At 67.5% G+C, this 110,772-nt stretch carries 101 protein-coding genes, 3 tRNA genes and 17 pseudogenes (2 of these 121 cut by a window edge); 69 read left to right on the top strand and 52 right to left on the bottom strand.

Annotation, left to right across the window (positions count from 1 at the left end; genetic code table 11):
- From ACODNG_RS03740 to proS, 3 genes are all read right to left on the bottom strand, one after another.
- A protein-coding gene (locus ACODNG_RS03740) for a helix-turn-helix transcriptional regulator (protein WP_434522481.1) crosses the window boundary here: on the bottom strand, window positions 1–389 show its start. It extends 931 nt beyond the left edge of the window; 389 of the gene's 1,320 nt are visible here — the first part of the coding sequence; the start codon lies at window positions 387–389; the stop codon falls past the left edge of the window.
- A gap of 108 nt (window positions 390–497) precedes the next feature.
- Window positions 498–1,631 (bottom strand): hypothetical protein, encoded by a 1,134-nt coding sequence (locus tag ACODNG_RS03735; protein WP_434522480.1) that lies wholly within the window; start codon window positions 1,629–1,631, stop codon window positions 498–500.
- Window positions 1,632–1,785: 154 nt separating this feature from the next.
- Entirely contained in the window at window positions 1,786–3,261 is a 1,476-nt protein-coding gene (gene proS, locus ACODNG_RS03730) for a proline--tRNA ligase (protein ID WP_434522479.1), read from the bottom strand.
- Between the two features lie 156 nt (window positions 3,262–3,417).
- Between proS and ACODNG_RS03725 the strand changes: the two genes are divergently transcribed.
- Complete coding sequence (locus ACODNG_RS03725; protein WP_434522478.1) at window positions 3,418–4,017, top strand: NUDIX hydrolase; 600 nt, start codon at window positions 3,418–3,420, stop codon at window positions 4,015–4,017.
- A 402-nt stretch (window positions 4,018–4,419) separates the two neighbouring features.
- Here the strand turns inward: ACODNG_RS03725 and ACODNG_RS03720 are convergent, their stop codons facing one another.
- The 6 genes from ACODNG_RS03720 to ACODNG_RS03695 all read right to left on the bottom strand — a co-directional run bounded on the left by ACODNG_RS03720 (window position 4,420) and on the right by ACODNG_RS03695 (window position 8,746).
- Window positions 4,420–4,881, bottom strand: a complete 462-nt coding sequence (locus tag ACODNG_RS03720; RefSeq protein ID WP_434522477.1) for a DUF371 domain-containing protein — start codon at window positions 4,879–4,881, stop codon at window positions 4,420–4,422.
- A gap of 74 nt (window positions 4,882–4,955) precedes the next feature.
- On the bottom strand, window positions 4,956–5,786 hold the full coding sequence (locus ACODNG_RS03715; protein ID WP_434522476.1) for an amidohydrolase family protein: 831 nt from the start codon (window positions 5,784–5,786) through the stop codon (window positions 4,956–4,958).
- Between the two features lie 110 nt (window positions 5,787–5,896).
- On the bottom strand, window positions 5,897–7,084 hold the full coding sequence (locus ACODNG_RS03710; protein WP_434522475.1) for a redox-regulated ATPase YchF: 1,188 nt from the start codon (window positions 7,082–7,084) through the stop codon (window positions 5,897–5,899).
- A 702-nt stretch (window positions 7,085–7,786) separates the two neighbouring features.
- On the bottom strand, window positions 7,787–8,083 hold the full coding sequence (locus tag ACODNG_RS03705) for a DUF7521 family protein (protein WP_434522474.1): 297 nt from the start codon (window positions 8,081–8,083) through the stop codon (window positions 7,787–7,789).
- Window positions 8,080–8,403, bottom strand: coding sequence for a hypothetical protein (locus tag ACODNG_RS03700; RefSeq protein WP_434522473.1), 324 nt, complete (start codon window positions 8,401–8,403; stop codon window positions 8,080–8,082). Before ACODNG_RS03700 ends, ACODNG_RS03705 begins: the two co-directional genes overlap by 4 nt.
- 1 nt (window position 8,404) lies before the next feature.
- Entirely contained in the window at window positions 8,405–8,746 is a 342-nt protein-coding gene (locus ACODNG_RS03695; RefSeq protein ID WP_434522472.1) for a helix-turn-helix domain-containing protein, read from the bottom strand.
- Window positions 8,747–9,128: 382 nt separating this feature from the next.
- Here ACODNG_RS03695 and ACODNG_RS03690 point away from each other — a divergent pair, with 382 nt between their 5' ends.
- Together ACODNG_RS03690 and ACODNG_RS03685 are read left to right on the top strand one after the other, a co-directional pair.
- A complete protein-coding gene (locus tag ACODNG_RS03690) occupies window positions 9,129–9,806 on the top strand; it encodes a lysostaphin resistance A-like protein (RefSeq protein ID WP_434522471.1) in 678 nt (225 codons plus the stop codon).
- Between the two features lie 19 nt (window positions 9,807–9,825).
- On the top strand, window positions 9,826–10,182 hold the full coding sequence (locus ACODNG_RS03685) for an ArsR/SmtB family transcription factor (RefSeq protein ID WP_434522470.1): 357 nt from the start codon (window positions 9,826–9,828) through the stop codon (window positions 10,180–10,182).
- Between the two features lie 186 nt (window positions 10,183–10,368).
- Here ACODNG_RS03685 and ACODNG_RS03680 read toward each other — a convergent pair whose 3' ends face one another.
- Entirely contained in the window at window positions 10,369–11,214 is an 846-nt protein-coding gene (locus ACODNG_RS03680) for a halocyanin domain-containing protein (protein ID WP_434522469.1), read from the bottom strand.
- 110 nt (window positions 11,215–11,324) lie between these two features.
- Between ACODNG_RS03680 and ACODNG_RS03675 the strand changes: the two are divergent.
- Window positions 11,325–11,555, top strand: a pseudogene (locus ACODNG_RS03675) (zinc ribbon domain-containing protein); the annotation flags it as partial.
- A gap of 82 nt (window positions 11,556–11,637) precedes the next feature.
- A complete protein-coding gene (locus tag ACODNG_RS03670) occupies window positions 11,638–12,102 on the top strand; it encodes a hypothetical protein (RefSeq protein ID WP_434522468.1) in 465 nt (154 codons plus the stop codon).
- A 284-nt stretch (window positions 12,103–12,386) separates the two neighbouring features.
- Here the strand turns inward: ACODNG_RS03670 and ACODNG_RS03665 are convergent.
- Window positions 12,387–13,495: pseudogene (locus ACODNG_RS03665) on the bottom strand (OBG GTPase family GTP-binding protein).
- 179 nt (window positions 13,496–13,674) lie between these two features.
- Here ACODNG_RS03665 and ACODNG_RS03660 point away from each other — a divergent pair.
- From ACODNG_RS03660 to ACODNG_RS03650, 3 genes and pseudogenes are all read left to right on the top strand, one after another.
- Window positions 13,675–13,875 carry a VNG_1110C family protein gene (locus tag ACODNG_RS03660; protein ID WP_434522467.1) on the top strand — a complete coding sequence of 67 codons (201 nt, stop codon included), beginning with the start codon at window positions 13,675–13,677 and terminating at the stop codon, window positions 13,873–13,875.
- Window positions 13,876–13,948: 73 nt separating this feature from the next.
- A pseudogene (locus ACODNG_RS03655) lies at window positions 13,949–15,126 on the top strand (CapA family protein).
- A gap of 126 nt (window positions 15,127–15,252) precedes the next feature.
- Window positions 15,253–16,275 carry an NADP-dependent oxidoreductase gene (locus ACODNG_RS03650; RefSeq protein ID WP_434522466.1) on the top strand — a complete coding sequence of 341 codons (1,023 nt, stop codon included), beginning with the start codon at window positions 15,253–15,255 and terminating at the stop codon, window positions 16,273–16,275.
- Window positions 16,276–16,291: 16 nt separating this feature from the next.
- Here the strand turns inward: ACODNG_RS03650 and ACODNG_RS03645 are convergent.
- The 7 genes and pseudogenes from ACODNG_RS03645 to ACODNG_RS03615 all read right to left on the bottom strand — a co-directional run bounded on the left by ACODNG_RS03645 (window position 16,292) and on the right by ACODNG_RS03615 (window position 23,176).
- A pseudogene (locus ACODNG_RS03645) lies at window positions 16,292–17,466 on the bottom strand (ABC transporter ATP-binding protein).
- A gap of 2 nt (window positions 17,467–17,468) precedes the next feature.
- The gene (locus ACODNG_RS03640) at window positions 17,469–18,353 is read right to left on the bottom strand and encodes a carbohydrate ABC transporter permease (protein WP_434523051.1); all 885 of its coding nucleotides are present in this window, start codon (window positions 18,351–18,353) and stop codon (window positions 17,469–17,471) included.
- Window position 18,354: 1 nt separating this feature from the next.
- Window positions 18,355–19,239, bottom strand: a complete 885-nt coding sequence (locus ACODNG_RS03635) for a carbohydrate ABC transporter permease (protein ID WP_434522465.1) — start codon at window positions 19,237–19,239, stop codon at window positions 18,355–18,357.
- A 16-nt stretch (window positions 19,240–19,255) separates the two neighbouring features.
- A complete protein-coding gene (locus ACODNG_RS03630) occupies window positions 19,256–20,443 on the bottom strand; it encodes an ABC transporter substrate-binding protein (protein ID WP_434523050.1) in 1,188 nt (395 codons plus the stop codon).
- Between the two features lie 309 nt (window positions 20,444–20,752).
- On the bottom strand, window positions 20,753–21,817 hold the full coding sequence (locus ACODNG_RS03625) for a glycerophosphodiester phosphodiesterase (RefSeq protein ID WP_434522464.1): 1,065 nt from the start codon (window positions 21,815–21,817) through the stop codon (window positions 20,753–20,755).
- 139 nt (window positions 21,818–21,956) lie between these two features.
- Window positions 21,957–22,041, bottom strand: a tRNA-Leu gene (locus ACODNG_RS03620).
- Between the two features lie 436 nt (window positions 22,042–22,477).
- The gene (locus tag ACODNG_RS03615) at window positions 22,478–23,176 is read right to left on the bottom strand and encodes an endonuclease III domain-containing protein (protein WP_434522463.1); all 699 of its coding nucleotides are present in this window, start codon (window positions 23,174–23,176) and stop codon (window positions 22,478–22,480) included.
- 134 nt (window positions 23,177–23,310) lie between these two features.
- Here ACODNG_RS03615 and ACODNG_RS03610 point away from each other — a divergent pair.
- The 4 genes and pseudogenes from ACODNG_RS03610 (at window position 23,311) to ACODNG_RS03595 (ending at window position 25,840) form a co-directional block, all read left to right on the top strand.
- Window positions 23,311–23,620, top strand: a pseudogene (locus ACODNG_RS03610) (transcription initiation factor IIB family protein).
- A gap of 182 nt (window positions 23,621–23,802) precedes the next feature.
- Window positions 23,803–24,219 carry a DUF2178 domain-containing protein gene (locus ACODNG_RS03605; protein ID WP_434522462.1) on the top strand — a complete coding sequence of 139 codons (417 nt, stop codon included), beginning with the start codon at window positions 23,803–23,805 and terminating at the stop codon, window positions 24,217–24,219.
- Window positions 24,216–24,419: a helix-turn-helix transcriptional regulator gene (locus ACODNG_RS03600; RefSeq protein ID WP_434522461.1), complete on the top strand. Its 204-nt coding sequence runs from the start codon at window positions 24,216–24,218 to the stop codon at window positions 24,417–24,419. Before ACODNG_RS03605 ends, ACODNG_RS03600 begins: the two co-directional genes overlap by 4 nt.
- Window positions 24,420–24,475: 56 nt before the next feature.
- Complete coding sequence (locus tag ACODNG_RS03595; protein WP_434522460.1) at window positions 24,476–25,840, top strand: ABC transporter substrate-binding protein; 1,365 nt, start codon at window positions 24,476–24,478, stop codon at window positions 25,838–25,840.
- Between the two features lie 39 nt (window positions 25,841–25,879).
- On the opposite strand, the gene ACODNG_RS03590 is transcribed toward ACODNG_RS03595, so the two are convergent.
- The 5 genes and pseudogenes from ACODNG_RS03590 to lonB form a co-directional block, all read right to left on the bottom strand.
- Window positions 25,880–26,518: a fibrillarin-like rRNA/tRNA 2'-O-methyltransferase gene (locus tag ACODNG_RS03590; protein ID WP_434522459.1), complete on the bottom strand. Its 639-nt coding sequence runs from the start codon at window positions 26,516–26,518 to the stop codon at window positions 25,880–25,882.
- Entirely contained in the window at window positions 26,511–27,479 is a 969-nt protein-coding gene (locus tag ACODNG_RS03585) for an NOP5/NOP56 family protein (protein ID WP_434522458.1), read from the bottom strand. Before ACODNG_RS03585 ends, ACODNG_RS03590 begins: the two co-directional genes overlap by 8 nt.
- A gap of 140 nt (window positions 27,480–27,619) precedes the next feature.
- Window positions 27,620–27,865: a hypothetical protein gene (locus ACODNG_RS03580; RefSeq protein ID WP_434522457.1), complete on the bottom strand. Its 246-nt coding sequence runs from the start codon at window positions 27,863–27,865 to the stop codon at window positions 27,620–27,622.
- A 102-nt stretch (window positions 27,866–27,967) separates the two neighbouring features.
- A complete protein-coding gene (locus tag ACODNG_RS03575) occupies window positions 27,968–28,750 on the bottom strand; it encodes a CBS domain-containing protein (protein WP_209546309.1) in 783 nt (260 codons plus the stop codon).
- A 198-nt stretch (window positions 28,751–28,948) separates the two neighbouring features.
- Window positions 28,949–31,266, bottom strand: a pseudogene (gene lonB / locus ACODNG_RS03570) (ATP-dependent protease LonB).
- A 169-nt stretch (window positions 31,267–31,435) separates the two neighbouring features.
- On the opposite strand from lonB, the gene ACODNG_RS03565 reads away from it, so the two are divergent.
- Both ACODNG_RS03565 and ACODNG_RS03560 read left to right on the top strand, forming a co-directional pair.
- A complete protein-coding gene (locus tag ACODNG_RS03565; protein ID WP_209546300.1) occupies window positions 31,436–31,966 on the top strand; it encodes a nicotinamide-nucleotide adenylyltransferase in 531 nt (176 codons plus the stop codon).
- Between the two features lie 49 nt (window positions 31,967–32,015).
- Window positions 32,016–32,855 (top strand): SAM hydrolase/SAM-dependent halogenase family protein, encoded by an 840-nt coding sequence (locus ACODNG_RS03560; RefSeq protein WP_434522456.1) that lies wholly within the window; start codon window positions 32,016–32,018, stop codon window positions 32,853–32,855.
- A gap of 18 nt (window positions 32,856–32,873) precedes the next feature.
- Here ACODNG_RS03560 and ACODNG_RS03555 read toward each other — a convergent pair whose 3' ends face one another.
- A complete protein-coding gene (locus ACODNG_RS03555; protein WP_209546296.1) occupies window positions 32,874–33,356 on the bottom strand; it encodes a DUF5793 family protein in 483 nt (160 codons plus the stop codon).
- Window positions 33,357–33,532: 176 nt separating this feature from the next.
- Here ACODNG_RS03555 and ACODNG_RS03550 point away from each other — a divergent pair.
- The 4 genes and pseudogenes from ACODNG_RS03550 (at window position 33,533) to ACODNG_RS03535 (ending at window position 40,745) form a co-directional block, all read left to right on the top strand.
- Window positions 33,533–35,282, top strand: a pseudogene (locus ACODNG_RS03550) (type II/IV secretion system ATPase subunit).
- Window positions 35,279–37,515 (top strand): annotated as a pseudogene (locus ACODNG_RS03545) (type II secretion system F family protein). Before ACODNG_RS03550 ends, ACODNG_RS03545 begins: the two co-directional pseudogenes overlap by 4 nt.
- Before the next feature lie 43 nt (window positions 37,516–37,558).
- Window positions 37,559–38,209, top strand: coding sequence for a class I SAM-dependent methyltransferase (locus ACODNG_RS03540; RefSeq protein ID WP_434522455.1), 651 nt, complete (start codon window positions 37,559–37,561; stop codon window positions 38,207–38,209).
- A 60-nt stretch (window positions 38,210–38,269) separates the two neighbouring features.
- Window positions 38,270–40,745 (top strand): annotated as a pseudogene (locus tag ACODNG_RS03535) (methyl-accepting chemotaxis protein).
- 102 nt (window positions 40,746–40,847) lie between these two features.
- On the opposite strand, the gene ACODNG_RS03530 reads toward ACODNG_RS03535, so the two are convergent.
- Together ACODNG_RS03530 and ACODNG_RS03525 are read right to left on the bottom strand one after the other, a co-directional pair.
- Window positions 40,848–41,132 (bottom strand): hypothetical protein, encoded by a 285-nt coding sequence (locus ACODNG_RS03530; protein ID WP_434522454.1) that lies wholly within the window; start codon window positions 41,130–41,132, stop codon window positions 40,848–40,850.
- 13 nt (window positions 41,133–41,145) lie between these two features.
- The gene (locus ACODNG_RS03525; RefSeq protein WP_434522453.1) at window positions 41,146–41,670 is read right to left on the bottom strand and encodes a DoxX family protein; all 525 of its coding nucleotides are present in this window, start codon (window positions 41,668–41,670) and stop codon (window positions 41,146–41,148) included.
- 237 nt (window positions 41,671–41,907) lie between these two features.
- On the opposite strand from ACODNG_RS03525, the gene ACODNG_RS03520 reads away from it, so the two are divergent.
- Together ACODNG_RS03520 and ACODNG_RS03515 are read left to right on the top strand one after the other, a co-directional pair.
- Window positions 41,908–41,978 (top strand) — tRNA-Gly (locus ACODNG_RS03520).
- A gap of 2,002 nt (window positions 41,979–43,980) precedes the next feature.
- A complete protein-coding gene (locus ACODNG_RS03515) occupies window positions 43,981–44,799 on the top strand; it encodes a hypothetical protein (protein ID WP_434522452.1) in 819 nt (272 codons plus the stop codon).
- A gap of 376 nt (window positions 44,800–45,175) precedes the next feature.
- Here the strand turns inward: ACODNG_RS03515 and ACODNG_RS03510 are convergent, their stop codons facing one another.
- The 4 genes from ACODNG_RS03510 to ACODNG_RS03495 all read right to left on the bottom strand — a co-directional run bounded on the left by ACODNG_RS03510 (window position 45,176) and on the right by ACODNG_RS03495 (window position 49,066).
- Window positions 45,176–46,090, bottom strand: a complete 915-nt coding sequence (locus tag ACODNG_RS03510; protein WP_434522451.1) for an ABC transporter permease — start codon at window positions 46,088–46,090, stop codon at window positions 45,176–45,178.
- Entirely contained in the window at window positions 46,087–47,127 is a 1,041-nt protein-coding gene (locus ACODNG_RS03505) for an ATP-binding cassette domain-containing protein (protein ID WP_434522450.1), read from the bottom strand. The genes ACODNG_RS03510 and ACODNG_RS03505 overlap by 4 nt, the downstream gene beginning before the upstream one ends.
- Window positions 47,128–47,163: 36 nt before the next feature.
- Entirely contained in the window at window positions 47,164–47,868 is a 705-nt protein-coding gene (locus ACODNG_RS03500) for a helix-turn-helix domain-containing protein (RefSeq protein WP_434522449.1), read from the bottom strand.
- Window positions 47,869–47,986: 118 nt separating this feature from the next.
- Window positions 47,987–49,066 (bottom strand): NAD(P)/FAD-dependent oxidoreductase, encoded by a 1,080-nt coding sequence (locus ACODNG_RS03495; RefSeq protein WP_434522448.1) that lies wholly within the window; start codon window positions 49,064–49,066, stop codon window positions 47,987–47,989.
- A 197-nt stretch (window positions 49,067–49,263) separates the two neighbouring features.
- Between ACODNG_RS03495 and ACODNG_RS03490 the strand changes: the two genes are divergently transcribed.
- The 3 genes and pseudogenes from ACODNG_RS03490 to ACODNG_RS03480 all read left to right on the top strand — a co-directional run bounded on the left by ACODNG_RS03490 (window position 49,264) and on the right by ACODNG_RS03480 (window position 52,020).
- Window positions 49,264–49,581: a hypothetical protein gene (locus ACODNG_RS03490; RefSeq protein WP_434522447.1), complete on the top strand. Its 318-nt coding sequence runs from the start codon at window positions 49,264–49,266 to the stop codon at window positions 49,579–49,581.
- A complete protein-coding gene (locus ACODNG_RS03485; protein ID WP_434522446.1) occupies window positions 49,572–49,805 on the top strand; it encodes a hypothetical protein in 234 nt (77 codons plus the stop codon). Before ACODNG_RS03490 ends, ACODNG_RS03485 begins: the two co-directional genes overlap by 10 nt.
- An 11-nt stretch (window positions 49,806–49,816) precedes the next feature.
- Window positions 49,817–52,020, top strand: a pseudogene (locus ACODNG_RS03480) (prolyl oligopeptidase family serine peptidase).
- 1 nt (window position 52,021) lies between these two features.
- Here ACODNG_RS03480 and ACODNG_RS03475 read toward each other — a convergent pair.
- From ACODNG_RS03475 to ACODNG_RS03460, 4 genes and pseudogenes are all read right to left on the bottom strand, one after another.
- A complete protein-coding gene (locus ACODNG_RS03475; protein ID WP_434522445.1) occupies window positions 52,022–52,702 on the bottom strand; it encodes a metallophosphoesterase family protein in 681 nt (226 codons plus the stop codon).
- A gap of 420 nt (window positions 52,703–53,122) precedes the next feature.
- Window positions 53,123–53,664, bottom strand: a pseudogene (gene msrA / locus ACODNG_RS03470) (peptide-methionine (S)-S-oxide reductase MsrA).
- 142 nt (window positions 53,665–53,806) lie between these two features.
- Window positions 53,807–54,559: a lysostaphin resistance A-like protein gene (locus ACODNG_RS03465; RefSeq protein ID WP_434522444.1), complete on the bottom strand. Its 753-nt coding sequence runs from the start codon at window positions 54,557–54,559 to the stop codon at window positions 53,807–53,809.
- A 200-nt stretch (window positions 54,560–54,759) separates the two neighbouring features.
- Entirely contained in the window at window positions 54,760–55,074 is a 315-nt protein-coding gene (locus ACODNG_RS03460) for an ArsR/SmtB family transcription factor (RefSeq protein ID WP_434523049.1), read from the bottom strand.
- A 249-nt stretch (window positions 55,075–55,323) separates the two neighbouring features.
- Here ACODNG_RS03460 and ACODNG_RS03455 point away from each other — a divergent pair, with 249 nt between their 5' ends.
- The 17 genes and pseudogenes from ACODNG_RS03455 (at window position 55,324) to ACODNG_RS03375 (ending at window position 71,266) form a co-directional block, all read left to right on the top strand.
- Complete coding sequence (locus ACODNG_RS03455; RefSeq protein ID WP_434523118.1) at window positions 55,324–56,172, top strand: hypothetical protein; 849 nt, start codon at window positions 55,324–55,326, stop codon at window positions 56,170–56,172.
- A gap of 530 nt (window positions 56,173–56,702) precedes the next feature.
- On the top strand, window positions 56,703–57,020 hold the full coding sequence (locus tag ACODNG_RS03450) for a lysostaphin resistance A-like protein (RefSeq protein ID WP_434523048.1): 318 nt from the start codon (window positions 56,703–56,705) through the stop codon (window positions 57,018–57,020).
- Complete coding sequence (locus ACODNG_RS03445) at window positions 56,974–57,687, top strand: CPBP family glutamic-type intramembrane protease (RefSeq protein WP_434522443.1); 714 nt, start codon at window positions 56,974–56,976, stop codon at window positions 57,685–57,687. Before ACODNG_RS03450 ends, ACODNG_RS03445 begins: the two co-directional genes overlap by 47 nt.
- 412 nt (window positions 57,688–58,099) lie before the next feature.
- Complete coding sequence (gene ribH, locus ACODNG_RS03440) at window positions 58,100–58,504, top strand: 6,7-dimethyl-8-ribityllumazine synthase (protein WP_434522442.1); 405 nt, start codon at window positions 58,100–58,102, stop codon at window positions 58,502–58,504.
- A 27-nt stretch (window positions 58,505–58,531) separates the two neighbouring features.
- The gene (locus ACODNG_RS03435; RefSeq protein WP_434522441.1) at window positions 58,532–59,686 is read left to right on the top strand and encodes a pyridoxal phosphate-dependent aminotransferase; all 1,155 of its coding nucleotides are present in this window, start codon (window positions 58,532–58,534) and stop codon (window positions 59,684–59,686) included.
- 65 nt (window positions 59,687–59,751) lie between these two features.
- The gene (locus tag ACODNG_RS03430) at window positions 59,752–60,189 is read left to right on the top strand and encodes a DUF5788 family protein (RefSeq protein ID WP_434522440.1); all 438 of its coding nucleotides are present in this window, start codon (window positions 59,752–59,754) and stop codon (window positions 60,187–60,189) included.
- Window positions 60,190–60,310: 121 nt separating this feature from the next.
- Window positions 60,311–60,616 carry an Asp-tRNA(Asn)/Glu-tRNA(Gln) amidotransferase subunit GatC gene (gene gatC / locus ACODNG_RS03425; RefSeq protein ID WP_434522439.1) on the top strand — a complete coding sequence of 102 codons (306 nt, stop codon included), beginning with the start codon at window positions 60,311–60,313 and terminating at the stop codon, window positions 60,614–60,616.
- Window positions 60,617–61,921 (top strand): Asp-tRNA(Asn)/Glu-tRNA(Gln) amidotransferase subunit GatA, encoded by a 1,305-nt coding sequence (gene gatA / locus ACODNG_RS03420; RefSeq protein ID WP_434522438.1) that lies wholly within the window; start codon window positions 60,617–60,619, stop codon window positions 61,919–61,921.
- Window positions 61,918–62,424, top strand: coding sequence for a DUF5797 family protein (locus tag ACODNG_RS03415; RefSeq protein ID WP_434522437.1), 507 nt, complete (start codon window positions 61,918–61,920; stop codon window positions 62,422–62,424). Before gatA ends, ACODNG_RS03415 begins: the two co-directional genes overlap by 4 nt.
- 85 nt (window positions 62,425–62,509) lie before the next feature.
- Window positions 62,510–62,980 carry an SHOCT domain-containing protein gene (locus ACODNG_RS03410; RefSeq protein WP_434522436.1) on the top strand — a complete coding sequence of 157 codons (471 nt, stop codon included), beginning with the start codon at window positions 62,510–62,512 and terminating at the stop codon, window positions 62,978–62,980.
- 102 nt (window positions 62,981–63,082) lie between these two features.
- A complete protein-coding gene (locus tag ACODNG_RS03405; RefSeq protein ID WP_434522435.1) occupies window positions 63,083–63,328 on the top strand; it encodes a YhbY family RNA-binding protein in 246 nt (81 codons plus the stop codon).
- Window positions 63,328–64,221: a mechanosensitive ion channel family protein gene (locus tag ACODNG_RS03400; protein ID WP_434522434.1), complete on the top strand. Its 894-nt coding sequence runs from the start codon at window positions 63,328–63,330 to the stop codon at window positions 64,219–64,221. The genes ACODNG_RS03405 and ACODNG_RS03400 overlap by 1 nt, the downstream gene beginning before the upstream one ends.
- A 172-nt stretch (window positions 64,222–64,393) precedes the next feature.
- A pseudogene (gene trkA / locus ACODNG_RS03395) lies at window positions 64,394–65,737 on the top strand (Trk system potassium transporter TrkA); the annotation flags it as partial.
- Between the two features lie 7 nt (window positions 65,738–65,744).
- A complete protein-coding gene (locus tag ACODNG_RS03390) occupies window positions 65,745–67,247 on the top strand; it encodes a TrkH family potassium uptake protein (RefSeq protein WP_434522433.1) in 1,503 nt (500 codons plus the stop codon).
- A gap of 106 nt (window positions 67,248–67,353) precedes the next feature.
- Entirely contained in the window at window positions 67,354–68,922 is a 1,569-nt protein-coding gene (locus tag ACODNG_RS03385; protein ID WP_434522432.1) for a TrkH family potassium uptake protein, read from the top strand.
- Between the two features lie 75 nt (window positions 68,923–68,997).
- Window positions 68,998–69,438: a universal stress protein gene (locus ACODNG_RS03380; protein WP_434522431.1), complete on the top strand. Its 441-nt coding sequence runs from the start codon at window positions 68,998–69,000 to the stop codon at window positions 69,436–69,438.
- Window positions 69,439–69,565: 127 nt separating this feature from the next.
- Window positions 69,566–71,266, top strand: coding sequence for an acyl-CoA mutase large subunit family protein (locus ACODNG_RS03375; protein WP_434522430.1), 1,701 nt, complete (start codon window positions 69,566–69,568; stop codon window positions 71,264–71,266).
- Between the two features lie 62 nt (window positions 71,267–71,328).
- Here the strand turns inward: ACODNG_RS03375 and ACODNG_RS03370 are convergent.
- Window positions 71,329–71,566: pseudogene (locus tag ACODNG_RS03370) on the bottom strand (hypothetical protein).
- Window positions 71,567–71,678: 112 nt separating this feature from the next.
- Here ACODNG_RS03370 and ACODNG_RS03365 point away from each other — a divergent pair.
- The 14 genes and pseudogenes from ACODNG_RS03365 (at window position 71,679) to ACODNG_RS03300 (ending at window position 85,727) form a co-directional block, all read left to right on the top strand.
- Window positions 71,679–72,444 (top strand): annotated as a pseudogene (locus tag ACODNG_RS03365) (4-phosphopantoate--beta-alanine ligase).
- A gap of 52 nt (window positions 72,445–72,496) precedes the next feature.
- Window positions 72,497–72,946 (top strand): Lrp/AsnC family transcriptional regulator, encoded by a 450-nt coding sequence (locus ACODNG_RS03360; RefSeq protein WP_004598227.1) that lies wholly within the window; start codon window positions 72,497–72,499, stop codon window positions 72,944–72,946.
- An 80-nt stretch (window positions 72,947–73,026) separates the two neighbouring features.
- Complete coding sequence (locus tag ACODNG_RS03355; protein WP_434522429.1) at window positions 73,027–74,184, top strand: DUF63 family protein; 1,158 nt, start codon at window positions 73,027–73,029, stop codon at window positions 74,182–74,184.
- A gap of 236 nt (window positions 74,185–74,420) precedes the next feature.
- The gene (locus ACODNG_RS03350; RefSeq protein ID WP_434522428.1) at window positions 74,421–74,942 is read left to right on the top strand and encodes a hypothetical protein; all 522 of its coding nucleotides are present in this window, start codon (window positions 74,421–74,423) and stop codon (window positions 74,940–74,942) included.
- A gap of 52 nt (window positions 74,943–74,994) precedes the next feature.
- Window positions 74,995–76,165, top strand: a pseudogene (gene coaBC / locus ACODNG_RS03345) (bifunctional phosphopantothenoylcysteine decarboxylase/phosphopantothenate--cysteine ligase CoaBC).
- A gap of 148 nt (window positions 76,166–76,313) precedes the next feature.
- The gene (locus tag ACODNG_RS03340; protein ID WP_434522427.1) at window positions 76,314–77,597 is read left to right on the top strand and encodes a monovalent cation/H+ antiporter subunit E; all 1,284 of its coding nucleotides are present in this window, start codon (window positions 76,314–76,316) and stop codon (window positions 77,595–77,597) included.
- Entirely contained in the window at window positions 77,594–77,899 is a 306-nt protein-coding gene (locus ACODNG_RS03335) for a cation:proton antiporter (protein ID WP_434522426.1), read from the top strand. The genes ACODNG_RS03340 and ACODNG_RS03335 overlap by 4 nt, the downstream gene beginning before the upstream one ends.
- Complete coding sequence (mnhG, locus tag ACODNG_RS03330) at window positions 77,896–78,228, top strand: monovalent cation/H(+) antiporter subunit G (RefSeq protein ID WP_434522425.1); 333 nt, start codon at window positions 77,896–77,898, stop codon at window positions 78,226–78,228. The genes ACODNG_RS03335 and mnhG overlap by 4 nt, the downstream gene beginning before the upstream one ends.
- A complete protein-coding gene (locus tag ACODNG_RS03325; RefSeq protein WP_434522424.1) occupies window positions 78,225–78,815 on the top strand; it encodes a DUF4040 domain-containing protein in 591 nt (196 codons plus the stop codon). Before mnhG ends, ACODNG_RS03325 begins: the two co-directional genes overlap by 4 nt.
- Complete coding sequence (locus tag ACODNG_RS03320; protein ID WP_434522423.1) at window positions 78,812–79,579, top strand: MnhB domain-containing protein; 768 nt, start codon at window positions 78,812–78,814, stop codon at window positions 79,577–79,579. Before ACODNG_RS03325 ends, ACODNG_RS03320 begins: the two co-directional genes overlap by 4 nt.
- Window positions 79,576–80,133 (top strand): cation:proton antiporter subunit C, encoded by a 558-nt coding sequence (locus ACODNG_RS03315; protein ID WP_434522422.1) that lies wholly within the window; start codon window positions 79,576–79,578, stop codon window positions 80,131–80,133. Before ACODNG_RS03320 ends, ACODNG_RS03315 begins: the two co-directional genes overlap by 4 nt.
- The gene (locus ACODNG_RS03310) at window positions 80,126–81,766 is read left to right on the top strand and encodes a proton-conducting transporter transmembrane domain-containing protein (protein ID WP_434522421.1); all 1,641 of its coding nucleotides are present in this window, start codon (window positions 80,126–80,128) and stop codon (window positions 81,764–81,766) included. The genes ACODNG_RS03315 and ACODNG_RS03310 overlap by 8 nt, the downstream gene beginning before the upstream one ends.
- The gene (locus ACODNG_RS03305; protein WP_434522420.1) at window positions 81,763–83,922 is read left to right on the top strand and encodes a cation:proton antiporter; all 2,160 of its coding nucleotides are present in this window, start codon (window positions 81,763–81,765) and stop codon (window positions 83,920–83,922) included. Before ACODNG_RS03310 ends, ACODNG_RS03305 begins: the two co-directional genes overlap by 4 nt.
- A complete protein-coding gene (locus ACODNG_RS03300) occupies window positions 83,919–85,727 on the top strand; it encodes a Na(+)/H(+) antiporter subunit D (RefSeq protein ID WP_434522419.1) in 1,809 nt (602 codons plus the stop codon). Before ACODNG_RS03305 ends, ACODNG_RS03300 begins: the two co-directional genes overlap by 4 nt.
- Window positions 85,728–85,764: 37 nt before the next feature.
- Here the strand turns inward: ACODNG_RS03300 and ACODNG_RS03295 are convergent, their stop codons facing one another.
- The 3 genes from ACODNG_RS03295 to ACODNG_RS03285 form a co-directional block, all read right to left on the bottom strand.
- Window positions 85,765–86,118 (bottom strand): hypothetical protein, encoded by a 354-nt coding sequence (locus ACODNG_RS03295; RefSeq protein ID WP_434522418.1) that lies wholly within the window; start codon window positions 86,116–86,118, stop codon window positions 85,765–85,767.
- Between the two features lie 97 nt (window positions 86,119–86,215).
- The gene (locus ACODNG_RS03290) at window positions 86,216–86,569 is read right to left on the bottom strand and encodes a helix-turn-helix transcriptional regulator (protein ID WP_209546202.1); all 354 of its coding nucleotides are present in this window, start codon (window positions 86,567–86,569) and stop codon (window positions 86,216–86,218) included.
- Between the two features lie 72 nt (window positions 86,570–86,641).
- A complete protein-coding gene (locus ACODNG_RS03285) occupies window positions 86,642–87,451 on the bottom strand; it encodes an NRDE family protein (protein ID WP_434522417.1) in 810 nt (269 codons plus the stop codon).
- 105 nt (window positions 87,452–87,556) lie between these two features.
- Between ACODNG_RS03285 and ACODNG_RS03280 the strand changes: the two genes are divergently transcribed.
- From ACODNG_RS03280 to ACODNG_RS03260, 5 genes are all read left to right on the top strand, one after another.
- Window positions 87,557–88,627, top strand: a complete 1,071-nt coding sequence (locus ACODNG_RS03280; protein ID WP_434522416.1) for a glucose 1-dehydrogenase — start codon at window positions 87,557–87,559, stop codon at window positions 88,625–88,627.
- Window positions 88,614–89,249: a transcriptional regulator GfcR gene (gfcR, locus tag ACODNG_RS03275; RefSeq protein WP_209546198.1), complete on the top strand. Its 636-nt coding sequence runs from the start codon at window positions 88,614–88,616 to the stop codon at window positions 89,247–89,249. Before ACODNG_RS03280 ends, gfcR begins: the two co-directional genes overlap by 14 nt.
- 86 nt (window positions 89,250–89,335) lie before the next feature.
- Window positions 89,336–89,680 (top strand): glutaredoxin family protein, encoded by a 345-nt coding sequence (locus tag ACODNG_RS03270; protein WP_434522415.1) that lies wholly within the window; start codon window positions 89,336–89,338, stop codon window positions 89,678–89,680.
- Between the two features lie 167 nt (window positions 89,681–89,847).
- Window positions 89,848–90,417 carry a DUF7110 family protein gene (locus ACODNG_RS03265; RefSeq protein ID WP_209546195.1) on the top strand — a complete coding sequence of 190 codons (570 nt, stop codon included), beginning with the start codon at window positions 89,848–89,850 and terminating at the stop codon, window positions 90,415–90,417.
- A 115-nt stretch (window positions 90,418–90,532) separates the two neighbouring features.
- Window positions 90,533–91,246 (top strand): diphthine--ammonia ligase, encoded by a 714-nt coding sequence (locus ACODNG_RS03260; RefSeq protein WP_434522414.1) that lies wholly within the window; start codon window positions 90,533–90,535, stop codon window positions 91,244–91,246.
- Window positions 91,247–91,285: 39 nt separating this feature from the next.
- Here ACODNG_RS03260 and ACODNG_RS03255 read toward each other — a convergent pair whose 3' ends face one another.
- Both ACODNG_RS03255 and ACODNG_RS03250 read right to left on the bottom strand, forming a co-directional pair.
- Window positions 91,286–92,539, bottom strand: a complete 1,254-nt coding sequence (locus tag ACODNG_RS03255) for a Glu/Leu/Phe/Val family dehydrogenase (RefSeq protein WP_434522413.1) — start codon at window positions 92,537–92,539, stop codon at window positions 91,286–91,288.
- A 72-nt stretch (window positions 92,540–92,611) separates the two neighbouring features.
- Window positions 92,612–93,547 carry an HpcH/HpaI aldolase/citrate lyase family protein gene (locus ACODNG_RS03250; protein WP_434522412.1) on the bottom strand — a complete coding sequence of 312 codons (936 nt, stop codon included), beginning with the start codon at window positions 93,545–93,547 and terminating at the stop codon, window positions 92,612–92,614.
- Window positions 93,548–93,954: 407 nt separating this feature from the next.
- Here ACODNG_RS03250 and ACODNG_RS03245 point away from each other — a divergent pair, with 407 nt between their 5' ends.
- Window positions 93,955–94,440, top strand: coding sequence for a MaoC family dehydratase (locus ACODNG_RS03245; protein WP_434522411.1), 486 nt, complete (start codon window positions 93,955–93,957; stop codon window positions 94,438–94,440).
- 5 nt (window positions 94,441–94,445) lie between these two features.
- On the opposite strand, the gene cyaB is transcribed toward ACODNG_RS03245, so the two are convergent.
- A complete protein-coding gene (gene cyaB / locus ACODNG_RS03240; protein WP_434522410.1) occupies window positions 94,446–95,027 on the bottom strand; it encodes a class IV adenylate cyclase in 582 nt (193 codons plus the stop codon).
- A 204-nt stretch (window positions 95,028–95,231) separates the two neighbouring features.
- Between cyaB and ACODNG_RS03235 the strand changes: the two are divergent.
- Window positions 95,232–96,165: pseudogene (locus ACODNG_RS03235) on the top strand (FKBP-type peptidyl-prolyl cis-trans isomerase).
- Window positions 96,166–96,317: 152 nt separating this feature from the next.
- Entirely contained in the window at window positions 96,318–96,578 is a 261-nt protein-coding gene (locus ACODNG_RS03230) for a hypothetical protein (RefSeq protein ID WP_434522409.1), read from the top strand.
- Window positions 96,579–96,616: 38 nt separating this feature from the next.
- Here ACODNG_RS03230 and ACODNG_RS03225 read toward each other — a convergent pair whose 3' ends face one another.
- The 4 genes from ACODNG_RS03225 to ACODNG_RS03210 form a co-directional block, all read right to left on the bottom strand.
- Window positions 96,617–97,237 carry an RAD55 family ATPase gene (locus ACODNG_RS03225; RefSeq protein WP_434522408.1) on the bottom strand — a complete coding sequence of 207 codons (621 nt, stop codon included), beginning with the start codon at window positions 97,235–97,237 and terminating at the stop codon, window positions 96,617–96,619.
- 104 nt (window positions 97,238–97,341) lie between these two features.
- Entirely contained in the window at window positions 97,342–98,040 is a 699-nt protein-coding gene (locus ACODNG_RS03220) for a P-loop NTPase (protein WP_434522407.1), read from the bottom strand.
- A gap of 100 nt (window positions 98,041–98,140) precedes the next feature.
- Complete coding sequence (locus ACODNG_RS03215; RefSeq protein WP_209546182.1) at window positions 98,141–98,515, bottom strand: YlbF family regulator; 375 nt, start codon at window positions 98,513–98,515, stop codon at window positions 98,141–98,143.
- 69 nt (window positions 98,516–98,584) lie between these two features.
- On the bottom strand, window positions 98,585–99,244 hold the full coding sequence (locus ACODNG_RS03210) for an alpha/beta hydrolase (RefSeq protein ID WP_434522406.1): 660 nt from the start codon (window positions 99,242–99,244) through the stop codon (window positions 98,585–98,587).
- 131 nt (window positions 99,245–99,375) lie between these two features.
- On the opposite strand from ACODNG_RS03210, the gene ACODNG_RS03205 reads away from it, so the two are divergent.
- The 3 genes from ACODNG_RS03205 to ACODNG_RS03195 all read left to right on the top strand — a co-directional run bounded on the left by ACODNG_RS03205 (window position 99,376) and on the right by ACODNG_RS03195 (window position 102,161).
- The gene (locus ACODNG_RS03205; protein ID WP_434522405.1) at window positions 99,376–100,077 is read left to right on the top strand and encodes a hypothetical protein; all 702 of its coding nucleotides are present in this window, start codon (window positions 99,376–99,378) and stop codon (window positions 100,075–100,077) included.
- 136 nt (window positions 100,078–100,213) lie between these two features.
- On the top strand, window positions 100,214–101,257 hold the full coding sequence (dph2, locus tag ACODNG_RS03200) for a diphthamide biosynthesis enzyme Dph2 (RefSeq protein ID WP_434522404.1): 1,044 nt from the start codon (window positions 100,214–100,216) through the stop codon (window positions 101,255–101,257).
- A gap of 490 nt (window positions 101,258–101,747) precedes the next feature.
- Window positions 101,748–102,161, top strand: coding sequence for a hypothetical protein (locus ACODNG_RS03195; protein ID WP_434522403.1), 414 nt, complete (start codon window positions 101,748–101,750; stop codon window positions 102,159–102,161).
- A 97-nt stretch (window positions 102,162–102,258) separates the two neighbouring features.
- Here the strand turns inward: ACODNG_RS03195 and ACODNG_RS03190 are convergent, their stop codons facing one another.
- Window positions 102,259–102,474, bottom strand: coding sequence for a hypothetical protein (locus tag ACODNG_RS03190; RefSeq protein WP_434522402.1), 216 nt, complete (start codon window positions 102,472–102,474; stop codon window positions 102,259–102,261).
- Complete coding sequence (locus ACODNG_RS03185) at window positions 102,471–102,671, bottom strand: hypothetical protein (RefSeq protein WP_434522401.1); 201 nt, start codon at window positions 102,669–102,671, stop codon at window positions 102,471–102,473. The genes ACODNG_RS03190 and ACODNG_RS03185 overlap by 4 nt, the downstream gene beginning before the upstream one ends.
- 175 nt (window positions 102,672–102,846) lie before the next feature.
- Here ACODNG_RS03185 and ACODNG_RS03180 point away from each other — a divergent pair, with 175 nt between their 5' ends.
- A complete protein-coding gene (locus tag ACODNG_RS03180) occupies window positions 102,847–104,001 on the top strand; it encodes a methionine synthase (RefSeq protein ID WP_434522400.1) in 1,155 nt (384 codons plus the stop codon).
- A gap of 39 nt (window positions 104,002–104,040) precedes the next feature.
- Here the strand turns inward: ACODNG_RS03180 and ACODNG_RS03175 are convergent, their stop codons facing one another.
- A complete protein-coding gene (locus ACODNG_RS03175; protein WP_434522399.1) occupies window positions 104,041–104,505 on the bottom strand; it encodes a TIGR00725 family protein in 465 nt (154 codons plus the stop codon).
- Between the two features lie 139 nt (window positions 104,506–104,644).
- On the opposite strand from ACODNG_RS03175, the gene ACODNG_RS03170 reads away from it, so the two are divergent.
- Together ACODNG_RS03170 and ACODNG_RS03165 are read left to right on the top strand one after the other, a co-directional pair.
- The gene (locus ACODNG_RS03170) at window positions 104,645–105,301 is read left to right on the top strand and encodes an HAD family hydrolase (RefSeq protein ID WP_434522398.1); all 657 of its coding nucleotides are present in this window, start codon (window positions 104,645–104,647) and stop codon (window positions 105,299–105,301) included.
- A gap of 114 nt (window positions 105,302–105,415) precedes the next feature.
- A complete protein-coding gene (locus tag ACODNG_RS03165) occupies window positions 105,416–107,821 on the top strand; it encodes an ATP-dependent DNA helicase (RefSeq protein ID WP_434522397.1) in 2,406 nt (801 codons plus the stop codon).
- A 30-nt stretch (window positions 107,822–107,851) separates the two neighbouring features.
- On the opposite strand, the pseudogene ACODNG_RS03160 reads toward ACODNG_RS03165, so the two are convergent.
- The 4 genes and pseudogenes from ACODNG_RS03160 to ACODNG_RS03145 all read right to left on the bottom strand — a co-directional run bounded on the left by ACODNG_RS03160 (window position 107,852) and on the right by ACODNG_RS03145 (window position 110,410).
- A pseudogene (locus ACODNG_RS03160) lies at window positions 107,852–109,026 on the bottom strand (M24 family metallopeptidase).
- A gap of 84 nt (window positions 109,027–109,110) precedes the next feature.
- A complete protein-coding gene (locus ACODNG_RS03155) occupies window positions 109,111–109,722 on the bottom strand; it encodes a translation initiation factor IF-2 subunit beta (protein WP_209546156.1) in 612 nt (203 codons plus the stop codon).
- Window positions 109,723–109,954: 232 nt separating this feature from the next.
- A tRNA-Met gene (locus ACODNG_RS03150) sits at window positions 109,955–110,029 on the bottom strand.
- A gap of 141 nt (window positions 110,030–110,170) precedes the next feature.
- Complete coding sequence (locus tag ACODNG_RS03145) at window positions 110,171–110,410, bottom strand: hypothetical protein (RefSeq protein ID WP_434522396.1); 240 nt, start codon at window positions 110,408–110,410, stop codon at window positions 110,171–110,173.
- 99 nt (window positions 110,411–110,509) lie between these two features.
- Here ACODNG_RS03145 and ACODNG_RS03140 point away from each other — a divergent pair, with 99 nt between their 5' ends.
- Window positions 110,510–110,772, top strand: the beginning of a protein-coding gene (locus ACODNG_RS03140; protein ID WP_434523047.1) for a long-chain-fatty-acid--CoA ligase. It continues 1,354 nt past the right edge of the window; the window shows 263 of its 1,617 coding nt (coding positions 1–263); the start codon lies at window positions 110,510–110,512; its stop codon lies off the right edge, out of view.

Genomic DNA, 110,772 nt, shown 5'->3' with positions numbered 1-110,772 from the left:
TACGACTGCGGGAGCTCGCGGCGCTCGGCGGTCACGGTCGCGTTCGACACGGTCATGTTGCGGCCGGTCGTCTCCTCGGCGGTCCTCGCGGTCGAGACCATCCGCTCGCGAAAGCGGCTCGTGTACGCCTCGGTGTCGTTCTCGACGTCTGCGCGGAGCTGTTCGAACGCCTGCTCCTCCTCGTCGGTGCCGAGCCGGATCCGGTACTCGACGGTCCACCGCGCGTCGCCGTCCGGCTGGACGGCGACCTCCATCGACACGTCGTCCGGTTCGACGTCCATCTGCGCGAACCCGCCCTCGAACGGGACGGCGCCCGCGCCGCCGGCGCCGAGCGCGAGACCGGCGGCTCCGAGCAGGGCGACGACGAGGAGGACCGACGCTCGCTGCACGGACAAATTCACAAGAGGTGCCGTGAAATTCCTTCCCATCCGCGGCGGCCCCGACCGCCCGCCGGGAATCGGTTTACGCAGGGACCCGCGTTCACCGTTCGACGCCGCTCACGCGGAGCGGACCCACGGATCGTCGACTATCGAAGCCAAGACGCCCGCCGTCCGTTCGAGCGAGGGAGGGCCGCTGCCGCCACCCAATCCGTCGGAGCCGTCACCGCTCGAACCGCCTCCCCCGGACCCGCGTCCGGAGCCGGCGGGCGGGCCGTTCGACGCGTCGCCGTCTCCGTCGTCGGTCGCGTTACCCTCTCCCGGCGGTCCGCCAGAGCCGTTCCCCGGTCCCGCTCCTGACGCTCCCGCAGAGTCGTTCCCCGGTCCCGCCTCAGGCGGTCCGCCAGAGTCGTTCCCCGGTCCCGCTCCTGACGCTCCCGCAGAGTCGTTCCCCGGTCCCGCCTCAGGCGGTCCGCCAGAGCCGTTCCCCGGTCCCGCTCCCGGCGCTCCCGCAGATCCGTTTCCGGGACCGCCGACGCCCGGGCCGTTCCCGGGCGGACCGGCGTCGCCCGGCGGGCCGCGGTCGGTCGCGTTGCCCGGCGGACCGCGTCGGTTCGCTCCGACCGGCCCGCCGACGCCCTTGCCGGCTACGCCGCGGGCGATGGCGGCGACCTCGGGCCCGCTAAGCTCGTTCGCGCGCTCTCGAAGGGTCGACAGCCGCTCGTCGTCGACGCCCGTCTCGTTGCGGACGACAGCCGGGAGTTCCCCGGCTGCGCTTGCGCTCCGGTTCAGCCCCCGGGAGAGCGTCTCGATCCGCGCGGTCGTCGTCGCCATCCGCGCGGCGTACGCGCCCTGACTCAACTCGCCGGCCGCGCGTCGCTCGCGGAGCTCCCGCTGTTGCTGTTCCAGTTCCGCGAGCCGCTCTTCGGTCCGGTTCAGGCGCTCCGCGACGACGCCGGCACGGCTCTCGTTGGTCTCGGCCTCCCGGAGTCCGACCTCGAAGGCGCGCGACTCCACCTCGCCCTCGATCTCGGCGCCCTGAACGCCGACGACGCCGGATAGACGCTCTCCGGGACTGAGGTCGGGCGTCGCGTTCGCGCCGCTCGCGTTCTCGCCGCCGGAGTCCGCGCCGCTCCCGTTCGTCGTCGGATCGGTCTGTGCGGTCGCTACTCCCGCCGGCGCGGCGGCGGCGGCCCCGACGATCACCGCCGCGGCGACGGCCGCGACGACGAGGCTCGCGATCCATCGGTTCATTACCGGACCGTACGCGCTCCGCACCTATATATCCGGAACTCCGTTAAGCCGGATCAACGCGGATTAATCGCAGGACGCGGCGGGGACGGACGACGCCTCGAAAATCCCCGTCGTCGCGGAGCTGCCGTCCTCTCGAGTCCTCCAGCGTCGCGACTCAGTACGTCTTCGCGAAGTAGGCGGTCCGCTCGGCGGTCTCGTCGCACATCGCACACGTCTCGTCGGCGTCGCCGTCGGCGAGGGGGTCCTCGTCCTCGAACGGGACCATCACGATCTCGGCGGCCAGCGGCTCCTTGATCGGCTCCTCGCAGGCCTCGTCGCCGCACCACGGCGCCTTCACGTAGCCGCCGTGCTGTCCGAGGGTCCCCAAGATGTCGGCGCGGTCGTCGGCCTCGCGCACGCCGTCGTCGAGGGTCTTCTCGGCGGTCGCGTACAGCTTGGCGTAGATCTCGTCGAACTCCTCGCGGACGGTCTCCGCGACGCCCTCGCGGTCGACCTCGATGCTCTCACCGTCGGGGCGGTGGACGAGCGTCAGCTCCTCGTCGTCGACCTCGTGGGGACCGATCTCGATCCGGAGCGGGACGCCGTTCAGCTCGTGTTCGTTGAACTTGAACCCGGGGTTGCGCTCGTCGCGGTCGTCGAGCTCGACGCGGACGCCGGCCTCGTCGAGTTCGTCGACCACGCCCTCGGCGTACTCCAGCACGTCGTCTTTCGTGTCCTCTTGCCAGATGGGGACGACGACGACCTGCGTGGGTGCGACCGTGTGCGGGAGGACCAGCCCCTGCTCGTCGGAGTGGGTCATGATCAGCGCGCCCAGCGCGCGCCACGAGAGCCCCCACGAGGTGGTGTGGGCGACGCGCTCCTCCTCGTCCTCGTCGGAGTAGGTGATGTCGAACGCCTCCGCGAACGACTGGCCGAGGTGGTGGGAGGTGCCCGCCTGGACCGACTTCCCGTCGGGCATCAGCGCCTCGACGGTCGTCGTCGTGTCCGCGCCGGGGAACTTGTCGTGGTCGGGCTTTTGGCCCTTCAGGACGGGCAGCGCGAGCAGATCCTCGTAGACGGACTCGTACTGGTCGAGTCGGGTCATCGTCTCCTCCCAGGCGTCCTCGCTCGTGGCGTGGGCGGTGTGGCCCTCCTGCCAGAGGAACTCCTTCGTGCGGAAGAACGGCTTCGTCTCGGTCGCCTCCCACCGGACGACCGAACACCACTGGTTCACGCGCAGCGGGAGGTCGCGGTGGCTCCGCACCCACTGCGAGATGTACGGCGTGATGATCGACTCGGAGGTCGGGCGGACGGCGAGCCGCTCCTCCAGCTCCTTGTTGCCCGCCTCTTCGACCCACGCCACCTCGGGGTCGAACCCCTCGACGATGTCCTTCTCCCGTTCGAGGTACGACTCGGGGATGAACAGCGGGAAGTAGGCGTTCTGGACGCCCGTCTCCTTGAACTTCGCGTCGAGGAACCCCTGGAGCCGCTCCCAGACCGCGTACGCCCGCGGGCGGGTGACGATGAAGCCGCTCATCCCCTCCGGCCCGTAGTCGGCCAGCCCCGCCTTCTGTACGACCTCGGCGTACCACTCGCCGGTGTTGTGCGTCTTGGACTCGGTGATCCCGAGCTCCTGGTCGTCGTCGCTCATTACTCTCGAAAGCGGGTGTCGCGGGCTTAAAAGGTCCGAACCCGACCGCCGCGCCTCGGTGCCGGGTCCACCCGCCGGCGTCGTTGGGGGCTGTTTACGTCCCACGCGGACGGAATCCACGGAAACGTTAACCGCCTCGCGTCGCCTATCTCGCGCATGGACCTGTCGGGGTTGCGTCGACACGCGCCGCAGTCGCTCGCCGGGCGGCGGGAGGCGGCGGTGCTGGCGCCGGTGATCGAGCGCGGCGGCGACGCCCACCTCCTCTTCACCAAGCGCGCCGCGCACCTCGGCGAGCACCCCGGACAGATGAGCTTCCCCGGCGGTGGCCGCGAGCCGATCGACCGGACGCTGACGGACACCGCGCTGCGCGAGGCCGACGAGGAGGTCGGGATGCGGCCGGACGAGGTCGACGTGGTCGGCCGTCTCGACGACACGCGCACGTCGAGCAAGTACGCGGTCCGCCCGTTCGTCGGCGTCGCGCCCGACCGCGAGTACATTCCCGACGAGTCGGAGGTCGCGGAGGTGGCGGTCCTCTCGGTCGCCGCGCTCACCGACCCCGCGAACTACGAGTCGGAGCGCCGCGTCGGCCACCCGGAGTACGGCGACCACCGCGTCCACTACTTCCACGTCGACGGCTACACCGTCTGGGGCGTGACGGGCCGGATGGTCGTCCAACTGCTGGAGCGAACGACCGACTGGCGCGCGCCCGCGGAACCGGACCGGGTCGTCGGGGCGGACGCCGAACTCCCTATTTAGGTTGTTGTCGGCGGGAAAATTGCTGTTGAGGAGTCAGTCGTCTGTTTAAAAATAATCGACAGCGGATCGACGGCGAACACTTCCAAAGCCCCAGTCGCGAGGCGGACGCACGCTCGTTGCGCGCTTCAGTCGCTCGCTCCGCTCGCTCCTTCCAGTGCTTACATCGCCTGCGCCCGCCTCGCGACTGCCCCTTTGAGTCCCGCCCGACCGCGACCGCACGGCACCTCACACCTCCCCAGCCTCGTCGCGGCCGCTTAAAAGCGGCCGCGACTCCCTCGCGCGTGCGATTCGCGCCGCAACGCGGCGCTCATCGGCACGCGCCGACCGCGGGTGTGTCTCCAATCGGTCGTCGTTTCCGCGGTCGCCGCACTCTCCCGTTTATAAATAGCTGAACTCTCCGCCTCACTCGGCCGGGTCGACTTCGAGCCGCAGCGCGAGGTCGGCCCCGTCGGCCAGCGCGTCGACGAGGTCGCGGTCGAGGTCGGCCGCGGCGCCGTCGCCGTCGACGAACATCGTGCGCTCGTCGTCGGTGTAGTCGCTGGTGCGCCCGACCATCGAGCGGTCGTCGAGCAGGGTGAGTTCGGGGTCGCCGCGGCCCGTAATGGTCTCTCGGTACTCATCGTCGCCCGCGTCGACGACGAACGTCGCCTCGATCGTCGCGTCCGCGTCTTGGCACGCCTCACGGAACTCGGCCGAGAAGTCCCGGGGGGTCCGGTCCGCATCGATCCCGACGATACAGTCGCCGGCGGGGGTGAGCCAGTCGTCGGTCGTGAGTTCGACGGTGCTCGCATGCTCGGCGGTGACGTTCTCGTGGCCGACCGCGCGGACCACCTCGACGTGGGGGTCGTCGGCGTCGTCGCTCATTGTCGCCGGTCGGCCGCGACGCGACAAGTGGCCGTCGCTTCGGGGGCGGGAATCGGCTCGGAGGAGTGGGTCGGTCAGACGTCGGCGCCCTCGGCGAGCGCGGGGACGAGTCGGGCGGGGTTCTTCGCCAGCACGCGGGCCATCAGGTCCTCGGAGACGTCGAGGGTGAGCACCTCCATCACGCCGACGTTCGGGTGGACGTCGGGCGCGCCGGAGCCGAAGAGGACGCGGTCGGGGTGTTCCAGCACGCCGCGTTCGAGCACCTCGCGGTACCGCACCGCGCTCGTGTCGACGTACACGCGGTCGTGGTCGTCCAGCAGGTCCAGCGTCTGATTCATCAGTTCCGCGTCCAGCGGATACCCGCCGAAGCTCCCGAGGACGAGCGGGAGGTCGTAGCCGAGCAGCTCCGTCTCGACCGCCTCCGGCGGGAACTCCCGGCCCGCGTGGACGAAGAGGGGGAGGTCGGCGTCCTCCAGTCGGCGGAGCACGTCCTCGTTCGGGAGGCCGTCGACGTGGGGCGCCAGCGTGAAGCCGTGGAAGCGGTCGTCGTAGGAGTACTGCTCGACGTCGTCCGGCCGGGTGTGGTGGTCGTCGCGCTCGGCGCGGAGGTTCCGAACGACCGACACCGGTCCGGTCCCCGGGTCGCGAGGGCCGTTGAGGCGGGCGAACGCGACGAACGGGCGGTCGATAGACAGCCGGGCGACCGCGTTGTTCGCGCGGAGGTAGCTCCGCCCGGTGGCGCGCTGCCCCGGACTGGCGACCGCGCGGACAATCCCCGCCTGGAGCATCTCGCGTTCCAGTCGCTCCGGCGAGATGTCTCGCCCGTGGGTGGCGACCGACGACTCGTCGGGGTCGAGGGTCGCGCGGGTGTCGACGATCCGGAAGTCGTGTTCGAGCCCGAGCATGGCCGCTCTCTACCGGCCTGTCTCGGGCGACCCGCATGTGCCTGTCGGTCGCACGGCGAGTCCTCGGCGGCGTGGGCGACGACGACCCTCTCCCCCGCCTCGGTGCCCAGTCACGGGCCCGCGGTCGAGACGATCTTGATCACGTCGCCCTCGGTCAGCTCCCGGTCTTCGCCGATCCGGCGCGAGGCGCGCGCGTCGACGGCGTGGAGGTACCCCTCGCCGATGTCGGAGTGGACCGCGTAGGCGAGGTCGAGCGGCGTCGCCCCCGATCGCAGCAGGAAGGCGTCCGGGAGGACGTTCCCTGTCCCGTCAGTCCACTTGCCGGCGTCCTGGACCGGGTAGGCGGTGATGCGATCGAGCAGGTCGTAGACGGCCGCGTTCAGCGCCGCCTGAACGCCCGTCCCGTCGTGTTCCGCCATCGACCCGCGGAGCGCGTCGAGACCGGCGCGCTGGTCGTCGGAGATGTCGCCGACGATTTCGAACGACTCGTCGCCCGGATCGTAGTCGACGACGCCCGCCTCCGCGGCCCGCCGGAGGGCGAGTTCGCCGTCGGCGGTCGCGGGGATCACGGGCTTGTCGGTCCCCTCACGGATGCGGTCGACCGCGCCCTCGGGCGCCGCGTCGACCTTGTTCGCGACGACGACGATGGGCTTGGTGCGGCGGCGGACCGCCCGCGCGAGCGCCTCGCGGTCGTCGTCGGTCCACGCCTTCGGGTCGTCGGGGTACTCCAGCCCGCGGAGGACCGCGGTCACGTCGTGCTCGGTCGCGCCGAACCCGGTGAGCAGCTCCGAGAGCGCGGCTTCGAGGTCGAAGTCGGGCGCGCGCGACTTGCGCTCGACGCTCTCCCAGTTACCGTCGACGATGCCCGCAAGCCACAGGTCCATCTCTGCTTCGATGAAGTCCACGTCGTCGAGGGGGTCGTGGCTCCCGACCTCGACGGGTTCGCCCTCGGCGTTCGTCGCCCCGGAGGCGTCGACGACGTTCAACACGACGTCCGCGTTCGTCAGCTCGTCGAGGAACTGGTTGCCGAGTCCCTTTCCCTCGTGCGCCCCCGGCACCAGCCCCGCCACGTCGAGCAGTTCGACCGGGACGTAGCGCTTCCCGTCGTGGCAGTTCTCGTTGTCGCAGCGCTCCTTGCGGTCGAGACACGGACAGCGCGTCCGGACGTGGGTCACCCCGCGGTTGGCGTCGATGGTCGTGAACGGGTAGTTCGCGACGTCGACGTCGGCCATCGTGCCGGCGGTATAAAAGGTGGACTTGCCGGCGTTCGGCTTGCCCGCGAGCGCGACCGTGAGCATACCCGAGGGTCGCGGCCCCGCGAAAAGCGCCTTTCGGTCGGCCGCGGGGACATGAGGGATTCGAGACACGGAACGATAACCAGTCGTCTAGCTGTTGGTGTTCTCGAAGGTGTCAAAAATAATATATTAGGTCCCATGGCGTCAGTACACGGAACCCATGAACCGCTCAGTACAGAGAACTCACAGACTAGAGTCGGCCTACACCTCTCTCACTTCTGTTAGGAACGGCTTGCGTGATACAATGGCTAAGTCTGACAGTTCTCGTGAGTGGTTTATTCGGCCTGATTTAGCTTAGAATCTATTCTTCTCTCGTGGTATGTCTTAAATAAATACAGTAGAATCCCGATAACGGATATAAACAGTCCAATCGGAATAATCCAAATACTAGTTAATAGAGTCAAAAGAAGGGAGATGAATATAAGCAAGATGCCGACCGCAACAATATCTTTCGGCTCCATATTTTATGTTAGATATCTATATTTATAAATTGTAGCTTCGCTATTCCGCGCTGTATCTCGCACGACGATCTGAACACCTCTCTAAGCTAGTAGAATCCTCGGCGGCCAACACGCACTCTTCAAGGACCGGACGTTTCAGTCGATAATCTATCTGAAGAAGAGAATTCCAGCAGAGCTAGATCTTACCAAAGTCTGAAGTTCACGTTGTCGGTGAATGATTATACCATCTTCTCAACAGAAGCGGCTATGCCACGGTAATCGCGTACAGGACGACACAGAGGCTGATAACTGTCACGAGACCCCGTACGAGTAAGACGACGCCGTTCCCTGCTCCAACCATATCGGCGAGCATGACGGCCACGTATACCCCTACCGTCAGCAGACCGATACCGACTGCAAGCACCCGCATCTTCGCAGAGCCATTTCGTCGGTACCCTCGGTAAGCTAGCGTAGCGACAAACAGTCCCACGACGGCAGTGACGCCGCGAGCTACCGACACCACACTGAGCAGTTCTATCACCAGCAAACTCTCTGCTATCACCGTATCCCACCTCCGTACACGATCCACAGGATCGTCCCCAACCCGAATAGCTCACAGCCACTGACGAGTATCGACCGGCCGACAGTCCCGATGTCGGTCGCCGTCGGTAACCCGACGCGAAGCAACTCAGGAACCGTAATCAGGAAGATGAGACCGACTGCGAGCCAAAGCATCCCGCGATGAGATGGTCCTCGACGGTAACCACGAACCAGAACTACGGCGATCGTCAGCGACAACGCTACTGAGAGCACGGAAAGGACGAGCACCCCGAGTGCGATGAGGGGGTCAGTCCCAGTCGCATCCAACTGTAAGAGGAGCATTTCAGGACAACCCCTCGAACAGATCTGTGAACCGGTCGGCAGGATCGGTTGGCGAGCGCGTCACTGCTACTTCGTAGCCCCCATCGGCGAACGTGACGGTGACAGTCTCGACTGTAGCTACATACCGCTTGTAGTGATGGCCGTCGGGGTCCAGCTCCTGTTGTTCGGCCACGAGGTCTGCGTCCTGTAACCGGTTGAGACGCCGGTACGCCGTCGCGTCGGACATCTCACAGGCCGTACAGAGTTCATCGACTGACATCGGTTCAATTGTGAGGTGAGCGAGGATCGCCCGGGCGTACTCGTCGTCGAGTACCGCCAAGACAGCATCCTCGTCCTCGTCCATATACGTGCCAGACACGGGTACAAGTAAAAAACCCGTCACAGCTTCTGGGTCGGAAGCCGTGCCTACGATGCTACTTGTACCCGTCCTCTTGCGTCGTGTATGTCGTTACGATCGACGATTGACCGCGTCATACCGACCGCCCTGAGTCAGTGGGCTCTCCGACTCCTCTGGCCGGTCTGGAATAATGAGCAACGTCGACTGCGTGCGCCACTTCGTGCGCTACTACCGACGGTGCTGACCTTCATTCTCCTTGCTGTCCTCCAGACTACGATCCGAGCCAGGTTCGAGCACCCCGTCCGAGAACTCCTTGAACTGACTGGCATTGGCATCATTCTCATCGGTGCAATTCTCTTCGGTCGCACGAGTTATTGATCGACGCCCAGTGAGTGGATTCGGGCTTTCGTTCGACCGAGAGTGGTGGCGCTCATTCGCTGTTGGTGGACTCGTCGCCACCGCGATCAACGGCGGGGCACTCGTAATGTCCCTCGGTGCTGGTTGGGCTACATTTGTTGGCGTGATGCGCGGATCCGGCGATCTACCGTTCATACCTGCGATGGGGATCGTGTTCGCGTATATCGCGCTCGCAGCCGCGTGGGAAGAGTTCATTCTGCGCGGTGCGATGTTACAGAACCTTGCCGAGGGATCGAATGGATTCGTTCCCCAGTGGATGGCCGTCGGTCTCGCAGTGACTCTCAGCACGCTCGTGTTTGCGTTTCTACACGGCGGAAAAATAACGCATCCCAGCCACTATGGGTACTACCTGATCGCTGGACTAGTACTGAGTGGCGTATACGTGCTAACCGGTGAACTCGCACTCAGCATCGGCTTTCACGTGTTCTATAATTTCACACAAAGCGCGATATTCGGACTGGGACATTCACAGCAGACGCCGGAACTCCTCGCCGTTGACATTGTCGGCCCTCCGCGCTGGATTGGAGAAGAGGGGCTCGTCTTTGTCGGCTTCGCCATCCTCGGTGGCCTGGTACTGATCGCGTATATTCACTGGCGTGATGGATCACTCGAACTGGACGATCGCGTAACCAGCTACGCCGGACGGTAACTTACTCGATTCAATACCAATGCCAACCGCATTCCCTTACCGCACTCCTGTCGATCACGCGCCGCATGAACGGACGAACATCATTGTTGACGACGAGCAACCAAGTGACGTACTCCAGACGGTCTCCTCAGATACCGCACAGCAGATACTGGCGAGGCTTGACGGCGAACCAGCAACAACTTCAGACATCGCTGAGGCTATCGACACATCCATCCAGAACGCCAAGTATCACTTAGATCGCCTCTGCGAAGCTAACATCGTCGAAGCCGTCGATACGTGGTACTCTAGAAAAGGAACCGAGATGACGGTCTACGCACTCTCTGTGGAACAACTAGTTGTTCAGTTTGGAGACTCCATCCCGGAAACACAGCGGTGAGTCACACTGCTTCCGAGGGCAGAAGCCTACGACTTCAGTCATGGGGAACTGGGTGAGAAATCCACTTCAGCAACGCCGAACGGAAGCCGCTACTGAGTAGCCGAGATGGTTCGCTTTCGTAGGGAGTCAGTTTATTCACGACTGAAGTTGGGAGGCTCTGCCCTCGGAATCAATGTGAACTATACATCATTCGACAATGATGGCACCACGGTGTCCGAGAGCATGGTGGGGTTTACAGCCGTATCTGAAGACGCCAGCTTCAGAGAACGTTTCTTCGAAGTGGACGCCAGACTCGACGTGAAGCGACTCGCTACCGAAGTCACCGTCTTTGAATTCGATATTATGTGCGCCCCCGTTCCCGGTCCACGACCACCGAACTGTCGTACCGGTTGAGACTTTCACTGCGTGGGGGTCGAACGCCAAGTGACCACCATTACCTTTCGCTCCGGTGGTGATCTCGACAAGGTCAGTGTCTGTTTGATCCGTAATGGTCCCGTCGTATTCGTTTGTTCCAGCGAGCCATTCATCAACAGCCGGATACTCGCTCGACGGCGCAGTGTCGACCACGACGACACCTCGCATCCCCGCATCGGCATACGGTTCGCTGACGTATTTGTACGCCCCTTCCGCGTCGAAGGTGTGCTCAAATATTTCCCCAGCCTCCGAAAGCGGCTCCCCACTGTCGAAGGTCCCATCGGTAGCTACAACATTGTACTCAGCGTCATTCGCGACCCACTCCCACGTTACCGTGGTCTCTGGTGTCACCTTGATCGCGGGCGGGGAGAACGAGTTTGTATTTGACATGCCGAGGTACACCGTCGGCGGGTCGTCATACCGGAGATCGCGGATCTGGTGCGTCTGTGGATCATTCGCGGTTGCGAGCCAAGTGTCAAGAGAGTCCTCTCCATCGCTATCGTCTACTGTGGCGGTTGTACTAGTCCCGTGCGTTTGAAGTGCGCTAAACCCTGTTAGCGAACCGATTCCAACAGCTGTACTTGCGGCAAGGAACGTGCGGCGATTGTTGGAGGGCATTGTGTATGGTCATCAGAGTGAGAATATATACAAACTTGTGGGTAGTTTAAGTCTGTTAGAATTAGGCCGTTTAGATTCTGTTACGGGGAGATTGACATCCTCCTCCGCCTGAAACGGTCGGTGTCGCAGTGAAGTAGGTGGAGTCGTCGTACACATCTCGACGGTGCGCCGAGTGTGGGTTCACGGCAGATCAGAATTACACGAGTCGAAACGACTTCCAGTGTCTGAAATGCGAGTCGGAAGCGAACGCGGACTACAACGCGTCGAGGAACATGGGTATGCGGTATGTCCGTCGAGACCAACAGTCGTCTCGGCGGACGGGCGACAGTCACCTCGCTCTGAATCCTGATATTGAGCTCAACATACCTCGTCATTCTCTCGCGAACGTTTGCTCAACCGCAGAGCGAGATGCCTCAGTTCCCTATGGCGTCAACACGACGGCTTGGCCGGACCACGGTCTTCGCGCTTATTGGCGGACTGATCGTCACTGTCTCGGTCATGCTTGGTACAGTTCTCTTGGTTCTCCCCGGGCTGTTTCTGGCAGCCTCGTTCCTCTTTTTCATCTTTGCTGTCTCTGTCGAAGATCGCGGGATCATCAGTAGTCTCAGGCGGAGCTGGGTTTTGGCTCGTGGATCTCGGCTCAAGCTCGGAGTCCTCATTATTGTGAGTGCGCTCTTCAGCGGTGTCATCGGTGCGATCTCGCCGTTGTTAACTCTCGCTGACCTATCGGTCGCTGCCGATATTGTAACGGTCGTTCTCACAACGGTGTTCTTCGTGCCATATTACGCCATCATCGCGCCGGCGTACCTCCAGTTGCGAGATGGAGAGGACGCTTCGAACCGAACGACGCAGAACCCGGTTGACGCGTCAAAAATCCCTGAACACTAATCGACCCCAAGCGCGGAATCATTTTCTCGGAACCGATTCCTCCTTATCCCTCTGTGAATTGCCCGAGAATCGATCTTGAGAGACCCTTTTGAAATATTTTTTTGCTCTGTTGAAATCCTCAGCAGGTGATACATCTTGGCCAGTTATCGTCAATACAGGCACTACAGGTTTCGACGATGACGTGTCCGAAAATGGGGTTTCAACAGAGTCAGCTTGTGATATACGAGAGATAAACGCATTGGAGGCGGTCACAACCGCTCTCTCGTCTCGACCAGCTCACAGATTCATTTCCGAGCGACGATCCGCAACACGTCCTCGTCGGCCAGCTCGTGGCTCTTCCCGACCTGCTGGTCGTCGTGTTTCGCGCTCTCACCGGAGACCCGCGCAAATTTGAATCGCTCGTCGAACTCGCCGCCGATCTTCGAACAGGCGTCGCCGACGGTGTCACCCTCGAATAAGATCAGGGGCTCCTCGTAGTCGACGCCGCGGCCCGGCTTGTCCATATAAATGCGAATAACCCCCAGCTCCTCCCAGAGCCGCTCCTTGAGTCCGTCGAGACCGAGCTCCTTCTCGGCCGAGATGAAGAGCACGTCGTCGGGATCCAGGTCGCGCTCGCGCAGTTGCTCTTTCACGGTCGGGAGGTAGCTCTTGTCGATGAGGTCCGCCTTGTTGACAGTGACCATCGAGGGGAGGTACTCGCGGTTGTCCATCACGGCGTCGACCAGCTCGTCGATGGTGAGGTCGTGGGGGATGGTCACCTTCGCGTTGACGTAGCCGTACTCGCGGAGGACCTGCTTGACCGTCTCCTCGTCGAGGCTCACCTCGTCGCTCATCGTCACGCCGAGGCCGTCCTTGTGCGTCTTGCGGATGTTGATGTTCGGCGGCTCGGTGTCGAGGCGGATGTTGGTCGCGTACAGCTCCTCGCGCAGGCGGTCGTACTGCTCGATCTCGAAGACCGAGAGCATGAACACGACGAGATCCGCCGTCCGGACGACCGAGAGAACCTCCTTCCCGCCTCCGCGGCCGCCCGCGGCGCCCTCGATCAGCCCGGGAACGTCGAGGATCTGGATGTTCGCGCCGCGGTACTGCAGCATGCCCGGGTTGACATCGAGGGTGGTGAACTCGTAGGATCCGACCTCGCTGTCGGCGTTGGTGAGGGCGTTGATGAGGGTGGACTTGCCGACGCTCGGGAACCCGACCAAGGCGACCGTGGCGTCGCCGTGCTTCTCGACCGCGTAGCCGTGGCCGCCGCCGGCGGAGGACTGGTTCTCCAGCTTCTCTTTTTCTCCGCGAGCTTCGCCTTCAGGCGCCCGATGTGAGCCTCCGTGGACTTGTTGTAGGGCGTCTCGGCGATCTCCTCGCGGAGGTCTTCGATCTCCTCCTCCAGTCCCATTACCCGTTTCTCGGCCGGTCGGCTCGTTAAAGGTGTTCCTTCGGATCGCCGGCCGGGAAGTGGGATTCAGCTCCGCCAACGCCCGGCCGCGAACCGTCGGATCCCCGCCGGGAGAGTGGTTGGCACGCCGATACTTCGACACGGTTATATCGCCGACGCGTAACTCTCGGACACGTCGAATGCCAGATCCGTCGAGCCTTCGAGACAGCACACAGATCGTCCTCCCGCGCCACGCGCTCGACGGTCACCGGGAGTGTCTCGAAAACCGGTTCACCGTCACCGTCGTCGAGCTGCCGGAGCGGTACCGGATCATCGGCAGCCCGGTCGAGATCAAAGCCGTGAGCGACTATCTCACGCGTAACGGCGTCGCCGTCGCGTAACGGAACCGCCGATGCGGACTCCTTCCGCCCTGTTCGGAGGCTTGAAGTCATCGCTCGTTGAGACCACGTGACGATGCTCTCCCGTCGGGCGCTGCTCGGCTCGGGCGTCGCCGGTTTCGGCGGTATCGCCGGCTGTGTCGGCGACGCACCGAGTACCGATTCCGACGCAGACGACACCGACGGCGACACCGACGCTGGCGCCGACGGAGACGCGGCCGGGAACGGGAGAGACGCCGACCCCACGCGGATCGGGTTCGTCGGCGACATGATGCTCGGGCGCAGCGTCGCCGACCGCTGGGCCGAAGGCGACGATCCCGGTGCCGTCTGGGGACGACGCTCCCGCGGCTCCGCGAACTCGACGCGCTCGTCGGGAACCTGGAGTGTTGCGTCTCCGACCGCGGCGAGCGCTGGCCGGACAAGACCTACTACTTCCGAGCGCCGCCGTCGTTCGCGGCCCCCGCGCTGAAGGCGGCGGGGGCGTCGTTCGTCTCGCTCGCCAACAACCACGTCCTCGACTATCGCGAGCCGGCGCTCCGCGACACGCGTCGACACCTCGCGGACGCGGGTATCTCCCGCGCGGGCGCTGGAACGAACGCCGACGAGGCGCTCGAACCCGCGACGTTCGAGGCGGGCGACCTCACCGTGGCCGCGTTCGGTCTCACCGATCAGTCGACCGCGTTCGCGGCGACCGACGACGGCCCGGGCACCGCGCTGGCGCGGCTCGACCCCGCCGTGCGCGAGACCCGCGCCCTCGTCGGCGACGCCCTCGACCGGGTCGCCGACCGCGATCCGGACCTGGTCGTCGCCTCGCTCCACTGGGGATCGAACTGGGAGACCGAACCCCGCCGGGTCCACGAGCGGTTCGGCCGGTGGCTCGTCGATCAGGGGGTCGACGTGGTCCACGGCCACAGCGCGCACGTCCTCCAGGGCGTCGAGGTGTACGAGGGCCGACCGATCGTCTACGACGCGGGCGACTTCGTCGACGACTACGTCAGCTACCGCGACCGCGAGGGCGTCCGCAACAAGCGGAGCGCACTGTTCGAGCTGGTCGTTCGCGACGGCGACCTCACCGCGCTCGACGTCACGCCGACCGAGATCGTCGACGAGACCGCGACCCTCGCAGACGGAGAAGTCGCCGAGTGGGTGCGGGAGACGGTCGCCGAGCGCTCCGCGCCGTACGACACGGCGGTCGAGGGGATCGACGGCGAGCGCGACGACGGCCGACTCCGGATCCCGCTGGGCGGGGAGTAACCCGCAGCGCCGTCCAACGTCTCGGCGGCGTCGATCCCCTCAATCCCCAGACGGCTCGGGCTTCCGGATCCCCACGGCGGCTGCTGGGGTCCAAACCCTATTTGGTCCGATGCTCCAAGTGTGCCCGTGACGAACACCAACCGCGAGTGGATCTTCGCCGAGCGACCCGAAGGCGAACCGGACATGGACAGCTTCGAACTGCGCGAGACCGACGTACCCTCTCCCGACCCCGGCGAGCTCCTCGTTCGAATCCGGTACCTCTCGGTCGACCCGTACATGCGCGGCCGGATGCGCGACGCCGAGTCGTACGCCGAGCCGTGGGACGTGGGCGATACGCTCAAGGGCGGCGTCGTCGGCGAAGTGGTCGAGAGCGCGAGCGACGCGTACGACGCGGGCGACCTCGTGACCGGCGAGGGGCGCTGGGCCGACTACGCGACCGTCGACGCCGACGACGTCGCGCCCGTCGATCCGACGGTCGCTGACCCCGAGGCGTACCTCGGCGTCCTCGGGATGCCCGGCCGGACCGCCTACTTCGGTCTCCTCGAAGTGGGCGAACCCAAGCCCGGCGACACGGTCGTCGTCTCCGGCGCGGCGGGCGCTGTCGGCTCCGTCGTCGGCCAGATCGCGAAGCGCAACGGCTGCCGCGTGGTCGGCTTCGCCGGCAGCGACGAGAAGACCGACTGGCTCACCGACGACCTCGGCTTCGACGCCGCGATCAACTACAAGGAGACCGACGACTACCGCGCCGCGCTCGACGAGGCGGCGCCCGACGGCGTCGACGTGTACTTCGACAACGTCGGCGGCCCGATCACGGACGCCGTGTTCACGAAGCTCAACCTCGACGCGCGCGTCGCGGTCTGCGGCCAGATCGCCCACTACAACGACGAGGGTGTCCCGACCGGGCCGCGGAAGCTCCCGCAGCTGATCTCCGTGCGAGCGAAGGTCGAAGGACTGCTCGTCGGCGACTTCGCCACCCGGTTCGGCGAGGCGAGCGAGCGCCTCGCCCGCTGGGTCGCGAGCGGCGACCTCGAACACCGCGAGACGGTCGTGGAGGGGCTGGAGAACGCGCCCGACGCCTTCCTCGGGCTGTTCTCCGGCGACAACATCGGTAAGCAGGTGGTGCGGGTGTCGGCCGCGGACGGGGAGTGAGACAGCTCCGCCGCCGTCACTCGACGGAGGCGGGCACGGGCCGCTCCTCTCCCGAGACGTGCGCCTCGGAGTGGTAGAACGCCTCTCCGGTCTCGGCGTCGAACAGGTGGAGCCGGGCGGGGTCGTACGTGACCGACACCGTCTCGCCGGCGCCGACGTCCGTCCGCGGCGCCGCCTGGACGTTACACGACGCGTCCCCGATCGAGCAGTGTAAGAGCAGGCTGTCTCCGAGTGGCTCCCGCACGTTCACCGTCGCGTCGATCCGCGGCAGCCCGTCGTCCGTCCGCGGGTCCGGGAGGCGGAAGTCCTCCGGGCGAACGCCGAGGACGGCGCGCCGACCGTCGTCGAGCGACGCCTCGCCGACGCCGTTTCGGTCGGTCACAACCGGATCGTCCGCGTCCGCGAGCGGGAGCGGGATATCGAACGCGTCGTGAACGGCGCGGCCGTCCTCGACGTCGACGGGGATCATGTTCATCGCGGGGTCGCCGATGAACTCGGCGACGAACCGGTTCGCCGGGAAGTCGTACAGCCGCTGCGGCTCGTCGACCTGCATGATTCCCCCTCGTTCATGACGACGACCCGCTCGCCGAGCGTCATCGCCTCCGTCTGGTCGTGGGTGACGTAGACGGTCGTCGTTCCGAGCGTCGAGTGGAGCCGGGCCAGCTCGGCGCGCATCTCGATCCGGAGCTTCGCGTCGAGGTTGCTCAGCGGCTCGTCCATCAGGAAGGCGTCCGGATCGCGGACGATGGCGCGGCCGAGCGCCACGCGCTGTCGCTCGCCGCCCGACAGCGCCTCGGGCTTGCGGTCGAGGAGGTCGGCGATGTCGAGGGTGTCGGCCGCCTCCGCGACGCGGCGCTCGATCTCCTCGTCGCCGAAGTCGCCGCTGGACTTCATCCCGAAGGTAATGTTGCGCCGCCCGGTCATGTGCGGGTACAGCGCGTAGTTCTGGAACACCATTGCGACGTTCCGGTCCTTCGGTTCGACGGCGGTGACGTCCCGGCCGTCCATCTCGATCCGGCCGTCGGTCGCCGATTCGAGACCGGCGAGCAGGCGCAGCGTCGTGCTCTTGCCGCAGCCGCTCGGGCCGACGATGACGAGGAACTCCCCGTCCTTGACGTCGAGGTCGATACCGTCGACGGCGACCACGTCGTCGAACTTCTTTCGCAGGTTCCGTAGTGTTACTGTCGTCATTGTTACTTTTGTTGGATGTTGAACGTCTTCAGGAGCGGTTTGCGGAACACGATCATCAACAGTAGCGGCGGCAAAAGCGTCAGCGTCGAGCCAGCCATCACGAGCGACCACGAGAGCTGGCCGCCCTGAACGTCGCCCTGGAGCAGCTGGAGTCCGACCTGCGCGACCTGATTGGCCTCGGAGTCGATGATGATCAGCGGCCAGAGGTACTGGTTCCACGCGTAGACGAACATGATGATCGAGACGCCGACGAGGACCCCCTTCGACATCGGCAGCAGCACGAACAGCATGAACCGGAGCGGGCCGACGCCGTCGAGCTTCGCCGTCTCGACGATCGAGGCCGGGATCGACAGGAAGTGCTGGCGCAGGATGAACACGGTCGTGGCGCTCGCGACGTACGGGACGGTGATCGCGAGGATCGTGTTGCTCCACCCGAGGTCGTTCATCAGCTGAAACAGCGGAACGAACCGCACGGGGACGGGCAGGAGAAGCGTGAACAGGATGAACAGGAACACGAGGTCCTTGTACGGAATTCGGTAGTAGACGACCGCCATCGCCGCGAACACGGAGATGACGAGCTTGCCGACGACGATCACGAGCGACATCGCCAGCGAGTTCCACATGAACCGGCCGAACCGGTAGTCGACCAGCGCCTCGCGGTAGTTCTCGACGGCGTAGCTTCCGGGCAGCAGGTCGCCGAGGCTTGTCACGACGCCCGTCTCTTTGGTGCTGACGATCACCGCGACGGCGACGGGGAACACGACCGCGAGGGCGAGCACCCACAGCTGGAGGTGCGTCCCCGGACTCGCGCCGCGGACGGTCTCGGTCGACCGGTCGCGCCGGAGCGCGTCGGCCCCTCGTTTCGCGTACTGGAGTAGCGCCGGCATCTCAGGCACCGTAGTAGGAGTACTCGTCGGTCACTCGGAACTGTACGAGCATCAGCGCGCCCACGACGAGGAACAGCACGACCGACTTCGCCGAGGCGACGCCGAAGTTGAAAAAGGAGAACCCCTCCTGGTACAGATCGAAGATCAGGATGTTCGTCGCGTTCGACGGGCCGCCGCTCGTGAGGAGGTCGACGAACGCGAACGTGCTGAAGAACGCGTAGATGGTGTTGATGACGACGAGGAAGAACAGCGTCGGCGTCATGATCGGCACGTACACCGAGACGAGCCGCCGGAGGCCGCTCACGCCGTCGAGTTCGGCGGTCTCCGTGAGGGTGTCGGGGACGTTGTTCATCGCCGCGATCATGAAGATAACGTTGTAGCCGATCTGCTTCCAGATTGCCGCGAGCGCGACGACGACGAACGCCTGCGGGCCGTCGTTGAACCAGTCGACGTCGACGCCGAGCGCCTCTATCGGCCCGGTCAACACGCCGAGAGTCGGGTGCGCGATGAACAGGAACACCAGCGCCCCGACCGCGGGTGGGAGCGCGTACGGCCAGATCACGCTGATCAGGTACACCCCCTGTCCGGTGTCCACCTCGTGGATGAGGAAGGTGAGGTACAGGGAGACGGCTATGACGCCGATCACGACGACGGCGGCGAACAGCACAGAGAGCAGCACGCTCGAATGGTACCCCGAATCGGTCACCAGCGCGGCGTAGTTCTCCAGCCCGACGAACTCGTCGCCTCCCCCGAACCCGGAGTCGAAGAAGCTGGTCCGCACGGCCATCGCCGTCGGGTAGTACAGGAAGACGACCGAGACGAGCAGCGTCGGCAACAGCAGCAGCCCGGACTCGATCCGGCTGTCGAAAATCTCGCGCGTTGACATGCGTGTACCCTCGTGGTCAGTCGTAGTACTCGGCCAGCACGTCGTCGACCTCCGCTTTGAGCGACTCGATCTCGCCGCCGATATCGTCCGCGTTCAGGATGTCCACCGACTTGTCCTGAATCACCGTCTGGACGTTCCGCGCCGGACCGAGGAGCGCCCGCTTGGTCGCCGGGTCGCTCGCGTCGCCGTTCTGGAGCTGATCGAGCGCGACCCCGTACATCGGGTTCTCCTCGAACCACCCCTCCTCGCGGAGCGCGTCGACCGACGGCTGCGTGATCGGGTAGTAGCCCGACCCCTTGTGCCACTCCGTCTGGACTTCCGGCTGGGACATGTACTCGAGCAGTCGACCGATGTCCTCGTACCGTTCCTCGGGCAGCCCGTCGGGGACGTAGAAGGACGCGCCGCCGATCACCGGTCCCACGCGGGTCTCGCTGATGCTCGGGTACGGGGCCGCGTCGACCGTGAAGTCCTCGGAGTCGGCTATCAGGCCGGCGACCGACGCGGTGCTGGTGAGCACCATCGCGGCCTCCTGCTCGACGAACAGCGAGGTCGCCTCGCCCCACGCCTCGATCCCTGGGTTCGTGTAGAGACCGTCGTCGGCCATCCCCTTCCACCACTCGTAGAGGTCGTACGCCGCGTCGGGGGTCCGGAACTCGGTCGGGGTCCCAGCGTGGCCGTTCTCCGCGTCCGTCAGCAGCTCGCCCTCGAACCCGTACCACGTCTCGACGAACCACACGTGGTTCGGCCAGGTGATCCCGTACTGCGTCACGTCCTGGTCGACGAGCTGCTCCGACGCGCTGCGCACCTCGGCCAGCGTCCGCGGCGGATCATCGGGGTCCAGCCCGGCCGCCTCGAAAGCGTCCCGGTTGATGTACATGATCGCGTTCGAGTTGTTGAACGGGAGCGAGGCGAGCTCGCCGTCGACGGTGAAGAACTCCGCGACGTTGTCGAGGAAGACGTCGGCGTCGAACTCGTCGGGGAGGATCTCCTCGACCGGCCGCACCTGATCCGTGTCGAGCACCTGCTGGGCGAACAGCGAGTCCACCTGGAGCATGTCCGAGACGTTCCCTGAGTCGAACGCCGAGAGGGTGTTCGTCAGGACGTTCTCGTAGGAGTCCTGGAACTCCATGTTCACGCCCGTCCCGGACTGCTCTTCGAAGTCCGCGGCGATCCCGTCGAGGGTCTCGCCGTTCGTCCCGCCCATCGCGTGCCAGACGGTGAGCTCCTCGTTGATCGGCGAGAACTGCGCGCCGCCGCTACTCCCGCCGCCCAGACAGCCCGCCAGTCCGGTGGCTGCCGCGAGCGCGGCCCCTGTCGTCGCAAGCGTGTTTCGACGTGAGACTCCGGTCGGCTCCTCGGTGTGTTGCGCCATACACGTCCGGGTTCCCGAACATCCGGTATAACCGCTGCTAATAGGGGTACGTGGCGCTACGAGCCGGTTCGTGGAACTATATACCGATACGTGCGGCCCGGTAGCAGTTACGAGGCGTTCGAAGCCGCGGACGCCGACCGCTCACTCGCGGACGAGCGTCGAGTAGTCGGCGATGAGTCCGTCGACGCCGGCGTCGAGCAGCCGGTCCGCCCGGTACCACGAGTCGACCGTCCAGGCGTTGACCGCCCAGCCGCGGTCCCGCGCCGTCCGCACCAGGTCTGTCCCGCCGAAGCGCGCGTCGTCGAAGAACGGCGTGCCGGGGACCATCGCCGCGGGCGGGTGGACCGCGTCGGCGTCGTACGCCTCGGCGATCGCGACCCCGTCCGCGACCGACTCCCACAGGATCGGCGCGAGCGACGCGGTCGACCGCTCGGAGGCGACGGCGAGCGCCGCCTCGTAGAACGACGAGAAGAGGACTTCGTGGTCGTGTCCGTCGAGGATTTCGACCACTCGCTCGACGAACGGTCGCCAGACGGACCGCTGCGCTTCGAGGGCGTCCTCGTCGAGTTTCTCGGCGAACCGGAGGGAGGTACTTCCCGGGTTCTTCAGTTCGACGTTGACGCCGACGTCCGCCGGGATCGATTCGAGCAGCTCCCCGAGCCGCGGCACCGTCTCCCCGCTCCGGAGCACTTCCGCGCTCGTGACGGTCTCCGTGTCAGTCTCCCAGACCACGCCCGTCTCGTCGGTGAGTCCCAGCCCGTCGTCGCGGCCCGAGAGCTCGTCGTCGTGGAACGCCACCACGTCGCCGTCGGCGGTCGGCACGACGTCGACCTCGACGAGGTCGGCGCGGCGTCCGGGTCCCTCCTCGCGGGTCGCCGCCCGCGCCGCCGCGCGCGTGTTCTCCGGGTTCTCCCCCGCGAATCCCCGATGGGCGATCAGCGTCGGGTCGGTCGTCCGTTCGGGGGACTCGCCGGCGGACGCCGAGTCCGTCCCGCCGTCGGTCCGGGGGCGCGAGACGGACGCGACCCCGACGGCCCCCGCCGCCGCGGTCGCGGTCCCCAGCAGCAGGGCGCGCCGTCGCCGGGAGCCGAGGGCAGCCCCGAACCCGCCGGTCGCGTCTCGCTCCCTGCCAGAGGCCGCGTCGACCGCATGGGACGAACTCGACGAACCACACACCGGACACCCGAGACGAGGGACCTCCGTCATGGTTCGGTCACCGTGCGCCGCGCTGATAGCTACTGGTATGTGCGCTATTGAGCGATACGTATCTGTGGCTGTCCTCGCGACTGCCGCGGTTCAAATCCGCTCCTGCTCTCTCGCTCAGTCGCTACGCTCCTTCGCTCAGTGCGCGGGACCGGATTCGAACCGGCGGACCCCTACGGGATAGCGTCCTAAGCGCTACGCCTTTGGCCTGGCTCGGCAACCCGCGCGCAGACTGAGGTAAGCGAAACCGACTCAAGAACCTGACGAACCGCCAGGAGCGACGCGATTTATAAACAACTGCGGTGGCGCGTGCCGACGAGCGCCCGTAGGGCGCGAGTCGCACGCGCGAGGGACGCCGCGAGCGACCGGAGGGAGCGAGCGGCAGCGAGGCGCGACGCGCCTCTGGAAGCCGGCGGCTCCGCCGCCGGCGACGAGGCTGGGGAGGTGTGAGGCTGTTGTGCGGGGCGGGACTCAAAGGGGCGGCCGCGAGGGCGAAGACGCGCGACGCAAGGACCACAGGAGCGAACGGAGTGAGCGACGAGGACCGCAGCGAGCGCATCGAGCCCTCGCGGCCGGGGCTTTGGAGGTGGTCACCGCGCGAGTATCCTCTTATAAATGACCGGCTGAGTCTGCGAAGGGAGTCACCGCACCGTGAACGACTTATCAGCAGTACTCACAGCCGCAGTACGCGTCACAGACCGGGTTGTCGCAGTCGGCGCCGCGGGCCGAGCAGTGTTCCCGACCGTGTCGGATCAGGAGGACGTGAAGCGGGTAGATCAGCTCGTCGGGGACCTGCTCGTCTAACACCTCGTGTGCGCGCTCGTTCGAGGCCGACTCCGGCACCAGCCCGAACCGCTTCGAGACGCGCTCGACGTGGGTGTCGACCGCCATCGTCGGCTTCCCGAAGTGGAAGTTCAACACGACGCTGGCGGTCTTCGGGCCGACGCCCTTGATCTCCGTCAACCAGTCTTTCGCGTCGTCGGTCGCCATCGCGTCGAGGAACGCCAGCGAGTACGCGCCGCCCGTCTGCTCGCGGATCGCGGTCAGCGCGCGCTGGATCCGTGCGGCCTTCTGGTCCGGCAGCCCGGCCACCCGGATCGTCTCCTTCAGTTCCTCGTGATCGGCCGCCTCGATGGCCGCGAAGTCGTCGTAGCGGTCGAACAGCGCCTCCGAGGCCCGCCGGGTGTTCTCGTCGGCGACGTTCTGCGAGAGGATCGTCGTCACCAGCTGGCGGACGCCCTCGCCCGGTTCGGCGGTCGGGTCCGCCCCGTGTTCGGCGGTCCGGTCGACCGGGTCGTACAGCGACACGAGGTCGTCGTGAAGCGCCCGAACCCGCGTCTCGTCCCACGTCTGCGTCGACATACGCGCGCTACGTGCGCGGTCGACTTCAGGGCGGCGGACGCGGTCGGAACCGCGCCGGAGCGGCGGACGCAGTTGGAACCGCGCCGGAGCGGCGGACGCGGTCGTTTATATACCTCCCTCGACTACCCCGGCGCGTGTACCGCGCGAGCGACCGAGTCGACAACGAGGCGTGGATCGAACTCCTCGAAGAGGCGTGCGTCTCGCTCGAATCTGGACGAGGAGACGCGCTCGACCGCGGTCGATCTCTTCCTCTCGCGCGCCCCCGACGACGACCGCGGGAAGCGCGTCGCCGCCGCCGCCAGCCTCTACGCCGCCGGCCTGATCCGCGGCGAGGAGCGCTCGCAGTCCGCCGTCGCCGACGCGATGGACGTCTCGCGGCTCTCGGTCCAGAAGCGCTGGAAGCCCATTCTCGAAGACGCCGGCTTCTCGCCCCCATCGTGGTGAGTCCTGGCTATGTCGGGTGACTGCCCTCCTTCCGCGGTGAGTCCCGGATACGCCGGATAACGACCCTCTCCAGCGGTGTTCCCTTGGATCTCTCGACAGCGACAGATTTATTATCCAACGTAAAGTGTCCTTTACTGTAAAGCGAGCTTTACACAGGTTTCGCGCTCGCTTTACCCTCCACCATGAGCGAACACACGACCTCCGCAACGACTCGGCCCTCCACCCGAAAACGGTACAAACGCGTCGCGTACGCCTTACTCGGCGCCGGCATCCTCGCGCTGTGGATCGGTATCGCCCTCGACCGGTTCGTCCTCGGCGTCGCCTGCTACTGGGCCGGCGGCATCGGCATGGGACTCGTCCAGCGATTCAGCCCGGTCGAGCTGTACGACGAGCGAGACATCACCATCGAGCGCAAGGCCAGCCAGAACACGATGAACGTCTTCGCGTACGTGTTCATCCTCGGGACGCCCGGCGGACTCGCGTTAGAGGAGAGCGGCGTCGTCACGCTCCCCGGAGAGTTCTACGGCGCGACGTGGACTCTCTTCGCGGTCTTCGTCGTTTTCGGCGCGTCCGTCCTCTACCACAAGTACCGGTCATGAGAAACGACATCAGCGACCGGCGCGCGGAGACCGGCGAGAGTCAGGCCGACCTCGCCGCCGCCATCGGGGTCACGCGCCAGACGATCAACGCGATCGAACGCGAGCGCTACGACCCCTCGCTGGAGCTGGCCTTCAAGTTGGCCGACCACTTCGACTGCCGGATCGAGGACCTGTTCGAGCCGACAGACGAAGACGGTTAACAACTCTCACAGCCGACGGAAAACACTTGTAACCGGCCGGCGAACCGTAGAGACCGATGACCGGTCCCCCGACGCCGCGGCGGACTCCCCGCCGCCGACCGTTCTTAGCGGCGCTCGCGACGAGTGGTCTCGCGGCCCTCACCGGTTGTGCCTCCGAGTCGGGGCCGACGCCCGAGACCGATCCCTCCTCCGGCTCGCCGGTCGAAGTGCTCCACAACTGGACGTCCGGTCCCAACATGCTCGCGAGCGAGTCGTTCGCCGCGGCGTTCCGCGAGGCCCACCCGTCGGTTCCGACGGACGTGCGACCCGTCGCGGACGCCGACGTCGACGACCTCCTCGTGCGGCGCGTCGAGGGGGGCGACCCGCCCGGGACCGTCGGAACTGTTCCGGGGGAGAATCTGGCTCCCTTCGACGACTCGCTGGCGACGGTCGACGACGTGTGGACCGGAGAACTGACCGACGCTCATCCCCCGCTCGCTCGCGAGGTGTGCCGTCGGGACGGCGCCTATCGAGCCGTTCCGGTCGCTGCCTTCCGGGTCGACACCGTCTACTACAACGTCGATATCCTCGACGACGTCGGCGTCGCTCCCGCCTCGCTCTCGTCCGTCGACGGGCTCCTCGCGGCCGCCGAGGCCGTCGCGGCGTCGTCGTCGACTGACGCGCGACCGCTCGGCCACGCGCTCGGCCGGCCGCGGCCCACGCTCCAGCTGTTCGCCGCTCTGCTCGCCACCGTCGACCCCGAGGCCTACCGCGGGTTCATCTCGGGCGGCGAGCCTCGATCCGCCGTCCGCGAGGCGGTGGCGGCGACGTCGCGGCTCCTCTCCGCCGTCGGAGACGACGCGGCCGACGTCCAGATCGAAGCGGGCCGTCGGGTCGGAAGCGGTGCGGCGGCCGTCGTCCAATCCGGCTCGTGGCTGTCGGCGTCCCTCCGGCGCGCCGGGTTCGGACACCGGAGCGAAGCGGGGACGGGGAGTTGGGGAGTCGTCGGTCTCGGCGACGCTCCGGTCGTCTTGTACGACGCGTTCGTCCCGCCGGCGGGATCCCCCTCGCCCGAGGGAGCCGCCGCGTGGCTCGCGTTCGCGGGGTCCGAGACCGGTCAGGTCGCGTTCAACAGCCTGCCGTCGGCGGCGGCCCGTCCGGACCCCTCCCCCGAAGAGCGGGAGACCCCGCCCGTACCGCGGGGGTCTATCCCACCGCGGACCGACGTCTCGCCCGACCGGTTCGAGCCGCCGCTGACGACCGTCACACGATCATACCGCGACGCGGACGAGCGCCTACCGTCGATGGCCCACGGGCTGGCGTTCCCGCCCGCGACGCTCGGCGCGCTGCTCGAAACGGTCGACGAACGGCTGGTGAGCGCCGAGACCGTCGACGTCGGCGCGGCGACCGACGCGCTCGTCGCGGCTGTCACCGACGCGTGACCCTACACACTCCGGACTTTCCGCCGCACTCTTCCGCTCCTACCGTGGCGTCGCCACGACGCCGAGGTGATCCTCGTGATATCGGTCGAGCCGCCGCGTCTCCAGAATCTCGTAGGTCTCCCGGAGCCGGTCGAGCGCCCCTTCGAACACCGTCTCCGGGGCGGCCGTCACGTCCTCGCTGCGCGCTTTGACCGCCAACAGGAGCCGGCCGTCGTCGGCCAGGAACTCCGCGTTGCGGACGGCCACGTCTGCCTGCCCGCGTGTGGCAACGTCCTGAACGATCGCGTCGACGTCGGTCTCGACGACGTGCGCGTACGTCTCCGGCTTCCGCGCGTCCTTGAGCAGCGGGAACAGTCGGTTGCGGGACGCGGCGGCGTCGAGCAGGTCACGCGCTGGCCGCGGCGCGAACTCGACCGCGTAGGTGGGACCGGCGAAGTCGGCGACGTGGCTGACCGTCGTGCCGCTCGCGGCGCCGAGGTAGAGGACCGTCTCGCCGCCAGCCAGCCCCGTCTCCAACCCCAGTTCGAGCATCCCGCCGAGCTTCGAGCGCTCGGGGTCCCACGCGCGCCAGCCGTCGGCGGTCGGCTCGCCGTACACCGGCTCGCCCCGGGTCGCCAGCCGCCGCGTTCCGTCTATCTCGCGGCGTTCGACGCCGTCGGGGAGGTCGGCGTCACTCATCGTCGGACCCTCCGTCGGTCGTCGCTTCGTCGTCCTCACTGTCGCTATCCCTTTCGTCGTCCGCCCGCGCCCGGATCGTCGCCATTCGCTCGCGGAGGTCGTCGTGGAGGCGCTCGCGTCGCTCGCCGGCGTAGTGGTCCGCGCGGGCCGCGAGCGTCAGCTTCCCGGCGAGCGCACGCGCGGCAGACCCTCGATCCTCGGGCCGCGTCCCCCGAACGAACTCGTGGGTGTAGATGATCCCGTGTTTCGGCGAGGGGGCCCGCCCCGAGAGGTGTGCGAACAGCGCGTCCTCGGCGCCGAGCACCTGAACCGTCCCGGACGGCTTCTTCGCGAGGGGTTCCAGTCCGCCCGCGAGCGCGATCAGCCGCGCGGCGAGTTCCGGCTCGGCCATCTCGGTGAGGTTCGGCGCGACCGCGGGCGCGATCCGCCCGATGGTCTCGGCGAGCGTCGCCCGCTCGTCGTCGAGTTCGACGGCGCGCTCGGCGAGGGAGACCGCCCGCCGCTCGACCTCGCTTTCCGGCTCTCGCGCCGCAATCGCCCGGGCGCCTTCGATTCCCGGGTCGACCTCGTCGAAGAGGCTCCCGCCCCACTCGACGGCGCGCTCGGCGAGTTCGTTGGCGACGCGCTCGCAGTCGTCCATGGCCCGCACCGCGTGGATCAGCTGCGCGTCGTCGGCGCGCTCGCGCTCGCGGACCGCCTCTCGGGTCGCGCGCGTCGTCGCGGCCTTGAGCCGGTCGTAGTACTCGTCCGTGTCGTCCGCGAACCCGGTCTCGACGGCGCGTGCCGGCCAGTCGGCGGGCGACGCGGCGGTCCCGTCGCGAACCCGCGCCGCGGTCGCGTCGTCGTCACTCTCCGTCTCGATGTCGTTCCCGTCGGCCGCCTCCGACGGAAGTGTCTCGAACCAGCCGCCCCCGCCGTCGGACGCCGCGTTCGCGTCCGGTCCGGCGTCGGTGTCGCTCATTGCCGGCGGCTACTCGCCCCGCCGGTATAGACGTTCCCGATGCGACTGGCGGTCACTCGCCCCGCGTCCCGCTCGCGCGGGTCCGGAGTTCATGCGGGTCCGGAGTTCATGCGGGTCCGGCGGTCATGCGGGTCCGGCGGTCACGCCGCCGCGTCGGCTTCGACGGTTTCGTCGGTCTCGTCGCCGTCTGCCTCGTCCTCGTTACCGTCCGCGAACACGCCGCCGGCGCCGGACTTCAGTTCGGAGAGCGTCGCGCCCGCCAGTCCGCCCAGCGCGCCGCCGGTACTGGCCGCGTTCCGGCTCCACAGTCCGCCGACCGCGGCGCCCACAGCGGCGCCCACGGCCGCGTACTTCGCCCTGTCGACCGCGTTTCGGATTCGTCCCATACCTCCTATATCTTGTCGATTCATAAAAATGTGTCTGCGAAAACCACGGATTAGGGTGGTCGACGCGGGTGGACCGATCGATGCGGTTGCCGTCGCTCCGCCTTACTGGAGCCGCTTCGTCGTCTCCACGAGGGGGTGTCGCGCGTAGTCGACGATCTCGATGTCGTCGACGGCGCGAAGCCCCTCCTTCTCGGCGGTCTTCGCCATTCCCAGGTCGACCGGCGTCTGCGGGACGATCACGTACGCGTCCATCGTCTCGATGCCGGCCTCGCGGGCGGCCATGGCCCGGTGGTGGCCGTCGGCGAGGTAGAGCGTGCCGTCGTTGTCGATGACGACGAGCGGCTCCGCCAGCCCGTGTTCCAGCTCGTACTGTCGCCCCTCCAGTTCGTCGGCGTACACCCGCGCCTGCGTCGGGGTCAGGGCCGCGATCTCCACCTCGCGGCGCTCCTCGTCGAGTTCGACGCCGTGGATCTGCGAGAGGGTTCGCATCAGCTTCCCGACCTTGCCGGGTGTCGCCCGTTCGATCTGCGAGCGGACCACGTCGGTGTTCGAGATGATCCCGACGAGGTTGTCGGCGTCGTCGACGACCGGGAGCCGCTGGATGCCGGAGCGTAGGATCACCCGCGCGGCGTCGGTCACTTTCATGTCCGGGTGCGCGACGATCAGGTCCTCCGTCATCACCGTGAACACGGGGGCGTCGTCGTCCGCGAGCAGCAGGTCCCCGGCCGAGACGAACCCCTCGACGGTGCGGCCCTGCGTCACCGGGAACCCGTTGTGTCCGTCGCTGTCGGCCATGCGGCGCGCGACGGTCGTCACCGTCTCGTCCGGGCTGACCGTCTCCACCTCGCGGGTCATGTACTCCCCGACGGTCGGTTTCCCGCTCATCGTCTAGCGTAGACGCTCCCGGAATAAAAAGAAGGTGGCGCCCCCGGAGAGAAGGGCGGGACGGCGGGCCGCCGGAAGACGGGCGGGGCGGCGGCCCGCCGGAAGACGGGCGGGGCGGCAGCCCCGGGAGAGGGGGCGGGACGGCCGCTCAGCGGTGGGATGCGAGAACAGAGAAACCGCGAAGAGAAGCGGTACCGCTTACTGCGGACTCGGGCTGGACGGGCTGGAGACGTTGCTGTCCTTCAGCGTCGACCCCGTGATCGATTTCAGCCGGGAGACGAGCGAGTCCTTCTCGGTCTCGCCTTCGAGGGCGATGTCGAGGACCTCGCTGATGTGCGAGACGGGGATGATCTCGATCATCTCCTCGTACTCGTCTTCGATCATCACGTCCTGCTCGTTGGCCGCGGGACGATCACTCGGTCGCAACCGGCCTTCGCGGCCGCCTCGATCTTGTGGGTGACCCCGCCGACGGGGAGCACGTCGCCGCGGACCGAAAGCGAGCCGGTCATCGCGAGGCTCTGGTCGACGCCGACGTTCTCCAGCGCGGAGATGACGGCGGTCGCGACCGTGATCGAGGCGGAGTCGCCGTCGACGCCCTGCTGGCCCGTCTGGATGAACTGGATGTGGATGTCCTTCTCGGAGATGTTCTCGTCGGAGAACTTCTTGATGATCGCCGAGACGTTCTGGACCGACTCCTCGGCCATCTCCTTGAGCTGGCCGGTGGCGATCACCTGCCCGCCGCTCTGGGTCGGCGTCACCTCGGCCATCACCGGGAGCATGATCCCCGAGTCCTCGCCCATCACGGCGAGACCGTTGACGCGCCCGACGACGTAGCCGTCGGAGACCTGTAGCTCGTAGTCCTTCCGGCGCTCGATGTAGTCGTCGGCGAGCTGCTGTTCGATCGACCGCGAGCGGCCCTTCGCCTGAAGCACGTGGTCGCGGGTGGTGTAGTCGGCGTCCTCGCCGCGGGCGATGTCGCCCGCGACACGGACAAGTCCGCCGAGGTTCCGGAACAGCAGGGTGAGGTGGCCCTTCCGGCCGGAGCGGCGCTTGGCCTCGAGGATGACCTCCTCGACGGCCTCGGCCGTGAACTCCGGCAGGCGACCGTCCTTCGCGACCTCCTGGGCGATGAACCGGACGTACTTCCGGCGCATCTCCGGGGTGTCCTCGATGGTGTCCTCCATGTACACCTCGTAGCCGTACCCCTTGATACGGCTGCGGAGCGCCGGGTGCATGTTCTCCATCGCGTCGAGGTTCCCGGCCGCGATCATGACGAAGTCCGTCGGGACCGGCTCGGTCTGGACCATCGCGCCCGAGGAGCGCTCGGACTGACCCGTGATCGAGAACTCGCCCTCCTGGATCGCCGTCATGAGGTGCTGCTGGCTGCGGATGTCGAGCGTGTTGATCTCGTCGATGAACAGCACGCCCTTGTTCGCCTTGTGGATGGCGCCCGCCTCGACGCGGTCGTGGCTGGGCGTCTCCATCCCGCCGGACTGGAACGGGTCGTGCCGGACGTCGCCGAGCAGCGCGCCGGCGTGCGCGCCGGTGGCGTCGCGGAACGGCGCCGTCTTCGTGTCGCCGTTGTTCACCAGCAGGTTCGGGATCATCGCGTCCGACCCGCGGTTGAGGTACCGGAAGACGAGGTACACCACGCCGGCCGCGATGATGCCGACGAGGATCTGGCCGACGATGATGAGCGCGTAACCCAGCACGACGGCGATGATGATCCACATGAGGAGCGACCGCATCTGGTTGCGCTTGCGCGCCTCCTCGCGGTGCGCCTCGACGATCTGGTCGCCCTTACCGGCCGGCACCGTCCGCACCTTCGGCTTATTGCCGTCGTCGGGGTTGTGATACACTAAGACGTCCTGAAGCTCCTCTTTGGGGAGGAGTTCGGACATCGCCTTCGCCAGCATCGACTTCCCCGTCCCGGGCGAGCCGATCATCATCACGTGGCGGCGCTGTTTCGCCGCCTTGATGATCACGTCGCGGGCGTGTTCCTGCCCGATGACCTGGTCGACGAGCCGGTCGGGAATTTCGAGTTCGGCGGTCGTGTCGATCTTGAGTCCGCCGAGGAGGTCGTCCTCGTCGGGGTCCTCGTCGATATCGGCGCCCTCGACCTCGACGGTGCTGCCGAGCTCGTCGATCCCGCCGTCGTCGGCCGGATCGGCTGTCTCGCCGTTCCGGCTCCCGTCGGGACCCTCTCCGACGACTTCGCCGTCGTCGAACCCGTCCCCCTCGTCGACGACGACGCCGTCGTCCCAGGGTTCGTCCGCGCCGTCGGGGTCCGCTTCGTCGGGGTTCTCGTCGTCGGGGTCCGCGGCCGACTCCCCGCCGGAGTCCGCGACCGGGTCCTCGTCGACGCCGGGTTCGCTCGCCGGACCGTCGTCGGGCTCGGAGTCGCCGCTCGGGGCGTCCTCGCCGTCTCCCGCCGGATTCGAGTCGTCGACGCCGCCGTGGGGCGGTTCGTCGGGGTCGTCGGCCGTCGGGTCGTTCGTGTCCTTCTCGTTGCTCATAGAATCGAGTGTCGCTATCGAAAAGGACGGGTCGGCTACTGATATACTTTCTCCCCCGGAGGCACCACCCCGGTGGCATCAAACGCCGTTCTGAAGCCGTGTATCCGACGATCTCTCCCTGCGAGCGTTCCCACGGGGTTTATAAATGACGCCGACGGTACGTAGATTCATGCGGGGGTTTTACATCGGCCGGTATCAGCCGTTCCACGACGGTCACCAGCACATGGTGGAAGAGATCGCGGCGGAGGTCGACGAGCTCGTCCTGGGAATCGGCTCCGCCGGCGACTCCCACACCACGCGGAACCCCTTCACTGCCGGCGAGCGCGTGATGATGGTGACGAAGGCCGTCGAGGAGCTGGAGGCCACCACCTACGTGGTCCCCATCGAGGATCTCGACCGCAACTCCGTCTGGGTGAGCCACGTCCAGAGCATGACCCCGCGGTTCGACGTCGCGTACTCGAACAACCCGCTCGTGGTCCGACTGTTCGAGGAGGCCGGCGTCGAGGTGCGCCAGTCGCCGATGTTCCGCCGCGACGTGCTCGAGGGGACCGAACTCCGCGAGCGGATGATCCGCGGCCGCGACTGGGAGGGCCTCGTCCCCGACGCCGTCGTCGACGTGATCCGCGAGGTCGACGGCGTCGAGCGCATCCGCCGGATCGCCGAGACCGACGCGAACGGCGACGAACCCTCCGACGAATAGCCCGCCGCCGCCCGTTCCTTTTAAACCCACGCCGGACGCGGGTTCTGACATGATCACGCTCACCTCGGACTTCGGGTCGCCGTACCCCGCCGCGATGAAGGGAGTGATTCGCCGGCACACGAACGCCGAGATGATCGACGTCGCGCACGACCTGCCGCGCGGTGATCCCCGCGCGGCGGCCTTCTGGCTCCGGTTCGTCCTCCCGGAGTTCCCGCCGGCGGTCCACTGCGCCGTCGTCGACCCCGGCGTCGGCACCGACCGCGACGCCCTGGTCGTCCGCGCCGGCGCACACGTCCTCGTCGCGCCCGACAACGGACTCGCGATGCCGCCGGCCAGGGCGCTGGCGCCCGACGAGTCGGACGTCGAGGTTTGGACCATCGCGGTCGACGAGCCGGCGAGCGAGACGTTCCACGGCCGGGACGTGTTCGCCCCGACCGCGGCCCGCGTCCGGACCGCGCTCGACGACGACCTGGCGGCGCCGAACGGCGCTCCCGACGCCGACGCGGTCGCCGAGACGCTCGCGGCGATGGACGACCTGACGCCCGCGAGCGACCCGGTCGACATCCGGTTCCCGGAACCGACGGTCGAGCGCGACGGGGCGGGCGACGTGGTCGCCGTCGACGGCGAGGTGCTCGCGATCGACCGGTTCGGGAACGTGATCACCAACGTCCCGGGCGAACTGGTCCGCGGGCGCGACTGGATCCGCGTCGACGGCGACCTCACGCCGGTCGCGGAGACGTTCGGCGCCGTCGACCCCGGCGAGCGCCTCGTCACCGTCGGGAGCCACGGCTACGTCGAGTGCGACGTGAACGACGGGCGGGGCGACGGCGCGTTCGACCTCCGGCCGGGCGACTCGGTGAGGTTCGTCCCCGACAGCGTCAGCGTGTGAGTTTCGGGAAAATCGCCGCTACAGTTCGACTCCCGAGGGGATCAGGCTCTCGCCGCGGAGGAGGTTCCCCTCGTGGTCGTACACGAGGAAGGTGTCCTTGTCGTAGGCGACGAGCCGATCGCCGTCGACGTCGATCTCGACGCGATACCGGGCGTCGCCGTCGTCGGTGGCGTCGCGCGCGGCGTGGATGAAGGGGAGGACGTCGGTCGCCGTCTCGTTGAGTTCGAGGACGAAGTCGCCGGTGTACCGGTTGGTGACGCCGACGACGCCCTCCGGGTCGTCCGCCTCGCCCAGCGGCTCGCGGAGCCGGAAGGCGACGTCTATCTCGTCGGCCGTGAGCAGGTCGTCGCCGCCGTCGGCGTCGTCGCTCCCGCCCCCGGAGAGCCGCTCCCGGAGCAGCTCCTCCGGCCCGTGGAAGTCGATCCGCACCAGCGGGGGCGACCGGGAGTCGGCGTCGCTTCCGACGCCGTCGACGGTCAGATCGAAGTAGTCACGCCGCATTTCCTATCGAACGCTTTGCGGTCCGGCCGTATCAACGTAACGGGCGGATCGGCGGCGCGAGGTCGCCGCGACCCGGCTTCCGCGGCCGGCCGGCACCGAGGGGGACCGGATACGATGTCGCCGCTGATAATCGCCGGGGGTAGTTTAACTTCCCCCGCCACTACGTCCCCGTATCCATGGCGAGTGACGCCGGCGGGGCCGACCTCGGCGACCGGATCGAGGCCCTCCAGCGGCGCCTCTCCCGGACGTGGGAGCTGCTCCAGGGGTCCACGCTCGACGTCCGCCCCTTCCGCCCGGGCGAGGACGGACCCCTCGCCTCGTTCGCCGTTCCCGAGGACGAACGCGAGATCGACCGCTACTGGGTGAACGCCCCGTACGCGTACGTCGTGATCACCTACGACGACGTCGAGAGCGAACACCGCTACTACGCGGTCGAGCCGGAGCTGGACGGGTTCGAGCGCGACCTCCTCGACCGCGTCGTCGACGACATCCGCGACCCGCTCCTCTACCGCGAGGGGACCGGGAAGACCGACGAGGAGACGCTCAAGTCGGAGCTGGAGTCGCTGCTGGAGGGGTACGGCGTCGAGGCCGGGATGGACACGTTCCACGCGCTCGCGTACTACCTCTACCGCGACTTCCGCGGCTACGGGAAGGTCGACCCCCTGCTGAACGACCGCCACATCGAGGACGTCTCCTGTGACGGCTACGACCTGCCGATCTTCGTCTACCACGACGAGTACACCGACGTCGAGACGAACGTCTCGTTCGCGCAGGAGGCGCTCGACAGCTACGTGATCCGCCTCGCCCAGCAGTCCGGGCGCCACGTCTCCGTCGGCGACCCCATCGTCGAGACGACGCTCCCCGACGGGTCGCGCGCGGAGCTGGCGCTCGGCGAGGAGGTGACCCCCCGCGGCTCGGCGTTCACCATCCGCCAGTACGCGGAGGACCCGTTCACGCCCGTCGACCTTGTGGAGTACGGCACCTTCTCCGTCGAGCAGATGGCGTACTTCTGGCTCTGTATCGAGCACAACAAGAGCCTCATCTTCGCTGGCGGCACCGCCTCGGGGAAGACCACCTCGATGAACGCGGTGTCGATGTTCGTCCCGCCGCGCGCGAAGGTGCTCACCATCGAGGACACCCGCGAGCTCTCCTTATACCACGACAACTGGCTCTCGGCAGTCACCCGCGAGCGCCGGTACGAGGGCACCGACATCGACATGTACGACCTGCTGCGCTCGGCGCTGCGCCACCGCCCCGAGTACATCATCGTCGGGGAGGTGCGCGGCGAGGAGGCGATCACCCTGTTCCAGGCGATGAACACGGGCCACACCACGTTCTCGACGATCGCACGCCGACTCGATCGAGACGGTGATCAACCGGCTGGAGAACGAGCCGATCAACGTCCCCCGCGCGATGGTCCAGTCGCTCGACATGCTCTCGGTCCAGACGCTCACGCGCGCCGACGACGAGCGGGTGCGCCGCGCGAAGACGATCGGCGAGATCGGCGGCATCGACCAGCGGACCGGCGAGCTGGACTACTCCTCGGCGTTCGAGTGGGTTCCCGACGACGACACGTTCCGGCGGAACGACTCGTCGCTGCTGGAGGAGATCGCCGACGACCGCGGCTGGTCCCGCTCGGAGCTGCTCCGTGAGGTCCGGCGCCGCGAGCGCTTCCTCGAACTGCTCTCCGCGCTCGGCATCGGCGACTATCGTACCTTTACCGCACTCGTCAACGAGTACTACGCCGACCCTGACCGCGTGATGGACAAACTCGACGAGCGCGCGACCGCGGCCGACGAGGTCGACCCCGACGATCTCGCCGACGAGGTCGACACCGAGGACGACGGAACCGACCGCGGTCCCGGACCGAGCGACGGCAACGGCGCGAGCGCTGAGGGAGGGGGATCCGACGCCGCGGGCCGATGATCGAGTTCCTTCCGCTCGCCCTCGCGGTCGGGGTCTGTCTCGCGCTCGCGCTCCCGCTCGTCGACGACCGGGCCGACCTGTTCGTCACCCGCGTCGCGCTGTCGGCGTTCGGCGACTACGTCGGCGAGGACGAGGCGCGGCGGCGGGCCCAGCGCGACCGGATGCGCGCGGCCCACGTCGCCGGGACGACCCACCGGGTGTACGCCTCGCGGACCCTGCTGTACGCCGCCGTCCTCGGGGTCGCCGGCAGCGTGATCGGCGTGTACGCGGCCGGGGGCCTGCTCGCGGCCCTCGACGTCGGCGAGGCGGCGATCCGCGAGGCGCTGCCGGCCGCCGTCGAGTTCGTCGCTGTCGTCGCGCGGCTCGCCGACCTCGGACTCGGCAGGCTGTTCGTCCTGCTCGCGGTCGTCTCCGCGACCGTCGGCGCGGGGCTGGCGCTCGGTGCGTACGTCGCCCGGTGGCAGCTGCTCGACCAGCGGGCCGCCGCGCGCGCGGCCGAGATAGACGCCACCCTGCCGCGAACGGTCGCGTTCATGTACGCGCTCTCGCGCTCCGGGATGGCGTTCCCGCGGGTGATGGACACGCTCGCGGAGAACGAGGCGGTGTACGGCGAGGCCGCCGCAGAGCTGTCGGTCGCGGTCCGCGACATGAACGCGTTCGGGACCGACGCGCTCACCGCGCTCCAGCGGATCTCCCGGCGGACGCCGAGCGACGACCTGGCGGACTTCGCGGAGAACCTCGCCTCCGTCCTCGGCACCGGACAGTCGGTGTCGGCGTTCCTCAACGACCAGTACGAGCGCTATCAGGCGGAGGCGGAGGCGAAACAGGAGCAGTACCTCGAACTGCTCTCGACGTTCGCCGAGGCGTACGTCACGGCGCTGGTCGCCGGGCCGCTCTTTTTCATCACGATCCTCGTCGTCATCGGACTCGTCTTACAGGACACGCTCCCGCTCCTCCGCGTCGTCGTCTACCTCGGTGTCCCGCTCGCCACCTTCGGGTTCGTCGTCTACGTCGACAGCGTGACGCAGGGCGTCGGCGGCACCGAGAGGGTCACGGAGTCGTCGCTCTCGGATCCGAACACCCCCTCGGTCACCGGCGTGCGCCACGCGACGGACGAGTCCGGAGATCGGGGCGGATCCCCGCGGTTCGACGGGGGAGCGGCAACCGGACGCGGCGCGGACGGGGTCGGTTCGGACGGGGGCGATTCCGTCGGAGTCGGCGCGGACGGGGTCGGTTCGGCCGCCCCCGGCGCGGACCGCTGGGCGGAGAGCCGCGAACGGCTCCGGATCTTCGACCGCCTCCGCCGGGTGCGCCGCCTGATCGAGTCCCCGGCCGAGACGGTACTCGCCTCGCCGCGGACGGTGTTCCTCGCCGTGGTCCCGGTCGCGATAGTCGGACTCCTCGCCTTCGCGTTCCCGATCACGCTCGGGACGCCGGTGGAGATGGTCGGACAGATCGACGGGCCGATCGTCGTCGCCACCGCCTTCGTCCTCGCGGCGTACGCGGTCGCCTACGAGTTCGGCAAACGTCGAGTTCGGCGCATCGAGTCCGCGGTGCCCGACTTCCTCGACCGCCTCGCCAGCGTCAACGAGGCGGGGACCGCCGTGGTCGGCAGCGTCCGCCGCGTCGCCGACTCGAACCTGGAGGCGCTGACGGCGGACCTCCGCCGGACCCGCCGCGACATCGACTGGGGGGCGGACGTCTCGACCGCGCTGCGTCGACTCGAACGGCGGGTCCGATCGCCGATGATGTCCCGGGCGGTCGCGCTCGTCACCAACGCGATCCGGGCGAGCGGCGACGTCGGGCCGGTCCTCCGGATCGCGGCCGACGAGTCGCGCGCGACCTGGTCGCTCCGGCGCGAGCGCCGGCAGGTGATGTTAACGTATCTCATCGTTATCTACATCTCCTTTTTCGTCTTCCTCGGGATCATCGCGGCGCTTTCGGTGTCGTTCATCCCCGCCATCGAGTCGGCGGGCGTGCCGGGGACGGGCGGGAGCCTCCCGGACGCCGGGACCGGCGCTTCCGGTGGTCCGGGGGGATCACGGACGGGATCGGCGACATCGACGTCGCCGCCTACGAGCAGCTGTTCTTCCACGCCGCGGCGATTCAGGCGGTCTGCTCCGGGCTGGTCGCCGGACAGCTCGGGGAGGGGTCGGTGCGCGACGGCGTGAAACACGTCGTGGTGTTGCTCGCGCTCACGCTCGTCGCGTTCGCGGCGATAGGCGTGGCGTGAGGCGGTCCGGTCGACATTTACCCGTCGCGACCGAGACTCGGGTATGGATCCGCAGTCGACCGGCGATCCGCAGTCGACCTACGACCGCATCGCGAGCCACTTCTCGAAGACGCGGGAGTACGCGTGGCCGGAGGTCGAGTCGTTCCTGGAGGGCCGGTCGGCGACCCGTGCGCTCGACGTCGGCTGCGGGAACGGTCGGCACACGGAGGCGCTCGCGGCGCGCGCCGAGACCGCGATCGGCGTCGACCTCAGCCGCGGGCTGCTCGACGAGGCGATCGCCCGCGCCCGCGACCGAGGGTTCGGGGACGCGACCGCGTTCGTCCACGGCGACGCGGCCGCGCTGCCGGTCAGCGACGACGCGGTCGACCTCGCGGTGTACGTCGCCACGCTCCACCACCTCTCGCCGCGGGCCGCCCGGGTCGAGAGCCTGAACGAACTGGCGCGCGCCCTCGCGCCGGGCGGGGTCGCGCTCGTCAGCGCGTGGAGCACGGCCCACGACCGGTTCGACCGCGACGAGGGGTTCGACACGACCGTCGACTGGACGCTGCCGGGGGGCGAGACCGTCCCCAGGTACTATCACATCTACTCGCCTTCGGAGTTCGAGGCGGATATCGCGGAAAGCGCCCTCGAAACCCGTCACACGCGGGTTTCGAGCGGGAACTGTTACGCGGAACTCTCGGCACCGCCCGGCTGATTATCACGAAAGATATCGACGGGGGTGGATTAAAGAGACCTTGTCGACGGTCTGATTGTAATGGCCGACACCTTCCTCGAACGGGTCCTGCGTCGGGTCGCGCCCGACGCGGTGGCTCGGAGTTACCTCGCGAAGTTCCTCGTCGCCTTGGTCGTCGTCGTGCTCGCTATCGGCGCCGTCGGCGCCGTCACGTACGCGGAGACGACCGACCAGCTCGAATCGAGCGCGCAGGGCGATTACACGGCCGTCGCGGAGCTGAGCGCCACCGAGATCGACGGCTGGTCGAGCGACCGCCGCACGACGGTCAGGGACATCGCTGACAACGACGCGTTCTCGCAGGACCCCAACAGCGTCGACGGGTTCCTCTCCTCGCACCTCTCGCGGACCGACGAGTCGGTCGTCGCCCTCCACTTCGTCGACCGGACGGAGGGCTCCGTCCTCGCCACCACCGACGGGGAGGACGGCGGCGAGACGGTGACCTCGCAGGCGTGGTTCAGCGACGACCTCCTGTTCGCGGACGACGTGTTCACGAGTCAGATCTACCAGGTCGACGGCGAGCGCCGTATCGCGTACGTCGCGTCGACCCCGATGCGCAACTACCTCGTGATGGAGGTGTCGCTCGCTCCCGTCACCGCCGACTTCCGACAGCCGACCGAGAGCGCGTTCACCACTATCGTCGAACCCGGCGGCGAGATCATGGCGAGCAACAACGACTACGCCGCCGGCTTCCGCTACAACAGCGACATCCGGTCGACGCTGTTCGGCGAGGACCGGACCATGGGCTTCCTCCCGTCCGCGACGTTCGGCTTCGCCGACGGCGGCGAGTACCTCGTCGCGTACGCGCCGCTGGAGACCGAAGACTGGTACGTCGCGGTTCACGTTCCGCTCTCGGAAGCGTACGCGCTCTCCGGAATGATCGGGCAGAGCCTGCTCCTCATCGTCGGCGTGGCGATCGTCGGACTCGGGCTGCTCGGGGCGACGCTCGGCCGCGGCACCGTCGTCGAACTGAACCGGCTCCGGTCGCGGGCGTCGGCGCTGGCGGACGGCGACCTCGACGTCGACTTCGACACGGGGCGACGCGACGAGTTCGGTGACCTCTCCGGCGCGTTCGCGACGATGCGCGACTCGCTGCGCGAGCAGATCGAGTCGGCCGAGACGCAGCGGGAGCGCGCCGAGGCGGCGCAGGCGGAGAGCGAGGCGTTCGCCGAGCGCCTGGAGTCGCGCGCGAGCGACTTCGGCGAGACGATGGCGGCCTGCGCCGACGGCGACCTCACCGCCCGGCTCCGCGCCGACCCCGACGACCCGGAGGCGCTCCGCTCCATCGCGGAGGAGTTCAACGACGCGATGGACGAGCTGGAGACCGCGATCGCAGAGGTCGACGCGTTCGCGGTCGAGGTCGCCGACCGGAGCGACGCGGTCACGAGCGGCACCGACGAGGCCGCGGCCGCCGGCCGTGAGACGAGCGAGTCGGTCGACGAGATATCCGACGGCGCCGAGCGGCAGAGCCGTCAGCTGTCCGAGGTGGCCGGCGAGATGGAGGACATGTCGGCGACCGTCGAGGAGGTCGCCGCCTCCGCGGACCAGGTCGCGACCACTTCCCGGCAGGCCGACGCGCTCACCGAGGAGGGCCGCGAGGCGGCCGCCGACGCGGTCGCGGAACTCCACGGGATCGAGGCGCGCTCCGAGTCCGCCGCCGAGACGATAGAGCGGCTCGAAGCCGAGATGGCGGAGGTCGACGAGATCGTCGAGACGATTCCTGGAGATCGCCGACCAGACGAACCTGCTCGCGCTCAACGCCTCGATCGAGGCCGCCCGCGCGGGCGAGGCCGGCTCCGGCTTCGCGGTCGTCGCGGAGGAGGTCAAATCCCTCGCGGAGGAGACCCAGGAGTCCGCCGCCGAGGTGGAGACGCTAATCGACGGCCTCCGCGAGCGCACCGACGAGAGCGTCGACGAGATGGCCGCGATCCGCGAGGGCGTCGACGACGGCGTCGACGTCGTCGAGGACGCCGAGGACGCGCTCGACGAGGTCGCCGACCGGGTGAGCGAGGCCGACGACGGCGTTCAGGAGATCTCCGGGGCGATGGACGCGCAGGCCCAATCGGTCAACGAGGTGACCGGCGCGGTCGACGACCTCGCGGGCGTGAGCCAGCAGACCACCGCCGAGGCGACCACCGTCGCCGCCGCCGCCGAGGAGCAGGCCGCCACGCTCGGCGAGGTCTCCGCGCAGGCGCACGACCTCCACGAGCGCGCCCGCGACCTGCGAGAGATGACGGAGGACTTCGAGGTCGACGAGGCCGCGGTCGGTGACGGCGATCTGTCGGCCGACGATGCCGAGGTCGCGGTCGATGACGGCAATCCGTCGGGCGGCGACACGGAGGACGCGCCGACCGGGGAGTCGCCCGAAGACGCCGAGTCCGCGTTCACCTTCGGCGCCGACGAGGAGCCGACGGACGCTGCCCCCGCCAGCACGGACGGCGGCACCGCCGACGGAGCGATCGAGCCGAGCGACTCGACCGGCGACGGCTCGGTGACGTAGTAGGCGTCGCTCGACGAGCAGGCGTCGAACAGAAGAGTGGCCGTCGTCGTCCGCGACGACGCTTCCCGCCGATCACGTCACGGTCGGTGATTCCGTCTCGGTTCAGTCGGCTATCGTCTCGTGGCCGACGTCGCGGTCGTCCGGCAGCGGCGTCACGAACCGGTAGGCCGCGTACAGCCCGAGCACCGCGATGCCCGCCAGCACGAACGCCGTGCGGACCTCCGGCGAGATCAGCGGCTGTGCGATCACGTCGCCGGCCTCGTTCGTCATCGGGACCGGGCTGTAGGGCTGGCCGGCCAGGATCTCGACGATCCCGAGGACGACGATCCCGAACAGCATCAGTCCCGCGCTCAGCGCCCGCGCCGCCGTGTCGATGATGTCAGTCATTGGTAGTCACCTCTCAGCCGAGCAGGTACCGCAGCTTGGGGTGTTGCTTGACGAACTCCGTCTCCTCGATGAGCGCGTCGAGACCGTAGTACCGACCGGCCGCGAGCACGATCACCGTCATGAACAGGAGCAGTCCCATCAGGTCGCTGTTGACGACGCCGTTGCCGAACCCGGCGTTGCCGATCCAGAACAGGACCATGAAGATGACCCCGCCGAACGCGGCGAGCCGGGTCACGGCCCCGGCCATCAGCGCGAGGCCGATGAGCGTCTCGAAGAGGGGGACCCCCGGCTCGATGAGCCATGCGAGGTTGTTCCCCATCCAGACCGGGATCCCGCCGAGGGCGGTCCCGCTCATCTCCGACATGTACGCCGACCCGTAGGTGTACGAGAGCCCGTCCTCGATGATCTTCGTGATCCCGGCGTGGAAGAACCACCAGCCGGTGACGACACGTAGGAACGCGATCCAGTACGTCGCCCAGGGTCCCTCCAGTGCGAACTCGACCTCGCCGACCAGTGGATTGCTCGATTGGTATGACATCGGTGTCACCTCACGGGTGTACGTTGGGTGGGGATACACATATGTCCCGAACAGCTTTCTAAGCGGTTGAAAAGCGTTCTAACGCGCTGGGAGGGGTCCGCAGTATCGTGGGTCTTTAAGTGAGAACTCTCCGAGTCGGCCGCTCAGCGTCGGGTTTCCCGGCGGCGTCCGACCCGAACACGGAACGCTTATGAAAGTCGTTGTGCCTACGTGTAGGTGCGTCATCGACCGACGCGAGCGCCGGTGGTCTAGTGGTAGGACCTGAGCCTTCCAAGCTCATGGCCCGGGTTCAAATCCCGGCCGGCGCATACGGCGCTCTACCGAGTGCCTGCGCCACTTTCCGACTTGAACATCTAAGAAATATGAGGAGAAAAATCAGTCCTAACTACAAAATTTAACGTAGTTTACGCGAAGAGGACTGCTTGACACATTATGCCGGCTCAAAGAATTTGTATTGAAAACTGATAGATTCGGATTGTTTTTGAAGATTGGTACTGTTGAAATCACCAGTAGTTGATTGCTTCAATACTCCTGTCGCTTCGTGTAAGCGGAGATCAGATCGTTCAGTATAGGGGACTCAAAGAGCGCTTAGACCATTCCAGTTTGACCCACAAGGCATACGTAATGTAAGACAAGCCAAATGTATATGCTCTTGAACAAGCGAACAAGTGAGATTTTAGTGGCCACGGCCGCATTTCTCTTTGTTCTTGGGACGTTGACTGGGTTGCGAGTCTGGGACTTGGAACCCTCGACTTCAGTACAATCGGCAATTGTCTACGGTGGTGCGCTCTTTATTACTGTTATCGTTGTCTTGCGAGCGTTTCAGGGCGCAGATCTCGTTGGGAATTGGATACTCACATTCGGCCCATGTTTTGGTTTCACACTCAATCTGTTCATCCCGATCATGACGGGGCCGGCCGCTTTCATATTTCCACTTGTCACCGGAGCAATCGTATCTGGCGTGATTACACTAGTTGGGTACTTGATCGGACGAGGTTTCAGCGAGGTTTGAGATGAACAGGACGCGTAGCCGGATTCAATAAGCAAGCACGATCTTACGGTTGATTCACCCGCACAATCCCCCATAGATCGGTCAGTACAGTCCAAGCGTTTAAAATCTGGTCTGCCACATCTCTCTGTATGGAATTAGTTTCTAAGTCTGGAATCCGCCGGGGCATTATTATGGTGGCAATTTCTGTAGTAATCTCGCTCCTGCTTCACTTGATACTCTCAACGACCGGAATCCTCCAAGAAAATGTGTTATTTTTTGTTAGTTTAGCTATCGGAGTGACCGTGGCTCAAATAATAGATTGGCGACTACTGCGCTGATAAGTTCAGACGTAGTGGAAATCACCCGTATCTGACGGTTTTAATACTGTTGTTGAAAATGAAGCAACATGACCCCGAAGAAGGCTATTACAGTATACATTACGCTCCCTTGTCTCCTATATGGCGTATTCTTTGTCTTAGCAGTCACACGGTATTCCGGCATGATTGAGAGAAATACGCTGTATGCCGCACACACAGTATTTGGTGGTTACATCGCCTTCATTGTCTACACAAAACGAGACCAACTGACCGCGGTGTAAGCAGCTTTCATCGGCCGGCTGTTTCAGTCGGTAATGTGTCTGAAGAAGAGGATTTCAACAGAGCCAGTCGAGTCTATCGTTCGCTCATCCTGATCCGCCGAAGTATGTGAGCCGGGTGTGTTCCAGATTGGCTCGGCATAGTTCTATTATGGTGACAGGATAAATAAAACTGCCCGCAAATATCTCTTCAGAGCAATTCAATACGTAGCAGATTTTGAGGGTGGAATCGTGTTTACGACTGGATTCCCTACAAATCCTCTCGTGGGTTACATCGGTACTTTATTACAGTCGGATGACGTAGATGTAGGTACAAGATTTGTGGTGGAAGAATCCGGGAACTGTCCCCGGTAATGTGCCGATTTCGGGCGTTTCACCGGGTCGAGCCTTCCAAGCTCATGGCCCGGGTTCAAATCCCGGCCGGCGAATTCTCCTACCTAATCCTCGACAGACATAGCAAACCGCATACGTGGATAAGGGCCTCCGTTCGTATCCGTGGTTTCACGACTAAGCAAACACGGATCGACCCTGTTCAATTGTAACTATCCATCCCTTTTTGAATGCGATTCGTTCGTAGTCCTCTTCCTCACAATTTTTGAGATAGATTTTCTCATATTACGTCCTCTTAATGAAATTCAATAAATGATTATTATGGAAGTGAATATTTCTACTGAATCAATAACCCCGTATGATATTACTTTGGACGACAACACCCATTCAATCGATGGTACTGGGCCAGACGTGGGAATGGTGGCTGACTGAAGCTGGACCCGGACTGGGAGCGTTTGCTTCGCTGATTCTGGTTATCTACTACGCTCGGTTGTACAGGGAAACGCGAGAGCAGACCAAAGCAACACAGGCTAGTTACGCTCCTAGTTTGGATACAAAGGTAGAGATTGAAGACGACGAACTGTTATTGACGATTGCGAACCGGGGAGAAGGGAGTGCTAAGAACATTGAAGCCGAAATGGAAGTCACTATAGACAACGAGACAACAGGTTATCTTGCGGATTTTCAAACTACATTACAACCGGGGAAGGCTCTTACAACTGAAGAAGAAACTCTCGTGCGTCTTAAACCAATTATCTATGAAATAAATGAAGGCGAATTGATATCACGGTACTTGGTTGATTATCTCTCAGATTTTCAATCAGCGTATGTCACTCTAAAAGTTCATTACACGGATGTCATGGAGCAGCAGGAATTTGAAGAAGATATTGGACATTCTAGTTTCACAATTGAGGGGGAATCACTTGAGGATATTCTTCCTTTCCCTAGAGCTTCGTATTTTTGGGCGACGATGCCTGAAGTCGGACTTCTTGGCCCGACACATATTGATCTCCGTGAGCGTGTGGGAATGATTTGGGATGAGTGGAAGCGTGGGCTTCGGAAACGTAGGAAAGACCTTCGAAACGAACAGTCCTTTAGAGAGACGTATCCGGGACCCGTCTTTCGAGAGCAGATCTATGCTCGATCAATTGACGTTAGTGATATTGACCTTTCTAGGGAGTTCCCCGAGCCAGACTCTGAAGAAGAGGAGTAATCGAAATATAGTATAGATTAGATGTTGTCGAAGGACCTCCGCCTCTGTTCCATTTCCTGACTGCCGTCATTTGATCATAGTATTTATCGAGAGCTTCTCCAGACACGTCAGATCTACCTGAGACGTGCTCTTTGGAAGCGCCTTCTCGATGAAAGTAAGTGATGGAAGATCATCGGATGTCATGTAGGGGTGAGACGACAGACACTTGTGAGCCGCATCGAACTTACTCGTCGCCTCACAACCGTCTGGGGAACGTTCGTGGGGACAGTCAGCACAGTAGCACGGGCGTGTAACCATGTACACGTACTTTTCTGGACAGTCTGTCCGGTATCCTCTCGTACTGAGAGGCTATGAAGGGATTTCGACGGCGCGAATCTCACTGGACGGCGGAACTCGACGCGCGGTTGAGCAGGTAGACCATGGCGCCGCCGAGCACGAGGTCGAGCGCGAGAAGCACGGCGATCGCCGGGACGAGCGTGTCCCAGATGCCGCCGAAGCGGGTGACCTCGACGACGGTCATGACGTCTTGATCGAGCATGAGCGCGCGTGCGGCGTCGACGCCGTAGGTAATCGGGTTGTACGTCGCGACGACCTGGATCCAGTCGGGCATCGCGTTCAGCGGGAGGAAGGCGGTCGAGACGAACAGCAGGGGGAACTGAAGGAGGTTCGCGCCGATGATCGTCGACTCCTGATCCCGGGTCACGATGGCCATGATGTTCGAGAGCGCGACGAACCACAGCGAGAAGAGGATCCCGACGCCGAGGATGCCGAGGGCACCGAGGAACCCGGTGGCGACGTTGGCGCCGAGCACCGCGCCCAGCGCGAGGATGATGGCGATCTGGACGACGATCCGGAGGATCTCGGCGGCGGTCTTGCCGAGGAACATCGCCGAGCGGCTCATCGGCATCACGAGCGTCTTCTCGAACATCCCCTCCTCCATGTCGTTGACGAGCCCGATCCCCGACCCCGCGGCGGCCGCCAGCGACACCTGCATCGCGATAGCGGGCAACAGGAACGTCTCGTAGGTGATGTCGCCCGCGCCGCCGCCGAGCGCGCTCGTCGCGATCTGGCCGAACACCTGCGTGAATAAGACGAGGAAGATGATCGGCTGGACGAGCGACCCGACGACGACGAACGGGTTCCGGACCGCCTTCAGGTTCCAGCGGACGAAGTTCACCCAGAAGTCGCTGAGAAAGGAGTTGCTCGACGGCGTCGCACGAGCGTGCCCGCCGTCGGCGCGGGCCTCCTTTGCGGTCTCGTTTACCGTCTCATCTTCCGAGATCTCGCTCATTCGGCGGTCACCTCCGGTCCCGTCACGTCGTCGGGGTCGGCCGACCGCTCCTCGGAGTCGAGCTCCTCCCCGGTAATCGCGAGGAAGACATCGTCGAGCGTCGGCGCGCGGATGTTGAACCCGGTGACGGTGATCCCGGCGTCGCGCAGGGCGACGAGCAGGTCCGTCCCGTGCTCGCGCGCCCGCTCGGCGGTGACGCTGATCCCGTCGTCGGTGACGGCCACGTCCGCGTCGGCGTCGAACACGTCGCCCCCGCGGGCGATCTCGGCGGCGCGTTCGCGGGCGTCCTCCCCGGCGGGGACGTCCACGTCGAGGATCTCCCCGCCGACCCGCCGTTTCAGCTCCGCGGGCGAGCCGGTGGCGACGATCTCGCCGCCCATGATGACCGAGATGCGGTCGCAGAGCTGGTCGGCCTCTTCGAGGTACTGCGTGGTGAGGAACAGCGTCGTCCCGCGCTCGTTGATGCGCTCGAAGTACTCCCAGAGGCGGTTGCGCGCCTTCGGGTCCAACCCGGTCGTCGGCTCGTCGAGGAAGACGAGCGGCGGGTCGTGAACGAGCGCCGTCGCGGCGTCCAGTCGCTTTTTCATCCCGCCGGAGAACTCGCCGGCCTGCTTGTCGCCCACGTCCGCCAGGTCCACAAGGTCGAGCAGTTCGTCGATGCGCTCGGCGCGCTCGCCCTTCGGGACGCCGTATGCCCGCGCGGCGAAGCGGATGTTCTCGCGGGCGGTGAGCTCCTCGTCGACGCTGGTCTCCTGGGCCATGTAGCCAATCGTCTCGCGGACCCTGCGGGGCTCGTCCCGCACGTCGAAGCCGTTGACGGTGATCGACCCCGCGGTCGGCGATAGCAGCGTCGAGAACGTCTTGATCGTCGTCGTCTTCCCCGCGCCGTTCGCGCCGAGGAAGCCGAAGAACTCGCCTTCGGGGACCGTCAGGTCGATCCCCTTCACCGCCTCCGTCCCGTCGGCGTAGGTGAGTTCCACGCCCTCGGCGTCGATGGCGGCGCCGCGCCCGTCTGTTCGTCGCGTGTCGTCGGTCACGGGGGTCTTTGTGACCGCGGACCCGTAGTCTGTGCCCTAATTTGTTCGGGGTTTTATGTCCGTGGTGCGTCGGAACTCCGCGACGAGGTGGTTCTGCGCGCGGCGCAGTCGCTCGGAGAGCGACGCGGACGAGACGCCCAGCTCGTCGGCGACGTCGGCCAGCGTGGCGGTCCGCGGCGTGTCGAAGTAGCCCATCTCGTGGGCGGTGACGAGCACCTCCCGCTGGGCGTCCGTCATCTCGCGCGGCCGGGAGCGGTCGTCGGTTCCGAACGGACCTGTCTCCCTTCCCTCGGACCCCTCGTCGGTCTCCACGAGGCGGTCCAGCCGGAGGTCGTAGTCGTTGGCGCGGCAGAACGTCCGGAACTGGTCGAACTCCTCGCGGTCGGCGAACCAGCGCCGCTCCTCCCAGCCGCTCGGCGTGGCGAGCACCCGGTCGGGGATCGACCCGTTGTCCGCGAGCAGTTCCAAGTCCGTCGGCGGACCGCCGGTCGGGCGACACCGGTAGCGCCGCGTCGCCCCGTCGGCGACGACCAGCGAGTGGTCGGTCACCGAGTCGGCGTCGGCGAACGCAGCCTCGATCGCGTCGGGGTCGGCCCCCGCGACCCGCACGATGAACGTCGGCGCTCCCGACGGACGTGCCTGAACCGACTCGAACTCGACGGTCGCGTCGGGGACGGCCGCCGCCACGTCGACCAGCGGCAGCCGGTCGGAGGTCATCCGGAACTCCGCGATCAGTCCCATGGCGGTCGAAGGACGGACGGACGGTTATCGCTGGCGGGCGAGGTGAGATTTCCCAAACCGGTCGGCGGGGACCATCTCGTTCCCCGACCGCGTTCCGACCGGTCGGCGGAGGGTTCGGTCAGTCGTCGTCCGCGGCCGGAACCTCGCCGTCTTCGGTCTCGACGCCCTCCGTCCGCGGCCCGCCAGCGTGCCCCTCGTGGGCGACTGCGGTCGCCATGAGGTGCGGCGGGATCGCGGGCACCTCGTCGTCGCCGACGGGACCGTCGCGGGCGATCTCCTCGGCCGAGCGCGGGAACTCGCGGATCTCCTTGTGGATCGCGAGACCGGCCTTCGCGCCCTGCCCCATCGCGACCGGGACCTGGTTGTGGCCGGGCGTGATGTCGCCGACCGCGAACACGCCGTCCTCGCTGGTGCGGCCGTGGTCGTCGACGTCGATCTCGCCGCCTTCGGTCAACTCGCAGCCGAGCCCCTCCGCGAGCGCGGTGTTGTAGTCGGAGCCGTACATCGCGAAGCCGCCGCGGTACTCCCGTCGGGTCCCGTCCGCGAACTCGATCGCCTCCAGCCAGCCGGAGTCGGGGTCGTTCTCGACGCCGGTCACCTCCTCGTCGACGATGTCGACCGGGTGTGCCTCCAGCTGGGCGGCGGTCTCGTCGCTCCACGTCGGTTCCGCGCCGCGGGTCAGGACGGCCACGTCGTCGGTGACGTTGAGCATGATCATCGCGACGTGGGCGGCGGCCTCGCCGTGGCCCATCACGTACACCGGCTCGTCGACGAACATGTAGGCGTCGCAGTGGAGGCAGTAGTGAAGCCCCTTGCCGGTCCGCGGGAGCGGCGGGTCCGGTCGCTCGTCGGAGAAGCCGGTCGCGAGGACGACGCGGTCGGCGACCAGTTCGGCGTCGTTCGTCGTCAGCCGGAACCGGTCGTCGTCGGTGCGCTCCACGTCGGTGACGAAGCCGCGCTCGAACGTGCCGCCGTACGACTCCACCTGCTCGCGGCCGGTCGCGAGGAACTCGTTGCCGGAGGTGTCCTCGGTGACGCCGATCACGTTGTGCGTGTCGGCCATCATCGCCGCGCGCCCGCCGCCGCGGTCGATAAGCACGGTCTCGTGGCCCAGTCGGGCGCCGTACAGCGCGGTCGTCAGCCCGGCCGGCCCGCCGCCGACCACCGCGATCTCGTACTCGTCGTCTGCCGAACTCATTACCGATCGTACGCGTCGCGGCGGTTTAAATGACGCCGTGCTGTGCGCGGGTAGCGACCAGCCACCCGCTGTCGAGAGGCGACGTGTCGAGACGCGTCGCGATCGGAACGCGACGCGGTCGAGAAGCGACGGCGACCCCGGTGCGGCCCGACCGCGTGCCCGGAAGTTTATGCCTGCGTATCGCGTTCGCCCGGTCAGTGGTCTCTCGTCTCGCTCTCGCCGTCGGCCTCCTCCTCGTCGGCGCCGCGGCCGACGTTGGGACGACGTACGTTGCCCTCGCCGGCAGCGAGTACGTCGAGGGGTCGCCCGTCGGTCGCCTCTTCATCTCTCGCTTCGGTCTTCTTCGTGGGATGCTCCTCACGAAGGTCGTCGGGATGGCCGTTATCGGGATTCCGGTCGCGGTCGCGGGCGGCACGCGCCGGTTCGTCGCGACGCTGATGTGCGCGGGCGTCGGCGTCCTCTCGCTCGCGGTCGCCGCGCGGAACCTCCTGTTCGTCGCCGGAGTGTGGCCGTGACGGCCGTGTCGTCGGTCCCCGTCGTTCGGGAATCGGTCGGGCCCGCGACCCCGGCCGCCGTGACCCCGACCGCCGTGACCCCGACCGCCGTGACCCCGATCGCCGCGACCCCGACCGCCGCGACCCCGACCGCCGCGACCCCGACCGCCGCGACCCCGACCGCCGCGACCCCGACCGCCGCGACCCCGACCACCGCGACCCCAGCCGTTTTGCGTTATCGGTGACACGCGTTCGTATGTCACGCCGATCCGACCCGGCACCGTCCCCGCCGGAGACCAGACGCGAGGTCGTCACGGAGACGCTCCACGGGGTCGACGTCGAGGACCCGTACCGGTGGCTCGAAGGCGACGACGAGGACGTCCGCGAGTGGACCGACGCCCAGAACGCCCACGTCGACGACGCGCTCGACGACCCGCTCCGGGACCGACTTCGCCCGCGGTTCGAGGACCTCGTCGAGGTGGCCGACTACGGCCCGATCGCAGTCCGCGAGGGGCGGTACTTCGCGACGGTCCGCGAACCCGGCGCGGACCACGCGAGACTCGTCGTGCGCGACGCGCCCGACAGCGCGGACCGCGTCCTCGTCGACCCGAACGCGTGGGCGGCGAACCGCAAGGAGGACGGTCCGCCCCGGTCGATGGCGTGGTACGTCCCCTCGCACGACGGCGAGCGCGTCGCGATCGGGGTCACGGAGGGCGGCGACGAGAACTACGACGTGCGGGTGCTCTCGGTGCCGGCTCCGGGTGCGAGCGAGTCGCGGGGGATCCCGACCCGGCGGAGACCGACGGCTACGGCGCGGGCGTCGAGGCGGTCGCCGTCCTCCCCGAGCGCGGCCGGGTCAACGCGGGGAGCCTCGCGTGGGCGGCCGACGACGAGGGGTTCGTCTACGTCGCCACCGGCGGCGCGGCCGACGGCGCCCAGATGGACAAGGAGATCCGCCGGTTCCGGCTCGCGGACGGCCCGGACGAGGAGACGGTCCTGCTCGAACACGACGACCAGCACGTCTGGCCGCGGGTCACGGTCGACCCCGATTCGGGGCTGCTCGCGGTCGCCTTCTCCGAGATGGTCGGGGGAACCGAGTGGTACGTTCACGTCGACGGCGACCTCAGGCCCGTCTTGACAGGCACCGACGCCGAGATCTCGGTCCGGTTCCACGACGGGACGGCGTTCGTCACGACCGACCACGACGCGCCCCGGCGGCGACTGCTTGCCTGCTCCGTCGACCGCTTCCGCGAGGGGGACCTCTCGTTCGAGGAGTGCCGGGAGGTGCTCCCCGAGGGCGAGGGGATCCTCCGGTCGGCCGTGCCGACCCCGGATCGCCTCCTCGTCCACCGCCAGCGCGACGCCCACTCCCGGCTCTCGGTCCACGACCGAGACGGGACGCACCTGCGCGACGTGTCGCTGCCGGCGTACTGCTCTGTAACGTGGGTCTCCGGGTCTCGGGACGCACCGGAGGCGTTCTTCGGGCTCACCGGGTTCGACCGGCCGCCGGAAGTTCGCGGACTCGACCTCGACGACGCGGCCGGCGCTGCCGCGACCAGCGACGACGCGGCGTCCACCGAGATCGACTCGGTCGACCTCTCCGTCCCCGACGACCTCGTCGTCGAGCAGCGGTTCGTCGACTCGACGGACGGCGCCGAGGTACCCGTGTTCGTCTGCTACCGCGAGGACGTCGCCGTCGACGGGTCGCGCCCGACGCTTTTGTACGGCTACGGCGGGTTCCGGAACAGTATCACGCCCTCGTTCGGTCGGTTCCGCCTGCCCTTCCTCGCTGACGGCGGCGCGTTCGCGGCAGTGTGCGCCCGCGGCGGCTACGAGTACGGCGAGCCGTGGCACGAGGCCGGCATGCTGGCCGACAAGCAGCACACCTTCGACGACTTCGTCGCGGCCGGCGAGTCGCTCTGCGAGTCGGGACTCACCGACACCGACCACCTGGCGGTCGCCGGCGGGTCGAACGGCGGCCTGTCGGTCGGTGCGGTCGTCACCCAGCGCCCGGACCTGTGGGCGGCCGCGCAGTGCGCGGTCCCCCTGCTCGACATGCTGCGGTTCCACCGCTTCCTGCTCGGCGAGTCGTGGACGACGGAGTACGGCCACCCGGAGGACCCGGAGGCGTTCGAGTACCTCCGCGCATACTCGCCGTACCACAACGTCGAGTCCGGGGAGACCTACCCGCCCGTCTACTTCACCACGGCCGCGAGCGACACGCGCGTCCATCCCTCGCACGCCCGGAAGATGACCGCGCGGCTCCAGAACGAGGCCGACGGTGGCCCGTTCCTGTTGCGGACCAAGGCCGAGACCGGTCACGGGGTCGGCAAGCCCGCGTCGATGATCGTCGACGAGCAGACGGACTCGTGGGCGTTCCTGTACGAGCGGTTGGGGATCGAGGTCGGGGACGGCACGGGAGGGGACGACGCCGGCGACCGCGTCGCCGACGACGCCTGATCTACTTGCCCTCGTAGAGTCTCTCCACGGTCGTCTCGGGCAGGTCGGCGTCGCGGACCGCGTCCGCGACGCGGTCGACGTCGTACTCCACGCGGCGGGTCTCGACCGCGTCGGTCCCGTCGGCCGTCGTGTCGAGGATCGCGTAGCCGGCCCGCGGGTCGCCGTCGCGCGGCTGGCCGACGCTGCCCGGGTTGGAGACGAACCCGCCGGCCACCGCGCGGCACCCCTGAACGTGGGTGTGACCGAGGACGACGCCGTCGTACTCGCCCATGTGGCGGTCGAGGTTCGGGAACTCCTCCGGGTAGACGTAGGCGTCCTCGCGCTCGGCCGCGGGATGCGAGTGGACGAGCAGGTACCGGTCGCCCGCGAACGTCTCGGTCCGCGGGAGGTCGCCGATCCAGTCGCGCTGCTCGTCAGAGAGGGATGCCTTCGCGTGTTCCAGCCCCGCCTCGGCCATCCGGTTGGCGGCGTAGCGCTCCGGCGTCTCCACGGTGCGGTCGTGGTTCCCCCGGACCGTCGCGGCCGCGACCTCGCGCACGCGTTCGACGCACTCGGCCGGCCACGGGTTGTAGCCCACTACGTCGCCCGCGCAGTAGATCCGGTCGACGGCGGGCATGTCGTCGAGTACGGTCTCCAGCGCGGGGAGGTTCGCGTGGACGTCCGAGATGAGGCCGATCTTCATCGAGACGTGATTCGATCGGCGGGAGGGAATAGGTTGCGGCGGAAGGGTTCGTAGGACGACGGGGTCGTGGTGTTTCGAGAGTGGGTTTAAATATGGGTCTGCGGTGGCGCGTGCCTCCGAGTGGCCGCCGAAGGCGGCCGCGAGGAGCACGCGCGAGGGAGTCGCGAACGAAGTGAGCGACGAGGCTGGGGAGGCGTGAGGCGCGGTTGCGGTGCCGTGCGGGGCGGGACTCGAAGGGGCAGTCGGGAGGCGGGCGCAGGCGACGTAAGCACTGGAGGGAGTGAGCGAAGCGAACGACCGAAGCGCGCAGCGAGCGTGCGCCCGCCTCCCGACTGGGGCTTCGGCGGTGTTCCCTGCCAATCCGCGAACGATGGTTTATAAGAGAGCGACTGGAACCTCGTCGAGATTCCGTCCCGCTCCTTACGCCTTCGCCTTCTCGTTGAATCGCTCGCGGACCTTCTCCACCTTCGGCTGCGCGTGCGATCGTGCGAGTAGGCGTCGGCCGGGTTCTTCTCGAAGTAGTCCTGGTGTTTCTCCTCGGCGCGGTGGAACGTCTCCAGCGGCTCGATCTCGGTGACGACCTCGTCGTCGTAGCCGCCCTCCTCGTCGAGCGCCTCGACGTACCGCTCGACCACGTCGCGCTGCTCGTCGTCGTGGTAGAGCACGATCGACCGGTACTGGCTGCCCACGTCCGGTCCCTGCCGATTCAGCTGGGTCGGGTCGTGAACGGTGAAGAACACTTCGAGGATGTCCTCGTAGGAGAGCGCGTCGGTGTCGTACTCGACCTGTACGACCTCGGCGTGGCCGGTGTTGCCGGAACACACCTTGCGGTAGGTGGGGTCCTCGTCGTGGCCGCCGGCGTAGCCGGAGGTGACGCTCTCAACGCCGTCGAGTTCCTTGAACGCCGCCTCGACGCACCAGAAGCAGCCGCCGCCGACCGTCGCGGTCTCGGTGTCCGTCATGGAAGGACGTTGGCGTCGCAGACGTATTAATGACGCGTGGCCGGAAACACGAATGTAGACGTCGTCGGTTACTCACACTGATTCCGAGGGCGGAAGCCCACGACTTTACTCGTGGGTAACTAACACACGTGTGTGTGTAGTGTCATGAGAATGGGAGTACCGTCGAGAACGAAATCGTCCATCCCATCGCGTGGTTGATCGCGGTTACAGCGAGGTTCTCCGTTCGCTCGTAGACGAACGCCCAAATGGTTCCGCCGATGACGGTTGACGCGATCCAGTGGATGAAGTAGTCTGACGGGGAGACAAGACCCATCACAGCGTGTACCAACCCGAAGGCGGCACCGCTGGCGATCACTACGCCTGTCGTCCCAAAGTGTGGCCGGAGACGTCCCTGTACGATACCCCGATACAGCAGTTCTTCGGCCGGTGCCGCGAACAGATACAACACTGGTATCGCCACCGCCCAGAGAACTGGTCGCGTTGCGAGTACCGCTGCCGTTCCCTGGGCACCGTGTGATGTCGAGGGAGTGGCAACCCCGACTACCGACAGGACGACGTTCAGACCGCGCCCTACAACGACGAACAACACCGGAAGGACCGCGATCCAGCCGACGTCTTCGAGCGTTGGCCACCGGACTTTCAGGTACCGTGGCCACTCATCAACGATGCTCAAGTAGCAAACGGCGACAGCGGCGAACCCGATCTGGGTACCGACGCCGGCGACGGTGAACGCGTCCGAGTCGACGACGTTCATGACACCCCCGACCGCTTGGAGTCCGATGGCGCCGAAGATTGCTGCGATCCCACCTCCGAGCGCCAATCCCAACGTCGACATCACGGTCATCACCGCCGGCCTACTCGGGATCACAGACAGTCGGTTCGAGGGGTCGCTCACGTCTGGACACTCCCGTTCCTGAAGACAGTCGATCTGATCCAGTGTTGGTCAGTTCTCCCCGATGCGAACTGTGTACTCGAGAACGCGGCGGGGGTACCCACGGGTACGAGGACACGGAACCCTACGCACCTCCCTCGTCTTTCAGAGGCGTTCACCGTCGTCATCCGTCCTCACCACCGAATAATTTGGAAACCGCACCGCTAATTGCAAAGAATATCCCGACAGGACCGATGGAGTGTGCGAAACGCTTGAATCGCAGCCTGTAGTCCCGGCTCATCGGACGACATTCCTAAAAAGACAAGATACGGCTGCTCTGCTGGACCGTACACGTCCATTTCTCTGCCCTTTTCGGAGTAACACGTATCCAATACGTCAATCAGACCAGCATCGCAGAGATTGTCGAGATGGTATGTGACTCCCTGAACAGAGGTGTCGAGTTTCTGAGCGAGATCCGTCGCCGTCTGCGGCTCTTCGGTAACGTGGCGGAAAACCGCTCGACTCGTGTCCGAAGACAGGCTGTCTAGGATCTCAGTCGTTCGGTCGTCATCGATGCGATAATAACTCGGCCTCGTCAGAGCGATCGGCCGATATCTCCGCTTCTGTGGGGAAGAAACTCGACATCGCTTCGATACAGATGCCGTTTGTAAGTGAAAGTAGATATTAATTCGGGTAAGTGAAAACCAGTTTTGAACAGTCCCGATTGCTCTCCGTTGACGTGGTGTTTCAATAGAATAAATACTTAGTCTGTTCTTTACGTTCTCACGATGGGCGTGGCGATCAAGAGGAGAGACGCAGTTGACGGCTGTGGGTGTATTCGATGCCGGGATATCGATCCCACGCTCGCCCGGCGGTCGACTGCCGGCGATGTCCGGTGGAGCCTCAGATTGTTTCGCCGGTGTCCGTGGCTCCTCGCTCTGATTTCGGGACTGGCATTTGTATATACGGGATCCCAATCGATTATCACGCTGGTAACGCCGCTGACGCAGCTAGGTGCTCAGATCACCACGATCATTCACTACACTGTCTCAGTGCTTCTCCTCGTCATCTTACTCCGCGGACTCTTCGGTGCGATCGTCGCTACTGAAGCCACTGACCGAAAGACGGATCTCCGGCAAATCCTAGTATATACGACGCAACGGCTTGTTCCACTTACTCTTACAGTCGCTGGACTGTTCTTGATCTTAGGACTAACTCTCGGCGTCTCGATCGTCTTTGTCTCAATCCTCGTGTTCGATTTCGGTCTCCTTAGCCCTGCGATATTCGACGGGATCACGCCGACTTTCCTGTTCGGATCAATTCTCGCACCGGTGTTCTACAAATTCTGGATCGCTCCCGACGTTTGTGTCGTCGGGGGAGAAGGACCACTAACAGCACTCAGAGCTAGTTGGCAGATTACGACTACACATTGGCGACGGGTCTGTCTTCTCCTTGTGAGTTTCACAGCAACAATTTCAGCGCCATATGTGGTGGCAGAGGCGCTTGCTTTCGCCAGTCAGCACGAGATCTCGTCGCTTCCCGCGTTCTCCGTCCTCACAACTCAATTTCAGTGGTTAACCGCTGTCGTGTGGTACTGCGTCGGTACGCAAATATACATCCGATCCACCATCCGTTAGCGTGCCTTCACTGATGTGAAGATAATCGACTGGTTCGTGGGTTTCTGCCGTTCAAAACTTGGCTTGAACATTCTATAGAATAAAAAACGTCGACTCCGATTGACTGACTGTAATGCCCTCCCAAATCGATTGCTGGTCGTTCTCGCAACAGCCCACTCACCAACGATAGATAATGCATCAAGAAGAAAGGCGGTTCGACAGTTGGATAACGGAGATCCCCCGACCGACAGTCGGGAATCTCGCAATTCGCACTATGCGCTCTCCCCCTGTTTGCCCTGCTGGAGCGGACGATTGGTTTCTCTCTTTCCCCCACCAGCGAAATTGCTTTCCGATGGGTGGTTGCTGTGATCGTCATTGGCATCGCTATCGCGCTTGAAGGGTGTTCATTAACTGCCCTCGGATTCCGGCGACCGACGGGAATCGATTTCGTGTACATAATCGGGACCACAGCCGCGGCATTACTCGTGTTTGTAGGGACTGATCCGCTCATTACAGCGCTCGGACTCCCAGTCTCGACCGGAGCGAGTACGATGACTACCGGTGTCGGGGTCGGCCTCGCATTCGGACGTGCAGTGACCACTGGAGTCGTTGAAGAGGTTCTTTATCGGGGATATGCAATTGAACAACTGATTAAGTATTCACCCCATCCCGCTATTGCCGGGGGAATTTCTTGGGGTATATTTACACTTGTCCATGCGGTCGTCTGGCCAGCCGGGAATCTCGTTCAGATTGCAACCGTGTCGGCGGTATTTACCCTCGTATACCTCCGACGCCGGAGTTTATTCCCGGTGATCGCCTCGCATGTCCTCGTCTGGTGTCTCGCTGTACTGGGCCAAATATATGGTTGAAATCCGCACCCCCACAATTTCAACCGGCGCTATCTTCGTTGCTCTTGCCGGAATCCCACTGGTCGAACTCGCCGCTGGACTCTGGTTAGGAGACGACAGCCTGCTTGCGCTCACAATCAGAGATATCCTCATCAAATGGGCGTTCGCTGCCGTCATCATCGCTGTCGTCGTCTGGGTCGAACAGCGTTCCCTTTCGTCAATCGGTTTATCTCGACCCGAGTGGGTAGATATCGGCGCCGCAGTCCTTGTGTTCCTATTTGGTGCGGTGAGTTACCCGTTTACGACCCCACTATTGCAGTCCTTCGGCTTCGAAACGACAGTCGGCGGAATCGAACAACTGGCTGTATACCCGTTATCATTCGTGCTTGCTCTCGCACTCACCGCAGCACTCACCGAAGAACTTCTCTATCGGGGATTCCCCATCGAACGAATCGCAGAACGAACTGGAAGCACTGCCGTCGCCGCAGGAGTCGCCATTCTCTTTTTCATCATCTTTCACATCCCGTACTGGGGATTGGGTGGAACACTACAGATCAGTGTCAACGCGGTCTTATTGACCCTACTCTATGTCTGGCGGCGAAACGTCTTCGCGTGTATCCTTGCACACGCGATCACCGACATCTACGCGTTTATTATTATTCCACGGTATCTCGCTCAGTATCTCTAAGTGAATCCGATGACTGCGGCCGGATTGGCGGACCAGCATCTACGTTTGAGGAGGAGTCAGTGACAGATGGCTGGTCGAAACCGTCTTTCGCTCTCCGAAACCACCTCATCGTTCGAAGTCCGCGTGTGGGGATCCTTCACCACTGGAGTCCGATGACCGTGTATTCACCCACGATCCCCGCGCTGTCTGCGGATCCAACAGCGCAGGCTCCATTCCGGTCGCCCGCGTCGCTCGCGGCGTCCCTCGCGCGTGCTCCTCGCGGCCGCCTTCGGCGGCCACTCGGAGGCACGCGCCACCGCAGACCCATTTATAAGCAATCGTCCGCCCGTCCGTGACCCGTCCCCGAGCGCGTCCGCCCGGCAACCCTGCGGTCGAACGGTAGACCTTTGCCGTCTCCCCTGCCAGTTCCGATATGGTCTCGCTGGGACTGGTGGTGGCGCGGTTCAACGACTCCGTCACGGAGCCGATGGCCGAGGCCGCCCGGGAGGCGGCCGCCGACCGCGACGCCGTCGTCGTCGACGAACTGACCGTGCCGGGCGCGTACGACAGCCCGCTGGCCGCCGACCGGCTGGCGCGCCGGGACGACGTCGACGCCGTCGCGGTCGTCGGCGCCATCGTCACCGGCGACACCGACCACGACCGCGTCATCGCGAACGCGACCGCCGAGAAGCTCACGCAGGTGAGCCTCGACCGGGACACGCCGGTCACCTTCGGCGTGAGCGGTCCGGGGATGTCCGGCGCGGAGGCGCGCGAGCGGATCGACAAGGGCGCGGACGCGGCCGAGGCCGCCATCGACCTCGCGGAAGCACTCGACTGACCGAGACGAGACGACCACACACGACACATGAGCGACGCATACGACTTCTCGGAGCGGATCGGACGCGTAGAGCCCAGCGCGACGCTGGCGATATCGAACCTCGCGGCGGAAAAGGAGGCCGAGGGCGCGGACATCGTCGACCTCTCGGTCGGCGAGCCGGACTTCGACACCCCGGCGAACGTCGTCGAGGCCGGCAAGGACGCCCTCGACGCCGGCCACACCGGGTACACCTCCTCGAACGGCGTCCCCCGCCTCAAGGAGGCGATCGCGGAGAAGCTCCGCGGGAACGGGGTCGACGCCGACGCCGACGAGGTGATCGTCACCCCCGGCGGCAAGCAGGCACTGTACGAGACGTTCCAGACACTGATCGACGAGGGCGACGAGGTCGTCCTCCTCGACCCGGCGTGGGTCTCCTACGAGGCGATGGCGAAGCTCGCGGGCGGCGACCTCTCGCGCGTCGACCTCGCGCCGCACGGCTTCCAGCTTGAGCCTGCGCTCGCCGACCTCGCGGAGACGGTCTCCGACGACACCGAGCTGCTCGTCGTCAACTCTCCGTCGAACCCGACGGGCGCGGTCTTCTCGGAGGCCGCGCTGGAGGGTGTCCGCGACCTCGCCGTGGAACACGACGTCGCCGTGATCTCCGACGAGATCTACGAGCGCATCACGTACGGGGTCGAGCCGGCGTCGCTCGCGAGCCTCGACGGGATGGCCGACCGCACCGTCACCGTCAACGGCTTCTCGAAGGCGTACTCGATGACCGGCTGGCGGCTCGGCTACCTCCACGCCACCGACGAGTTCGTCGGCGAGGCGGGCAAGCTCCACTCACACTCCGTCTCCTGCGCGACGAACTTCGTCCAGCGCGCCGGGATCGAGGCGCTGGAGAACACCGAGGACGCGGTCGAGGAGATGTGCGACGCCTTCGCGGACCGCCGCGACCTCCTCGTGGACCTGTTCGACGAACACGGCGTCGACGTCGACGTCGGCGACGGTGCGTTCTACATGATGATCCCGGTCGACGACGACGACCAGGCGTGGTGCGAGCGCGCCATCGAGGAGGCGTCGGTCGCCTGCGTCCCCGGCAGCGCGTTCAACGCCGACGGCTTCGCCCGGATCTCCTACGCCGCGAGCGAGGAGCGCCTGCGCGAGGCGGTCGACCGACTCGTCGCGAACGACCTGCTGTAAGCCGACCCGGCGCGACTCGACCGGATCGGTGACGGTTTTTTGACGCCGCGCTGTCTTCCGAATACATGAGCGATTCCGACGCGACCTCCGCGACCTCCATCACCGACGCGGAGCGCGAGGCCCTCCTCGACCGCGTGAACAGTCCGAGCGCGACGGTCGGCGCGAGCGTTCCCGACGAGATCGATGTCCACGGGAGCGCCGTCGACCTCTCCGCGTTCATCGTCGAGACCCGGAAGGTCGACACCGTCCCGCCCGCGCTCGACCGGAAGGTGACGGCGGCGCGGGAGTCCCTCCGGACCGAGCGAGAGCGCCGGGTCGATCGGCTGGAAACCGACGCTCTCGACCGGGAGACAGCCGAGGCGCTCGCCGACGAGGTGGTCGGAATCGACCGCGCGCTCAACGCCTTGGAGGGGATCCGCCGCCCCGGCTTCGCGGACGAACACCACGCCGACACGCTGGCGGGCCACGAGCGCTGGCTCGCGTTCGTTGACCAGGTGCGGTGACCGTTCTCGGGCGCGGCCGCCGCGAACGGTTCCCCCGCCCGCGGCGCGGTCGGTCCGTCGCCGCCCCGTCGCCGGCCCCCTTCCGAAACCCTTACTCGCCGCCCGCGTGGTACGTTCGGGTATGAGCGACACCGCAGCGTCGGACGACGGTGAGGCGACCGCCGTCGACGCCGAGGAGGTCAGACACGTCGCCGAGTTGGCGCGGGTGCGACTCGCCGACGACGAGGTCGACGAGTTCGCGGCGCAGTTCGGCGACATCCTGGAGTACTTCGAGGCGCTCGACGAGGTCCCCGAGACCGACCGGGAGGAGGAGCTGGTCAACGTGATGCGCCCCGACGAGATCGAGGAGGGACTCAGCCAAGAGGAGGCGCTCGCGAACGCCGAGGAGACGGAAGACGGCTTCTTCGTCGGGCCGAAGGTGTCGTAGATGGCGGCCGACCTCAACGCCTTCATCACCGAGGAGACGATCGAGGGGGACGCGGACGCCGACGGCCCGCTCGCGGACGCGACCGTCGCGGTCAAGGACAACATCTCGACGGCCGGGATCCGGACCACCTGCGGCTCCGAGATGCTGGCCGACTACGTCCCGCCCTACTCCGCGACCGTGGTCGACCGGCTGACCGACGCGGGCGCGACGGTCGTCGGCAAGACGAACATGGACGAGTTCGGAATGGGGACGACCACCGAGACCTCGGCGTTCGGCCCGACCCGGAACCCGGTCGACACCGACCGCGTCCCGGGCGGCTCCTCCGGCGGCTCGGCGGCCGCGGTCGCGGCGGGAGAGGCCGACGTGGCGCTCGGCTCCGACACGGGCGGCTCGGTGCGCTGCCCGGCCGCGTTCTGCGGCGTCGTCGGGATCAAGCCCACCTACGGGCTGGTCTCCCGGTACGGCCTGATCGCGTACGCGAACTCCCTCGAACAGATCGGGCCGATCGCGGGCACCGTCGAGGAGGCGGCCGCCGCGCTCGACGCCATCGCCGGCGACGATCCCAACGACGGGACGACGCGCGACCTGGCCGAGGTCGAGGGCGCGGACCCGGACGCGAGCTACGCCGCGGCCGCCGACGGCGACGTGGAGGGGCTGACGGTCGGGATTCCCACGGAGCTGTTCGATGGCGCCGACGAGCGCGTCGTCGAGACGGTCGAGGCCGCGATCGCGGACCTCGAGGCGAAGGGCGCGGAGACGAAGGAGATATCGCTCCCCTCCGTCGAACACGCGGTCCAGGCGTACTACGTCATCGCGATGGCCGAGGCCTCCTCGAACCTCGCGCGCTTCGACGGGGTGCGGTACGGCCACCGGAGCGACGCCGACGGCAACTGGAACGAGTCGTTCGCGGAGACGCGCGAGGAGGGGTTCGGTGCGGAGGTCAAACGCCGGATCCTGCTCGGGACGTACGCGCTCTCGGCCGGCTACCACGACAAGTACTACGAGAAGGCGCAGGACGCCCGCGCGTGGGTTCGCCGGGACTTCGAGGACGCGTTCGACGACGTCGACGTGATCGCCTCGCCGACGATGCCGGTCCTCCCCTTCGAGCTCGGCGAGAGCCTCGACGACCCGCTGCGGATGTACCTCGCGGACGCGAACACGACGCCGGTGAACCTCGCGAACCTCCCCGCTATCTCGGTGCCGGCGGGGGAGACCGACGGGCTTCCGGTCGGACTCCAGCTCGTCGGGCCGAAGTTCGGCGAGGAGACGATCGTCCGCGCCGCGAGCGCGGTCGAGGACCGATGAGCCTGAGCGACGAGGAACGGGGTCGGCTCGCGGACGTGGTCCGCCTCCAGCCGACGAAGAACGGCGAGCTTCAGGACGCCTGGGAGATGGAGAGTGGCAGCGAGGTCCACGGCTACCTCGAGGACCACCTGAAGGAGTACTACTATCGCGACGACGACAGCCTGATCCGCGCGACGGCGGAGGCGAACGACCTCGTCGACGTCGAGCCGGGGATCGAACCCGACGCGGTCGCGCGCGGCGGCGTCCCAGAGACGATCCGCGTTCCGACGCTGGAGTCGCAGGTGGTCGACGTACTCGCCGGGCCGGACGAGCGCTCGCAGTCGGTCGTCAGCGTGCTCAACGCGCTCCGGGAGGCGTACGAGATCGACCCGGAGGTCGACGCGGTGCGGCGGGCGCTCCGCAGTCTCGAACGGAAGAACGTCGTCGAGGTCGTCTACCGGACCGTGCCGACGTTCCGGCTCGCGGTCGAGCGCGACGAGATCACGGTCGAAATCGAGACGTAGGAGTCGGTCGCGCTCGACGCCCAGCGGGGTCGCGGGCGCTCCACCGCCGATACGACTTTGTACCGGGACGGAAATCGTGTCCGTGATGGCCGACGACGAGACCCTCCGCGAGCGGTTCGGCCGCAACGCGAGCGGCATCGCCGCCATGACGGTGACGGGCACGTGGATGGCGGCGTTGCTCCTCGGGGCCGAGTGGTGGCTCCCGTTCATGCTGTTCGGGTACATCGTGATCGTCCCGATCGTCTCGATGCTGTTCGACGAGGAGGAGGAGTCCGAGTCGGTGTACGTCGAGTCGGAGTCCGGATCGGTCCGCGTCGAACGAGGAGAGGCGGCGGAACGGGACGACGCGACGACGGGCGACACCGCCGACGCGCTCGAACGGCTGCGGGCCCGGTACGCCAGCGGCGACCTCACGGACGAGCAGTTCGAGCGGAAGCTCGATCGGCTCCTGGAGACCGAGACGCCGGAGGACGCCGCCGAGTGGGTCGAGACCAACAGATCGGCCGGTGGTACTCGCGAAACGGAACGGGACCGCGAATCCGAACGCGAGCGGTGAGGTGACCCCCCGGTTCGTTCCGTCGCCGCGGCCGCACCCGCACCGACACGGCTGGCGGAGCCGAACCTCAAGCTTCAATGCGCGCGGCCGACTCGACCGCGTATGAGCGACCACGAACTCCGGAAGGAGGCGCACGACCTCGACGTCACCGTCTGGGTCGGGAAGAAGGGTGTCGACGCCGTCGTCGACGAAACTGCCGACCAGCTCGACGACGCCAAGCTCGTGAAGGTGAAGTTCCTCCGGGCGGCCCGCGGCGGGACCTCGACCGACGAGCTCGCCGAGGAACTTGCCGAGGCGGTCGACGCCGACCTGATCGAGACGCGCGGGAACACGGCGGTGCTTCACTGATGGGCGCTCCCGCGGGAGTGCTCGGACCCGCCGTGATCGGGGGCACGCTCCGACCGTACCTCGGCCCGTTGACCGGGATCGTCGTCGACGCCGCGATCTTCCTCGTCGTCGTCGTCGCGGCGTACGTCCTCTACAAGGCGGTGATCGCTCCGCTCGCCCGGCGGGTCTTCGACAGGCAGGGCCTCGACGAGCACGCCCGGCGCCCGCTCCAGAAGATCGTCGCGTTCGTCGTGCTGTTCGCGGGGGTCACGGTCGGGTTCGGGGCGGCGGGCTATCAGGGGTTCCTGCGCTCGCTGGCGACGATTGCGGCCGCGGCGACGCTCGCGATCGGCTTCGCGCTCCAGGACGTGATCAAGAACTTCGTCGCGGGCGTCTTCATCTACACGGACAAGCCGTTCCGCATCGGCGACTGGATCGAATGGCAGGGGAACTCGGGAGTCGTGGAGGACATCTCCTTCCGGGTCACCCGCGTCCGCACGTTCGACAACGAGCTGCTCACGGTGCCGAACCACACCCTGACCAGCGACGTGGTGAAGAACCCGGTCGCGAAGAAGACGCTCCGGCTGAAGTTCGTCTTCGGGATCGACTACGAGGACGACGTCGAGAAGGCGACCGACATCATCGTCGAGGAGGCCGAGAAGAGCGAGGCCATCCTCGAAGACCCCGCGCCGTCGGTCCGGCTAACCGAACTCGCCGACTCGTACGTCGGGCTTCAGGCGCGGATCTGGATCGACGACCCCTCGCGGGCGGACTTCGTGAAGGCGCGCGCCGACTACGTGAAGGCCGTCAAGGAGCGGTTCGACGAGGAGGGGATCTCGATCCCGTTCCCGCAGCGCACCGTCTCGGGGCGCAACGAGTGGACGGACCCCTCGTCGTTCGGCGGGGACGCCTGATCCTCGGCGGAGACGATCCTCGGCGAGGACGCCTGATCCTCGGCGGAGACGATCCTCGGCGAGGACGCCTGATCTTCGGCGGGGACGCCTGACCCTCGGCGGGACGCCGGACACGGGTGGCCGCGCCCGGCAGGATCGATAGTAACCCACTTGTGGGTTCGCGTGGTCGGTTGGCCCATGCGACGTGGTCGTCATCGGGGCCGGCGAGGTCGGGACGAGCATCGCCGCGAGTCTCGCGTCGGACCACGAGGTCGTCGTCGTCGACGTCGACCCGGACCGGGCGGAACAGCTCAAGTACGAACTCGACGTTCTCACCATCGCCGGCGACGGGACGACCTCGGAGATCCAGACGGCCGCGGACGTCGGCCGCGCGGACATGGTCATCGCGTGTACCGACAACGACCAGACGAACCTCGTCGCCTGCGGCACCGCGAAGACGCTCGGCGACGGCTTCACCATCGCCCGCGTGAAAAGCACTGACTTCCTCCGGACGTGGGAGGGGAACGAGGGCGCGTTCGGCGTCGACTTCATGGTGTGTACGGATCTCCTGACCGCGGAGAACATCGTCCGCGTCATCGGCCTGCCGGCGGCGATCGACGTCGACCCGTTCGCCGGCGGTCTCGTCCAGATGGCGGAGTTCGAGATCGCGGCGGACAGCCCCGTCGCCGGGCAGACGATCTCGGAGGCCGACCGATTCGAGTCGCTCACGTTCGTCGGTCTGTTCCGCGACGGCGAGATGATCATCCCGCGCGGGGACACCGACATCACCGTCGGCGACCGCGCGGTGGTGATCGGGAGCCCCGAGAGCGTCCAGTCGTTCGCGACCGACGTGGCGCCGGAGACGACGCCGGACCGCGCCGACGAGATCGTCGTCGTCGGGGGGAGCGAGATCGGCTACCAGACCGCCCGGCTGCTCGAGGAGCGCGACTTCAAGCCGCGGCTGATAGAGCGGGACGCTGACCGCGCGCGCTGGCTCGCGGAGAACCTCCCGAACACCGTCGTGATGGAACACGACGCGACCGACACGGAGTTCCTCTCCCGCGAACACGTCGACGAGGCGGACATCGTCGTCACCGCGCTCCGCTCGGACGAGAAGAACCTCCTCATCTCCGTGCTCGCAAAGCGGCTCGGCGTCGACCGCGTGATCGCCGTCGTCGACAGCCCCGATTACGTCACCGTGTTCGAGGAGATTGGGATCGACATCGCGATCAATCCCCGCACCGTGACCGCCGAGGAGATCACGCGGTTCACCTACGAGAGCGTCGCGGAGAACATCGCCGTCCTGGAGAACGATCAGGCCGAGGTCCTCGAGCTCGAACTCACCGAGGGGTGCGGGCTCACCGGGCGTCCGATCTCGGATATCGTCGCCGAGAGCGACGTGCGGTTCGTCATCGGCGCGATCACCCGCAATCATAAGCTGGTCACTCCGCGCGGTGACACCGTGCTTCAGGCCGGTGACCACGTCATCCTGCTCGTGGAGTCCGACTCGGTGAGCGACATCGCCTCGATGGCGTGAGGCGCCCGTGACCTCCAAGATCCGAGTCGGCTGGCGGGCGAGCGTGGGACTCACCGGCGATGTCCTCGCCGCGCTCCCGGTCCCGCTGGCGTTCCCGCTACTGATCGCCTTCTACTACGGCGAGTCGCCGGTCCCGTTTCTGGCGGCGATCGCGGTCTCGCTCGCGCTCGGCGCGGCGTTCCGATCGGTAGGGGACCCGGAGGAGAACCTCGGTCCCCGCGAGGCGTTCCTCGCGGTGGCGCTGATCTGGTTCCTCGTCGCCGCGGTCGGCGCGATCCCGTTCGTCGTCGCGGGCGTGGGCACGGTCGCGCACCCGGTGAACGCGATGTTCGAGTCGATGAGCGGGCTGACGACAACGGGCGCGACGGTGTTGCGAGACTTCTCGCTCCACTCGAAATCCGTCATGATGTGGCGACAGGTGATCCAGTGGCTCGGCGGACTGGGGATCCTCATCCTCGCGACCGCGGTCCTCTCCGAGATCGGGGTCGGCGGGGCACAGCTGATGGAGTCGGAGTCGCAGACGCAGGACGTCAACAAGCTCACGCCGAAGATCTCGCAGACGGCACAGCTCATCTGGGGGATCTACTTCGGACTCACCGGACTCGCGGTCGCCGTCTTCTTCCTGCTCGGACTCGCCGTCGACCCGCAGATGGGCCTGTACAACGCCGTCGCGCACGCGTTCACGTCGGTCGCGACCGCGGGATTCTCGCCGGAGCCGCACTCCGTCGGCGCGTTCCACCCGCTGATCCAGTGGGCGGTCGTCCCGTTCATGGTGGTCGGCTCGACCAGCTTCGTCCTCATCTACTTCGCCATCAACGGCGAGCCGATGCGCCTGCTGCGAAACGAGGAGTTCCACTTCTATCTCGGCGCGATGGGGACGCTCGCGTCGGTCGTCGCCCTCGGCCTATTTCTCGACCCCAGCACTACCTTCGGCGCCGAGGCGACCCTCCGCCACGCCGTCTTCAACGTCGCCTCCATCGTGACGACGACGGGGTACGCCAGCACCGACTACGTGCAGTGGGCGCCCGCGGCGAAGCACATGCTGTTCATGGGGATGTTCGTCGGCGGGATGGTCGGCTCGACGACCTGCTCGATCAAGTCGCTGCGGTGGCTGGTGGCGCTGAAGTCGTTCCGGCGGAACCTCTACACCTCCATTCATCCGGAGGCGATCCGTCCGGTCCGGATATCGGGGAAGTCCGTCGACGAGGGCGCGATCCGCGACATCTACGCGTACCTCCTCTTGAGCATCGTGATCTTCTTTTTACTCGCCGTGGTCATCGTCGTCGACGCCGAGCGGGCAAACCTTCGCGTAGACGAGTTCGAGGCGCTCGGTGCCGCGGCGACGACGTTCCTCAACATCGGGCCGGCGTTCGGCGACGCGGGTCCCTACGGAACGTTCGCGACGTTCCCGATGAGCACTCGGGCCGTGATGATCGTCCTGATGTGGATCGGTCGGATCGAGATCATCCCGGTCCTCGTGCTGTTCACGAAGGCGTTCTGGACGTCGTGAGCGATCGCGAGCGACCGCCGCGGGTGCGGCTCGGCGTTCCCGCCTCCGTCACCCCTTCGACAGTTTAATACAGCGAACGAGCGACCCCCATATCGATCGAGTAACTATGTCGTGGGGCGTCAACTGGAAGGCGAGCGTGGGGCTTCTCGGGGTCGGGATCAAGTACCTCGCCGTCACGCTGCTGGTGCCGTTGATCGTGGCGCTCGCGTACGGCGAAGACATCTGGGTGTTTCTGGTGTCGATGGCGCTCGTCGCGGCGCTCGGCTTCGCGGTCGAGCGGGTCGATCCCGACCCGGACCTCGGCCCGCGCGAGGCGCTGCTTTTCGTCTCGCTCGCGTGGCTCGCGGCGGCGGTCATCGGGACGATACCCTACCTGATCGCGGGGTACGGGACGGCGTCGACGGTCGGACTCCAGACCGGATCGTTCGGTGCGCTCACGGAGTCGATCGTCAACGCCCTGTTCGAGTCGATGAGCGGGTTCACCACGACGGGCGCGACGGTCCTCGGCGAGATCAGCACGGACCGCCACTCTCACGCGGTGATGATGTGGCGACAGCTCACGCAGTGGCTCGGCGGGATGGGGATCATCGTCCTGATGATCGCCATCCTCCCGGAGGTCGCGGTCAACGGCGCACAGCTGATGGATTCGGAGGCGCCCGGCCCAGAACTCCAGAAGCTCACGCCGAAGATAGCCGAGACGGCGCGAGCGCTCTGGCTGATCTACTTCGGCTTCACCGTCCTGCTCGCGGTGCTTTTGTACGCCCTCCACCTCCTCGGGATGGCGCCGAACATGGACCTGTACAACGCGGTGGCGCACGGCTTCTCGACCCTTCCGACGGGAGGATTCTCACCGCAGGCCGACAGCATCGGGTACTTCTCGGCCGCCGTCCAGTGGGTCGTCATCCCCTTCATGGTCGTCGCCGGGGTCAACTTCGCGCTGTTCTGGCACGTGTTACGCGGCGAGGTAGATGTCCTGTTGGAGAACGTCGAGTTCCGCGCGTACGCCGGGGCGCTCGCCGTCGTCACCGCGCTGCTCGCCGTGATCCTGTTCCGCGGTGGCGCGCCCCCGCTCGAACTGGGTGGGACGACACAGGGCGTCGCCGAAAACTCGCTCCGACAGGCGGCGTTCCAGATCGGGTCGCTGCTGAACTCGACCGGGTTCGCGACCGCCGACTTCGCGCAGTGGAACACCCACGCGCAGGTCCTGCTCCTGTTCACGATGTTCATCGGCGGCTCCGCCGGGTCGACCGGTGGCGGTATCAAGATCGTTCGGTGGCTGATCGTCGGCAAGGCGATCCGTCGGGAGCTGTTGACCTCGGCGCATCCGGACGTCGTTCAACCCGTCCGGCTCGGCGGAAACGTCGTCAACGAGGACGCGATCCGCGGCATTATGTCGTTCACCATGCTGTACCTGGTGCTGCTCGCGCTCTCGGCGGTGTTCATCGCGCTCGACGCCGCGCGGATCGGGATCCAACTGAGCGCGCTGGAGTCGATCAGCGCCTCGCTCGCGACGATCGGAAACATCGGACCGGGCTTCGGACGCCTCGGGCCGTTCGGGAGCTATCTGTTCTTCCCGAACACCTCGAAGCTGCTGATGATCTTCCTGATGTGGATCGGGCGGCTGGAGATCGTTCCGGTGCTCGCGGTGTTCATCTCCGGGATCGACACGCGATAGCGATCGAGATCGACACCCGATCCGGACCGACCCGGGGAACGCATCTTCATAACGGACGAGGGAGTTGGTGGTCGTATGACGAGCCACGACGAGACGCACGGACGGAATCTACTCGGCCACGTCCTCCTCCCGGTCGCGAACGAGGAGGACGCGCTGGCGACGGCGCGGGCGCTCGAACCGTACGACCCCGCGCGGGTGACGGCGCTCCACGTCGTCGAGAAGGGCGGCGGCGTCCCGGACAAAACGCCCGTCGAGCAGTCCGAGGAACTCGCGGCCGAGTCGTACGCGGCGGTCCGAACGGTGTTCCCGGACGCCGACGAACGCACCGCCTACGCCCGGGACGTGGTCGAGGCGATCTTCGACGCCGCCGAGGAGGTCGACGCGAGCGCCGTCGCCTACCGGTCGCGCGGCGGGAACCGTCTCGTCCGGTTCCTCTCGGGTGACCTGTCGACCAAGCTCGTGACGAACGCGCCCGTCCCGGTGATCGCGCTCCCGCAGGACGACTCGGCGGCGTAACCGCCGATCCGACGACGGTCGCAACCGCGTCGGGACCGCGCCGCGCGTCGGAATCCGCCCCTCCGGCTCGCCGCTTCCTTGTGGAATATAATGAATATTTATACTCGACCGGCGGGTAACGAGCGGCATGTACGACGACGAGGAGCTCTCCGAGATCCGCGAGGCGAAGGAGTCGTGGGAGGCGGAGACGCTCGACCCGACCCTCGACCGCCACGGGGAGCGGAAAGAGCGGTTCGCGACGGTGTCGAACCGCGAGGTCGATCGCTTATATACCCCCGAGGACGTCGCGGACCTCGACTACGAGGACGACTTGGGGTTCCCGGGCGAGGCGCCGTACACTCGGGGCGTCTACCCGACGATGTACCGCGGCCGCACGTGGACGATGCGGCAGTTCGCGGGGTTCGGCACCGCCGAGGAGACCAACGAGCGGTTCCACTACCTGATCGACGAGGGACAGACGGGACTCTCGACGGCGTTCGACATGCCCTCGCTGATGGGGATCGACTCCGACGACAAGATGTCGCTCGGGGAGGTGGGCAAGGAGGGCGTCGCGGTCGACACGTTACGCGACATGGAGGTGCTGTTCGACGGTATCGACCTCACCGAGGTGTCGACCTCGTTCACGATCAACCCGAGCGCGCCGGTGATCTACGCGATGTACGTCGCGCTCGCTGACCGGCGCGGAATCCCGCGCGACGAGCTGCGGGGGACCCTCCAGAACGACATGCTCAAGGAGTTCATCGCGCAGAAGGAGTGGGTGATCCCGCCGGAGCCCTCCCTCGATCTGGTGGCCGACACGATCGAGTTCGCGGTGGCGGAGACGCCCAAGTTCAAGCCCATCTCCGTGTCGGGCTACCACATCCGCGAGGCGGGGTCGACGGCGGTCCAGGAGCTCGCCTTCACGCTCGCCGACGGGTTCGCCTACGTCGAGGCGTGTCTCGACCGCGGGCTCGACGTCGACGAGTTCGCCCCGCAGCTCTCCTTCTTCTTCAACTCGCACAACTCGCTGTTCGAGGAGGTCGCGAAGTTCCGGGCCGCGCGCCGGATCTACGCTCGGATCATGGAGGAGTGGTACGGCGCGGAAGCGGAGGCGTCGAAGCGGCTGAAGTTCCACACCCAGACCGCCGGGCAGTCGCTGACGGCCCAGCAGCCGCTCAACAACGTCGCGCGCGTCACGATCCAGGCGCTCGCGGGCGTGCTGGGCGGCACCCAGAGCCTCCACACCAACTCCTTCGACGAGGCGCTCGCGCTCCCCTCCGAGCAGGCGGTGCGGGTCGCGCTCCGGACTCAGCAGATCATCGCCGAGGAGTCGGGGGCGGCCGACATCGTCGACCCGCTCGGCGGCTCCTTCGCCGTCGAGTCGCTCACCGACGAGACGGAGGCAGAGGCGTTGGCGTACATCGAGGAGATCAGGGAGATGGGCGACGGCTCCGTGCGCGACGGGGTCCTCCGCGGCATCGAGCAGGGGTACTTCCACCGCGAGATCCAGGAGTCCGCCTACGAGTACCAGGAGCGCGTCGACGAGGGCGAGGAGACGGTCGTCGGCGTCAACGCCTACGAGATCGACGAGGACACACGACCGGACCTGCTGGAGGTCGACGAGACCACCCGCGAGCGACAGCTCGACCGACTGGAGTCGGTGAAAGACGAGCGCGACGACGACGCGGTCTCGGCCGCGCTCGACGACCTCCGCGACGCCGTCGAGGCCGGGGAGAACGCCATGCCGGAGATCGTCGCGGCCGTGAAGGCGTACGCGACGATGGGGGAGATCATGGCGGTGTTCGAGGCGGAGTACGGCGCCTACCGCGAGCGGATCGGCGTCGCCTGACCGAACGAAAACGAGGACGGGCCGACTGCGCGTTCCGCCGGGTCGGCCGCGCGTTCCGCCGGCTACGCCGTCTCGATCGAACGAGCGGACTCCGCGCACCACGCGTTGCCCCGCCGGCCCGCCCGCCGGAGGTCGAGTTCGACCACCGACCCGGCGTCGAGCGACGACAGCTCGTCTTCCACGTCGGAGTCGTCGTACTCGACGACGTACAGCGTCCCGTTGCGCGGGTACTCGCGGAGCGTGATCGCCCCGTGGTCGTTCGCACGCGTCGACGATCGTGTACTTGCCAGTGCGGTCCATCCCGTGTGGCGCTACGATATGATCTATGTTAACAGTTGTGTGCTGGGGTAGTTCCGCCGCACGCGACGGCCGCGAACGGTCCACTTTAATCGACGCGTCGCCTCGCTCGGGTATGACGGAGACGGAGATCCCCGAGGACCACCCGCGCTACGCGTCGCTCGTGACGCGCCACCGGATCGAGGCGGGCGTCGAGCAGGGGATCACCTCGAAGCAGGGACTGATCGCCCAGGGGCGCGGCGAGGCGTTCGACTACCTCCTCGGTGAGCGCACACTCCCGAGCGCCGACGCGGCCGCGCGCGCCGCGGCCGCGACGCTCCTGCTCGCCGACCGCCCGGTCTTATCCGTGAACGGCAACGTCGCGGCCCTCGCGCCGAGCGAGACGGTCGAACTCGCCGAGGCGGTCGACGCGGACATCGAGGTGAACCTGTTCAACCACACCGACGAGCGCGTCCGCCGGATCGCGGATCACCTCCGCGAGCACGGCGCCGACGAGGTGAAGGGGCTCGCCGGCGACGGCGAGATCCCCGGTCTCGACCACGCCCGCGGCGTCGTCGACGCCGACGGGATCGAGGCGGCCGACGTCGTCGTGGTCCCCTTGGAGGACGGCGACCGCGCCGCCGCGCTCAACGCGATGGGGAAAACGGGAGATCGTGATCGACCTCAACCCCGGGAGCCGGTCGCCCCGCACCGCGGACGTGCCGATAATCGACAACCTGCTCCGCGCGGTGCCGAACGTGACCGCTCACGCGCGGGACCTCGCGGGCGCGACACCCGCGGAACTGGAGCGGGTCGTCGACGAGTTCGACGCCGCCGCCGCGCTCGACGACGCCGAGGCGGCGATCCGTGAGGGGTCGTTCGCGGACGGGGACGACGAGTAGGGGGAGTCGTCTCGCCGGAAGGCAAAAGCGTACGCCGCCCGTAGCGGGCGGTATGGAACTCGACGAGACGGACCGGGCGATCCTGAGAATTCTCCAGGAGGACGCGCGGACCCCGTTCTCGGAGGTCGCGCGCCGGATCGACATGTCCAGCGCGACCGTCCACGACCGGGTCAGCCGCCTCGAAGAGGCGGGCGTCATCCGCGGGTACCACGCCGACATCGACCCGAAGGCGGTTGGGTACGGCGTCGGCGCGTTCGTCGGCCTGCGCGTCGAGCAGGGCCGCGAGGAGGACGCGCTCGAACGCCTCCGCGGCATCGACGGCGTCCGCGAGATCCACCTGACCACCGGCGAGTGGGACGTAATCCTCCGCGTCGTCGCGGCCGACACCGACCGGCTCCGGGAGCTGATGTTCGAGCGGATCGCCGAGACCGAGGGGTTCTCGCGCTCGCAGACGATGGTGATACTCGGCACCGACTACGAGCAGCCCGGGCCGCCGCTGTAAGCGAGCGCCGGGCGACGCCGTAGAGCGACGGCTCGCTCGGGACCGGAACGCTCAACTCGGGACCTCCCCGAACGGTGACCATGAGCACAGGCCTCGCGGACGGGTTCGACCCGTCGCCGGAGCGCGCGTGGGCGGCGGTCGTCGGCGGCGTCGTCGCGGTGCTGGCGGTCGGATCGGTCGTCTTCCCGCGCGTCGTCTACGACCGGTTCCTCTGGCGCTACTTCTGGGGACCGGTCGTCGCGGACGGCGAGGGCGCGCAGTGCGCGGTCCGCGAGGCCGGCGGCACCACGGAACTGCTCGGCAGCGACGCGGCGTGTGGGTCGGCCGTGAGCGCGGGCGAGGTCGTCGCGACCCCGGGATACACCACCTTCTCGACGGTGAGCTACGTGGTGATCCTGCTGGCGATGCTGATCGGCGTCGTCTTCCTGCTCCGCCGGCTCGACATCGCGACGGAGCTCCGCTTCTTCTACGCGCTGTTCCCGTTCATGCTGTTCGGCGGGGCGATGCGGACGGTCGAGGACGCGGGCGTCGCCGCGACCGATGCCGGCGTCGAACCGCTGATCGCCTTCCCGGCGAGCGCGCTGCTCATCAGCCCGTTCATCTACTTCACGGTGTTTTTGTTCACGCTCGCGTGCGTCGTCGCGGCGCACGGACTCGAGCGGCGCGGCGTCGTCGACGACTACGCGCACCCGCTGTTCGCGTCGGGCGCCGCGGGGCTCGCGCTCGCGGTCGGCTACCTCTCGTATCTCGCCGTCACGACCGGCTACGTCACCTTCTACCCGCAGGTGCTCGTGCCGACGCTCCTCATCGCGACGGTCGCGACCGCGGGCACGTGGGCACTGGCGACCCGGCGGATTCCGACGATCCGGCAAGGGACCGGCGCGGCCGGGATCGTGATCATCTGGGGCCACGCGATCGACGGGGTCGCGAACGTGATCGGACTCAACTGGATGCCGGCGCTGACCGGCACCGCGAACCTCGTGCCGAAACACGTCGTCAACGAGCTGATCGTCGACTGGACCGGGCGGCTGTTCCCCGAGTCGATAGTCTCCGTCACCGGCGACGCGTGGCCGTTCCTCCTCGTGAAGCTCGCGGCCGCGACGTTCGTCGTCTGGGTGTTCAACGGCGAGATGTACGAGGAGTCGCCGCGGTACACGCTGCTGCTCCTCATCACCGTCCTCGCGGTCGGACTCGGTCCGGGCACCCGCGACATGCTCCGCGCGACGTTCGGGGTCTGAGCGACCCGATTCGACCCGCCGAAACCGACTCAAACGGCGAGGTAGGAGCCGAACGGCGCGCCGCGTCGCGCCCCCGTGGCGCGACGCGAACGCGAGGGAGGCAAGCGGGCCGCGCGGCCTCGCCCGCGCGGCCCGCTCGCCGAGGCTGGGGAGGCGTGAGGTGCGGTTGCGGTGCGGCCTTCGGCCGGCGCGGGTTTATACGGAACCGACAAGTGGCCCGAGCGCCGAGCGCGACCGTGACTGACACACCGCGACGACGCGTGCTGGCGGCCGCGGCCACGGGATCGACGCTCGGACTCGCCGGCTGCGGCGACCTCGCCGGATCGGACGGCGACGCCGCCGGACAGACCGACGACGGAACCAACGAGAGCGACGACGGCGGCGGGACCGGGAGCGGCTCCGACGGCGACGACGCCCGCGCGACGGTCGCTCTCGACGTTCAGGCGGAGATTCAGGCGGCCCAAGAGGATATCAGAACGCGAGTTCAGGAGGGGAACCTCTCGCAGGAGGACGCACAGGCGGAGCTGCTCGACGCGCAGACCGAGATCGTCTCGGCCGCGGTCGAGGACCTGGAGTCGTACGCGGCCGACGCGGACGGACTCGCCGTGGAGAACGCCAACGAACAGGCGGGAGCGGCCCTGGTTAGCGGGCCGGCCGCGGCGGTGCTGGACGCGCTGGAGGCCGATCCGGTGAACGCGCTCTTATCCGCCGCCGACTTCCCCGCGCCGCAGGAGGGCGGACAGTCGAACGGCTCCTGATCGACTCCACAACGACACCTTATAAGCCGTCGCGGGCGGAACGGACTCGGTAATGCTGGACGGGGTCAACGTCGCGCTCGGCGTCTCGGGGAGTATCGCGGCGGTGAAGGTCGTCGAACTCGCCCACGAACTGCGCCGCCACGGCGCGAGCGTCCGCGCCGTCATGTCCCCGGCGGCGACGAACATCGTCCACCCGTGGGCGGTCGACTTCGCGACCGACGAGCCGGTCGTCACCGAGATCACCGGGAGCGTCGAACACGTCGAGCTCTGCGGCCGCGAGGGATGGGCCGACGTGCTGCTGCTCGCGCCCGCGACCGCGAACACCGCCGGGAAGGTGGCGGCCGCGGTCGACGACACGCCCGTGACGACCTGCGCGACGACCGCGCTCGGCGCGGACGTGCCGGTCGTGATGGCGCCCGCGATCGCACGAGCCGATGTACGATCACCCGGGCGTCCTCGACGCGCTCGACCGCCTGGAGTCGTGGGGCGTCCGCTTCGCCGACCCGCGGATCGAGGAGGGGAAAGCGAAGATAGCCGCCGAGGAGGACATCGTCACGGAGGTCGCCCGCGCGACGACGCCCCAGACCCTCTCCGGGGCGCACGTCGTCGTCACCGCGGGGGCGACGAAGGAGCGGATCGACCCGATCCGGATCCTGACCAACCGCGCGTCGGGGAAGACGGGCCGGGCGGTCGCGCGGGCGCTCTACGCCCGCGGCGCGCGGGTGACGCTCGTTCAGGACGGTCCCGAAGTCCCGTACGCCGACGTGGCCGCGGTCGAGACGGCCGACGAGATGATGGAGGCCTGCCGGCGGACCGCGGCGACCGCGGACGCGCTGATCTCCGCGGCCGCCATCTCGGATTTCACCGCCGACGCCGTCGACGAGAAGATCCGGTCCGGCTCGCCGCTGTCGGTCGAGCTGGAGCCGACGCCGAAGCTCATCGACTCGGTGCGCGAGGCGTACCCCGACCTGCCGATCGTCGGGTTCAAGGCCGAGACGTCGGGCGACGACGCGGCGATGGTCGCGGAGGCGGAGCGCATCCGCGACCGCGTCGGGCTGTCGTTCGTCGTCGCGAACGACGCGAGCGTGATGGGCGACGACGAGACGCGCGTCCTGTTGGTCGGCGCGTCCGGGACCGATCCCGAGGAGGTCTCCGGCTCGAAGGACGCGGTCGCCGGCCGGATCGCGGACCGGCTCGCGGCGACGCTCGACGCGTCGGCGTGAGACACGCGGGAAACGGAAGATCGCATCACCCGACCCCGGCAGGCTCCCCGCGGATACAAACTGTTTTGAGGCGGTGGAGCGACCACATGGGTAGAGATACTCATGTGTAACGAGACGGTCACGCACGGCTCCGTGGGAGGTGTGGTGGGTGGCTGACGCCGACCCGCCGCCCGGCGACGGAGCCTCCGCCGACGGCCCGGTCGACTCCGCCGAGACGTCTGGTCTCTCTGCCGAAGCGTCGGGCGCCGACGCGACGGGCGGGCCAACGGCGACGGCCGGCGCGATCATCGTCCCCGTCGAGCCGACCTCCACGCTTCGCTCGACGATCGCGCACGTCGCCGAGGCGGCCGCGAACGACGGCGCTCCGGCGCTCCACCTCGTCGAGATCGCCTCGTGGCGGGACGGTGACCCGGAGAGCGACGAGCGGGCCGCCGCGGCCGAGCGCGTGCTCGAACGCGTCGCGGCGTGGGCGACCGCCGACCTCGACGACTCGGAGGCGCCCGCGGCCGCGGACGTCGAGGTCGTCACCGCGGTGATCGGCGCCGACGACTACCTGTTCGGCGCCGACGACTACGTCCGCGTGCTCGCGGAGTACGCCGAGGAAAACGACGCCGACCGCGTCGTGCTCGACCCCGAGTACACCCCGGTCGGCAACACGACGCTGCTCCAGCCGCTGGAGTTCGCGCTCTCGAACACCTCGCTGTCGGTCGAGACCGCGCCGGTCGATCGGCCGACGCGTCGCGAGCGGTTCCGAACCGAGGCGACCACCGGACGGTTCGTGGCGCTTTTCGGACTCTCGCTGGCGTTTTACCTCCTGTTGGGCGACCCGACCTACTGGTTCGACGCGGTGACGGGGGTCGCGACCGCCGCGGTCGTGTCGATCACCCTCTCACGGGTGAGCCTCGACTCGACGCCGGCGATCCCGCGCACCCCGATGCGGATCGCCCGCGGGCTGGTGTACGTCCCCGTGCTGCTCTACGAGATCCTGAAGGCGAACCTCGTGGTCGCCCGCGTCATCCTCGACCCGCGGCTCCCGATAGAGCCGACGCTGAACCGGATGCGCGTGATCGTCGGCAGCGGGCTCCCGCTGATGACGCTCGCGAACTCGATCACGCTGACGCCCGGGACGCTGACGGTCCGCGCCCGGGACAGCGACCTCTACGTCCACTCGCTCGTCCCGTGGGCCCGCGAGGGGCTGTTCGACGGCTCCCTAGAGCGGTGGACGCGCTTCGTCTACTACGGCCGTCGGTCGGCGCGCCTGCCGACCCCCCGCGAGCGCGACGACGTGGCGATCCTCCAGGGCGACGACGCCACCGAGGAGCTACCGATTGCCGCCGCCGACGGCGGAGCGGTCGGCGCGGCTCACGAGAGTGACGGGGTCGACGAAACCGGCGCCGCCGAATCGATCGACGACGAGGTGACCGACCGATGAGCCTCGTGGACGCGTCGCTCGCGGCCGGCTACACCCTCGGCGACTTCCTGCTCGTCGCGGCCGCCGGCTTCGCCGTCCTCGCGGTCGGCATGCTCTACCGCGCGGTCGTCGGGCCGACGATGGAAGACCGGGTACTGGCGGTGAACGTCCTCGGGACGAACACCGTCGTCATCCTCGCGATCTTGGGCGCGGCGCTCGGGGAGCCGACGTTCCTCGACATCGCCCTGGTGTACGCACTGCTCAACTTCCTGATGGCCATCGCCATCTCGAAGTTCACCGTCGAGCGGGGTGGTGTGCTGTGAGCGCAGCCGCGCTGGAGACGGCCCGCGTCTGGCTGATCGTCGCGCTCACGCTGCTCGGGCTGTTCTTCTCGTTCGTCTCGATGGTGGGCGTGCTCCGGCTACCCGACCTGTACTCGCGGGCGCACACCGCCTCCCAGGCCGACACGCTGGGCGCCGGCTTCGGGCTGGCGGCGGTCGCGCTCACCGTCGGGCTGGCGGGCGCCGGCTTCAAGTCGGTCCTCCTGCTGTTTTTCATCTTCGTGACGAATCCGACCGCGGCCCACGCGATTGCTCGGGCCGCCTTCGAGGAGGGAATCGTGCCGTGGACCAACGGGGATGACCGCCGATGACCGGCGCGCTCGCGTCCGCCGGTCCCCTCGGCGCGCCGGTCGTCGCGCAGGTGACCGCCATCGAGGCGAGCCTGTTCGTCTTCGTGGTGTTGACCGCGCTGTTCACGGCGCTGGCACGCGACGTGCTCGCCGCGGTGATCATCTTCGGCGCCTACAGCCTCGGGATGGCCGCGCTGTACACGTTCTACCGGGCGCCGGACGTCGCGATGACCGAGGCCGCCATCTCCGCCGGGGTGACCACGGTGCTGCTGCTCCTCACGCTCGCGAAGACGACCCGGGCCGACCACGAGGCGGCCTTCGAGTCGGTGAACCTGCCCGCCGCGGGCGCGGCGGGACTGCTGTTCGGCGGGCTGCTGCTCACGATGGGCGATATCCCAGCGGTCGGGTCCGAGGACGCGCCGATCTGGTCGAACCCGGACGTGAGCCAGTGGTACATCGCCCAGACGTACGCGGAGACGGGCGTCGAGAACGCGGTGATGGCCGTTCTGGCCGCGTTCCGCGGGTTCGACACGTTCGGCGAGGCGGTCGTCGTGTTCGCGGCCGGGATCGCCGCCCTCATCGTCCTCCACAGGGAGGTGTTCGCATGAGCGGCTCCGCTCCCGACTCAGGCGCCGACCCCGACGACGGCGCCGACCCCGACTCCAGCGGCGGGTTCGGTCGCGACCGACCGCCGCGCAGCGACGGTCGCCTCGACTCGGACCGCCGACAGGGCACCCCGTACACGGAGAGTCAGGTGATCATGCCGACGGTGAAGATCGTCGCGCCGTTCGCGTTCACCTACGGGCTGTTCGTCACCTTCCACGGCGGCGGATCGCCGGGCGGGGGGTTCCAGGGCGGCGCGATCGTGGCCGCGGTCGTGTTCATGATCGCGTTCGCGTTCGGCATCGAGGCCACCCGCGAGTGGCTCGCGAACACAGTCGTCGTCGCGCTCGCCGTCGGCGGCACCCTCGTGTTCGCCGGAATTGGGCTGGTCCCGGTCGCGCTCGGCGGCGCGTTCCTCCAGTACGAGCTGCTTCCGATCCCCGACCCCGTCAAGTACGGGATGGAGGGCGTCGAGATCCTCGGGATCGGCACCATCGTCGCCGGCGTGCTCATGGGGCTGTTCTTCGTCCTCGCGAACGGGTTCAGCGACGCGGGCGGGTTCGCCGACGCGGACGCGTTCGACGACGAGGTGGGAGACGGTCCCGAGACGGACGAAGCCCGGGACGACGGTTCGATCGACGGCACCGATCCGGACGACGGCGACGCTCCGGGTCCGGCGGCGACCGACGGGGGCCGCGCAGCTGACGACGCGGCGACCGACGGGGGCCGCGCAGCTGACGACGCGGCGACCGACGGAGGCGAACGATGACCGCCGCGCTCGTCGGCGCGTTCACCGCCGCGGTCGACGCCTCGACTCTCGGCGCTTCGGTGCTCTCCTCGGCCGGCGGCGCCGCCGAGATACTCGCGACGAGACACGCGTACGTCACGTTCGCGCTGCTGCTCTGTATCGGACTCTACATGATGATAGCGAATCCCAACCTCGTGAAGAAGATCATCGGACTCAACCTGTTCCAGACGGCGATCTTCCTGCTTTTCATCGCCTCTGCGTACGTCGACGGCGGAGCGATTCCGATCGTCCCGTCCGGCGGTCCGGAGGGCGGTCTCTACGTCAGTCCGCTCCCGCACGTCCTCGTGCTCACCGCCATCGTCGTCGGCGTGAGCCTCACCGCGGTCGCGCTCGCCCTGTGTATCCGGATCTACGACGAGTACGGCACGCTCCGGACCGACACCCTCCGTGAACTGCTCCGCGACGAGGGGTCGATCCCGGCGCGGGAACCGGTGGAGACGCCCGGCGACGACGGTGCGCCCGCCGCCGGTGGGGCGCCCGGCGCGTCCGACGCGGGGGGTGAGACGGATGACTGACGTTCTCCTGCCGCTCGCGGTCGTCGTCCCCATCGTCGCGGCGACGCTGCCGCTGGCGCTCGGGCTGCGGTACGACCGCGCCGGCTGGCCGGTCGCGGCGGTCGGGACGACGGCCGTGGCCGGAATAGCGGCCGCGATAGCCGTGGAAACGGTGATTAACGGACCGTTCAGCCACGCGCTGGGCGGCTTCCTCCCCCCGATCGGAATCGAACTCGTCGCCGACCGGCTGTCGGTGGCGGTGCTGCTACTCGTGGCCGCGGTCTCGGTCGCGACGCTCGCGTTCGCGCGGGTCGCCGGCCCGCGAGGGAACCCGTTCTACAGCGCGTACCTCCTGCTGGTCGGCGGGCTGGTCGGGATGGTGCTCACCGGCGACCTGTTCAACCTGTTCGTATTCTTAGAGATCACCGGGCTGACGACGTACGCGCTCATCGCCGCGGACCGCTCGGGTGCGAGCGCGTACGCCTCGCTGAAGTACCTCGTCGTCGGCACCGTCGGCGCCTCGCTGTACCTGCTCGGCGTCGGCTACGTCTTCCTCGCGACGGGGACGCTGAACATGCTCGACGTACAGGCGCAGATCGTCGCGCAGGCCGGCTACGGCGACCCGCTCATCCGCGCGAGCTACGCGTTCATCGTGACCGGACTCGCCCTGAAGATCGCCTTGTTCCCGGTCCACTCGTGGCAGCCGGACGCCTACCAGCGCGCGCCGGACTCGGTCACGACGATCGTCGCGGCGCTGGTGTCGACGGCGAGCGCGTACGCGCTGATCCGCGTGACCTACACGGTGTTCACGGTCGACTTCCTCGCGGCCAACGAGGGGATCGCGACCGCGCTGCTCGTCGTCTCGACCGTCTCCATCGTCGCCGGCTCCGCGCTCGCGGCGATGCAGTCGAACCTCAAGCGGATGTTCGCGTACTCCTCGGTCGCGCAGTTTGGCATGATCGGCGCGGCGGTCGCGCTCGCGAACGAGACGGCGCTGCTCGGCGGGATCGTCCACCTGATCGGGCACGGGATCATGAAGTTCGGGCTGTTCCTCGGAATCGGGCTGCTCGCGCTCGGTTACGGCAGCCGCCGGATCGAGGACCTCGCGAGCGCCGCGCGCGCGGCCCCGTACACGTCGGGCGCGCTCGCGGTCCTCGGGCTCGCCTTGGTCGGGATCCCGCCGTCGATCGGCTTCCTCGGGAAGTGGTACGTCGGCGTCGGCGCGGTCGACGCCGGACTCGCCGACGGCGGCGCGGTCGGGATCGCGGTCGCCGCGGCGATATTCGTCAGCACGCTGTTCACGCTGTCGTACGTCGCGCGGCTGATCGAGCGGTTCTACTTCGCCGGGGCGGGGCTTCCCGGCGACCACGGCGACGCGGCCGCGAGAGGCGGTGACGGCTCCGCCGACGCGGCGGCGACCGACGGCGGCGACTCCCCCGCGACCGACGACCGGGAACCGTCGCCCGCCAAGACCGCGGACGGTCTTCCGGCGCCCGTCGAGGGCGCGCCGCGGTCGTCGCTCGTCCCAGACCGGGTGCCGACGGCGCCGCTTCTCGCGCTCGGACTGGCGGCGCTGGCGACGGTCGCGCTCGGCTTCGGCGGCTTCGCGCTCGCGGAGTGGTTCGACCCGTTCCTCACGGAGGTGTTCGCATGATAGAAGCTACACCCGACATACGTCCCCTACTGGCGGTTCTCGTCTCGTTCGTCGCGGCGTTCTTCATCGTCGCGTCGCACCGCTCGCCGAACGTCCGCGAGGGGTGGACGCTCGTCGCGTCGCTCGCGAAGTTCGGCATCGTCGCGTCGATGCTGCCTGCGGTCCTCGACGGTGCCGTCTTCGAGTGGTCGCTCGGGGCGTTCCTCCCCGGAATCGGCGCGCCGATCGAGTTCGTTCTGCGCGCCGACGCGCTCGGCATGCTGTTCGCATTCCTCGCGAGCGGGCTGTGGATAATCACCTCCTTCTACAGCATCGGCTACATGCGCGGCCTCGACGAGGCGAACCAGACCCGGTACTTCGCGGCGTTCGCGGTGTCGCTCGCCGCGACGATGGGGATCGCGTTCGCCGGAAACCTCGTGACGATCTTCGTCTTCTACGAGCTGCTGTCGATCGCGACCTACCCGCTCGTCGCGCACGACGAGACGGCCGAGGCGCGCTCGGCCGGCCGCAAGTACCTCGCGTACACGATGTTCGGCGGCGGCGTGCTCGTCTTGGCGGGCACCGCGCTCGTCTACCTGATCGCCGGCACCGTCGAGTTCACCGCCGGCGGCATCGCGGAACTCGCGAGCGCCGACCCCGGGCTCGCGATGCTCGCCTTCTTCCTGCTTGCCATCGGCTTCGGCGTGAAGGCGGGGATCATGCCCCTCCACCAGTGGCTCCCCGAGGCGATGGTGGCGCCGACGCCGGTCTCCGGGCTACTCCACGCGGTCGCGGTCGTCAAGTCCGGCGCGTTCGGCGTCTCGCGGGTCGTCCTCGACGTGTTCGGACCCGAACTCGTCTTCGACCTCTCGCTCCCCTTCGGCTTCACCGCCGGCCTCGTCCTCTCGACTATCGGGGCGATCACGCTCACCGCGGCCTCGCTCATCGCCCTCCGGAAGGACCACCTGAAGCGCCGGCTCGCCTACTCGACGATCAGCCAGCTGAGCTACATCATTCTCGGGCTGGGGCTGTTCGGCTGGTACGGGCTGGTGGGCGCGCTCTTACACATCCCGGCGCACGCGTTCATGAAGCTCACCCTGTTCTTCTGTGCGGGCAACATCCACGTGTCGACTCACACCGACTACATCTCCCAGATGGCGGGGATCGGCAAGCGGATGCCACTGACGATGGGGGCGTTCGCGGTCGCCTCGCTGGGGATGGCAGGGATGCCGCTGCTCGCCGGCTTCGTCAGCAAGTACTACATGCTGATCGGCGGAGTTCAGATGGGGATGACCCTCACCCCGGTCGCCTACTACCTCGTCGGTGCGCTGCTCCTGTCCGGCGTCCTCAACGTCGCGTACTTCTGGCCGGTGATCTACACCGCCTTCTTCGAGGCGGAGGACGCCCACGACGCGAAGCCGCTCGTCGACTTCCCGCTCGGCGGCGAGTCGCGGTCGATCGTCGCGGCGACCGACGGTGGCCGCCCGGATGACGATGACACTGACGACAGCGACGACGATGACGAGGAGGAACCCGCCGACACCGTCGACGACATCGTCGCGGACGCCGGCGACGCGGACGACTCCTCGCCCGACGCCGACGGCGTCGACGAGTCCGAGGTCCCGGACGCCGACCTCGACGACCTGCCGACCGACGAGGAGGGCGTCGTCCGGCCGGACTTCGCCGCGAGCGAGCGCGACTTCTCGGAACCGGCCGAACGCGTCGACACGGGCGATTACGCGGTCGACCAGCGCCCCTCGGACGCGGACGTGCCGTTCGGTCCCGGGCGTGCCGACGCGCCAGACGAGAGCACGGCCGATGCCGCCGAGGGTCACGACGACGGCGAACCCGCCGCCGTCGACGCTCACGATGAAGAATTCGCAACCGACACTCACGACGACCGCAACGACGCACACGACGCACACGACGCACACGACGAGCACGGCGACGACCACGACGACCATCACCACGGCGGGCCGCCGGCGGGCGGCTGGGAACACGTCGCCGGACTCGACGCCCTCCGCGGGCGCGAGTCGACGTGGTTCACGCTCGGGCCGATCCTCACCGTGATGGCGCTCGCGGTCCTGCTCGGCGTGATTCCCCACCAGATGGGATTCCTGGAGCTGATCGAGCTCATCGTCGACACGCGGCTCCCCGAGGAGGTGGTGCGCCCGTGACGGTGCCGACCGACCTCCTGACCTCGATTCCGCCGTACGTCCTGATCGCGTTCGCGGCGCTCGCGGTGCTGGCGCTGCCGCGGCGGTCGGGACACGCGGTCGCCGCGCTGGCGACGGCGTTCACATTCGCGCAGGCGGTGCTGCTCGGCGACGGTGGAACGGGCGCGCACCTCGCGACGCAGTTCCTCGGGTTCGACGTCGTCTTCTTCAACGTCGACCAGTTCTCGCTGCTGATGGGCGTCGTCGTCGGGTTCCTCGCGACGGCGGCGGTGCTGTACGCGTACGGCAGCGAGGCGCCGACGTGGGTGACCGCGTTCGCGCTGATCTACGTCGCGTCGACGGTGGCGACGATCTACGCCGGCGACTGGCTCACCCTGATCTTCTTCTGGGAGCTGATGGCCGTCACCTCGACGCTGCTCGTCTGGCAGCACGGCGGGGCGGCGGTGCGGGCTGGCTACCGCTACGCGCTGTTCCACGGCACCGGCGGGACCATCCTGCTCGCGGCGGTCGTCGTCCACGGCGTGTCGATGCTCGGGAGCGTGCCGGCCGGCGAGATATTCCTGTTCTCGTCGACGACCGGGATCCACGCCTCCGCGACGGTGCTCGCGGCGATCGGGATCGGGATCAACTGCGGGTTCATCTTCCTTCACAGCTGGCTGCCGGACACCTACCCGCGCCCGCACGTCGCGGCGTCGGTGTTCCTCTCGGTGTTCACGACGAAGACCGCCGCCTACGTGATGTACCGCGCGTTCCCCGAGGGCGGCATGTGGCTCGCGTACCTCGGCGGGTTCATGGCCGTCTACGGCGCGTTCTTCGCGCTGCTCCAGTACGACCCGCGGCGGCTGCTGTCGTACCACATTCAGGCGCAGGTCGGCTACATGCTCGCCGGCTTCGGGCTGGCGACGCTCGCCACCCCCTACGGCGAGTTCGCCGTCACCGGCGGGTTCGCCCACCTGTTCAACAACGTCCTCTACAAGAGTCTCCTCTTCATGGCGGTCGGCGTCGTCGTCTACCGAACCGGCGTCGAGGACATCCGAGAGATGGGCGGCCTGTGGCGGGTGATGCCGATCACCTTCCTCGTCTACCTCGTCGGTGCGGCCTCGATTACCGCCGTACCGGGGTTCAACGGCTTCATCTCGAAGGGGATGGTGCTCGACTCCGCCCACAAGGTCCACGAGTACGTCCTGCTCTTAGACAGCGGGCTGCTCTGGTGGCTGCTCGTCCTCGGCGGCGTGGGGACGTTCATGTCGTTCATCAAGCTCGGGTACTACATGTTCTTCCACGGCTCGGCGACGCTGTCGCCGGACGACGCCACGCTGTTCCAGACCGCCGGGATGCTGCTGGCGGCGGGCGCGTGCGTCTTCCTCGGCGTCTTCTACACCCAGCTGATCGAGCTGATGCCGTTCACCGACCTCATCCTCAGCGACGAGGTGTACTTCAAGCCGTACAGTCGGAGCCACCTGACCGAGAGCGCGGCGCTGCTGGTCGCCGGCTTCGTCGGCTTCTTCGCGTTGAAGCGCCCGCTCGGTTGGCTCGCCCACCGGATGCCCGACGTCGACGCCGTCCTCTTCCCGAGCGCGTTCTACCTCGGGCGCGGCTCGGTGTGGGGGGTCACGGAGCTGTGGGCCGCCGTCGACCGCGCGACGATGGCCCTCGCGGGCGCGGCGATGCGGACCGCGAGCGACCCGCGCGAGGCGCTCGCTCGCGCCGGGTTCGACGTCGAGATCCGCGCCGGTATCGGCCGGAGCGTACTGTTCCTGACGCTCACCGCCGGAGTCGCGCTGTTCGCTTTCCTGTTGGTCTGACTGGAGTCGGCCGCCCGCGTCGGGCGGCTCTCTCGCCTCAGTCGTCGCCGAGGCGTCTGGCCTGTTCGCTGAGCACGAGGAAGGCGATCGCACCGACGAACGCGACCACGAATCCCAGGACCGCGCCGTCTCCGACGCCGGCGTAGTGCGCGAACAGCAGCGGACTCGTGCTCACGCCGAAGAGACCGATCCCGTACCCCACTCGGTCGACGCGGTCGTCGAACCGCGGCGCTTCCGCGAGCAGCGAGATGTCGAATGCGAGGTAGAAGTACGCGGCCCCGGCGTAGACGGCGGCGGTTCCGAGGGACGTGGGGGCGGTCGGAACGATTCGGTGGACGCCGAGTCCGGCAAGCAGGCCGACGACGACCGCGAGCGGGAGGGCGCGTTTCATGGACGCCCGGTTCGACGCGGGCCGGCAAAAGCCCGGCGTCGGCACGAGACGACCGAACGGCGAGATACGAAACGGTCGGAAAACGGGTGTCGCGGCGTCAGTACTCCTCGTAGGCTAGGTTCATCATCCACTGCGAGAAGGCGTCGGCCTGCGCGTCAACCTCCTCCTCGCCGATGAACGGCGAGAGCATGTCGCCGGCCATAAGCAGCGAGAAGTCCAGGTCGCGCGGGGCCGGCTCCAGGTAGTAGGTGTTGTGGCCGTCGTAGACGGTGTCCTCGCGCTGGATCACTCCGGACTCTTCTAAGGATTCGGCGATGCGGCTCCCCTTCCGCGAGGAGACGTCGAGTTCCTTCCAGAAGTCGCTCTGGTGGATCCCGCCGGTCTCGCGGATGAGTTCGAGACCGGCGCGCTCGTCCGCCGACAGCTCGGACTCGATTTCGGACGCGCTCATGGTTTCACACGCCCCCCGAATCGCTTAAAACTGGCTTTCCGGTCGGACCGCCCTCGACGTCGCCGCGCCGCCTCATCCGCGGGAGAGCGCGAACCCGTCCGGTAGCGACACCGGTTCGACCGGCGTCTCGCAGGGCGGGCCGTCGGCGTACGCGACGGCGGGGTCGTCGCCCGTCCGAATTCGGGTGAACGACCGCGTACCGTAGTCGTCGCCGTGGAGACAGGCGCCGTACTCGTGGTCGGCGAGGACGTCGCTCGCGCGGTCGAGCCACGACGCGCCCGACTCGCCCGGCTCCGGGACGAGCGTCGCTGCGATCCGCCTGGCGCTCTCGGCGCGCTCCTCGCCGAACTCCCGTCGCCGCTCGGGAACCGCGAACCGCTCCGCGCCGTTGACCACGCCGCCGACGTTGCCGACGACGTGGACGCCCGGGTCGAGTCGGGTCACGACGAGACCGCCGTCGTACGCGAGCAGGAACGCCGCCCGCTCGTCGGCCAAGACGAGGTTGAATCCGTCGTACGCGCGCTCGTCGAGCTCCCGCTCGACCGATCGGACCGCCTCCTCGGCGGAGGCGGCCGTCAGGCAGTCGCGGACGAGCAGCCCACGGGAGCGGTCCCCCTCGCGGTCGGCGTCGAGCCACCGGTTCGTGACGGCGACGACGAGACCGCCCTCCGAGACGCCGATCCACGTGCCACCGGCCTCGGCGTCGCGCGGGGCCACGTACCGGACGCTACCTGCTCCGTCGCCGCCGGCGTCGCCACTATCAGTCTCGTCGCCGCGCAACGCCGGCGGTTCGCTGGGGCGGTCGAGCGCCTCGTCGCGGGTGGCCGCGAGCGCGACGGGGGCGTCACCGAACGTCCGCCACGCGAGGGTCAGGGTACACACGCCCGCGAGTACGCCCGCTCGCCTGAAAACTCCACGGCGGATCCGGCGTCGCGGTTTACTCACAATAAAAGAAATCTTTTGGTCACTGGCCGCCTGAGTCGAGATATGAACGCGATTGCCGTCTACGAGGGGGACGACGAACCGGTCGTGACCGAGAAGCCGCGACCGGAACCGGCGCCCGGCGAGGCGCTGGTCCGGACCCTCCGGGTCGGCGTCGACGGGACCGACCACGAGGTCATCGCCGGCGGACACGGCGGGACCCCCGCGGGCGAGGACCACCTCGTGTTGGGTCACGAGGCGGTCGGCGTGGTCGAGGACCCGAACGACACGCCGTTCGAGGTCGGCGACGTCGTCGTTCCGACGGTGCGCCGCCCGCCCAACGGCGCCAACGAGTACTTCGCGCGCGGCGAACCCGACATGGCGCCGGACGGCGAGTACCACGAGCGCGGCATCGTCGGCGCGCACGGCTTCATGGCGGAGTACTTCACCAGCCCCGCCGAGTTCCTCGTCGAGATCCCGCCGGCGCTCGCGGAGTGGGGGTTCCTCGTCGAGCCGGTCTCGATCGCCGAGAAGGCGATCGAACACGCGTACGCCAGCCGGTCGGCGTTCCACTGGGAGCCGGAGTCGGCGCTGGTGTTGGGCAACGGGTCGCTCGGACTCCTGACGGTCGCGACCCTCGACGAGGAGTTCGACCGGATCTACCGTCTCGGGCGGCGCGAGCGCCCCGACCCGACGATCGAGATCATCGAGTCCCTGGGGGCGACGTACGTGAACTCCAACGAGACGTCCGTCCCCGAGGTCTCGGACGCGTACGAGCCGATGGACCTGGTCTTCGAGGCGACCGGCCACGCGCCCCACGCCTTCGAGACGATCGAGGCGCTCGCGCCCAACGGCGTCGGCGCGCTCCTCGGCGTCCCGGGCGACTGGGAGTTCGAGATCGACGGGGGCCGGCTCCACCGCGAGTTCGTCCTCCACAACAAGGCGCTCGTCGGCAGCGTCAACTCCGGGTACGGTCACTTCGAGTCCGCGATCGAGTCGATCTCGGGACTCTCGGAGGAGTTCTTGGGCGATCTCGTGACCGGCGTCCACGGGTTAGACGAGTTCGAGGCCGCGTTCGCGGATGACGACACGACTATTAAAACGGCGGTCGAATTTGCCGCGTATGAAGAACGTTGACGACCTGATAGACAGCGCCGCCGAGCTCGCGGAACACGGTCTCTCGAAGGGGGAGATCGCCGACGAACTGAACGTCTCCCGCGAGACGGCGAGCTGGCTGGTCGAGCGCGGCGGCGGGTCGGACGCCGCCGACGCGACCGCGGAGACGACCGCGTTCGCCGACATCCACGTCGACTGGTCCGCGCTTGGCCGCGACTCGACCCGCCTCGGCTACGCGGCGAGCGCGATGGCCGACCTCCTGGCCAAACAGGGCGAGGAGGTCGATCTCACCGTCGGTATCGAGAAGGCCGGCGCGCCGCTTGCGACCGCGGTCGCGGACCGGCTCGACACCGACCTCGGCACGTACGCGCCCGCGAAACACCAGTGGGAAGAGGGTGACATCGACGAGCAGGGGGGCGGCTTCTCGCGGAACTTCGCCGCCATCCGGAACCGCGACTGCTACGTCGTCGACGACATCATCACCTCGGGGACGACGATGCGGGAGTCGATCGACGCGATCCGCGAACAGGGCGGCGAGCCGGTCGCGTGCGTCGTGCTGGTCGACAAGAAGGGGTACGACGAGATCGACGGGGTGCCGGTGTACTCGCTCGTCGACGTCGTCCGCGTCGACCGCGAGGAGTAGACGAGACGCGAGCCTCGCGACCGGTCGGCCTCGCTTCTGTCCTCCCGTGCGGAACCCCTTTGCCTCGGCGACGCGTACCCGGTCGCATGACGTTCAGCCCCGAAGCGGACGCGGACGCCGAGGAGATAGAAGCGCGCGTCGAGAACACCATCGCCGACAACGACGTGGTACTGTTCATGAAGGGGAACCCCCTGATGCCGCAGTGCGGCTACTCGAAGCGCGCCGTCGAACTGATCAGCCAGCACGTCGAGGAGTTCGAGACGGTCGACGTGCTGCCTGCGCTGCCGCAGTACCGCGAGGCGCTGGAGTCGCACAGCGACTGGGAGACGATTCCGCAGACGTTCGTCGACGGCGAGTTCGTTGGCGGGAGCGACGTACTCGCGGAACTCGACGAGCGCGGCGAGCTCGCCGCCGAGCTAGGCGCCGAGTAAGGGTCGCCTCACGGTGTCGGACTCGCACACCGGCGGTTGCGAGCGGGACCCGATCCAAGGGTCTCGAAGGGCAGGCCATATAAACCCACGGTGCCTACATAGGGTAGAAGCAGTCGTTGCCGCTGCCGCCGCGACCACCGGTTCGACCCCACCGCTTTCCACAAACAATGACAGGCCGCGTGTTCAGACTTCATTCGACGCTCGAACTGCCACTCGAAGACGTAGAGACGTACTTCGACGAAGATCCCGACCTGCCGCCGGAGATCGACGATATCGACATCACGCGTCGAAACAACACACTCATCATCAAGGCCCTGTCCGACGACGAGTCGATCAGCAAGTACACGCCGACCGCCCAGCTGAAGGCGTCGGTCACGGAGACGCGCGTGTGGGAGGAGGAGCCGCCGCGCGCCGGCGGCCCGCAGTGGATGGACGACGAGGAGGAGGAGATCCCCTCGGAGCTGGTCGAGTTCGCCTGCTTCAAGGGCGACCGCGAGACCGTTCTCCAGAACTCCGCGCTCCAGTACCCCATGTTCCTCGTGTTACGCGAGATAGCGACCCTCTCGGAGAAGGGGACGCTGACCGCGATAACCGAGGAGGACGGCGAGCTCGAAGCGACCCGGATCGTCGAGGGTGAGCGGCGCCCCGCAAGCATCGAGGTCGTCGAGAGCCCGCAGGGGGCCGGCGAGGGCGACGGCGGCGTCAACTGGCGCGACAACGACTTCATTTCGGACTGAAGCGGCGCGCCCGCCACGCGCGTCACGCGCCTGCCCCGCCGCCCGCTACGCCCGCCTCCGCCGCCGGCCGCGGCCGACCGCCGACCCTTTATCCGCGCGATACTCTCTTCCGGTCATGAGCAACTGGGTGAGCCTCTTCTCCGGCGGGAAAGACTCCTCGTGGGCGCTGTACCGCGCGCTGGAGGAGGGACTCGACGTCTCGCGACTCCTGACCGTCCACCCCGCCGGCGACTCGTACATGTACCACACGCCGGCGACAGAGCTGGCGTCGCTCGCGGCCGAGAGCGTCGGGATCGACCTCGTCGAGGTGTCGCCCGCGGACTTCGGCGCGGACGACGTCGACGACGCGGGCGCGCAGGGCGACGCGGAGTTGGAGCCGATGGAGGCGGCGCTTCGGGAGATCGCCGCCGAGAGCGACGTGGATCTCGCGGGCGTCACCGCCGGCGCGGTCGAAAGCGAGTTCCAGACGAACCGGATTCAGGCGATGTGCGACCGGCTCGGGATCGATCTGTTCGCGCCGCTGTGGCAGGAAGACCCCGTCGAACTCGCGGAAGCGATGTTCGACGCCGGCTTCGAGATTCGGATCGTTCAGGTGGCGGCGTACGGACTCGACGAGTCGTGGCTCGGGCGGCGGTACGACGCGGCCGCGCTCGACGACCTGCTCGCGCTTCGCGAGGAGTACGGCGTCCACCCGCTCGGCGAGGGGGGCGAGTTCGAGACGTACGTCGTCGACGGCCCGCACATGGACCGCCGCATCGACCTGGCCTACGACGCGGTGTGGGAGGGCGACCGCGGCCACGTCGAGATCCGGGACGCGTCGCTGGAGTGACCCGGCGACGATCGCCGAAACGCCGCCGAATCGCCCACGCTACGGCCAGTTCCCGGCCTGATCGTACGCGTCCACGATCCGACCGATCCCGACGACGTACGCCGCGGTTCGGAGGTTGTGAACCTCGTTCGACTCGTAGGTGTCGACCAGCGTGTCGAACGCCGCCGTGATCACGCGTTCCAGCTCCTCGTTGACGCGCTCCTCGGTCCAGCTGAACCGCTGTCGGTTCTGGACCCACTCGAAGTAGGAGACGGTGACGCCGCCCGCGTTCGCGAGGATGTCGGGGACGACGTGGACGTCGCGCTCGGCGAGTACGTCGTCGGCGTCCGGCGTGAGCGGGCCGTTCGCCGCCTCGACGATCAGGTCGGCGGCGACGTCCGCCGCGAGGTCGCCGTCGACCGCGTTCTCCAGCGCGGCCGGGACGAGGCAGTCGACGTCGAGCGTGAGCAGCTCGTCGTTCGTGAGGGAGTCGGCGCCGGAGTAGCCGGTCACCGAGCCGGTCTCAGACTTGTGCGCCTTCACCTCGCGCGGGTCGAGTCCGTCGGCGTCGTGGATGCCCCCGGAGGAGTCGGAGACCGCGACCACGCTGGCGCCGAGTTCGTCGAGCAGCGCGGCCGCGACGGAGCCGGCGTTGCCGTACCCCTGAACGGCGACCGTCGCGCCCGCGAGGTCGCGGCCGATCCAGTCGAACGCCTCGCGGGCGGACAGCGCCACGGAGCGACCGGTCGCCTCGACGCGGCCCTCGCTGCCGCCGGAGTCGATCGCCTTCCCCGTGATGACGCCGGGCGCGGTCGTGTTCTCGAGGGTCTCGTAGGTGTCTTTAATCCAGTTCATCTCCCGCTGGCCGGTGTTGACGTCCGGCGCGGGGATGTCGCGGTCCTCGCCGATCAGGGGGCGCAGTTCGGTCGCGAACGCCCGGGTGATGCGCTCTAACTCGTCCGCGGAGTAGTCGGCCGGGTCGATCGCGATACCGCCCTTGCCGCCCCCGTACGGGATGTCGACGACGGCGCACTTGTACGCCATCCAGCCCGACAGCGCCTTCACCTCGTCGCGGGTGACGCCCGGGTGATAGCGGATCCCGCCCTTGTACGGGCCGCGGTCGCCGTTGAACTGCGAGCGGTACGCGCGGACGGTCTCCAGCGAACCGTCGTCGCGCTCGAACGTCAGGTTCGTCTCCAACACCCGCTCCGGGTTCTTCAGCCGCTCGATAACGCCCGGACCGGCGTCGACGACTGCCGCGGCGTCGTCCACCTGCTCCCGCAGACTCTCGAACGGATTCGCCTCAGAAGACATACTCTCACGTGCTGGTGGCCGGTGGTTAATTGTGACGGATGGCCCGGGTCGTCCGCGCGCCGAGCGTCGCCGTCAGCGGCCGCCCTCGGGGGCGCGCTCGCCGTCGGCCGCGCGGTCGAGGATCCGCTCCGCCTGCGCGATCAGGGGCGCGTCGATCATCTCGCCGTCGACCTCGAAGACGGCGCGTCCCTCTCGCTCCGCCTCGTCGCGGGCGTCGAGGATCGCCTTCGCCCACTCGACTTCCTCCGGATCCGGCGTGAACGCCTCGGTGATCGGTCCCACCTGCGCCGGGTGGATCGCGAGCTTCCCGTCGTAGCCGAGCCGCCGGGCGAACGCCGCGTCCTCGCGAAGTCCCGACCCGTCCGAGAAGTCCGTGTACACCGTGTCGAGCGCGTCGACCTCGGCCGCGCTCGCCGCGAGAACGACGTGTTCGCGGGCGTACAGCACCTCCGTCCCTTCGTCGGTCCGTGTGGCGCCCACGTCGGCGGCGAGGTCCTCGGCGCCGAAGGCGAGCGCGTCGGTCGCGGTTGCGGCCGCGATCGCCTGCGCCGAGAGGACGCCCGCCGCGGTCTCGACGAGCGCGAACACGGCGGGGTCGCGGCCGCGCTCGGCGCACAGCGCGGCGACGGTCTCGACGCGGTCGGCGGACTCGACCTTCGGGAGCATCACTGCGTCGAGCCGAACGTCGCCGGTTCCGGTCTCCGCGCCGGTTCCTCGCTCCGCGGCGGTCTCTCTCTCCGCGCCTCTCTCGTCGCCCGTGTCGCTCCCCAACACGCCGTCGAGGTCGGCCGCGGGCGACTCGGCTGTCAGTCGGACGCAGATCTCCGCGTCGGGGTCGAACGCGGGGTCGGCGAGCACCTCGCGGATCGCCGACCGAGCCTCGTCTTTCCGGCCGGGGGCGACGGCGTCTTCGAGGTCGAAGCAGATCACGTCGGCGCCGGACCCGGGCGCCTTGCGCATGAGGTCGGGGCTGTCGCCGGGAGAGAACAGCAGGCTTCGTCGGGCCATGTCGAGGTCTCCCCGTCGTCGGACATAAATCGTGGGCGTCTGAGGCGGCGATTTATAACTGAATGAGTGCGGCGGCGCGTGCCGGCGAGCGCCCGGAGGGCGCGAGTCGCACGCGCGAGGGAGTCGCTGGCGGCGGCAGCCGCCAGCGACGAGGCTGGGGAGGTGTGAGGTGCTGTGCGATGCGGGGCGGGACTCAAAGCCCCAGCCGCGGGGCCGCCGTACGCTCGCTGCGGTCCTCGGTCCTTGCGTCGCCTACGGCGGCCCCGCGGCTGGGGCTTTGGAGGCGTTCGCGATCGATCCGTCAGCAGCAGTTTATAAGCGATCGGCTGGGGCTTCGGAGGGAGTCACCACGAATGGCCCCAGTAAAGAGCGGTACCGATTTCACGCCGCCGGTCGACCGGAGGGCCATGTCCGGACTGTACTACGAGGAGTTCGAAGTCGGCGAGACGATAGAGCACGCGAAGCGACGGACGATAAGCGAATCCGACAACCAGCGCTTCTGCGACATGACGATGAACCAGCAGCCGCTCCACCTCGACGCGGACTTCGCGGAAGACACCCAGTTCGGCGAGCGGCTGGTGAACGGGCTGTACACCATGTCGCTCGCGGTCGGGGTCTCCATCCCCGAGACGACGGACGGGACCATCGTCGCGAACCTCTCGTACGACGGCGTGGAACACCCGAACCCGGTGTTCCACGGCGATACGATCCGAGCGCGCTCGACCGTCACCGACAAGCGGGAGACGAGCGACGGCGAGCGCGGCGTCGTCACCATGCGCGTGGAGGCGTTCAAGGTCGTCGACGGGGACGAGGACGTGCTCGTCTGCGAGTTCGAGCGGACCGTCCTCTCCGAGAAGCGGCCGGAGGGAGCCGAAGACGGCGAGCGCGACTGAGTCCGTCAGTCCCCCTCGCCGGCCAGCAACAGCCCGAGGTAGGAGGTCCGAACCTGCTCGTCCGCGTCGAGGTCGAGGTGGTCGAGCGCGTCGACCGCCGCCTCGCGCGCCGCGTCGACCTCGCCCTCCGTCTCGACGGCGCGCTCGATCTCGACGTACTCGTCCAGCCCGGTGACCGCGTCGAGCGTCACCGTGAACCCGTCGTACGACCAGAACTCCCGGCGCTTCTCGACCGTCGCGGCCGGTTCGAAGCCCAGCCCCGAGAAGACCGCCGCGAGGGCCTCGCCGTCGTCGACGCCCGTCTCGTGTTCGGCGCGCGTCTTCGAGGCCTCGTCGAGGAGCGGTCCCTTGTAGGTAACCGTCGCCGCCGCGTCGGAGTCGTCTTCCGGCGGCGACTCCACGCCCTCCGCCAGCGGCGTTTCGCGCCGGATCCGGAGCGCCTCGTCGGTCTCAGCGAACTCGCGGTGCGGCGCGTCGTAGTAGGTGTCGCGCTGTCGGCGGGCGTCGACACGCTCGGCACCGGCCTCGCGGAGGCGCTCCCGCGTCGCGTCGAGTTCGGCCGGAACTTTGATCTCGACTTCGTACATGGCAGGGCGTGCGCCCGGCGCGTTCAAAAGGGACGCGGGACTCTGCGCGCTTCGGGGTGCCCGGCGGAACCCTGCGCGCTCCGAGAACAAGTGGCGGGCCGCGCGCGGCGGCGTGTCAGTGCCCGAACCGTCGCCGTTTCCCGTTCGTCGGCGGCCTTCGGGCCGAACCGTGCTTCTTAAGGGTGTAACAGGTGACCTTCAGGTATGAGCGATCAGGAGCAAGCGGACGCGGCCGACGAGGCCGAGGAGACCGAGACCGAGACCGACGCAGACGGACTCGAAGACGGCGACTTCGTCCGCGTCGCGTACACGATCCGAACGGCCGACGACGATCGCGTCATCGACACGACCGACAAGGAGACGGCCGAGGAGGCCGAGATCGACGTCGACGAGTACGACTTCGAGCCGCGCATCATCGCGCTCGGCGCCGGCCACGTGTTCCCCTCCGTCGAGGAGGCGTTCATCGGCGGCTCCGTCGGCGACGAGGGCACAGTCGACGTCCCCGCCGAGGACGCCTTCGGCGAGTACGACCCCGACGAGGTCGAGACGGTCAAGGCCGACAAGATCCCCGAGGACGACCGCTACCCCGGCGCGCAGGTCCAGATCGACAACCAGCAGGGCCACCTCGAAACGATCATCGGCGGCCGCGCCCGCGTCGACTTCAACCACCCGCTGGCCGGTGAGGACCTCGAGTACGAGTACGAGATCCTCGAAGCCATCGACGACCGCGAACAGCAGGCCGCCGGCATGCTCGGCATGTACCTCCAGGAGGCGCCAGAGGTCCGCATCGAGACGGTCACCGAGGAGGAAGAGACCGTCACCGAGGACGACGACGGCGAGGAGACCGTCGAGACCGAGGAGGTCGAGAAGGACGTCCTCTACGTCACCGCGACGCAGGCGATGCGAGATGAACCAGCAGTGGATGTTCCAGAAACAGCAGATCGCCCAGGACCTCATGAGCCGCCTCGACCTCGACCGCGTAGTCGTCGAGGAGGTCATCGAGGGCGGCGGCATGGGCGGTCTCGGCGGCATGATGGGCGGCATGGGCGGCGGCGCCGGCGACGTCGACATCGAGGAGGCGCTCGAAGACGTCGACGTCGACGCCGACGAGATCGTCGACGAGATCGACGAGGAGTAACCGACCTCCCCGTCTACCGGTCTTCGAATTCTTCCGTTTTTCGCGTCGCGCGGAGCGACTGCGTTCGGTCGGCTCCGCGTCCGTCTCCGCCCGAGGAGTCGATCCGACCACCGAACAGATCCCTTTTGCCCGCCGGCCCGTCCAGACAGAGTATGGAGATCGAACGGGCACGCGAGGACGCGCTCGTCGCCGCGGCCGCGGGCGCGACGACGGTCGCGGTCGCGCTGCTGTCGAGTTTCACCGGTCTCGTCTCAGTCGCGACGCTCCCGGCGCTGACGCCGCTCGCCGTGTACGCGCTGTACCTCTTCTCGCGGAAGGGCGGCCCGTACGGGGCGTTCGACACCGCGCGGAACTGGGCGATCCTAGCGGCCGTCGTGGGTGGCGTCGTGCTGGTCGTTTCCGCCGTAGTCTAACCCGAGAATTGAGCCAGCCGCGAGGACGTTGGACCGATTCAGGCGATGTCGCGGCTCGTGTCGACGGCGACCTCGTCGGTGAGCTTTAGCTTTAGCGGCTCTTCGAGGGCGGCGCCGCCGCGGAACTTGGAAACGACGAGGCGATTCGCGATTTCGGTTCCGGTGACGGTGGTGCGGAGATCGAACACGACGTCCGCGACCTGTTCCGTGATCCGCCTCGTTCGGGGATCCTCGCCGCCGCGAAGCGCGTGGAGCACCGCGACGCCGCCGGCGTCGTCGACGCGGGACCGGACCCCGTCGAGGAACTCGGCGTACGTCGACGGGGACGCCTCCGCCTCAAGCGGCTCCACGGAGTCGACGATCAGCGTCCCGCCTTCGGGGAGGTCGTCGGTCAACGCCGCTGCTTCGTCGAGGTCGCCGGCGTCGTCCGTGGTCTCGACCGTCGTCTCCTCGTCCCCGTCGAGGCTGAGCGCCGCCTCCACCGCTCCGGCCGATCGAACGGTCGTCAGGTATCGACACCGGCGAATCCGGGCGAAACGGTCCAGGATGAGCTCGGACTGACTGTCGGGATTCGCCTTCAACACGACGACGCTACCGCTCGGGAGCCCTCCGCCGAACTGTCGATCCAGCACCGAGATCCCAGTCGGAAGCGTCTCCATACGATCGCTGCCGCCCGTGGACGCTTGGGTCTGTCGGTGACGGCTCTCTCGGCCGACGACGGCCTCGCAGTCCGCCGTTCCGGAGCCGCCAGCCTCCGCGATCCTCACGCGACTTTCCATCCCGTCGCCGCCTTGGTCTCGCCGAGCCGCCGGGCGAGGTCGTCGTACGCGCTCCGGACGTCCGGGTCGGACAGCGGGGCGGCCCCGCCGTCCGGAATCGCGCCGAGAACGGGACAATCGAGCAGCGCCGCCACCCGGTCCGGCACGCTCGTCTCGCCGATCACGACCACGCCGACCGGTGGACAGCCGAGACGGCGCGCGATCGCCGCCGTCTTCGCGGCGTCGCGGAGCGCGGCCCGCTTGAGCGGCGTCGCGATCAGCGCCCGGTCCGCCGCTCGCAGGGGCGCGGCCACGTCCGGAGACGCGCCGGCCGGACAGTCGAGCAACACCGGTGCTTCGTCCGGCGTCGCGCCGTCGAGCGCGTCGAACGTCGCGTGCGCGTCGACGGACCGCGGCGAGTCGGGGGCCGCGAGGACCGTCGGCTCGGAGCGATCCGGGCGCACCCGATCGGTTCCGCGAGCCGCGTCGAGGACCGTTCGTGCCGCCTCTCCGGTGGCCTGCGGTCCGGTTCCGGCGGGCGCGGAGTCCGCCGCGGTTTCCGCGGCCAACCGCGCGAGATTCGGCAGATCCCAGTCGGCGTCCGCGCCGACTACGGGAGCGCCGCGCCGCGAGAGCGCGCGGGCGAGCCCGAGGGTAGTCGTGGTCTTTCCGCTTCCGCCCTTGCCGCCGGCGACGGCTATCACGGCGGGCGTGAGTCGGTATCGCTTATAAGGAGTCAGCCGTGATCGCCGTCCGGCACCGGCGGCCGGTCGGACGGCCACGCCAGCGAGCGCTGACGACGGATTAGTCCTGACAGCAGCCGCCGGCCTCGCCGCCGAAGTCGACGGCGAGCGGCTCGGAGATGGCTTCGTTGACGGCTTCGAGGGTGTCTTCGAGCTCGTCTTGTGCGTCGAGGTACTCGCTCATCACGGGCATCGAGTGGAGTTCGTCCTGCGCCTCTTGAACGCGCTGAAGCCCGTCGTTCGTCGCCTGTCCGGTCTGACGGGCCTGCATGAACTCCGCGCGCAACTGCTCGAACTCGTCGATCCGGCTCTGGACTTCCTCGTCGCGCTGGACCGCCGCTCTCGCCTCTTCGAACCGCTCGTACTCCGCGGTTTCGGCGATCCGTTCGCCAAGCTCTCGGCCGAGGTCCTCGATGGAGACCTGTTCGACGCTCATATTCGAACGTCGTGGGCGAGCCGTTTGAACCTGCCGGAGCCGGGGGTCGGGGTCGGCTTCCGACCCTCGTTACCGAGCCTGCGACTCGACGAACTCGACGACCGCCTCGAGCTCTTGGGGACCGATACCGTGGCCGCCGGGGAAGCTCCCGTGGGTGACGGCGGCGTCGACGGCTTCGAGCCGCTCGACGGCGGCGTTCGTCCGCGAGTCGGGGATCACGCGGTCACCGGCTCCGGCGCCGACGAAGATGGGCTTCCCCTCGATTCCGTCAGGGTCGAGATCGGCGTGCGACTCTGGGAGGTAGCCGTGGAGCGCGACGACCCACGCGTAGCGGTCGGGGTCCTCCAAGAGGAGCGAGAGGCTCGTGATCGCGCCCTGACTGAACCCGAGCAGGCCGATCCGGTCGGCGTCGAGTCCGTAGGCGTCGACCGCGGTCTCGACGCTCTCGACTATCAGATCGAGGCTCCGCCGGAAGTCGTCGGCGTCAGGCTGGCTCGACTCCAGCCCGCCGGCCGAGAGGTCGAGTTCGTACCACGTGTACCCACCCTGAAGCGGGTCCGGCGCGCGGAGGCTGACGACGTGGAGTTCGTCCGGCAGCTCGGCGGCGACCGGGAGCAGGTCCTCCTCGTCGGCGCCGCGGCCGTGGAGGACGAAAACGGCGGGCGCGGGCTCGCCGTCGGTCCCGTCGTCGGGCGCGACGTGAACGTGTTCGAGCGGAATGTCGGTCATCGGTGCGCGATTGGCGAGGACGGCGGTTAGGTCCGTCGGCCGCGGCAGCGCGTCGTCACGGCGCCGCCGCCGAAGGGCCGGTCGGCATCGACGCCGTGATTTTATAGTTCGCTCGCACAGACGGTCAGCGTATGCGTCCCCGCTCCCTCCCCCTGCTGGTCGCACTGCTCCTCGGCGTGACTGCCCTGGTCGCTGCGCCGCCGGTCGACGCGCGCGCACCGCCGACGCCCGTCTGCGGCGTCTGCGAACTGGATCGAACGACGGCGGACGGTCCCTCCGTGGCCGCCGGCGAGAGTTCGCTGACCGTCACGCTCCACGAGAACGGGTCGACGACGTGGGAAGCCCGGGTGGACCTCGCGGCCGGAAGCGACGCGCTCGCGGCGAACGAGTCCCTCCGGCGCGCGGTCGTCTCGGACGCCGTTCGGGACGGAATCGCGGATCCGAGAGACGTCGACTCGCGGGTCGACGGGGACGCGCTGGTGGTCGACTACCGAGATCCGAACGCCACGGAGCGACACCTCGGCGCCGTGGTGTTCACGCCCCTGACGCCCGCAGCTCCCCGGAATCCGATCGCGATCGGCGGCGAGGGGTCGCGGTACCTCGGCGCCGATCGGCTCGTCGTTCGCGGCGGATCCGGGTGGGAAGTGCGCGGCGACGCCCCCGCGGCGGACGCCGACGGGAATCTGGTCTGGTCCCGCGAGGACGTCGAGCGCGACGACGCGCAGCGGGTGCCCCTCGACGTCGACCGGGACCCGGTCGCGGTCGAGGCGGGCGCGGTGCTGCCCGGCGTGCGGACGTGGTTCGCTCGACTGCTCACCGACGACAGCCTCTGAGACATCGGGACTGCGCGTCGATCGCGGCGGCCGCTCCCCGACGGTCCGACGGGCGCAGCCGATGGTCACGAACGTCTGGGACGAAACTCGGGGTCGAACGGGCCGTTTAACCGTCCTGCCACACAATTCGTTCGATATGAGCGGCTCCACGGAGGGCGACCTCACGAAGACGGGGATGGCCCTGAAACACGACCGCGAGTGGGACTACGAACTCGACCGGATCCTCGAGGCCATCGAGGAGCGCGACGCCTCGAAGGTCGGTCTCCAGTTCCCCGAGGGGCTCAAGCGCCGCGGCCCGAAGGTCGCCGACGACCTCCGCGAGGTCGCCCCCGACGACGTCACGTTCATGCTCTCCGGGCAGCCCTGCTACGGCGCCTGCGACCTCGACACGTACCTGATGCGCCGGACGGACGTGTTCGTCCACTTCGGTCACACGCCGATGAAGGAGTCCGACAGCATCGTCTACGTCCCCCTGTTCTCGAACGTCGACCCGTTCCCGATCATGGAGGACGCGCTGGCGGAGGAGCTGTCCCCGCCGGAGGAGGACGCCGACGTGGGCCTCGTCACGACGGCTCAGCACATGAACCGGTTCGAGGAGATGACCGACTGGCTGGAGGAGCGCGGCTACGAGGTCCACACCCGCCGGGGCGACGACCGCCTCACGAAGGAGGGGCAGGTGCTCGGCTGTAACTACGCCTCCGCGGACATCGATGCCGAGCAGGTCCTGTACGTCGGCGGCGGGAAGTTCCACCCGGTCGGCCTCGCGATGGAACACCCCGACAAGCGCGTCGTCATCGCCGACCCGGTCAACAACGCCGTGTCGGTCGCCGAACACGACCAGTTCCTCAAGCAGCGCTACGCCGCGGTCCACAAGGCGATGGACGCGGAGAAGTGGGGCGTCATCTTCTGTACCAAGATCGGCCAGGGCCGCTGGGAGAAGGCTCAGGAGATCGTCGACAACAACGAGAACGCCTACCTGATCACGATGGACGAGGTGACGCCGGACCGCCTGCGGAACTTCGACATGGACGCGTTCGTCAACACCGGCTGTCCGCGGATCACGACCGACGACGGCCCGCGGTTCCACAAGCCGATGCTGACGCCCGGCGAGTACGAGGCCGCTATCGGCGAGAAGCCGCTCGACTCGATCGAGTTCGACACGTTCCACGACACCTGGTAAGTCGGCGCGAAGCGCGGTTCGCTTTTTCAGACTCCGTCGAACGCTTCCAGCGGTGAGATTACTTATAAACACCGAGCGCGGCGGCGCGTGCCGGCGAGCGGCCGCTCTCGGCGGCCGTGAGCCGCACGCGCGAGGCCGTCGGACTTCGCCCGCCTCCCAGAGGCGCGTCGCGCCTCGCTGTCGCCGGCGCTACGCGCCGGCTGCCAGAGAATCTTCGATTCTCGCTGGAGTCAGTCGCCCGGAGCGAAGCGACGGGCGACTGACGAGGCTGGGGAGGTACGAGGCTGCGGTGCTGGATGGGGCTTTGGAGGCGTTCGTCGTCGGGCCATCGGTTATCTGACTCTGTTGCAATTCTCTGGAGACGATGTTTCTCCGTCATCAATCGCTCAGTACGGGTGGTACAATTACCAACGACGCCCAGCTCAAGTGAATTACCGGAACAAGGACAAATAGTCAAAAAGCCTATTATCACTACTATGTGGTTTCAGGTATGTCCTTGAAGCGGCGAGTCATTCTCTTGGGCGGTGCGGCAACGGTCGGATTCGGGGCTCTTGGTTACTATGGGATAACGAGGTGCGACGAGGTCGCCTGTTTTTCTTTTGAGTTTCAGGGTGCTGACCATGTGGCTAATAGATTAGATGTTCAGCATACGGGTGGCCAGGAGAGCCTGCAAGCGGGTGATGTGTACTTCCGCGAGGTTGTTGTTGATTGGGAGTCCCGAGAGACAGACACCATCGCATGGTCTGAGTTAGATGATGAGGTGGAGCCAAGCGACACGATTGATGGCGATGAAATACGGCTCCAACTCTTGTGGGAAACGAACGTTGTGGAAATCCTGTGGCGGCAGGAGGGTGAGGAGACACTCATCGGAGCATGGGTTGACGAAGACGACGATGCTAGATAGGCAGAGTCCATCTGCCGGCTGTTCCACTCGATATAATACCTAGAAAAATAGATTTCACCGAATTCCCTTTCTGATTTGATCCCATCTCAACGAGTCGTCACGCCTCGTCCGGCGGGTTTAGGAAGAGGCCGTCGACCACGAGGACGCCGGCCGCGAGCGACCCGCCAGCGACGGGGAGCGTGTAACCACCGGCGACGAGCGACGCCGCCGCGTACACGACGCAGAACGCGAGCGGGATCGCGAGCAGGATGAGGTCTGCGCGGTCGACCCCGCCGAGACCCATCGACCGAGCCTCTTCGTGCCGCCCGCTCATTCCATGTACCCCAGATCCCGAAGTTTCTGCGCGATCTGTTTCGCCTCCTGCTCGGAGACCCCCTCGTCGGACTCCATCTCCTGAACGACGACGTGTTTCACGAACTCCTTGACCGAGCCGAACGGCTCGTCTTCGATGTACTCCTCGACGTCCGCGACGAATTCCTTCCGCAGGGAAATTGTGGTGTACTCGCTCATTGACGAGTCTGTCTCGCTCCGGACTGATAAATCTTAATTACATCTAATTACACGCCGTCGCGGCCCGCGCCCCCGGATTCGTTCGGTTCGGTAACGGAGGGTAATCGCGCCCCCGATCACGCCGATCCCGCCGGATCCTCCGCCCTTTTGAGGGCGGGTCCCGTCGTCCCGATCGATGACGACGAACGACGCCCTGATCTCCACCACGCACATCGGTAGTCTGCCGCGACCGCCGGAACTGCTCGACCTGCTCACCCGCCGTCAGGACGGCGAGCCGGTCGACCCCGACGAGTGGGACGAGACGGTCGCGGACGCGACCCGCGAGGTCGTCGACCGACAGGTCGAGACCGGTCTGGATTCGGTCAACAACGGCGAGCAGTCCCGCGTCTCGTTCAACTGGTACGTCGCCGACCGGCTCAGCGGCATCGACGGGAAGCGGGAGACGGAGCTGTGGGCTGACCTTCAGGAGTTCCCCTCCTACGCCGAGGAGACGTTCAAGACCGACGTGATCGACCTCTCGAAGCACCCGGTCGTCACCGAGGCGATCGAGTACACCGGCCGCGAGGAGGCGCAGGCGGAGATCGACGGACTCACCGACGCGCTCGCGGCCGCGGACCGCGACGTCGACGACGCGTTCATGACCGCGGCGTCGCCGAGCGTCGTCACCGCCACCCACGTCAACGACCACTACGACGACTACGACGAGTTCCTGTTCGCGGTCGCCGAGGCGATGAAGACGGAGTACGAGCTCGTCGCCGACGCGGGACTCACCCTCCAGATCGACGCCCCGGAGCTGCTGACCGTCGGCCACACCGCGGCGTACGCGGACGAGCCGCTGGAAGCCGCCAAGGACGCGACGCGGCTCCACGTCGAGGCGCTCAACGAGGCGCTTGCGAACGTGCCCGCCGAGCAGGTCCGGCTCCACACCTGCTGGGGCAGCTACGAGGGACCCCATCACTTCGACACCGACCTCGCCGAGATGCTGCCGCTGATCTACGAGGCCGACATCACCGGACTCAGCGTCGAGCAGGCGAACCCGCGCCACCAGCACGAGTACCGCGCGTTCGCGGAACACCCCCTCCCCGACGGGTGGACGCTCATCCCGGGCGTCGTCGACGTGAAGACGAACATCATCGACCACCCGGAGACGATCGCGGACAGGCTGGAGCGCGTCGCGGACGCGGTCGACGACGGGACCCCGCTCGTCGCCGCGCCCGACTGCGGCTTCGGCACGCAGGCCGGCATCGGGATGGTCGACCCCGAGATCGCGTGGGCGAAGCTGGAGGCGCTGGTCGAGGGCGCCGAGATCGCGAACGACCGACTCGACTGATCCGACGCGAAACCCCGCCGGCGCGCCGGCTGCCGGCACTCAGTCCGATCCGGTGTTGTCGCGGTCGACGGCTCGCTCGACGTGCTCGACCGCCGCCGCGGGCGAGTCGACGGCCTCGACGCCGTCGACGTCGTGGGTGTCGAGTCCGGCCACCGGGCGTCCCTGCGCGAGCGCGAGACCGATCTCCGAGAGGGTCCCGCTCGCGCCGTCGACCGCGACCGCGGCGTCGCCGTTCATCACGACGAGCGCGTTGCGCGCGTGACCCATGCCGGTCGAAATCGGGGTCGTGACGTGCGGGTTCGCGTCCTCGCGGTCGTCCGTCGGCAAGATTCCGATCGTCTCGCCGCCGGCCGCGCGGGCGCCGCGGCAGACCGCCGCCATGACGCCGCCGAGACCGCCACAGACCACGACGTGACCCCGCTCTGCGAGTCGCTCGCCGAGATCTTCCGCGACCGTCGCGGTCTCCGGACCGATCGAACCGCCGCCGATGACGCTGACGCGCATGGATCGGCTCACGACGTCCCAGCGGGTAAAACCGCCCGGTGGATTCCGCTTATTCCGGCGTAGCGTGTCATCTCGCGTCGATTCTCGCCGTTGAGACCGTCACTGAAACCCTTATCCCCGCCCGCCGCGAATGGAGACTATGACGTACGATACCGTCGTGTTCGACAACGACGGTGTCCTCGTGGGCCGCACGCGCTTCGACGTGCTCCGGGATGCGACCCGGAACGCGTTCGAGGAGTGCGGCGTCGAGGAGCCCGATCCGGACGACGTAGAGCAGATGACCATCGGTGCGACCCCCGGCAGCGTCGGCACCGTCTGCCAGACGTACGACCTCGATCCGGGGTCGTTCTGGCGAACGCGCGACGACGTGGTCTCACGCGCCCAACAGCAGGAGGCCCGCGAGGGGCGCAAGACCCCCTACGACGACCTCGACGAGCTACAGGACCTCGACGTCGAAATGGGGATCGTCTCGTCGAACCAGCAGGCGACCGTCGACTTCCTCGTCGACCACTTCGACGGGTTCGAGCGCATGGGCGCCGCGTACGGCCGCGAGCCGACGATCCACTCGCTCCAGCTGCGCAAGCCGAACCCGCACTACATCGAGCAGGCGCTCGGCGACCTCGATGCGGGTAACGCCCTGTTCGTCGGCGACAACGAGTCCGACGTGCGCGCGGCCGAGAACGCGGGGATCGACTCGGCGTTCATCCGCCGTCCCCACCGCCGCGACTGGGAGCTGAACGTCTGGCCGACCTGGGAGATAGAGAACCTGGCCGACCTCCACGACATCGTGGAGTGAGCCGCCTCGCTCCCCGTGCGTTCCGCCTTCCGGCAGCGGCGCGTCGGCGTGCGAGACCGCGGACCGCGGCCGCTCGATGAAGCGTTTAAATCGGATGCGGCGTAACTCGCACTCGTGACCGACTCGCCCCCGTGGGCCGACTTCTTCGGCCATCCGGAACCCTACCCCGAGCAGGCCGACGGCATCGACGCCGCCGTCGACGCCGCCGAGGACGGCGGCTTCCTCGCGCTGGAGGGCGCCTGCGGGACGGGAAAGACGATGCTCGCGCTCACCGCCGGACTCGACCGCGTCCGCGACCCCGACTCCGACTTCGAGCGCGTCTTCGTTCTCACCAGCGTCAAACAGCAGCTGTGCCAGTTCGAGACGGACCTGCGAACGATAAACGACGACCTCCCGGAGGAGTACGATCCCGTCTCCGGACTCACCCTCGTCGGCAAGGCCGACGTCTGTCCGTACGCGCGGGAGAACCGCGGCGGGATCGACCGCGAGAACGTGTACGAACGCTGCGAGGGGCTCCGCGAGCGAACGCGGAACCTCGTCGGCGACGGCGGCGCAACGACGACCTCGAACCTCGTGAGCGAGGCGCGGAGTCAGCAGGTCGGCCTGATGGACTCGGGGTCGGCGGGAACTGCCGGCTCGACCGTGGACGACGGCGCGGACGCCGACGCCCCCGCGGGCGACGCGCCCGCCGCGGACTACCTCTCCGTCGACGGCGAGCCGACGCCGTACCGACCGGATACCGAGGAGTACGACGACGTCGAGTTCTGCCCCTTCTACGCCGGCTTCCTCGACGACCTCCCGGAGGACGGCGATCAGGCGGAGGCGGTCCCGTTCGACGTGACCGAACTCGGCCACGTCGACGCCGACGAGCTGGTCCGGCTCGCGGCCGGCCACGGCTCCTGTCCCCACTCGATCATGGGCGCGCTCGTGCCCGAGGTCGAGGTCGTCATCGGCAACTACTATCACGCGTTCGACCCAGTGACGACCGGAACGTTCACCGGCGCGCTGCTGGACGACTCCACGTTCGTCGTCTGCGACGAGGCGCACATGCTCGAACCGCGCGTGCGCGACCTCGTGAGCGACGCGGTCGCCGACGCGAGCCTCCGCGACGCAGAGAACGAGCTCACCCGCGTCGTTCAGCCGCTCTCCTTCGAGTCGGCGGGCGCAGAGTCCGACGACGCCGCCTTGGTCCGCGGCGAACTGGAGGACGCGGACGTGACGGTCGAGGAGATCGAGGCGGTCCGTGAGTTCTACGATGACCTCCGCGGCGAGCTCGACCGCCGCGTGACCGCGCACCTCGACCGCGAGCGCCCCGACTGGCGGGCGTCGATGCGCGAGCTCGACGACGACGAGATCCCGCTCCGCGACCCCGAGGAGCCGGGCGAAGACGAGATCACCGCGTGGGCGGACGGCGAGGGGTACGGCGAGCGGGTCTGGGCGCGCGCCGAGCAGGTCGGCGCGGTCGTCAAGCGCGTCCTCGACTCGCTGGAAGACGAGGACAAGCAGCGCGCCGCCCCCGGCGTCGGCCGCACCCTCAACGCCTGGTACCGCGAGGGCCACACGGACTTCTTCCGCGCGATCGAACTCGAACGCACGTTCGACGAGACGGAGCCGCCGGACTCGTGGCGGCGGGCGTACAACGCGCGGCTCGCGCTCCACAACTGCCTGCCGAGCGAGCCGATCGGCGACCGGCTCGCCGAGTTCGGCGGCGGCGTCCTCATGAGCGCGACGCTGGAGCCGATGGACCTGTTCCGGGAGGTGACCGGACTCGATCACCTGTCGGAGCGCGGCCGTCCGGTCGTCGAGCGGACGTACGGCCTCTCCTTCCCGGAGGAGAACCGAGCCAGCCTTGCGGTCGACGCGCCGAAGTTCACCCACCAGAACCGCGGCGCGCCGGGCGAGGAGAACCCGACGCGGCTCGCGCACCTCGACGCGACGGCCGCGGTCGCGCGCCGCGAGGGCAACGTCCTCGTCGGCACTCCGAGCTACGCCGAGGCGACGTGGATGGCCGAGGCGCTCTCGGAGCGGCTCGACAAGCCGGTCCTCCTCGATGAGTCCTCCGGCGACCGCGAGACGGAGTCGCTGAAGGACGACTTCTTCGCCGGCGACGGGAAGGTGCTGGTGACGAGCCTCCGCGGGACCCTCACGGAGGGCGTCGACTACCGGGGCGACCGCCTCTCGGCGGCCGTCGTCTGCGGCGTCCCGATCATCAACACGGCGCGACCACAGACCCGAGCGGTGATCACCGCCTACGACCGCCGGTTCGAGTCGGGGTTCGAGACGGCGCTCACCGTCCCCGCCGTGCGGAAGGCCCGGCAGGCGGTCGGCCGCGTCATCCGCGGCCCGGACGAGCGGGGCGTCCGCGTGCTGCTCGACGCCCGGTACGCCCGCGACTCGTGGAACGGCGTCCGAGAGTACCTGCCCGAACACGAGCGCGAGGAGTACCAGCCCGTGAGTCCGGACATGCTGGAGGTCGCGCTCGACCGGTTCGAATCGCGGCTCCCGGCGGCGAGCGAGTGAGGCCGACCGGGATTTGCCCGGACACCCCCGCTATACGACGTTCGAGTCGATGTCTCGCGGGAAGTTAGTGAGCCGCTCCGTCCCCGACTCGGTGATCGCCACCGTGTCGGAGTGACGGTAGCCGTACTCGTCGGTGTAGAGTCCGGGTTCGATTGTGTACACGTGGCCGGGCGCCATCACGGCGTCGTCGCCCTCGTAGCGCTCGCCCCAGCCGCGGTCGATGTACGGCGGCTCGTGGCCGCCGAGACCGATGTTGTGGCCGACGTGGTGTTGCGCCAGATCGGTCACGCCCTGCTCCTCGAAGTACTCCCAGACGACGCGGTCGACCTCGGCGACCGGGACGCCCGGCCCGAGCGCGTCGATCGCGAGCGTCTGCGCCTCTAACATTAGTTCGAAGTAGTGTTCCTGTTCGTCGGAGTAGTCGCCGACGAACATCGTCCGCTCCAGCTCCGAGCGGTACCCGTCGACGTTCGCGGTCGCGCCGGTGACCAGCACGTCGCCCTCGGAGAGCCGCTCGTTCGGGGTGTGGCCGTGCGGGAGCGCGGTCTCCTCGCCGGAGATGTAGCCCGCGTGAACCGGTCCGTCGCCGCGGACGCGGACGCTGTAGGCGTCACCCAGCGTGTCGAGCATGGCGCGGGACGCCTCCGTCGACGCACGCTGTGAGACGGTGGCCGGGTGCGCGCCCGGTTCGGAGAAGTCGGCGAGGTAGCGGTGGCCGAGGTTCGCCCACTTCGCGGACTCGCGGATCAGATCGACCTCCGCGTCGGACTTCGCCCAGCGCATCCGGTCGACCCACGACTGCGTCTCGACGTCGAGGGACTCGGAGAATGCGGGGCCTTCGTACCCCATCACGCCCGGCGGGCCGTCGGCGTCGGCGGCGATCGCGTCGGCGCCGAGACCGTCGAGCATCTCGACGGCGACCGCGACCGGCTCGCCCCGGGGTAATCGAAGTAGTCGTGGACGGCGTCGATCCGCGGGTTCGGCGAGACGCGCTCGACCTCCAGTCTCGGGACGGTGATCTCGACGCGGTCGTCGGTGACCGCGAGGACGACCGGGCGCTCCGTCTGAATGTGATGGAAGCCGGTGAGGTACTCGATCGACGTCGCGCCGACCCACGTCGCGGCGTCGGCGTCGGTGTCTGCGAGCCGGTCCCGGACCGCGGCGAGCCGGTCCTTGAAGGCCGACTCGGGAAGTCGCGTGGCCATACCTCACCGATGTGCGAACGCGCCGATAAACGGTCGGGTAGCGGAACGCCTCCGGTGCCGGCGTCGGGGGTCGCTTCGCCCGGCTCAGTTCTCGCGGCGGGCGAACGCGAGGTTACCCGAGACGTTCTTGATGTAGGCCGTCACGGTCTCGCCCTCCTGCGCGCCGGGAACGAAGATCGTGTACTCGCCGCGCTCGGCGACACCGTCCCCCTTGCGGCCGGTACCGACGATCTCGAGTTCGTACGTGTTGCCCGACTCGACGGCGTCCTCCTGCCGCTGGGTGTTGGAGGTGTTCTGCTTGGCGACGGGTCGGAACGCCCCGCAGGCCTCACAGCGGAGCATCGGCGTCCGGTTCTCGGTCTCCAGCCGGGTGTCGGGGAGGCCGCACTCCGAGCAGGTGACGAACGACTCGATGTACGAGTCGATCGCGGCCTGGAAGTCGCGCTCGCGGAAGTTCCCGCTGTAGCGCGCGCGGCCGTCCTCGTACTGGCCGGCCGTGCCGAGCTCCTGCTGGATCTTCGAGTGGACGTGTTCGGGGTCGCGGCTCAAGGCGTCGGCGATCGCGGAGAGGTTCGTCAGGCGCGTGAACGCCCCGTCCTTCTGCCATTCTGGGTCCGGAACCGACAGCCGCTCGTCGGAGCCGCCCAGATCCGGCACCTCCTCCATCGCGCGGTCGAGGCTCGATTCGTAATCCATACGCGAGGAAACGACAGCGCGACGGAAATCGCTTCCGGGTTCGGTGGCGGCGACTCCGGAAGGTAAAGGCGGTGCTGGGAGAGTAGCAGTCTGCCAGAAGTAGCGGGAGGGAGATTTGAACCACGGTCACTCCGCGCTGCTCCGTTCCCTGGTTCAAATCTCCTCCGGGGCTATCTCGTCGACGACGCTGTTCACGCCTCGCTACGCTCGGCGTTCTGTCGTCAACAAAAGATAGCGGGAGGTAGATTTGAACTACCGATCTCCGGGTTATGAGCCCGGCGGAATCTCCTGGCTATCCCATCCCGCTATCATCACAAAACCGCGTGCGACTGTTAAGGGTTCTGATCCCGCCGCCGGTGTGCGATTCGTCCACGCGTCAGCGGCGGTTCCATCCCCTCGCGTCGGCGCCCCGAACCGGCCCTTCGTGTCGGCGTCCCGAATCGGGAGATCACTCCTCGATCGCGCCCTCGTCGTCTTCCGACCTCGCAGCGACAGCCTTGATCCGTATCCGCAACGCGAGGACCGCGACGGCGGCGAAGCCGACCGTCACCCCGACGTCGGCCGGGTCGCCAGAGAGCGCCCGCTGCGCGGTCAACCCCGCCATCAGCGCGAACACGAACGCCACCAGCCCCGCGATCGGGATCACGTACCCCTCTGAGAACGCCGACCCCCCGGACTCGTCGCTCATTTTCCATCTCTCCGAGGGCGATCGTGAAAAGACTCCCGCGACCATCCGCCCCTTGCGTCGGCCGCAAACGATTTTACCCATCATCGATAGTGATAGATGATGCACAAGCCGCTGTTGACCACGGACTTCTTAGACCGGGCGCGCCGACACTACGCCGACGAGGAGGCCGTCCTCGCCGTCGACGGGACGCGATACACGTACGCGGAGCTGGGCGAGCGCGCCGACCGCTTCTCCGCCGCGCTTCAGGCGCGGGGTATCGAGAAGGGCGACCGGGTCGCGGTGTTGGACCCGAACACGCACTACCACCTGGAGGCCGCCTACGGCGCGATGCAGGTCGGTGCGGTCCACACGCCGCTGAACTA

This window comes from Halorubrum sp. AS12 (assembly GCF_051122765.1).
Classification (GTDB): domain Archaea; phylum Halobacteriota; class Halobacteria; order Halobacteriales; family Haloferacaceae; genus Halorubrum; species Halorubrum trapanicum.
This window is presented reverse-complemented; position numbering and strand designations above follow the sequence as displayed.

What these genes read in the sequence shown, in the direction of transcription:
- ACODNG_RS03735 (WP_434522480.1), bottom strand. Translation starts at nt 1,631, where the DNA reads ATGAACCGATGGATCGCGAGCCTCGTCGTCGCGGCCGTCGCCGCGGCG.
- proS (WP_434522479.1), bottom strand. Translation starts at nt 3,261, where the DNA reads ATGAGCGACGACGACCAGGAGCTCGGGATCACCGAGTCCAAGACGCAC.
- ACODNG_RS03725 (WP_434522478.1), top strand. Translation starts at nt 3,418, where the DNA reads ATGGACCTGTCGGGGTTGCGTCGACACGCGCCGCAGTCGCTCGCCGGG.
- ACODNG_RS03720 (WP_434522477.1), bottom strand. Translation starts at nt 4,881, where the DNA reads ATGAGCGACGACGCCGACGACCCCCACGTCGAGGTGGTCCGCGCGGTC.
- ACODNG_RS03715 (WP_434522476.1), bottom strand. Translation starts at nt 5,786, where the DNA reads ATGCTCGGGCTCGAACACGACTTCCGGATCGTCGACACCCGCGCGACC.
- ACODNG_RS03710 (WP_434522475.1), bottom strand. Translation starts at nt 7,084, where the DNA reads ATGCTCACGGTCGCGCTCGCGGGCAAGCCGAACGCCGGCAAGTCCACC.
- ACODNG_RS03700 (WP_434522473.1), bottom strand. Translation starts at nt 8,403, where the DNA reads ATGCTCCTCTTACAGTTGGATGCGACTGGGACTGACCCCCTCATCGCA.
- ACODNG_RS03695 (WP_434522472.1), bottom strand. Translation starts at nt 8,746, where the DNA reads ATGGACGAGGACGAGGATGCTGTCTTGGCGGTACTCGACGACGAGTAC.
- ACODNG_RS03685 (WP_434522470.1), top strand. Translation starts at nt 9,826, where the DNA reads ATGCCAACCGCATTCCCTTACCGCACTCCTGTCGATCACGCGCCGCAT.
- ACODNG_RS03680 (WP_434522469.1), bottom strand. Translation starts at nt 11,214, where the DNA reads ATGCCCTCCAACAATCGCCGCACGTTCCTTGCCGCAAGTACAGCTGTT.
- ACODNG_RS03670 (WP_434522468.1), top strand. Translation starts at nt 11,638, where the DNA reads ATGGCGTCAACACGACGGCTTGGCCGGACCACGGTCTTCGCGCTTATT.
- ACODNG_RS03660 (WP_434522467.1), top strand. Translation starts at nt 13,675, where the DNA reads ATGCCAGATCCGTCGAGCCTTCGAGACAGCACACAGATCGTCCTCCCG.
- ACODNG_RS03640 (WP_434523051.1), bottom strand. Translation starts at nt 18,353, where the DNA reads ATGCCGGCGCTACTCCAGTACGCGAAACGAGGGGCCGACGCGCTCCGG.
- ACODNG_RS03635 (WP_434522465.1), bottom strand. Translation starts at nt 19,239, where the DNA reads ATGTCAACGCGCGAGATTTTCGACAGCCGGATCGAGTCCGGGCTGCTG.
- ACODNG_RS03630 (WP_434523050.1), bottom strand. Translation starts at nt 20,443, where the DNA reads ATGGGCGGGACGAACGGCGAGACCCTCGACGGGATCGCCGCGGACTTC.
- ACODNG_RS03625 (WP_434522464.1), bottom strand. Translation starts at nt 21,817, where the DNA reads ATGACGGAGGTCCCTCGTCTCGGGTGTCCGGTGTGTGGTTCGTCGAGT.
- ACODNG_RS03615 (WP_434522463.1), bottom strand. Translation starts at nt 23,176, where the DNA reads ATGTCGACGCAGACGTGGGACGAGACGCGGGTTCGGGCGCTTCACGAC.
- ACODNG_RS03605 (WP_434522462.1), top strand. Translation starts at nt 23,803, where the DNA reads ATGAGCGAACACACGACCTCCGCAACGACTCGGCCCTCCACCCGAAAA.
- ACODNG_RS03600 (WP_434522461.1), top strand. Translation starts at nt 24,216, where the DNA reads ATGAGAAACGACATCAGCGACCGGCGCGCGGAGACCGGCGAGAGTCAG.
- ACODNG_RS03595 (WP_434522460.1), top strand. Translation starts at nt 24,476, where the DNA reads ATGACCGGTCCCCCGACGCCGCGGCGGACTCCCCGCCGCCGACCGTTC.
- ACODNG_RS03590 (WP_434522459.1), bottom strand. Translation starts at nt 26,518, where the DNA reads ATGAGTGACGCCGACCTCCCCGACGGCGTCGAACGCCGCGAGATAGAC.
- ACODNG_RS03585 (WP_434522458.1), bottom strand. Translation starts at nt 27,479, where the DNA reads ATGAGCGACACCGACGCCGGACCGGACGCGAACGCGGCGTCCGACGGC.
- ACODNG_RS03580 (WP_434522457.1), bottom strand. Translation starts at nt 27,865, where the DNA reads ATGGGACGAATCCGAAACGCGGTCGACAGGGCGAAGTACGCGGCCGTG.
- ACODNG_RS03575 (WP_209546309.1), bottom strand. Translation starts at nt 28,750, where the DNA reads ATGAGCGGGAAACCGACCGTCGGGGAGTACATGACCCGCGAGGTGGAG.
- ACODNG_RS03565 (WP_209546300.1), top strand. Translation starts at nt 31,436, where the DNA reads ATGCGGGGGTTTTACATCGGCCGGTATCAGCCGTTCCACGACGGTCAC.
- ACODNG_RS03560 (WP_434522456.1), top strand. Translation starts at nt 32,016, where the DNA reads ATGATCACGCTCACCTCGGACTTCGGGTCGCCGTACCCCGCCGCGATG.
- ACODNG_RS03555 (WP_209546296.1), bottom strand. Translation starts at nt 33,356, where the DNA reads ATGCGGCGTGACTACTTCGATCTGACCGTCGACGGCGTCGGAAGCGAC.
- ACODNG_RS03540 (WP_434522455.1), top strand. Translation starts at nt 37,559, where the DNA reads ATGGATCCGCAGTCGACCGGCGATCCGCAGTCGACCTACGACCGCATC.
- ACODNG_RS03530 (WP_434522454.1), bottom strand. Translation starts at nt 41,132, where the DNA reads ATGACTGACATCATCGACACGGCGGCGCGGGCGCTGAGCGCGGGACTG.
- ACODNG_RS03525 (WP_434522453.1), bottom strand. Translation starts at nt 41,670, where the DNA reads ATGTCATACCAATCGAGCAATCCACTGGTCGGCGAGGTCGAGTTCGCA.
- ACODNG_RS03515 (WP_434522452.1), top strand. Translation starts at nt 43,981, where the DNA reads ATGGTACTGGGCCAGACGTGGGAATGGTGGCTGACTGAAGCTGGACCC.
- ACODNG_RS03510 (WP_434522451.1), bottom strand. Translation starts at nt 46,090, where the DNA reads ATGAGCGAGATCTCGGAAGATGAGACGGTAAACGAGACCGCAAAGGAG.
- ACODNG_RS03500 (WP_434522449.1), bottom strand. Translation starts at nt 47,868, where the DNA reads ATGGGACTGATCGCGGAGTTCCGGATGACCTCCGACCGGCTGCCGCTG.
- ACODNG_RS03495 (WP_434522448.1), bottom strand. Translation starts at nt 49,066, where the DNA reads ATGAGTTCGGCAGACGACGAGTACGAGATCGCGGTGGTCGGCGGCGGG.
- ACODNG_RS03475 (WP_434522445.1), bottom strand. Translation starts at nt 52,702, where the DNA reads ATGAAGATCGGCCTCATCTCGGACGTCCACGCGAACCTCCCCGCGCTG.
- ACODNG_RS03455 (WP_434523118.1), top strand. Translation starts at nt 55,324, where the DNA reads ATGGGCGTGGCGATCAAGAGGAGAGACGCAGTTGACGGCTGTGGGTGT.
- ACODNG_RS03450 (WP_434523048.1), top strand. Translation starts at nt 56,703, where the DNA reads ATGACTACCGGTGTCGGGGTCGGCCTCGCATTCGGACGTGCAGTGACC.
- ACODNG_RS03445 (WP_434522443.1), top strand. Translation starts at nt 56,974, where the DNA reads ATGTCCTCGTCTGGTGTCTCGCTGTACTGGGCCAAATATATGGTTGAA.
- ribH (WP_434522442.1), top strand. Translation starts at nt 58,100, where the DNA reads ATGGTCTCGCTGGGACTGGTGGTGGCGCGGTTCAACGACTCCGTCACG.
- ACODNG_RS03435 (WP_434522441.1), top strand. Translation starts at nt 58,532, where the DNA reads ATGAGCGACGCATACGACTTCTCGGAGCGGATCGGACGCGTAGAGCCC.
- ACODNG_RS03430 (WP_434522440.1), top strand. Translation starts at nt 59,752, where the DNA reads ATGAGCGATTCCGACGCGACCTCCGCGACCTCCATCACCGACGCGGAG.
- gatC (WP_434522439.1), top strand. Translation starts at nt 60,311, where the DNA reads ATGAGCGACACCGCAGCGTCGGACGACGGTGAGGCGACCGCCGTCGAC.
- gatA (WP_434522438.1), top strand. Translation starts at nt 60,617, where the DNA reads ATGGCGGCCGACCTCAACGCCTTCATCACCGAGGAGACGATCGAGGGG.
- ACODNG_RS03415 (WP_434522437.1), top strand. Translation starts at nt 61,918, where the DNA reads ATGAGCCTGAGCGACGAGGAACGGGGTCGGCTCGCGGACGTGGTCCGC.
- ACODNG_RS03410 (WP_434522436.1), top strand. Translation starts at nt 62,510, where the DNA reads ATGGCCGACGACGAGACCCTCCGCGAGCGGTTCGGCCGCAACGCGAGC.
- ACODNG_RS03405 (WP_434522435.1), top strand. Translation starts at nt 63,083, where the DNA reads ATGAGCGACCACGAACTCCGGAAGGAGGCGCACGACCTCGACGTCACC.
- ACODNG_RS03400 (WP_434522434.1), top strand. Translation starts at nt 63,328, where the DNA reads ATGGGCGCTCCCGCGGGAGTGCTCGGACCCGCCGTGATCGGGGGCACG.
- ACODNG_RS03385 (WP_434522432.1), top strand. Translation starts at nt 67,354, where the DNA reads ATGTCGTGGGGCGTCAACTGGAAGGCGAGCGTGGGGCTTCTCGGGGTC.
- ACODNG_RS03380 (WP_434522431.1), top strand. Translation starts at nt 68,998, where the DNA reads ATGACGAGCCACGACGAGACGCACGGACGGAATCTACTCGGCCACGTC.
- ACODNG_RS03375 (WP_434522430.1), top strand. Translation starts at nt 69,566, where the DNA reads ATGTACGACGACGAGGAGCTCTCCGAGATCCGCGAGGCGAAGGAGTCG.
- ACODNG_RS03360 (WP_004598227.1), top strand. Translation starts at nt 72,497, where the DNA reads ATGGAACTCGACGAGACGGACCGGGCGATCCTGAGAATTCTCCAGGAG.
- ACODNG_RS03355 (WP_434522429.1), top strand. Translation starts at nt 73,027, where the DNA reads ATGAGCACAGGCCTCGCGGACGGGTTCGACCCGTCGCCGGAGCGCGCG.
- ACODNG_RS03335 (WP_434522426.1), top strand. Translation starts at nt 77,594, where the DNA reads ATGAGCCTCGTGGACGCGTCGCTCGCGGCCGGCTACACCCTCGGCGAC.
- ACODNG_RS03325 (WP_434522424.1), top strand. Translation starts at nt 78,225, where the DNA reads ATGACCGGCGCGCTCGCGTCCGCCGGTCCCCTCGGCGCGCCGGTCGTC.
- ACODNG_RS03320 (WP_434522423.1), top strand. Translation starts at nt 78,812, where the DNA reads ATGAGCGGCTCCGCTCCCGACTCAGGCGCCGACCCCGACGACGGCGCC.
- ACODNG_RS03315 (WP_434522422.1), top strand. Translation starts at nt 79,576, where the DNA reads ATGACCGCCGCGCTCGTCGGCGCGTTCACCGCCGCGGTCGACGCCTCG.
- ACODNG_RS03310 (WP_434522421.1), top strand. Translation starts at nt 80,126, where the DNA reads ATGACTGACGTTCTCCTGCCGCTCGCGGTCGTCGTCCCCATCGTCGCG.
- ACODNG_RS03305 (WP_434522420.1), top strand. Translation starts at nt 81,763, where the DNA reads ATGATAGAAGCTACACCCGACATACGTCCCCTACTGGCGGTTCTCGTC.
- ACODNG_RS03295 (WP_434522418.1), bottom strand. Translation starts at nt 86,118, where the DNA reads ATGAAACGCGCCCTCCCGCTCGCGGTCGTCGTCGGCCTGCTTGCCGGA.
- ACODNG_RS03290 (WP_209546202.1), bottom strand. Translation starts at nt 86,569, where the DNA reads ATGAGCGCGTCCGAAATCGAGTCCGAGCTGTCGGCGGACGAGCGCGCC.
- ACODNG_RS03280 (WP_434522416.1), top strand. Translation starts at nt 87,557, where the DNA reads ATGAACGCGATTGCCGTCTACGAGGGGGACGACGAACCGGTCGTGACC.
- gfcR (WP_209546198.1), top strand. Translation starts at nt 88,614, where the DNA reads ATGAAGAACGTTGACGACCTGATAGACAGCGCCGCCGAGCTCGCGGAA.
- ACODNG_RS03270 (WP_434522415.1), top strand. Translation starts at nt 89,336, where the DNA reads ATGACGTTCAGCCCCGAAGCGGACGCGGACGCCGAGGAGATAGAAGCG.
- ACODNG_RS03265 (WP_209546195.1), top strand. Translation starts at nt 89,848, where the DNA reads ATGACAGGCCGCGTGTTCAGACTTCATTCGACGCTCGAACTGCCACTC.
- ACODNG_RS03260 (WP_434522414.1), top strand. Translation starts at nt 90,533, where the DNA reads ATGAGCAACTGGGTGAGCCTCTTCTCCGGCGGGAAAGACTCCTCGTGG.
- ACODNG_RS03255 (WP_434522413.1), bottom strand. Translation starts at nt 92,539, where the DNA reads ATGTCTTCTGAGGCGAATCCGTTCGAGAGTCTGCGGGAGCAGGTGGAC.
- ACODNG_RS03250 (WP_434522412.1), bottom strand. Translation starts at nt 93,547, where the DNA reads ATGGCCCGACGAAGCCTGCTGTTCTCTCCCGGCGACAGCCCCGACCTC.
- ACODNG_RS03245 (WP_434522411.1), top strand. Translation starts at nt 93,955, where the DNA reads ATGTCCGGACTGTACTACGAGGAGTTCGAAGTCGGCGAGACGATAGAG.
- cyaB (WP_434522410.1), bottom strand. Translation starts at nt 95,027, where the DNA reads ATGTACGAAGTCGAGATCAAAGTTCCGGCCGAACTCGACGCGACGCGG.
- ACODNG_RS03230 (WP_434522409.1), top strand. Translation starts at nt 96,318, where the DNA reads ATGGAGATCGAACGGGCACGCGAGGACGCGCTCGTCGCCGCGGCCGCG.
- ACODNG_RS03225 (WP_434522408.1), bottom strand. Translation starts at nt 97,237, where the DNA reads ATGGAGACGCTTCCGACTGGGATCTCGGTGCTGGATCGACAGTTCGGC.
- ACODNG_RS03215 (WP_209546182.1), bottom strand. Translation starts at nt 98,515, where the DNA reads ATGAGCGTCGAACAGGTCTCCATCGAGGACCTCGGCCGAGAGCTTGGC.
- ACODNG_RS03210 (WP_434522406.1), bottom strand. Translation starts at nt 99,244, where the DNA reads ATGACCGACATTCCGCTCGAACACGTTCACGTCGCGCCCGACGACGGG.
- ACODNG_RS03205 (WP_434522405.1), top strand. Translation starts at nt 99,376, where the DNA reads ATGCGTCCCCGCTCCCTCCCCCTGCTGGTCGCACTGCTCCTCGGCGTG.
- dph2 (WP_434522404.1), top strand. Translation starts at nt 100,214, where the DNA reads ATGAGCGGCTCCACGGAGGGCGACCTCACGAAGACGGGGATGGCCCTG.
- ACODNG_RS03195 (WP_434522403.1), top strand. Translation starts at nt 101,748, where the DNA reads ATGTCCTTGAAGCGGCGAGTCATTCTCTTGGGCGGTGCGGCAACGGTC.
- ACODNG_RS03190 (WP_434522402.1), bottom strand. Translation starts at nt 102,474, where the DNA reads ATGAGCGGGCGGCACGAAGAGGCTCGGTCGATGGGTCTCGGCGGGGTC.
- ACODNG_RS03185 (WP_434522401.1), bottom strand. Translation starts at nt 102,671, where the DNA reads ATGAGCGAGTACACCACAATTTCCCTGCGGAAGGAATTCGTCGCGGAC.
- ACODNG_RS03180 (WP_434522400.1), top strand. Translation starts at nt 102,847, where the DNA reads ATGACGACGAACGACGCCCTGATCTCCACCACGCACATCGGTAGTCTG.
- ACODNG_RS03175 (WP_434522399.1), bottom strand. Translation starts at nt 104,505, where the DNA reads ATGCGCGTCAGCGTCATCGGCGGCGGTTCGATCGGTCCGGAGACCGCG.
- ACODNG_RS03170 (WP_434522398.1), top strand. Translation starts at nt 104,645, where the DNA reads ATGACGTACGATACCGTCGTGTTCGACAACGACGGTGTCCTCGTGGGC.
- ACODNG_RS03155 (WP_209546156.1), bottom strand. Translation starts at nt 109,722, where the DNA reads ATGGATTACGAATCGAGCCTCGACCGCGCGATGGAGGAGGTGCCGGAT.
- ACODNG_RS03145 (WP_434522396.1), bottom strand. Translation starts at nt 110,410, where the DNA reads ATGAGCGACGAGTCCGGGGGGTCGGCGTTCTCAGAGGGGTACGTGATC.